The organism is Sphingobium sp. BS19 (genome assembly GCF_027925545.1).
Classification (GTDB): Bacteria; Pseudomonadota; Alphaproteobacteria; order Sphingomonadales; family Sphingomonadaceae; genus Sphingobium.
Genome location: NZ_BSEF01000005.1, coordinates 57,672 through 167,163 on the forward strand (window position 1 = coordinate 57,672; position 109,492 = coordinate 167,163).

Annotated in this window: 124 protein-coding genes and 2 tRNA genes (2 of these 126 only partly in view); 63 read left to right on the top strand and 63 right to left on the bottom strand. The window is 61.4% G+C overall.

The genetic code is table 11. The features are described from left to right. Window positions 1-1,105, top strand: the 3' portion of a protein-coding gene (gene hemA / locus QMG56_RS06365) for a 5-aminolevulinate synthase (protein ID WP_230188756.1). Its footprint begins 116 nt before the window's first position; the window shows 1,105 of its 1,221 coding nt (coding positions 117-1,221); its start codon lies beyond the left edge, outside the window; the stop codon is at window positions 1,103-1,105. 68 nt (window positions 1,106-1,173) lie between these two features. Here hemA and QMG56_RS06370 read toward each other — a convergent pair whose 3' ends face one another. From QMG56_RS06370 to QMG56_RS06420, 11 genes are all read right to left on the bottom strand, one after another. Further along, window positions 1,174-2,439, bottom strand: coding sequence for a DUF3422 family protein (locus QMG56_RS06370; protein ID WP_281821751.1), 1,266 nt, complete (start codon window positions 2,437-2,439; stop codon window positions 1,174-1,176). 46 nt (window positions 2,440-2,485) lie between these two features. Then, window positions 2,486-3,607 carry a photosynthetic reaction center cytochrome PufC gene (gene pufC, locus QMG56_RS06375; protein WP_281821753.1) on the bottom strand — a complete coding sequence of 374 codons (1,122 nt, stop codon included), beginning with the start codon at window positions 3,605-3,607 and terminating at the stop codon, window positions 2,486-2,488. Next, window positions 3,604-4,578, bottom strand: coding sequence for a photosynthetic reaction center subunit M (gene pufM / locus QMG56_RS06380; RefSeq protein WP_230188753.1), 975 nt, complete (start codon window positions 4,576-4,578; stop codon window positions 3,604-3,606). Before pufM ends, pufC begins: the two co-directional genes overlap by 4 nt. 14 nt (window positions 4,579-4,592) lie before the next feature. Continuing rightward, window positions 4,593-5,429, bottom strand: a complete 837-nt coding sequence (pufL, locus tag QMG56_RS06385; protein WP_230188752.1) for a photosynthetic reaction center subunit L — start codon at window positions 5,427-5,429, stop codon at window positions 4,593-4,595. A gap of 113 nt (window positions 5,430-5,542) precedes the next feature. Continuing rightward, window positions 5,543-5,725, bottom strand: coding sequence for a light-harvesting antenna LH1, alpha subunit (gene pufA / locus QMG56_RS06390; RefSeq protein ID WP_127691325.1), 183 nt, complete (start codon window positions 5,723-5,725; stop codon window positions 5,543-5,545). 12 nt (window positions 5,726-5,737) lie between these two features. Further along, the gene (pufB, locus tag QMG56_RS06395; RefSeq protein WP_230188751.1) at window positions 5,738-5,971 is read right to left on the bottom strand and encodes a light-harvesting antenna LH1, beta subunit; all 234 of its coding nucleotides are present in this window, start codon (window positions 5,969-5,971) and stop codon (window positions 5,738-5,740) included. Window positions 5,972-6,113: 142 nt separating this feature from the next. Beyond that, window positions 6,114-7,559, bottom strand: coding sequence for a chlorophyllide a reductase subunit Z (gene bchZ / locus QMG56_RS06400; RefSeq protein ID WP_281821755.1), 1,446 nt, complete (start codon window positions 7,557-7,559; stop codon window positions 6,114-6,116). A gap of 127 nt (window positions 7,560-7,686) precedes the next feature. Then, window positions 7,687-9,207 carry a chlorophyllide a reductase subunit Y gene (bchY, locus tag QMG56_RS06405; protein ID WP_281821756.1) on the bottom strand — a complete coding sequence of 507 codons (1,521 nt, stop codon included), beginning with the start codon at window positions 9,205-9,207 and terminating at the stop codon, window positions 7,687-7,689. Next, window positions 9,204-10,187 (bottom strand): chlorophyllide a reductase iron protein subunit X, encoded by a 984-nt coding sequence (locus tag QMG56_RS06410; protein WP_230188748.1) that lies wholly within the window; start codon window positions 10,185-10,187, stop codon window positions 9,204-9,206. Before QMG56_RS06410 ends, bchY begins: the two co-directional genes overlap by 4 nt. Next, window positions 10,184-11,110 (bottom strand): chlorophyll synthesis pathway protein BchC, encoded by a 927-nt coding sequence (gene bchC, locus QMG56_RS06415; protein ID WP_281821757.1) that lies wholly within the window; start codon window positions 11,108-11,110, stop codon window positions 10,184-10,186. The genes QMG56_RS06410 and bchC overlap by 4 nt, the downstream gene beginning before the upstream one ends. 102 nt (window positions 11,111-11,212) lie before the next feature. After that, entirely contained in the window at window positions 11,213-12,316 is a 1,104-nt protein-coding gene (locus QMG56_RS06420) for a methyltransferase (protein ID WP_281821758.1), read from the bottom strand. 63 nt (window positions 12,317-12,379) lie between these two features. Between QMG56_RS06420 and crtD the strand changes: the two genes are divergently transcribed. Genes crtD through QMG56_RS23350 form a run of 3 tightly spaced genes read left to right on the top strand, consistent with a single transcriptional unit; the run spans window position 12,380 to window position 14,774 of the window. Then, a complete protein-coding gene (gene crtD / locus QMG56_RS06425) occupies window positions 12,380-13,942 on the top strand; it encodes a 1-hydroxycarotenoid 3,4-desaturase CrtD (RefSeq protein ID WP_281821759.1) in 1,563 nt (520 codons plus the stop codon). Further along, on the top strand, window positions 13,843-14,424 hold the full coding sequence (locus QMG56_RS23345) for a hypothetical protein (RefSeq protein WP_309298544.1): 582 nt from the start codon (window positions 13,843-13,845) through the stop codon (window positions 14,422-14,424). The genes crtD and QMG56_RS23345 overlap by 100 nt, the downstream gene beginning before the upstream one ends. Continuing rightward, on the top strand, window positions 14,421-14,774 hold the full coding sequence (locus QMG56_RS23350) for a hypothetical protein (RefSeq protein ID WP_309298545.1): 354 nt from the start codon (window positions 14,421-14,423) through the stop codon (window positions 14,772-14,774). Before QMG56_RS23345 ends, QMG56_RS23350 begins: the two co-directional genes overlap by 4 nt. 72 nt (window positions 14,775-14,846) lie before the next feature. Here the strand turns inward: QMG56_RS23350 and QMG56_RS06435 are convergent, their stop codons facing one another. From QMG56_RS06435 to bchI, 4 genes are read right to left on the bottom strand one after another with little or no spacing between them, the layout of a single operon-like run. Then, complete coding sequence (locus QMG56_RS06435) at window positions 14,847-14,984, bottom strand: hypothetical protein (protein WP_281821760.1); 138 nt, start codon at window positions 14,982-14,984, stop codon at window positions 14,847-14,849. Window positions 14,985-14,997: 13 nt separating this feature from the next. Next, window positions 14,998-15,882, bottom strand: coding sequence for an alpha/beta fold hydrolase BchO (gene bchO, locus QMG56_RS06440; protein WP_281821761.1), 885 nt, complete (start codon window positions 15,880-15,882; stop codon window positions 14,998-15,000). Beyond that, window positions 15,879-17,564 (bottom strand): magnesium chelatase subunit D, encoded by a 1,686-nt coding sequence (locus QMG56_RS06445; protein WP_281821762.1) that lies wholly within the window; start codon window positions 17,562-17,564, stop codon window positions 15,879-15,881. The genes bchO and QMG56_RS06445 overlap by 4 nt, the downstream gene beginning before the upstream one ends. Next, window positions 17,561-18,571, bottom strand: a complete 1,011-nt coding sequence (gene bchI, locus QMG56_RS06450; RefSeq protein ID WP_281821763.1) for a magnesium chelatase ATPase subunit I — start codon at window positions 18,569-18,571, stop codon at window positions 17,561-17,563. Before bchI ends, QMG56_RS06445 begins: the two co-directional genes overlap by 4 nt. A gap of 51 nt (window positions 18,572-18,622) precedes the next feature. On the opposite strand from bchI, the gene QMG56_RS06455 reads away from it, so the two are divergent. From QMG56_RS06455 to QMG56_RS06485, 7 genes are all read left to right on the top strand, one after another. Beyond that, on the top strand, window positions 18,623-19,105 hold the full coding sequence (locus tag QMG56_RS06455) for a TspO/MBR family protein (RefSeq protein WP_230188739.1): 483 nt from the start codon (window positions 18,623-18,625) through the stop codon (window positions 19,103-19,105). A 143-nt stretch (window positions 19,106-19,248) separates the two neighbouring features. Further along, window positions 19,249-19,338, top strand: coding sequence for a K(+)-transporting ATPase subunit F (gene kdpF, locus QMG56_RS06460; protein WP_281821764.1), 90 nt, complete (start codon window positions 19,249-19,251; stop codon window positions 19,336-19,338). Beyond that, window positions 19,338-21,347, top strand: a complete 2,010-nt coding sequence (gene kdpB, locus QMG56_RS06465; protein WP_281821765.1) for a potassium-transporting ATPase subunit KdpB — start codon at window positions 19,338-19,340, stop codon at window positions 21,345-21,347. Before kdpF ends, kdpB begins: the two co-directional genes overlap by 1 nt. A 16-nt stretch (window positions 21,348-21,363) precedes the next feature. Beyond that, window positions 21,364-23,022: a potassium-transporting ATPase subunit KdpA gene (gene kdpA / locus QMG56_RS06470; RefSeq protein WP_281821766.1), complete on the top strand. Its 1,659-nt coding sequence runs from the start codon at window positions 21,364-21,366 to the stop codon at window positions 23,020-23,022. Window positions 23,023-23,052: 30 nt separating this feature from the next. Next, a complete protein-coding gene (gene kdpC, locus QMG56_RS06475; RefSeq protein ID WP_281821767.1) occupies window positions 23,053-23,607 on the top strand; it encodes a potassium-transporting ATPase subunit KdpC in 555 nt (184 codons plus the stop codon). Between the two features lie 12 nt (window positions 23,608-23,619). After that, window positions 23,620-26,268, top strand: a complete 2,649-nt coding sequence (locus tag QMG56_RS06480) for a sensor histidine kinase KdpD (RefSeq protein WP_281821768.1) — start codon at window positions 23,620-23,622, stop codon at window positions 26,266-26,268. Beyond that, window positions 26,261-26,959, top strand: a complete 699-nt coding sequence (locus tag QMG56_RS06485; RefSeq protein ID WP_230188734.1) for a response regulator transcription factor — start codon at window positions 26,261-26,263, stop codon at window positions 26,957-26,959. Before QMG56_RS06480 ends, QMG56_RS06485 begins: the two co-directional genes overlap by 8 nt. A 45-nt stretch (window positions 26,960-27,004) precedes the next feature. Here the strand turns inward: QMG56_RS06485 and QMG56_RS06490 are convergent, their stop codons facing one another. From QMG56_RS06490 to QMG56_RS06510, 5 genes are all read right to left on the bottom strand, one after another. After that, window positions 27,005-28,540 carry a glycosyltransferase family 39 protein gene (locus tag QMG56_RS06490; RefSeq protein WP_281821771.1) on the bottom strand — a complete coding sequence of 512 codons (1,536 nt, stop codon included), beginning with the start codon at window positions 28,538-28,540 and terminating at the stop codon, window positions 27,005-27,007. Continuing rightward, window positions 28,537-29,175 carry a class I SAM-dependent methyltransferase gene (locus QMG56_RS06495; protein WP_281821772.1) on the bottom strand — a complete coding sequence of 213 codons (639 nt, stop codon included), beginning with the start codon at window positions 29,173-29,175 and terminating at the stop codon, window positions 28,537-28,539. The genes QMG56_RS06490 and QMG56_RS06495 overlap by 4 nt, the downstream gene beginning before the upstream one ends. Next, window positions 29,172-30,161, bottom strand: a complete 990-nt coding sequence (locus tag QMG56_RS06500; RefSeq protein ID WP_230188731.1) for a glycosyltransferase — start codon at window positions 30,159-30,161, stop codon at window positions 29,172-29,174. The genes QMG56_RS06495 and QMG56_RS06500 overlap by 4 nt, the downstream gene beginning before the upstream one ends. Before the next feature lie 65 nt (window positions 30,162-30,226). Beyond that, a complete protein-coding gene (locus QMG56_RS06505) occupies window positions 30,227-30,625 on the bottom strand; it encodes a GtrA family protein (protein ID WP_230188730.1) in 399 nt (132 codons plus the stop codon). Window positions 30,626-30,900: 275 nt separating this feature from the next. Continuing rightward, entirely contained in the window at window positions 30,901-31,779 is an 879-nt protein-coding gene (locus QMG56_RS06510; RefSeq protein ID WP_281821773.1) for an alpha/beta fold hydrolase, read from the bottom strand. Between the two features lie 270 nt (window positions 31,780-32,049). On the opposite strand from QMG56_RS06510, the gene QMG56_RS06515 reads away from it, so the two are divergent. The 3 genes from QMG56_RS06515 (at window position 32,050) to QMG56_RS06525 (ending at window position 33,325) form a co-directional block, all read left to right on the top strand. After that, window positions 32,050-32,589, top strand: coding sequence for a GNAT family N-acetyltransferase (locus tag QMG56_RS06515; RefSeq protein WP_230188728.1), 540 nt, complete (start codon window positions 32,050-32,052; stop codon window positions 32,587-32,589). Window positions 32,590-32,694: 105 nt separating this feature from the next. Continuing rightward, window positions 32,695-32,895: a hypothetical protein gene (locus tag QMG56_RS06520; protein WP_281821774.1), complete on the top strand. Its 201-nt coding sequence runs from the start codon at window positions 32,695-32,697 to the stop codon at window positions 32,893-32,895. A 40-nt stretch (window positions 32,896-32,935) separates the two neighbouring features. Continuing rightward, complete coding sequence (locus QMG56_RS06525; protein WP_230188726.1) at window positions 32,936-33,325, top strand: nuclear transport factor 2 family protein; 390 nt, start codon at window positions 32,936-32,938, stop codon at window positions 33,323-33,325. Between the two features lie 279 nt (window positions 33,326-33,604). Here the strand turns inward: QMG56_RS06525 and QMG56_RS06530 are convergent. The 3 genes from QMG56_RS06530 to QMG56_RS06540 all read right to left on the bottom strand — a co-directional run bounded on the left by QMG56_RS06530 (window position 33,605) and on the right by QMG56_RS06540 (window position 36,559). Continuing rightward, window positions 33,605-33,680 (bottom strand) — tRNA-Ile (locus QMG56_RS06530). Between the two features lie 27 nt (window positions 33,681-33,707). Continuing rightward, window positions 33,708-34,775 carry a polysaccharide deacetylase family protein gene (locus QMG56_RS06535; RefSeq protein WP_281821775.1) on the bottom strand — a complete coding sequence of 356 codons (1,068 nt, stop codon included), beginning with the start codon at window positions 34,773-34,775 and terminating at the stop codon, window positions 33,708-33,710. Window positions 34,776-34,813: 38 nt separating this feature from the next. Further along, a complete protein-coding gene (locus QMG56_RS06540; protein WP_281821776.1) occupies window positions 34,814-36,559 on the bottom strand; it encodes a HAMP domain-containing sensor histidine kinase in 1,746 nt (581 codons plus the stop codon). A 149-nt stretch (window positions 36,560-36,708) separates the two neighbouring features. On the opposite strand from QMG56_RS06540, the gene QMG56_RS06545 reads away from it, so the two are divergent. Further along, window positions 36,709-37,179 (top strand): Lrp/AsnC family transcriptional regulator, encoded by a 471-nt coding sequence (locus tag QMG56_RS06545; RefSeq protein ID WP_230188723.1) that lies wholly within the window; start codon window positions 36,709-36,711, stop codon window positions 37,177-37,179. Here QMG56_RS06545 and QMG56_RS06550 read toward each other — a convergent pair. Then, the gene (locus tag QMG56_RS06550) at window positions 37,176-38,180 is read right to left on the bottom strand and encodes an aldo/keto reductase (protein ID WP_281821778.1); all 1,005 of its coding nucleotides are present in this window, start codon (window positions 38,178-38,180) and stop codon (window positions 37,176-37,178) included. The genes QMG56_RS06545 and QMG56_RS06550 overlap by 4 nt on opposite strands. 144 nt (window positions 38,181-38,324) lie before the next feature. Between QMG56_RS06550 and QMG56_RS06555 the strand changes: the two genes are divergently transcribed. The 4 genes from QMG56_RS06555 to QMG56_RS06570 all read left to right on the top strand — a co-directional run bounded on the left by QMG56_RS06555 (window position 38,325) and on the right by QMG56_RS06570 (window position 41,803). Next, complete coding sequence (locus QMG56_RS06555; protein ID WP_281821779.1) at window positions 38,325-38,780, top strand: MaoC family dehydratase; 456 nt, start codon at window positions 38,325-38,327, stop codon at window positions 38,778-38,780. Continuing rightward, complete coding sequence (locus tag QMG56_RS06560; protein WP_281821780.1) at window positions 38,777-39,607, top strand: CoA ester lyase; 831 nt, start codon at window positions 38,777-38,779, stop codon at window positions 39,605-39,607. The genes QMG56_RS06555 and QMG56_RS06560 overlap by 4 nt, the downstream gene beginning before the upstream one ends. 196 nt (window positions 39,608-39,803) lie before the next feature. Continuing rightward, window positions 39,804-40,613: a hypothetical protein gene (locus QMG56_RS06565; protein ID WP_281821782.1), complete on the top strand. Its 810-nt coding sequence runs from the start codon at window positions 39,804-39,806 to the stop codon at window positions 40,611-40,613. 695 nt (window positions 40,614-41,308) lie between these two features. Then, window positions 41,309-41,803, top strand: coding sequence for a nucleoside deaminase (locus QMG56_RS06570; protein ID WP_281821783.1), 495 nt, complete (start codon window positions 41,309-41,311; stop codon window positions 41,801-41,803). Between the two features lie 328 nt (window positions 41,804-42,131). Here QMG56_RS06570 and rplS read toward each other — a convergent pair whose 3' ends face one another. Genes rplS through ffh form a run of 8 tightly spaced genes read right to left on the bottom strand, consistent with a single transcriptional unit; the run spans window position 42,132 to window position 46,654 of the window. Further along, the gene (gene rplS, locus QMG56_RS06575; protein ID WP_230188718.1) at window positions 42,132-42,500 is read right to left on the bottom strand and encodes a 50S ribosomal protein L19; all 369 of its coding nucleotides are present in this window, start codon (window positions 42,498-42,500) and stop codon (window positions 42,132-42,134) included. Then, on the bottom strand, window positions 42,497-43,243 hold the full coding sequence (gene trmD, locus QMG56_RS06580; RefSeq protein ID WP_281821785.1) for a tRNA (guanosine(37)-N1)-methyltransferase TrmD: 747 nt from the start codon (window positions 43,241-43,243) through the stop codon (window positions 42,497-42,499). The genes rplS and trmD overlap by 4 nt, the downstream gene beginning before the upstream one ends. Further along, entirely contained in the window at window positions 43,240-43,530 is a 291-nt protein-coding gene (locus QMG56_RS06585) for a hypothetical protein (RefSeq protein WP_281821787.1), read from the bottom strand. The genes trmD and QMG56_RS06585 overlap by 4 nt, the downstream gene beginning before the upstream one ends. After that, a complete protein-coding gene (locus QMG56_RS06590; RefSeq protein WP_281821788.1) occupies window positions 43,527-43,907 on the bottom strand; it encodes a type II toxin-antitoxin system VapC family toxin in 381 nt (126 codons plus the stop codon). Before QMG56_RS06590 ends, QMG56_RS06585 begins: the two co-directional genes overlap by 4 nt. After that, a complete protein-coding gene (locus tag QMG56_RS06595; RefSeq protein ID WP_281821790.1) occupies window positions 43,900-44,175 on the bottom strand; it encodes an AbrB/MazE/SpoVT family DNA-binding domain-containing protein in 276 nt (91 codons plus the stop codon). The genes QMG56_RS06590 and QMG56_RS06595 overlap by 8 nt, the downstream gene beginning before the upstream one ends. A gap of 31 nt (window positions 44,176-44,206) precedes the next feature. Then, window positions 44,207-44,707: a ribosome maturation factor RimM gene (gene rimM, locus QMG56_RS06600; RefSeq protein WP_281821791.1), complete on the bottom strand. Its 501-nt coding sequence runs from the start codon at window positions 44,705-44,707 to the stop codon at window positions 44,207-44,209. A gap of 3 nt (window positions 44,708-44,710) precedes the next feature. Continuing rightward, window positions 44,711-45,145, bottom strand: coding sequence for a 30S ribosomal protein S16 (rpsP, locus tag QMG56_RS06605; RefSeq protein ID WP_281821793.1), 435 nt, complete (start codon window positions 45,143-45,145; stop codon window positions 44,711-44,713). A gap of 45 nt (window positions 45,146-45,190) precedes the next feature. Next, a complete protein-coding gene (ffh, locus tag QMG56_RS06610; protein ID WP_281821794.1) occupies window positions 45,191-46,654 on the bottom strand; it encodes a signal recognition particle protein in 1,464 nt (487 codons plus the stop codon). Between the two features lie 321 nt (window positions 46,655-46,975). Between ffh and QMG56_RS06615 the strand changes: the two genes are divergently transcribed. The 5 genes from QMG56_RS06615 to ispZ all read left to right on the top strand — a co-directional run bounded on the left by QMG56_RS06615 (window position 46,976) and on the right by ispZ (window position 52,273). Further along, the gene (locus QMG56_RS06615; RefSeq protein WP_281821795.1) at window positions 46,976-48,589 is read left to right on the top strand and encodes a bifunctional diguanylate cyclase/phosphodiesterase; all 1,614 of its coding nucleotides are present in this window, start codon (window positions 46,976-46,978) and stop codon (window positions 48,587-48,589) included. 56 nt (window positions 48,590-48,645) lie between these two features. Beyond that, window positions 48,646-49,449, top strand: coding sequence for a diaminopimelate epimerase (gene dapF, locus QMG56_RS06620; protein WP_281821982.1), 804 nt, complete (start codon window positions 48,646-48,648; stop codon window positions 49,447-49,449). A 62-nt stretch (window positions 49,450-49,511) separates the two neighbouring features. After that, window positions 49,512-50,726, top strand: coding sequence for a tRNA (N(6)-L-threonylcarbamoyladenosine(37)-C(2))-methylthiotransferase MtaB (gene mtaB, locus QMG56_RS06625; RefSeq protein ID WP_375713655.1), 1,215 nt, complete (start codon window positions 49,512-49,514; stop codon window positions 50,724-50,726). Further along, window positions 50,719-51,651, top strand: coding sequence for a signal recognition particle-docking protein FtsY (gene ftsY / locus QMG56_RS06630; RefSeq protein ID WP_281821797.1), 933 nt, complete (start codon window positions 50,719-50,721; stop codon window positions 51,649-51,651). Before mtaB ends, ftsY begins: the two co-directional genes overlap by 8 nt. Next, window positions 51,641-52,273 carry a septation protein IspZ gene (gene ispZ / locus QMG56_RS06635; RefSeq protein ID WP_281821798.1) on the top strand — a complete coding sequence of 211 codons (633 nt, stop codon included), beginning with the start codon at window positions 51,641-51,643 and terminating at the stop codon, window positions 52,271-52,273. Before ftsY ends, ispZ begins: the two co-directional genes overlap by 11 nt. 10 nt (window positions 52,274-52,283) lie before the next feature. On the opposite strand, the gene QMG56_RS06640 is transcribed toward ispZ, so the two are convergent. The 3 genes from QMG56_RS06640 to pspF form a co-directional block, all read right to left on the bottom strand. Next, window positions 52,284-52,730 (bottom strand): hemerythrin domain-containing protein, encoded by a 447-nt coding sequence (locus QMG56_RS06640; protein ID WP_230188707.1) that lies wholly within the window; start codon window positions 52,728-52,730, stop codon window positions 52,284-52,286. A 143-nt stretch (window positions 52,731-52,873) separates the two neighbouring features. Further along, window positions 52,874-53,485, bottom strand: coding sequence for a superoxide dismutase (locus tag QMG56_RS06645; RefSeq protein WP_281821799.1), 612 nt, complete (start codon window positions 53,483-53,485; stop codon window positions 52,874-52,876). A gap of 149 nt (window positions 53,486-53,634) precedes the next feature. Then, entirely contained in the window at window positions 53,635-54,696 is a 1,062-nt protein-coding gene (gene pspF / locus QMG56_RS06650; RefSeq protein ID WP_230188705.1) for a phage shock protein operon transcriptional activator, read from the bottom strand. A 185-nt stretch (window positions 54,697-54,881) separates the two neighbouring features. On the opposite strand from pspF, the gene QMG56_RS06655 reads away from it, so the two are divergent. The 10 genes from QMG56_RS06655 to QMG56_RS06700 all read left to right on the top strand — a co-directional run bounded on the left by QMG56_RS06655 (window position 54,882) and on the right by QMG56_RS06700 (window position 59,270). Then, window positions 54,882-55,055: a hypothetical protein gene (locus QMG56_RS06655; RefSeq protein WP_281821801.1), complete on the top strand. Its 174-nt coding sequence runs from the start codon at window positions 54,882-54,884 to the stop codon at window positions 55,053-55,055. Between the two features lie 86 nt (window positions 55,056-55,141). Then, window positions 55,142-55,825 carry a phage shock protein PspA gene (gene pspA / locus QMG56_RS06660; RefSeq protein ID WP_281821802.1) on the top strand — a complete coding sequence of 228 codons (684 nt, stop codon included), beginning with the start codon at window positions 55,142-55,144 and terminating at the stop codon, window positions 55,823-55,825. A gap of 4 nt (window positions 55,826-55,829) precedes the next feature. Next, a complete protein-coding gene (gene pspB / locus QMG56_RS06665; RefSeq protein ID WP_230188702.1) occupies window positions 55,830-56,099 on the top strand; it encodes an envelope stress response membrane protein PspB in 270 nt (89 codons plus the stop codon). Window position 56,100: 1 nt separating this feature from the next. Further along, a complete protein-coding gene (gene pspC / locus QMG56_RS06670; protein ID WP_230188701.1) occupies window positions 56,101-56,481 on the top strand; it encodes an envelope stress response membrane protein PspC in 381 nt (126 codons plus the stop codon). Window positions 56,482-56,511: 30 nt separating this feature from the next. After that, a complete protein-coding gene (locus QMG56_RS06675) occupies window positions 56,512-56,802 on the top strand; it encodes a hypothetical protein (protein WP_281821804.1) in 291 nt (96 codons plus the stop codon). Window positions 56,803-56,823: 21 nt separating this feature from the next. Beyond that, window positions 56,824-57,150: a hypothetical protein gene (locus QMG56_RS06680; protein WP_230188699.1), complete on the top strand. Its 327-nt coding sequence runs from the start codon at window positions 56,824-56,826 to the stop codon at window positions 57,148-57,150. A gap of 21 nt (window positions 57,151-57,171) precedes the next feature. Further along, a complete protein-coding gene (locus QMG56_RS06685; protein WP_230188698.1) occupies window positions 57,172-57,423 on the top strand; it encodes a hypothetical protein in 252 nt (83 codons plus the stop codon). A gap of 78 nt (window positions 57,424-57,501) precedes the next feature. Next, the gene (locus tag QMG56_RS06690; RefSeq protein ID WP_281821806.1) at window positions 57,502-57,735 is read left to right on the top strand and encodes a hypothetical protein; all 234 of its coding nucleotides are present in this window, start codon (window positions 57,502-57,504) and stop codon (window positions 57,733-57,735) included. 69 nt (window positions 57,736-57,804) lie between these two features. After that, a complete protein-coding gene (locus tag QMG56_RS06695) occupies window positions 57,805-58,227 on the top strand; it encodes a SufE family protein (protein ID WP_230188696.1) in 423 nt (140 codons plus the stop codon). 119 nt (window positions 58,228-58,346) lie between these two features. Then, window positions 58,347-59,270, top strand: a complete 924-nt coding sequence (locus tag QMG56_RS06700; RefSeq protein WP_281821807.1) for a hypothetical protein — start codon at window positions 58,347-58,349, stop codon at window positions 59,268-59,270. Between the two features lie 11 nt (window positions 59,271-59,281). On the opposite strand, the gene QMG56_RS06705 is transcribed toward QMG56_RS06700, so the two are convergent. Further along, a complete protein-coding gene (locus QMG56_RS06705; protein ID WP_375713656.1) occupies window positions 59,282-60,646 on the bottom strand; it encodes a methyl-accepting chemotaxis protein in 1,365 nt (454 codons plus the stop codon). Window positions 60,647-60,809: 163 nt separating this feature from the next. Between QMG56_RS06705 and QMG56_RS06710 the strand changes: the two genes are divergently transcribed. Together QMG56_RS06710 and QMG56_RS06715 are read left to right on the top strand one after the other, a co-directional pair. Next, window positions 60,810-61,988, top strand: a complete 1,179-nt coding sequence (locus QMG56_RS06710) for a VWA domain-containing protein (RefSeq protein WP_281821809.1) — start codon at window positions 60,810-60,812, stop codon at window positions 61,986-61,988. A 553-nt stretch (window positions 61,989-62,541) separates the two neighbouring features. Then, complete coding sequence (locus tag QMG56_RS06715; protein ID WP_281821811.1) at window positions 62,542-63,330, top strand: HEAT repeat domain-containing protein; 789 nt, start codon at window positions 62,542-62,544, stop codon at window positions 63,328-63,330. Between the two features lie 71 nt (window positions 63,331-63,401). Here QMG56_RS06715 and QMG56_RS06720 read toward each other — a convergent pair whose 3' ends face one another. Next, window positions 63,402-64,070 carry a S24/S26 family peptidase gene (locus QMG56_RS06720; RefSeq protein ID WP_281821812.1) on the bottom strand — a complete coding sequence of 223 codons (669 nt, stop codon included), beginning with the start codon at window positions 64,068-64,070 and terminating at the stop codon, window positions 63,402-63,404. 128 nt (window positions 64,071-64,198) lie between these two features. Here QMG56_RS06720 and QMG56_RS06725 point away from each other — a divergent pair, with 128 nt between their 5' ends. After that, the gene (locus tag QMG56_RS06725; protein ID WP_281821813.1) at window positions 64,199-64,387 is read left to right on the top strand and encodes a hypothetical protein; all 189 of its coding nucleotides are present in this window, start codon (window positions 64,199-64,201) and stop codon (window positions 64,385-64,387) included. Beyond that, entirely contained in the window at window positions 64,384-64,740 is a 357-nt protein-coding gene (locus tag QMG56_RS06730; RefSeq protein ID WP_281821814.1) for a hypothetical protein, read from the top strand. The genes QMG56_RS06725 and QMG56_RS06730 overlap by 4 nt, the downstream gene beginning before the upstream one ends. Here the strand turns inward: QMG56_RS06730 and QMG56_RS06735 are convergent. After that, complete coding sequence (locus tag QMG56_RS06735) at window positions 64,737-65,786, bottom strand: hypothetical protein (protein WP_281821815.1); 1,050 nt, start codon at window positions 65,784-65,786, stop codon at window positions 64,737-64,739. The genes QMG56_RS06730 and QMG56_RS06735 overlap by 4 nt on opposite strands. After that, window positions 65,783-67,006: a TIGR04063 family PEP-CTERM/XrtA system glycosyltransferase gene (locus QMG56_RS06740; protein ID WP_281821816.1), complete on the bottom strand. Its 1,224-nt coding sequence runs from the start codon at window positions 67,004-67,006 to the stop codon at window positions 65,783-65,785. Before QMG56_RS06740 ends, QMG56_RS06735 begins: the two co-directional genes overlap by 4 nt. Window positions 67,007-67,097: 91 nt before the next feature. Here QMG56_RS06740 and QMG56_RS06745 point away from each other — a divergent pair, with 91 nt between their 5' ends. The 4 genes from QMG56_RS06745 to QMG56_RS06760 all read left to right on the top strand — a co-directional run bounded on the left by QMG56_RS06745 (window position 67,098) and on the right by QMG56_RS06760 (window position 70,937). Then, window positions 67,098-67,232, top strand: a complete 135-nt coding sequence (locus QMG56_RS06745; RefSeq protein WP_281821817.1) for a hypothetical protein — start codon at window positions 67,098-67,100, stop codon at window positions 67,230-67,232. Then, the gene (locus QMG56_RS06750; RefSeq protein WP_281821819.1) at window positions 67,225-68,586 is read left to right on the top strand and encodes a putative O-glycosylation ligase, exosortase A system-associated; all 1,362 of its coding nucleotides are present in this window, start codon (window positions 67,225-67,227) and stop codon (window positions 68,584-68,586) included. The genes QMG56_RS06745 and QMG56_RS06750 overlap by 8 nt, the downstream gene beginning before the upstream one ends. Beyond that, window positions 68,583-69,671 (top strand): acyltransferase, encoded by a 1,089-nt coding sequence (locus tag QMG56_RS06755; RefSeq protein WP_281821820.1) that lies wholly within the window; start codon window positions 68,583-68,585, stop codon window positions 69,669-69,671. The genes QMG56_RS06750 and QMG56_RS06755 overlap by 4 nt, the downstream gene beginning before the upstream one ends. A 96-nt stretch (window positions 69,672-69,767) precedes the next feature. Beyond that, complete coding sequence (locus QMG56_RS06760; protein WP_230188680.1) at window positions 69,768-70,937, top strand: mechanosensitive ion channel family protein; 1,170 nt, start codon at window positions 69,768-69,770, stop codon at window positions 70,935-70,937. Window positions 70,938-70,949: 12 nt separating this feature from the next. Here the strand turns inward: QMG56_RS06760 and QMG56_RS06765 are convergent, their stop codons facing one another. The 6 genes from QMG56_RS06765 to QMG56_RS06790 are packed head-to-tail and all read right to left on the bottom strand — an operon-like array spanning window position 70,950 to window position 75,504. Continuing rightward, window positions 70,950-71,294 carry a hypothetical protein gene (locus QMG56_RS06765; RefSeq protein ID WP_281821821.1) on the bottom strand — a complete coding sequence of 115 codons (345 nt, stop codon included), beginning with the start codon at window positions 71,292-71,294 and terminating at the stop codon, window positions 70,950-70,952. Between the two features lie 51 nt (window positions 71,295-71,345). Next, window positions 71,346-72,173, bottom strand: coding sequence for a sugar phosphate isomerase/epimerase (locus tag QMG56_RS06770; protein WP_281821822.1), 828 nt, complete (start codon window positions 72,171-72,173; stop codon window positions 71,346-71,348). A gap of 5 nt (window positions 72,174-72,178) precedes the next feature. Continuing rightward, on the bottom strand, window positions 72,179-72,979 hold the full coding sequence (locus tag QMG56_RS06775; RefSeq protein WP_281821823.1) for an SDR family oxidoreductase: 801 nt from the start codon (window positions 72,977-72,979) through the stop codon (window positions 72,179-72,181). After that, window positions 72,976-73,737: an SDR family NAD(P)-dependent oxidoreductase gene (locus QMG56_RS06780; protein ID WP_281821824.1), complete on the bottom strand. Its 762-nt coding sequence runs from the start codon at window positions 73,735-73,737 to the stop codon at window positions 72,976-72,978. The genes QMG56_RS06775 and QMG56_RS06780 overlap by 4 nt, the downstream gene beginning before the upstream one ends. 37 nt (window positions 73,738-73,774) lie before the next feature. Then, the gene (locus QMG56_RS06785; protein ID WP_281821825.1) at window positions 73,775-74,176 is read right to left on the bottom strand and encodes a nuclear transport factor 2 family protein; all 402 of its coding nucleotides are present in this window, start codon (window positions 74,174-74,176) and stop codon (window positions 73,775-73,777) included. After that, complete coding sequence (locus QMG56_RS06790) at window positions 74,173-75,504, bottom strand: aromatic ring-hydroxylating dioxygenase subunit alpha (protein ID WP_281821827.1); 1,332 nt, start codon at window positions 75,502-75,504, stop codon at window positions 74,173-74,175. The genes QMG56_RS06785 and QMG56_RS06790 overlap by 4 nt, the downstream gene beginning before the upstream one ends. A gap of 183 nt (window positions 75,505-75,687) precedes the next feature. On the opposite strand from QMG56_RS06790, the gene QMG56_RS06795 reads away from it, so the two are divergent. Continuing rightward, the gene (locus tag QMG56_RS06795) at window positions 75,688-76,227 is read left to right on the top strand and encodes a nuclear transport factor 2 family protein (RefSeq protein WP_281821828.1); all 540 of its coding nucleotides are present in this window, start codon (window positions 75,688-75,690) and stop codon (window positions 76,225-76,227) included. A gap of 5 nt (window positions 76,228-76,232) precedes the next feature. After that, on the top strand, window positions 76,233-77,246 hold the full coding sequence (locus QMG56_RS06800) for an NADP-dependent oxidoreductase (protein ID WP_281821829.1): 1,014 nt from the start codon (window positions 76,233-76,235) through the stop codon (window positions 77,244-77,246). On the opposite strand, the gene QMG56_RS06805 is transcribed toward QMG56_RS06800, so the two are convergent. The 4 genes from QMG56_RS06805 to QMG56_RS06820 all read right to left on the bottom strand — a co-directional run bounded on the left by QMG56_RS06805 (window position 77,243) and on the right by QMG56_RS06820 (window position 82,054). Then, a complete protein-coding gene (locus QMG56_RS06805; protein WP_281821830.1) occupies window positions 77,243-78,094 on the bottom strand; it encodes a sugar phosphate isomerase/epimerase in 852 nt (283 codons plus the stop codon). The genes QMG56_RS06800 and QMG56_RS06805 overlap by 4 nt on opposite strands. Then, window positions 78,091-79,728, bottom strand: a complete 1,638-nt coding sequence (locus QMG56_RS06810; RefSeq protein WP_281821832.1) for a GMC family oxidoreductase — start codon at window positions 79,726-79,728, stop codon at window positions 78,091-78,093. Before QMG56_RS06810 ends, QMG56_RS06805 begins: the two co-directional genes overlap by 4 nt. Window positions 79,729-79,792: 64 nt before the next feature. After that, a complete protein-coding gene (locus QMG56_RS06815) occupies window positions 79,793-80,965 on the bottom strand; it encodes an acyl-CoA dehydrogenase family protein (RefSeq protein WP_281821834.1) in 1,173 nt (390 codons plus the stop codon). A gap of 24 nt (window positions 80,966-80,989) precedes the next feature. After that, window positions 80,990-82,054 (bottom strand): phosphotransferase, encoded by a 1,065-nt coding sequence (locus QMG56_RS06820; RefSeq protein ID WP_281821835.1) that lies wholly within the window; start codon window positions 82,052-82,054, stop codon window positions 80,990-80,992. Window positions 82,055-82,212: 158 nt separating this feature from the next. On the opposite strand from QMG56_RS06820, the gene QMG56_RS06825 reads away from it, so the two are divergent. From QMG56_RS06825 to QMG56_RS06855, 7 genes are all read left to right on the top strand, one after another. Beyond that, window positions 82,213-83,010: a glucose 1-dehydrogenase gene (locus QMG56_RS06825; protein WP_281821836.1), complete on the top strand. Its 798-nt coding sequence runs from the start codon at window positions 82,213-82,215 to the stop codon at window positions 83,008-83,010. Between the two features lie 78 nt (window positions 83,011-83,088). Beyond that, on the top strand, window positions 83,089-84,522 hold the full coding sequence (gene astD, locus QMG56_RS06830) for a succinylglutamate-semialdehyde dehydrogenase (protein ID WP_281821837.1): 1,434 nt from the start codon (window positions 83,089-83,091) through the stop codon (window positions 84,520-84,522). Between the two features lie 75 nt (window positions 84,523-84,597). Next, complete coding sequence (gene cobA, locus QMG56_RS06835; protein ID WP_230188849.1) at window positions 84,598-85,374, top strand: uroporphyrinogen-III C-methyltransferase; 777 nt, start codon at window positions 84,598-84,600, stop codon at window positions 85,372-85,374. Beyond that, window positions 85,371-85,667, top strand: a complete 297-nt coding sequence (locus QMG56_RS06840) for a DUF2849 domain-containing protein (RefSeq protein ID WP_230188665.1) — start codon at window positions 85,371-85,373, stop codon at window positions 85,665-85,667. The genes cobA and QMG56_RS06840 overlap by 4 nt, the downstream gene beginning before the upstream one ends. A gap of 13 nt (window positions 85,668-85,680) precedes the next feature. Further along, window positions 85,681-87,312 carry a nitrite/sulfite reductase gene (locus QMG56_RS06845; protein ID WP_281821838.1) on the top strand — a complete coding sequence of 544 codons (1,632 nt, stop codon included), beginning with the start codon at window positions 85,681-85,683 and terminating at the stop codon, window positions 87,310-87,312. After that, a complete protein-coding gene (locus QMG56_RS06850) occupies window positions 87,305-87,745 on the top strand; it encodes a DUF934 domain-containing protein (RefSeq protein WP_230188663.1) in 441 nt (146 codons plus the stop codon). Before QMG56_RS06845 ends, QMG56_RS06850 begins: the two co-directional genes overlap by 8 nt. Then, on the top strand, window positions 87,738-88,514 hold the full coding sequence (locus QMG56_RS06855; protein ID WP_281821839.1) for a phosphoadenylyl-sulfate reductase: 777 nt from the start codon (window positions 87,738-87,740) through the stop codon (window positions 88,512-88,514). Before QMG56_RS06850 ends, QMG56_RS06855 begins: the two co-directional genes overlap by 8 nt. A gap of 103 nt (window positions 88,515-88,617) precedes the next feature. Here the strand turns inward: QMG56_RS06855 and QMG56_RS06860 are convergent, their stop codons facing one another. Next, window positions 88,618-89,151 carry a DUF5946 family protein gene (locus tag QMG56_RS06860; protein WP_281821841.1) on the bottom strand — a complete coding sequence of 178 codons (534 nt, stop codon included), beginning with the start codon at window positions 89,149-89,151 and terminating at the stop codon, window positions 88,618-88,620. 148 nt (window positions 89,152-89,299) lie between these two features. Here QMG56_RS06860 and QMG56_RS06865 point away from each other — a divergent pair, with 148 nt between their 5' ends. Beyond that, complete coding sequence (locus tag QMG56_RS06865; protein WP_281821842.1) at window positions 89,300-89,719, top strand: BLUF domain-containing protein; 420 nt, start codon at window positions 89,300-89,302, stop codon at window positions 89,717-89,719. On the opposite strand, the gene QMG56_RS06870 is transcribed toward QMG56_RS06865, so the two are convergent. Then, complete coding sequence (locus QMG56_RS06870; RefSeq protein ID WP_281821843.1) at window positions 89,716-90,540, bottom strand: L,D-transpeptidase family protein; 825 nt, start codon at window positions 90,538-90,540, stop codon at window positions 89,716-89,718. The two genes, QMG56_RS06865 and QMG56_RS06870, sit on opposite strands and share 4 nt — an antisense overlap. Then, window positions 90,527-92,014 (bottom strand): replicative DNA helicase, encoded by a 1,488-nt coding sequence (locus QMG56_RS06875; RefSeq protein WP_230188658.1) that lies wholly within the window; start codon window positions 92,012-92,014, stop codon window positions 90,527-90,529. Before QMG56_RS06875 ends, QMG56_RS06870 begins: the two co-directional genes overlap by 14 nt. 172 nt (window positions 92,015-92,186) lie before the next feature. Here QMG56_RS06875 and QMG56_RS06880 point away from each other — a divergent pair, with 172 nt between their 5' ends. The 6 genes from QMG56_RS06880 (at window position 92,187) to QMG56_RS06905 (ending at window position 96,614) form a co-directional block, all read left to right on the top strand. Beyond that, a complete protein-coding gene (locus QMG56_RS06880; protein WP_230188657.1) occupies window positions 92,187-92,669 on the top strand; it encodes a UPF0262 family protein in 483 nt (160 codons plus the stop codon). 76 nt (window positions 92,670-92,745) lie between these two features. After that, entirely contained in the window at window positions 92,746-93,381 is a 636-nt protein-coding gene (locus QMG56_RS06885) for a GH25 family lysozyme (RefSeq protein WP_281821983.1), read from the top strand. Then, a complete protein-coding gene (locus QMG56_RS06890) occupies window positions 93,378-93,857 on the top strand; it encodes a cytidine deaminase (protein WP_281821844.1) in 480 nt (159 codons plus the stop codon). The genes QMG56_RS06885 and QMG56_RS06890 overlap by 4 nt, the downstream gene beginning before the upstream one ends. Before the next feature lie 3 nt (window positions 93,858-93,860). Beyond that, window positions 93,861-94,415 (top strand): dCTP deaminase, encoded by a 555-nt coding sequence (gene dcd / locus QMG56_RS06895; RefSeq protein WP_230188655.1) that lies wholly within the window; start codon window positions 93,861-93,863, stop codon window positions 94,413-94,415. 52 nt (window positions 94,416-94,467) lie between these two features. Next, complete coding sequence (locus tag QMG56_RS06900; protein ID WP_230188654.1) at window positions 94,468-95,259, top strand: metallophosphoesterase; 792 nt, start codon at window positions 94,468-94,470, stop codon at window positions 95,257-95,259. 41 nt (window positions 95,260-95,300) lie between these two features. Then, entirely contained in the window at window positions 95,301-96,614 is a 1,314-nt protein-coding gene (locus tag QMG56_RS06905) for a M28 family peptidase (RefSeq protein WP_281821845.1), read from the top strand. Window positions 96,615-96,720: 106 nt separating this feature from the next. Here QMG56_RS06905 and ettA read toward each other — a convergent pair whose 3' ends face one another. Next, window positions 96,721-98,400: an energy-dependent translational throttle protein EttA gene (gene ettA / locus QMG56_RS06910; protein ID WP_230188652.1), complete on the bottom strand. Its 1,680-nt coding sequence runs from the start codon at window positions 98,398-98,400 to the stop codon at window positions 96,721-96,723. Between the two features lie 123 nt (window positions 98,401-98,523). On the opposite strand from ettA, the gene QMG56_RS06915 reads away from it, so the two are divergent. Beyond that, entirely contained in the window at window positions 98,524-99,888 is a 1,365-nt protein-coding gene (locus tag QMG56_RS06915; protein ID WP_281821846.1) for a M20/M25/M40 family metallo-hydrolase, read from the top strand. 157 nt (window positions 99,889-100,045) lie between these two features. Next, window positions 100,046-100,252, top strand: coding sequence for a hypothetical protein (locus QMG56_RS06920; protein ID WP_230188650.1), 207 nt, complete (start codon window positions 100,046-100,048; stop codon window positions 100,250-100,252). A gap of 317 nt (window positions 100,253-100,569) precedes the next feature. Here the strand turns inward: QMG56_RS06920 and QMG56_RS06925 are convergent, their stop codons facing one another. The 7 genes from QMG56_RS06925 to QMG56_RS06955 all read right to left on the bottom strand — a co-directional run bounded on the left by QMG56_RS06925 (window position 100,570) and on the right by QMG56_RS06955 (window position 104,369). Then, complete coding sequence (locus tag QMG56_RS06925) at window positions 100,570-101,286, bottom strand: SDR family NAD(P)-dependent oxidoreductase (protein ID WP_281821847.1); 717 nt, start codon at window positions 101,284-101,286, stop codon at window positions 100,570-100,572. Next, complete coding sequence (locus QMG56_RS06930; RefSeq protein ID WP_281821849.1) at window positions 101,286-101,846, bottom strand: pseudouridine synthase; 561 nt, start codon at window positions 101,844-101,846, stop codon at window positions 101,286-101,288. Before QMG56_RS06930 ends, QMG56_RS06925 begins: the two co-directional genes overlap by 1 nt. A gap of 4 nt (window positions 101,847-101,850) precedes the next feature. After that, the gene (locus QMG56_RS06935) at window positions 101,851-102,993 is read right to left on the bottom strand and encodes a cupin domain-containing protein (RefSeq protein WP_281821985.1); all 1,143 of its coding nucleotides are present in this window, start codon (window positions 102,991-102,993) and stop codon (window positions 101,851-101,853) included. Between the two features lie 23 nt (window positions 102,994-103,016). Continuing rightward, a complete protein-coding gene (locus QMG56_RS06940; RefSeq protein WP_230188647.1) occupies window positions 103,017-103,253 on the bottom strand; it encodes a hypothetical protein in 237 nt (78 codons plus the stop codon). Window positions 103,254-103,311: 58 nt separating this feature from the next. Then, a complete protein-coding gene (locus QMG56_RS06945) occupies window positions 103,312-103,785 on the bottom strand; it encodes a DUF1810 domain-containing protein (RefSeq protein ID WP_230188646.1) in 474 nt (157 codons plus the stop codon). 37 nt (window positions 103,786-103,822) lie between these two features. Continuing rightward, window positions 103,823-104,110 (bottom strand): hypothetical protein, encoded by a 288-nt coding sequence (locus tag QMG56_RS06950; RefSeq protein WP_281821850.1) that lies wholly within the window; start codon window positions 104,108-104,110, stop codon window positions 103,823-103,825. 94 nt (window positions 104,111-104,204) lie between these two features. Further along, the gene (locus QMG56_RS06955) at window positions 104,205-104,369 is read right to left on the bottom strand and encodes a hypothetical protein (RefSeq protein ID WP_230188644.1); all 165 of its coding nucleotides are present in this window, start codon (window positions 104,367-104,369) and stop codon (window positions 104,205-104,207) included. A gap of 273 nt (window positions 104,370-104,642) precedes the next feature. Between QMG56_RS06955 and QMG56_RS06960 the strand changes: the two genes are divergently transcribed. Next, window positions 104,643-105,932, top strand: a complete 1,290-nt coding sequence (locus tag QMG56_RS06960; protein ID WP_281821852.1) for an Hsp70 family protein — start codon at window positions 104,643-104,645, stop codon at window positions 105,930-105,932. Continuing rightward, entirely contained in the window at window positions 105,929-106,525 is a 597-nt protein-coding gene (locus QMG56_RS06965) for a glutathione S-transferase (RefSeq protein WP_281821853.1), read from the top strand. Before QMG56_RS06960 ends, QMG56_RS06965 begins: the two co-directional genes overlap by 4 nt. Before the next feature lie 14 nt (window positions 106,526-106,539). Here the strand turns inward: QMG56_RS06965 and QMG56_RS06970 are convergent. Next, window positions 106,540-106,616 (bottom strand) — tRNA-Met (locus QMG56_RS06970). A gap of 210 nt (window positions 106,617-106,826) precedes the next feature. Here QMG56_RS06970 and QMG56_RS06975 point away from each other — a divergent pair. Next, window positions 106,827-108,056, top strand: a complete 1,230-nt coding sequence (locus QMG56_RS06975) for an NAD(P)/FAD-dependent oxidoreductase (RefSeq protein ID WP_281821855.1) — start codon at window positions 106,827-106,829, stop codon at window positions 108,054-108,056. Between the two features lie 149 nt (window positions 108,057-108,205). Here the strand turns inward: QMG56_RS06975 and QMG56_RS06980 are convergent, their stop codons facing one another. After that, window positions 108,206-108,715 carry a 2'-5' RNA ligase family protein gene (locus QMG56_RS06980; RefSeq protein ID WP_281821856.1) on the bottom strand — a complete coding sequence of 170 codons (510 nt, stop codon included), beginning with the start codon at window positions 108,713-108,715 and terminating at the stop codon, window positions 108,206-108,208. After that, window positions 108,715-109,492 carry the 3' portion of a class I SAM-dependent methyltransferase gene (locus tag QMG56_RS06985; protein WP_281821857.1) on the bottom strand. Its footprint extends 89 nt past the window's final position, so only the last 778 of its 867 coding nucleotides appear in the window; the start codon falls outside the window, past its right edge; it ends in the stop codon at window positions 108,715-108,717. Before QMG56_RS06985 ends, QMG56_RS06980 begins: the two co-directional genes overlap by 1 nt.

Sequence of the window (109,492 nt, forward strand, 5' to 3'; positions counted from 1 at the left end):
CAACGAAGGCGCAGTCAGCGACGTAACCGTGTGGTGCTCGAACGATTATCTGGGCATGGGCCAGCATCCCAAGGTGCTGGACGCGATGCACGCGACGCTCGACAAATGCGGCGCAGGCGCAGGGGGCACGCGCAACATTTCCGGCACGACCCACGCCCATGTGCAGCTCGAACATGAACTGGCCGATCTGCACAACAAGGAAGCGGCGCTCCTGTTCACTTCCGGCTATGTATCGAACTGGGCAGCGCTTGGCACATTGGCTGCGCGGATTCCCGGCTGCATCGTCCTGTCCGATGCGCTGAACCACGCTTCGATGATCGAAGGCATCCGCCACAGCCGCGCCGAATGCCACCGCTTCACTCACAATGATCCGGTGGATCTAGACCGTCGCCTGTCGGCAATGGACCCGGCCCGCCCCAAGCTGGTCGCCTTCGAGAGCGTTTATTCGATGGACGGCGACATCGCCCCCATCGCCGAAATCCTCGACGTCTGCGAAAAGCATGGCGCGATGAGCTACATCGACGAAGTCCATGCGGTCGGCCTCTATGGTCCGCGCGGCGGCGGCATTGCCGAACGTGAAGGGCTGATGGACCGCATCACCGTGATCGAAGGCACGCTGGGCAAGGCCTATGGCGTGATGGGCGGCTATATCGCCGGGTCGGCCGCGGTAGTCGACTTCGTCCGCAGCTTCGCCAGCGGCTTCATCTTCACCACTGCCCTCCCCCCGGCGCTGGCCGCCGGTGCCTGCGCCAGCATCCGGCACCTGAAGGACAGCACTGCCGAACGCGAAGCGCACAAGGAACGCGTGGCGCAGGTGCGCCGCCGTCTCGACGCCATCGGCATCCCTACGATCGACAACCCCAGCCACATCATCCCGGTGATGGTGGGCGACGCGCACAAGTGCAAAATGATCAGCGACTGGCTGCTGGAAAATCATGGCATCTACGTACAGCCGATCAACTATCCGACCGTCCCTGTCGGCACCGAGCGCCTGCGCCTGACGCCTTCACCCGTGCACACCGATGGCGACGTCGACCGTCTGGTCAGCGCACTTTCGGAAATCTGGTCGCATTGCGAACTCGCGCGGCGCGCCATGGCCGCCTGACGGCAGCGTCCCACATGCAAAGGCCAGCTTCCCATATCAGGGAAGCGGGCCTTTTCTTTTGCCGCCGATCAGTCTTCGATGAAATGCCGTCGCAACCGCCGCACGAGCAGCCACACGACCAGCAGCACCACCGGCACGGACGCCCCCATTGCGATGTCATGGTGCACGCCGGGGATAAGCCCGAACACATATCCCAGTAGCGCCACCAGATAGTAGCTGATCGCCACCACCGACAGTCCTTCGACGGTTTGTTGCAGGCGCAATTGCAATTGGGTGCGTTTGTTCATCGAGGTTAGGAGATCGCGGTTTTGCATGGCCAATGCCGTATCGATCCGCGTGCGCAGCAATGCGCTCGTCCACGCCGCCCGTTGCGACAGGTCGTCCAGCCGGTCGGAGAAGGAAATACAGGTCCGCACCGCCGGCATCAACCGTCGCTCGGTAAAGTCCGCCAACGTCTGATACCCCGTCATCGCGCCAACACTCAGGCTATGCAGTCTTTCCGTACTGATCTGGGAATAGGCCCGCGTCGCGCTCATACGATAGCGCGTTTCCGCGATCAGGCGCGCAAGCTCGGCCGACAGGAACGTCAGTTCGTCCAGCAACTGATCGTCCCGAGACACGCGCTCGGACACCGCATGGGTCAGCGCTGCCAACCGCCGCTCCAGCCGCGAGACATCTGGGCTGAGCCGCTGCGCCAGCGGCAGGCCCAGCAAGGCCATGTTGCGGTAATTGCCCAGTTCCTGAAGGCGCGCCATCAATTGCGCCGCTTCATCCCGCGCCAGCCCCTGATCTATGACGAGCAGGCGCCCGAACCCATCGGCGTGCAGGCGGAAGTCCGACATCATCAGCGCCTTGCCCTGCAATATTTCACACAGGATCAGGGCTTCATCGTCGAACCACTCGTCGCGCGTTGCTCTGTCTGGAACCGGCGTACCAAGGGGATAGAGAGCGATCTGTGTCGCCCGGATGACCTCGCCGGGCATATTCGCGAATATCTCGGACGACAGCGGATCGAACGTGTCGGTTGCGAACGGCTCACCGAACGGCCCATGGAGAATAAGCGTGTAGCTGGCAAATTCGGTATGCCGTTCCCAAACCAGTGTCATGCTGCCCAGATCGATGACGGCATATTTGGCGTGGGGGGGCAGGTTCATGCCGCGTTTGAGGGCAATCGGTTCGATATGCGCCCGCGCTTCGCTGGCCGCCGTCTCGCCCAGCACCGTGACAACCTGCAGCAACCGGCATGGCGCCGACATGCGCGGCAGGCGACGGACATGCATTTCTTCGGAAAGCGATGCCCGCAACGGGTGGCTTCTGGCTGTCAGATTATCCACGCCAGAAGCCTCCTTTTGCTATGTTAATTGTATCAACCCAGTGGCGTCACTGCGTTGCCTTGGTCGTATCCGTCATCGCCGCCGGCTTGTTGAAAGCGTCCGGCACGGTTTCATCCGCATTCGGCCCGCCTTCAGCAGGGACGACCGCAGCTTGTGCTATCGGCGGCCCTTTCAGCACGGGATTGTCCGCAATCATGCTCTTCCCGCCCAGCGGCTTGGAAAGACCCTGATGGCAGGTCATGCAGTTGACTTTGTACGGATCGCCCAACGGTCCCTTGCGATAGGCCGGGAATACCGACTGCAGCGAGGAAATATATTGGTCGTTGGTATCACGCACCATGCGGATGCCATAATAGGCCGTGGCGCGCTGCGCCCGGCTGAGCGACCAGGATCGGAACGACTGCGAGTTATGGCAGTAGGTGCAGTTTACCCCCAAGGAGGAACTGAGGTGCATCATCAGGCCGTAGCTGCTCTCTGCCGCCTTGATCGACACGACATGGTTCTTAGAGGGATAGGCGCTGCTTGACGCGACCCGGATCTGATTGGCGTTCTGGAAGTAGTCCGTGAAGCCCTGCGACGGCAGCGATGCGTATCCGACATTGGGATCGGGCGCATTCTGTCCGAACTTCGCGCCCCGAATACGTCCGGGATTGGGTGAAGCCACCGCATCCGTCCACTTATATTGCGGCACCGCATTGCCTGCGTGACAGGTATAGCATGTCACGCCCGTCTGCTTCACATGGCTGGCGTATTTCGTGTTGATGTTCCAGGTCATCTGAATCATCTTGCGCGCGACGATCTTCGTATATTTCTCGTCGGACGCCAAATTCTCGGGGTTGTGGCAGTAATTGCACCCTTGCGCCGGCGGCGCGACCCATTGGGTGATCGCTGCCATCAGATGATTGAACCGTTCGGCACTCACCCCACCCAGAACCTGAACATTCTGATAGGACTCGGAGGCCAGCGGTCCGGTATCTTCCGGCACCGCATAAGGCGCAGCGGGAATGGCGGCAGCCTTTGCCATATGATCGGGATCGTTGATCTGATTAAGGCCTGCGCCGCGATAACCGACTTGTGACACCGTTTTGGGCCCCAGTTCACAGCCTGTCAGCAGAACCAGCGAACCCAGCGTCACACCGAAAGTGACGGTCTTTGCATATGTGCTCATTGGGGCGCTCCCGGCAGAGTGGCAGGATCGATGGTTCCGGTGCCGGGGTAGCTGGGGGCATAGCCATGCTGGATCGCCCAGAGATACCAGTTATCGACAACAGTGCCGGTCAGCAGGATGCCGATGCCGCCGGTCAGCGGGGTGAGGACGGCAAACCACCAGGCCCAGCGATGGATCGATTCCATCGTCGCGTTGAACCCCATGGTCCAGCGCCAGAACAAAGCCGCGCGTTCGGATGCCGTACCGCGATCGGTGATCTGTTCGATCTCACGCTCCCCGCCGTAACGACCGACCGCAAGGATCGTCGCACCGTGCATCGCGAACAGCAGCGTCGAACCGTAGAGGAACGCGATGGAGAGGCAGTGGAAGGGATTGTAGAAGAGATTGCCGTAGCGGATCGAAAAGGCCGCGGTCCAGTCAAGGTGCGGGAAGATGCCGAAAGGCACTGCCTCTGCCCAGCTTCCCATCAGCATCGGCCGCAGGAAACCCAGCACGACCATCAACCAGATGGCGCTCATGAACGCCCAGAATATGTGCGTGCCCATGCCCAGCTCCCTGGCACGGCGATAGGTCCGCGCCGCCCACAGCAGCACCGACGTCGTCATGAAGAAGCCGGCCATCTGCCACCATCCCCCTTCGGCCAGTGGCACGAAGAGCTGGAAGCCATATTTGGGTGCAGGCGGTTCCAGCGCGAGCCAGAAAAGCTGACGGGCGAACTGCACCGGGTCCCAGTTGACCGACGCCCACATGTTGAGGCCGATGATCTCGAACGCGAGGAAGCCGCAGACCAGCGAAGCCATGCCCAGAGTGCCGAGATAAATCGGCCCGATCTGCGCATTACCGAACTTGCCCATCCAGTAATTGAAGAACCCCTTTCCGATGCGATCGAAGCTGCCAGGGGGAAGCGCGGGGCCCATTTCGGGTGCAGCGCGAAGCTGAACCTGAGTGAAGATATTTTGATAGCGTGCCATGTTCTTCGCTCTCCTCAAGACCAGATCGGCAAGTTGAGCCACCAGGTCCACCATTCAGGCCAGCCGCGCGCCCATAACGGGCCGCTGATGATGATGCAGATCGCGCTCCAGAAGCCTGCCGACAGCGCGAGGAACAGGCCCAGGCGATGAATGCCTAAGGTGCCGACCGAATAGCCGATGGTGTCGCGGAAGAAGGTGTCTTCATATTCCGGCGACTTCACTTCGCCATTACCCGGACCCTTGGGATCGGGATTGACTGCCGACAGGACCAGCCCGCCATGCAGCGCCAGCGCGAAGGTGGTGGTGAAGAAGAAACTCACCGCCAGCATGTGCGCCGGGTTATAATGGAAGTGCAGATACTGGTATCCGGTGTTCGATACCCAGTCCAGATGGCTGAAAATGCCATAGGGAAAGCCGAATCCCCATGCGCCCAGCATCCACGGGCGGATCACCACGAGCGACACATAAGCGAAAATCGCGACGCCAAAGGCAATCGGCACATGATAGCCGATGCCCAGCTTTCGGCAGATTTCCGCTTCGCGCAAGGCCCAGGACGTAAACGCCCCGACCGCGCACATCGTAATGATCTGCCAGAACCCGCCTTCGCGTAAGGGCGCGAGGCCAAGGCCATAGCTGATGTCAGGGGGTGCGATGCTGATGAGCCACGGGTTCCACGTCGGCCCCAGCGAGGCCGCGTAAAAAATCAATGCCGTCCCCAAACTCGCGAAGATCGCGGTGGTGACGCCAAAGAACCCGACGTAAAATGGACCTACCCAATAGTCGAACAGGTCGCCGCCGATGAGCGTGCCACCCCTGACTCGGTATTTCCGTTCGAAGCTAAGCAACGCCATTGCGATCTCTCCCCCCGCGACACTCTCGACGGGTCGTTTGAGTAGTTCTGTTCAAGTGGACGAGGTCGACCTAGCCCGCCCTCGCCCACTCGCAATTGCAGCAAAGGCGCCCGTCAGGTTGCCGGAGGTGCTGCAGGAGCCTCCATCGCCGCCGGTGCCTTTGCAGGACCGTCGAGCCAGTTGAACCGGTCGGTGCTGAGCAGGATGAAGTGAATCAACAGTGCCAGCACGAACAGGAAAATCGCGAGGGCGGTAAGCGTCCTGCGCGGGTCGAAGATCATCCATAATCTCCACATGAGATGGTCTCCTTATGCCAAGAGGGATGTGATGGCGTTGCTCGCCACGGCTACACCGTGATCGACCATCGCATAGCCTTCGGGACCGGGCAGCCAGGGCCGCCAGCTCCATGCGAGGAAGTGCGCAATCACCGCCACTATCGTGAAGATAATGAAGCTGGTGATGAAGATCTTGTGGAACTCCTTCGCCTCTTCCGGGGTCAGGTATGTGCCCGGCCCCAATCTATCGTCTCTATTGTCGCTCATGTTTCGTCTCCATTCTGCCCGACGTGTGCGGAAGCGTTGAAACGACGCTTCCCGGCGGCATCTACGCAGCGACGACCGCCGCGAAGATCGGTTGGCCCACACATCCCCGGCGGGGACTCAGCGGGAATGGCGGTGCGGACGGTCATGCGGTCCGGCTTTCGGTTATGGCGCTGGCAAGCCGCTGCGCACTGACGGAGACCTCGCCGGCACGCCGTGCGCCACGTTCGGCGGCATCGCGAATACGCTTGGCGGCGGAAATGCGGACGAGGACCGGCTCACGCTCGACGACGACGTCCAGTTGCGACTTGGCATCGTCGTCCCAGAGCAATTCGGACTGGAGCCGAGCCGGGGTCGGCTCTGCCTTGTCCAACTGGCTGGCGAGCGGGATGATGTGGAAAAGCGCATCGAAGAGCGCGTTGCACACTTCCTGCACAAGATAGGTCGCACCGGCATAGCCCATGAAGGGCGTGCCGGTATGGCGGCGGATGATCGCACCGGGGAACGAAGCGGGGATGTAGACGCCACGCGCGCCGGTTTCCGCCATATACATCCGCTCGTTGAAGCTGCCGAACACCAGCAGCGGCGGGTTGGTAGCGATGGCTTCCTTCACCGCCGCATTGTCCGGCTTCACGCCTGCATTGCGCTGGAAAGCGAAGTTGCAGGGCAGGCCCATATCGTCTTCCAGGAATTTGCGGATGCCACGGCTGTATGTTTCCGTGGCGACGATGCCGAAGCTCGCCGTGCCGAAGAAATCCTGCGTGACCGAGCGCCACAAGTCCCAAAGCGGCTTGATCGTGGTATGCTTTTCCCGCTCGATGAACGGCTCTGGATCGAGGCCCGTCAACTCACCCAGCTTGCGCAGGAACAGCGTGGTCGATTCCAGCCCGATGGGTGCCTGCAGGAAAGGCCGCTCCAACGCTTCGCACAAACCACGACCAAATTCGCGATACATGCAGACGTTGACTTGCGCCTTCGCCAAATTCTTGACGTCGGCCAGATGGCTGCCCAGCGGAAAGACCATCCCGACATTCGCGCCGATGCCTTCGATCAGCCGCCGGATTTCAGCAAGATCGGAGGGCATGTTGAACGTACCGTACATCGGGCCGATGATATTGACGGTCGGCTTTTCGCCTTCGCGCAACGGACGCGGCGCAGGTGCTTTTTTCGGCCCGAACTGCGTCCACAGCCATGTCAGCGCGCGGTCGCCCGCCTGCCACTGATCCTCGTCGATTGTGCGCGGCAGGAAGCGCTGGATATTGGTGCCTTCCGGCGTCACGCCGCCGCCGATCATCTCGGCAATCGAACCGGTAACGACCACAGCGGGCAAATCACGGTCCAGCGTTTCCCACGCTCGCCGCATCGCCCCTTCGGTGCCATCGCGGCCCAATTCCTGCTCGCCAAGGCCCGTAACGACAATCGGCAATTCATGCGGCGGCAGGCCATCGGTATAATGCAGCACCGATGTCACCGGCAGGTTTTCGCACCCGACCGGCCCGTCGATAATCACCTGCAATCCCTTGATCGCGGTGAACGCATAGACCGCGCCCCAATAACCACCCGCACGGTCATGATCGAGAACCAGCGTCATAGCCCGCCCCCCTCCGCGCCAGCGGCACATCCTCTTTCTTCTCTCCGCGTCTCCGCGTCTCCGCGCGAACAACACAATGGGTTCGCGCGGAGACGCGGAGACGAGGAGAAGGAAGTGGATATGTTTGTCATACCCCGATGGCCTCCTCAGCCTTGGCAGCGGCGATGCGCTTGGCGGCGAACTTGGCTTTGAACTCGGGGCGGTCCTTTGGCGTGTCTTCCCAGACGCCCGCCGTCGGACCGGCACCTACGCCTTCGAAGAACGCCGTCATCTTGTCGAAGCGCCCCTGATTGGCGAGCGCAGCATTGACCACCATCGCCAGACTTCCCGCCCCCGCCGGCCCCATCAAAGGCCGCGCGGAAATCAGGTTGGTGAAATAGAGCGCAGGGATCGACCGCTGCTTGGCGTGCTGCACGACCGGGGTAGTGCCAATCGCAAGATCGGGGCCGAACTCCGAAACCGCCGCAATATCCTGCTCCAGACTGGCGCGATACTGAACCCGCACGCCCTTCGCCTCCAGCCACTCACGATCCGGATCGGACCAGCGCGTGCGCGGACAGGCGGTGCCCACATAAGGCACATCCGCCCCGCTTTCGATCAACAACCGCGCGACCAGCAGTTCGGAACCTTCATAGCCCGAAACGGTAATCCGGCCCTTGATCGGCTTGGCGGCGAGCGCGCCTGCAATGGCGGGGAGGAAGCGGTTCTTCGATGCGTCGATCTTGTCCTGCGCAATCCCGCACGCCGCACCGATGGCGTCGAGCCACGCGGCGGTCCCGTCGCGCCCCACAGGTGCCGAACCAACCACCGAACGACCGGCCGCTTCAAATTCACGGACGCTGGCGGTGTAGAAAGGATGGATCGCCGCCACGACTGCGCAATCGAGCGCCGAATACAGCTCCCGCCATTCGCGGGTCGGCACGACCGGCCCGGCGGACAAACCCAGCGGTTCCAGCATTAAGCCGATACCCGGCGGGTCGGCGGGGAACATCTCACCCAGCAACGTCACCGATGGGCGATCCGATCGCTCCTTCGGCGCAGCGACCGGGCCTTGCTCGGCTTCCTTGCGCGCATAATTGAGCATCGCGCCCGCCAGCACATCCTTGGCTTCGGCATGGGTCGGCACACCGAAACCCGGCACGTCGATGCCGATGATGCGGACGCCGTCGATCTCGTCCGGCAGCAATTGCAGCGGTACGCCTGATGCGGTCGGTACGCACAGATTGGTGACGATCACCGTGTCGTACAGCGCCGGATCGGCAATCTGATACACCGCGTCACGAATATCCTCGAACAGCTTGCCGGTGACGAGCGTTTCGGAATTGAACGGCACATAACCCACCGTCCGCCGCGCGCCATAGAAATGCGAGGTGAACGTCAGGCCATAAACGCAACAGGCCGATCCGGAGAGGATCGTCGCCGTGCGCCGCATCCTTAAGCCGACGCGTAAAGAGCCGAACGCCGGGCACATCGACTGCGGCTGGTCATGCGGCCCCTTGGGATAATCGGCAGCATAGCGGTCAAGGATTTCAGTCTTGCCCGCCGCGCGCGCCGCCTCGTCCATGGTAGACGTGCTGCTGCATCCCCCTTCCGCGCCCAGATCGAGCCGGTCGGGTGTGCGCGGGGCCAAAGGCGCGACCTCGCTCATACGGTGTCGTACACGACTTCGAGGGAGACTTTGGGCAGATAGGCTGCCCCGCGCATGTCCGCTTGCGATGCAGGACGCAGGGTAACATCGCCACCCGTTTGGTCCGGACTAAACAGCCCCAGCAACCCATCCTGATCCAGCGGCGTCGGGCGAACTGGTGGCGCTTCGGCGACGTTGATGGCCAAATCCTCGAACAAGGAGGCCCACTCGCCCCCCGGCACGCCGATAATCTGATAATTGGCCGACTTGCGCCGAATATCCTCATTCGCGGGGATCGCGCAGAGCGTCGGGATTCCGACCGCCTTGGCAAAAGCCGATGCCTCCCCGGTGCCGTCATCCTTGTTGATGATCATGCCCGCCACGCCGACATTGCCGCCCATCTTGCGGAAATATTCGACTGCCTTGCAGACGTTATTGGCGACATAGAGCGACTGCAGGTCGTTCGATCCGACGACGATCACTTTCTGGCACATGTCGCGCGCAATCGGCAGGCCGAAACCGCCGCAGACCACATCGCCCAGGAAGTCGAGCAGGACATAGTCGAAGCCCCATTCATGGAAGCCCAGCTTTTCGAGCAATTCAAAGCCGTGGATAATCCCACGCCCACCGCAGCCGCGCCCGACTTCAGGCCCGCCAAGTTCCATCGCGAACACGCCGTCACGCTGAAAGCAGACATCCTCGATGCTGACTTCTTCGCCTGCCAGTTTCTTCGCCGCGCTGGTCTCGATGATGGTGGGGCAACTCTTGCCGCCGAACAGCAGGCTTGTGGTGTCCGACTTGGGATCGCACCCGATCAGGAGCACCCGCTTGCCCTGTTGCGCCATCATGTAGCTCAGGTTCGACAGCGCGAAGGATTTGCCCGACCCACCCTTGCCGTAGATCGCAATGATCTGCGTTTCCTTGGTCACCGGGCCGCTGTGAACGGGATCAGGCTCCTCGTTCGCCTCATGGCGCAGGCTGTCGTAATCGAGCATGGTCATTGATGTCTCCAGTCGAGTACCATCTTGAGGCAGTCGGGATCGCCGAACGCCGCCGGATAGGCGTCCTCTGCCTCCCCCGCATCGCGTTCATGGCTGATGAGTCCGTCCAGACGGAGCGTTCCGCTGGCGATCAGCGCCATCACGGTGGCGATGTCGTCAGGGGTAAATTCGGCGGAAATGCGAAAGCGCGCTTCCCGCATGAAAGCCGGAGGAAAGGCAAAAGACAGCCGGTCGTAAAACCCGGCCAGCACGACTTCCCCGCCTTTGGTCAGGCGACCCACCGCCGTGTCGAGAATATCGGGTGCGCCGCTCGCATCATAGATGGTGCGATAATCCCGGCGCGTATCGGCTTCGGGGTCGATGGCGTCATAGCCCAAGCCGTCGCGGCGATCCCGGTTCGTTTCCCAAACGGTCGGCGCAGGCGCGCCCGATGCGATGGCGATGCGCGTGATAAGCCGACCCAATATGCCGTGACCGATCACCAGATCGGGCGCAGCACCGCCGACGAATGCGTGACAGGCCGTGGCCGCCAGCGCCATCAATATCCCGTCACGTCCCAGTCCTTCATCGACTGGAATGGCACGCGCGGCGGGAAGGTTCACGGTCCGCGCCGTCCCGCCGAACAGCCCACGCGCATCGCGGTAACAATTGGCACCGGGAACGAAGACCCAATCGCCGATCCGCGCCCGTGCATGGATACCGGCGTCAACGACGCGGCCAATCGATTCGTAACCGGGAACCAGCGGATAGCCCATGCCGGGGAAGGACGGCATCCGTCCCGTCCACAGCAGCTTTTCGGTGCCGGTGCTGATCCCGCTCCACTCGATCGCGACCTGAACATCGCTGTCGCCCAGAGGGTTAAGGGCAATGGAGCGCAAGCCGAGTTTCTCAGGCGCCTCCAATATGACCGCGAGCGTATTCATGCGCTCTTCCCTCTTGTGTCAGAGGTGTCGGATGGACCCCTCTCCTTGAAGTGTCATCTTAACTTGACGCTTTTTATTGTCAACTTTGCTTGATAGTTTTGTTCATCTTGTCGCAAGGATAATTCGGGTGGTCAGCGGCATGGCGGTTTTGATGAGCCGGGAGCGGCGAAAACCTGCGGCTCTCAGCATGTGCCTGATCTCGGTTGGGCTACGCGGTCGTCCCGATCCCATCGCCAGCAGATATAGGCCGAAATAGGCGTCACCCGCCGGTTCCGCGCCCGGCGTCTCGGCCATCGGCTCAGAGATCAGCAGCTTGCCACCCGGTGGCAGCGCCGCATAGATCGCGCGCAGGATCGTCATGGCGGGGGCATCGTCATGGTCGTGCAGCACGCGGATCAGCGTAATCAGATCATGCCCTTGCGGCAGAGCATCGACCAGAAAACTGCCCTCAAAGATCGTCGTGCGATTGCCATAGCCCGCCGAGTCGAACCGCGCCCTTGCCCGCTCCCCCACAGCAGGCAGATCGAACAGCGACAGCTCGGCACGTGGGGCACTACCCGCCACAGCGCACAGAAACGCCCCTTCCCCGCCGCCGACATCCAGAATTTTCTTATGCTCGTGAAAGGGATAGGCGTCGATAACCTGCTGCGCGATTAGCGGTTGCGATGCCGCCATCAGCGCGGAGTAGGGCGCGACCTGCGCCCCGTCGCCCTTCCCCGCATCCTCGGCATAATGCCAGTATCGGGCCAGCGCACCGCCGCCACCGCCCCGCCGCAACAAAGCCACCGGATCCGCCAGATCGGCATAGAGCAAGTGATGATGCGCCACCATTTCAGCGATGCCGCCATTGCCACGCAGCGCCGCGCCATCGGCCCCCAGCGCCCAACGATCCGGCCCCAGTCGCTCCACAAGACGCAAGGCCGTCGCCGCGCGCAACAGCCTATCCGCCCCCTCCGCCGGCAGATCCGCCTTCGCCGCAACATCGCGAGTCGCACATGGCCCTGATGCCAGCAAATCCAGCACACCCGTCTGGATGCACGCCGCCAACGTCTGCGAATAAGTGAACCCGGCCACCAGATCGAACAGCCCCCGCGCCCGCCTGCGGGCCACGGGTCGCATCAACGGGAACCGCGCCGCAAAGCGCTGAAACCCCGGATCGCCCAATATGCCGTTCCGCCAACCGATCCATTTTTCGCGCAATGTCATTTTGTCACCCTAATGCGATCATTTGGTGTGTCCAGTTGATTGGACAGGTGATAGTGTAAGGCCATGAAGAACGATCCGATCATAGTGATAGGCGCAGGCGTGGGCGGTCTGGTGACCGCCGCATTGCTCGCCGCGCGCGGGCAGAACGTCATGGTGCTGGAGGCCGCCGCCGAACCGGGTGGCAAAATGCGCCGCATGATGGTCGACGGAGAAGCCATCGACGGCGGCCCGACCGTATTCACCATGCGCCATGTTTTCGACGAAATCTTCGCAGCCTGCGGCGGCGCACTCGAGAATGCAGTCACCATGCGCCCCGCCCATGTTCTCGCCCGACACGCATGGGGCAATGACCGGCTCGACCTCTTCGCTGACCCCACGGAAAGCGAAGCGGCCATCGGCGCATTCGCCGGCGCGCGCGAAGCGCAGGGCTATCGCGCCTTCCGCGCCGAGGCCAAACGCATCTTCGAAACCCTCGACAAACCCTTCCTCCGCCGCGGACAGACTAACCCGCTGGGCCTGACATGGCGGATGGGCCTGCGCGGCTTTGCCGATCTTTGCGCGATCCGTCCCTATGAAAGCTTATGGTCCGCGCTGGGCGACCACTTCCGCGATCCCCGGCTGCGGCAATTATTCGGGCGCTACGCCACCTATTGCGGCTCCTCCCCCTTCCGTTGCCCCGCCACGCTGATGCTGATCGCCCATGTAGAGGCCAGCGGCGTGTGGCTGATCGACGGCGGGATGCACGCCCTCGCCCGCGCGTTGGAGGAACTGGCGCAGAACAATGGCGCACGCTTCCGATACAACGCGCCCGTACGCGAAATCCTGACGGAGCGCGGCCGCGCCTCTGGCGTCATTCTGGCAACGGGCGAACATATCGCCGCGCACGCGGTCATCTGCAACGCCGATCCCGCCGCCCTCGCCGCAGGCCGCTTCGGCCCCGCCGTGCGCAAGGCCGTCCCCGCCGTGCCACCCGCCCGCCGCTCGCTCGGCGCACTGGTCTGGACCGCCCGCGCAAGGGCCGAAGGCTTCCCCCTCAGCCGCCACAATGTCTTCTTCTCAAACGATTACCCCGCCGAGTTCGCTGCGCTCTCATCCGGCACGCTCGCCCAAAGCCCCAGCGTCTATGTCTGCGCGCAGGATCGCGACGACGCAGGCCACATCGCCACCACCGACGGGCGCGAGCGCGTCCAGATCATCGTCAACGCCCCACCCACCGGGGACAGCCAACGCCTCACGCCAGCGGAGATCGACACATGCACACAGCAGATGCAGGCCAGCCTGTCCCGCGCGGGGCTTATCCTGGACTTGCCGCCGGGTTCGACACAGCTCTCCACCCCGGCGGATTTCGAGGCAATGTTTCCCTCGACGGGTGGAGCCCTTTATGGACCGGCCTCGCACGGGTGGGCGGCATCCTTCCGCCGGCCGGGCGCGCGGACACGGATCCCTGGGCTCTATTGCGCGGGCGGGAGCACCCACCCCGGCGCGGGCGTCCCGATGGCGGCGCTCTCCGCGTTCCAAGCCGTCGAATGCCTGCTCAGGGACCGCGCTTCGACGTCGCCGTCGCGCCAAACGGCTATGCCTGGTGGTATATCGACGCCTTCAGCGAAGACCGCCGCTTCGGCCTGACCATCATCGCCTTCATCGGCAGCGTTTTTTCGCCTTATTACAAGCTGAGCGGGCGTGGACGCCCCGACAATCACTGCGCCATCAATGTCGCGCTGAACGGACCGGGCAGCGGACGCTGGGCCATGACCGAGCGCCCCGCCCATCGCGTGAACCGTGGTGCCGATCATTTGGTAGTCGGGCCGAGTTCCCTGCGCTGGGATGGCGACACGCTGGTCATCGACGTGAACGAAATTTCCGCGCCATTGCCGTATCCCGTGCGCGGACAGATTCGCGTCTCGCCCGAAATGATCGGCACGACCGCCTTCTCCCTCGATCCAGCCGGACGACATCGCTGGCACCCTGTCGCGCCGCGCGCACGGGTAGAGGTCGACATGGTGCACCCCGGCGTGCGCTGGTCGGGCGACGGCTATTTCGATTCCATTTCGGCGACGAACCGCTGGAGGATGGCTTCGTCGACTGGCACTGGTCACGCGCGCACATGAAGAAGGACGTCGCCGTGCTCTATGAAGGCACCCGCCGCGATGGAACCCCGTTCGATCTGGCGCTGAAGTTCGACAAGCAAGGCCGCTGGCACGACGTCACCCCCCCGCCGACCGCAGCCCTGCCGCGCACCGGCTGGCTGGTGAAACGCGCCACCCGCGCCGATGCGGGGACCGACCCCCGCGTCGTCAAAACATGGATCGACGCGCCCTTCTACGCGCGCTCGGCCCTATCGGCGCGAATGTTCGGGGAAGATGTGCAGGCAGTCCATGAAAGCCTCTCCCTCGACCGCTTCCGCTCGCCGATCATCCAGTCGATGCTGCCCTACAGGATGCCCCGCGCGTTCTGGTGAGTGTTCCCCGGCGCAGGCCGGGGTCCAGTTCGGAGCGCAGGACTGGGCCCCGGCGTGCGCCGGGGAACAGAATCAACGCCCCTCATCATCCTTCTTCGCCCGATCCTTGGCGATGTCCCGATTGACCGACCATAATTGCCAAAGCCCAAAAGCCAGCCCGATCCCACCGACGAAAGACAGTTCGATCAGACCATAATAATCCGGGTTCATCGCACCTCTCCTCTTAGGCAAACAGGCCGCGCATCCTCGCAAAATCGGCGATCAGCGCCGCCACCATCTCCGGCTGCTCCTCATGCGCCAGATGACCATGATCGGGCAGCAAGCGCACCTCCGCATCCGGCATCAGCTTCGCCGCAACCTCTGCATCACGCGGAGGAATAGCAGCATCCTTCGCGCCATGCAGCAACAGGACCGGCACAGACACTGTCGGCAACAGCGCCTTGAGCGACGGCAAATCCCATTCCGCCATCATCGTGATCGCCCCCGAACAATGGCCGGACATGGCAAACAGCCTCGCGTAAAAATCCACCCCCGCCACATCGATCCGCGATCCCGTAGCACGCGGCAGGAAGCGCGCGACTTCGCCGGGCGTCCGGGCAATGCGCGAGAAGATCGTCGGCGCAAACGGATTGACGAACAGCAACTTCGCCAGCGTCGGGAATATCCGCGCAGCAAGACCGGGAAACGGCAGGACGGCAGCATTTAAGCCGATCAGTGCAGAAGGTGTTGCAAGCCCATCGCCGACCATGCGCAAAGCTATCGCAGCCCCCGCCGAATGACCGACGATCAGGCTTGGCGACATATCCAGCGCTGCGATCAACTCCGCGACTGCCCGCGCCATCGACGCCATCGAAAGCCCACCGGGCGGTCGTCCGCTGGTAAAGCCATGCCCGGGCAGATCGGGGGCTACGACAGTAAAATGCTGCGCCAGCCGGGGTGCAACATCGCGCCAGCTATGCGTCGCCGCGCCTGTGCCGTGCAGCAGGAGCACAACCGGCCCCTCGCCCATCACCTGCACATGCCAGCGGATGCGACCGACTTCGACAAAGCGGCTATGCGCACGGTTCGGCCAGTCGCGCCCTTCCACATCCCAGCGGGGGGCGCTCATCCCTTTTGCGCCGCCACGACCGCCGCGTGCATCTTGGCAGCGTCGGCGCGGGGAAGCGGCAAGTAACGCGCCCCCATCAACGCCGCCAGCTCGGCCCCTTCGGATCGGGGACGCGGCGAAATATCGACAAAGGCGCTGGCGAACCCCGACTGGCCGATGATCCGCGCGGCGGCTTCGGCATCGTTCTGCGCAACCTCCCGAACCATGCTGCCATCGGCGGCAATATTGGCGCGACCATCGGTCAGCACGACGATAAACGGCGTGCGTCCGCGCGCCTTTGTCGCCTGTGCCAGATCGTGCGCCGCCGTCAGCCCCGCCGCCAGCGGCGTCCCGCCGCCGCCCGGCAAATCCCCCAGCGACCGCCGCGCCCGTGCCAGCGACCGCGTCGGAGCCAGCAATATCTCGGCGCCCGTCCCGCGAAACGCAACCAGCGCCACTTGTGCGCGCTTCACATAGGCTTCGGCCAGCAGCAGTTCGACAGCGCCCTTGGCTTCCGCCAGTCGCGCCACAGCGGACGAACCCGACGCGTCCACCGCAAAGATCGTTGTCGCTTCCGCCCGTGTTTCAAAGCGCCGGATGCGCAAGTCGTCGCGCCGGATACGCACTTGCCCGACACCTCCGCCGCGCAATTTCTGCCACGGCGCAGCCGCACGTAACGTATCGATCAGGCTCAGCCGTAGCCCGCCGCCCGGTGTCCCGGCCCTTGCTCCCAAAGGTCGTCCCCGTTGCGAAGAGCGGCGCCGCTCCCCTGCCCCCCGCGCACGATTGACGGCAGTGCGCCGCCCGCCCCCCGCCGCGATCTTCGCCAGCACATCCTTGGGAAGACTCGCCAGCACAGCCTCCAGCACGACATCCTCCATCGGCCCCGGCTCTTTCTGCTCCTCGCCCGCACCCTCTGCATCAGTCGGCGGCGGCGGAGGCGGTTCCTCGGCGGGCTGTTCCTCTGGCGCGGCTTGTGGAAAGCGCATCGCGCGCGGCCCCAGCACCAGCCGCGCGGCAATAATAACGTCGTCCTCAGTGATGGTATCGCGCCCCGCCAGCATCGCGGAAGCCCGCGCCGCTCTAAGCGCGAAGATAGGCGCGCGCGCCGACTCGATCCCCAGTGCTTCCGCCGTGCCGACCAGCGCCGACAACACCGATTCGGACGGCGGCGCGACCTCTGTTGGAAATGTTGGATCGGGGAGCGGTGTAGGATCATACGCGCGACCTTCGAGAAGTTTGACATGAAACGCCAACCGCTCCGCCAGTCCCACCGGCGGTCGTTCGTCGGCTTCGATGCCATCGTCCAGCAGGACCAGAGCAAACTGCGCCGCCGCCCCCTCGACCGCTCCATTGTCCAGCACCGCTGCGATCCGCGAAGCAATCCCGTCCGCCATCCGCTCCGCCATCGGCACCAGGACCAGCCCGCCATCGGCCTCCACCAGCACCCCAGCGCGCGAGACTGTCCGCCCCGTCGCCAGCGTCGCCGTCAGGTCCAGCCCGCCGAGCAACCGCTCATCGTCGATATGCGTCGGCAACCGCCGCTCCGGCGATCCTTCGGGCATGGAACCGCGCAGAACATCAAGGACAGCATCCCGCGCCTCTCCTCCTCCGCGAAGAATGATGCCACCCAGCCCCACCGGGTCAATGGCCAGCAACCGCACCGCGAGATAGGCATCATCGAGCGCACCCGCTTCGCTCATGCCGCCAGCAGCTCCGCCACCGCCCGCTCGATCCGCACCGTCGATCCCGTCTCATCCAGCACGTTGCGGCGCAGGCGATGCCGCAACGCCATCGGCGCAACCCGCGCCAGATGCTTCGGGCCAACGACATCGTCCCCGTCCAGCGCCGCCAGCGCACGGCTCGACCGCATCAACGTCAGTTCCCCGCGCAAGCCATCGGCCCCCACCGCGATGCACAGTTGCGATGCCAGCGACAGCACCGCGTCCGGCACCGTCACCGAAGGCAGCGCCTCCCGCCCACGCGCGATCTTCTTGAGCGTCTTGCGCTCCGCCTTGTGCCAGCCATCGACGAAGCGCTCCGGCTCTCGCTCGAACGCATCGCAGCGTTTGAGTATCTCGATCCGCTGCGCCAGATCCTGCGGCGTGCGCACCTCGACCGACAGGCCGAAGCGGTCGAGCAATTGCGGCCGCAATTCGCCTTCCTCCGGATTGCCGCTCCCCACCAGCACGAACCGCGCCGCATGGCGCACGCTCAGCCCCTCGCGCTCCACGACATTCTCCCCCGACGCCGCTACATCTAGGAGCAGATCGACGATATGATCCTCCAGCAAATTGACTTCATCGATATACAGAAAGCCGCGATTGGCCCGCGCCAGCAATCCCGGTTCGAACGCCTTCTCGCCATGCCCCAGCGCCCGCTCCAGATCGAGCGCGCCAACCACACGATCCTCGGTAGCGCCCAGCGGCAGGTCCACGAACGGCACCGGCATCGTCGCCTTGCCGGGGCGATGCGCTTCGGGCGCGGGGCATGTCGCGCTGCCACCGGGCGCACAATTGTACCGGCATCCATCCACAACGGGTACCGGCGGCAGCAGCCCCGCAAGCGCGCGCACTGCGGTCGACTTCCCCGTGCCACGGTCCCCAAAGACCATCACACCACCTATTCGCGCATCGATAGCCGCGATCAGCAACGCGAGTTTCATTTCGTCCTGGCCGACGATAGCGGAAAAGGGGAAAGACAGTTTCATGCACAAGGTGTAACATGCACTGGACACTCCACAAGCCGGTCAGGACATAAATTGTCAAACTCTCTTGTCGTCTCGTTAGGCGCGGCGATCCTCCTATTAGCGTTCGGCGGTCTCGCGACAACCATAGGCCCGTGGTATCGCAATCTGCGCAAGCCAAAGCTGCAACCGCCTGACTGGCTGTTCGGTCCGGCATGGACAGTCATTTTGGGCTTGGCGGGGTGGTCGGCGTCTATTGCATGGGAAGCCACCAACGCGCCCGAAGCGCGCCGGTCGATCATCATCCTCTTTGCAACGAACGCCGTCTTTCACGCGCTTTGGAGCCCGCTGTTTTTCAACAAGCGGCGCCCGGACTGGGCATTGGTCGAAGTGGTGTTTCTATGGGTTTCTGTAGCAGCGCTGGTCATTGGACTCTGGCCGATTTCCCATTCGGCAGCGTTGATGAACGTCCCATATCTCTTGTGGGTCAGCTTCGCGAGCTGGCTGAACTGGACCATCGTGAGACTGAACGCGCCGTTCGGGGGCGCAAAGGCGTGATCCGTCCTTATGCCCGGCTCCCAATAGGCGTGCCGGTCGCGAGCATCGGTTTTTATGCTATTTTCATGGCTGGAGGCACAAACCCCAGTCGATAATTCATGTAAGCCGCGTCCATCTTAGGCTCCGACAAAAAGGAGTCTGTGATGACGTTCGACTTTGCCCTTGCCGGTCTGGTAGCGTTGGGCCTGCTGGGCTATCTGACTGCCGTGCTGATCAGGCCGGAGTGTTTCTGATGGCGAGCACTTCGCTATTCGAGCGCGCGCTGGTGCTTCCTGCGATGCGCGATGCATTTATCAAGCTCGATCCCCGGACGCTGGTGCGCAATCCAGTGATGTTCACCACGGCGGCCGTAGCGATGGTGGCGACCGTTATTCTGCTGCGGCACATCATCGCAGGTACGGGCGATTGGGCATTTGAAGCGCAATTGATATTCTGGCTGTGGCTTACGGTGCTGTTCGGCAATTTCGCCGAGGCGTTGGCGGAGGGACGCGGCAAGGCGCAGGCACAAAGCTTGCGCGCGACCAAAGATCACCTCGTCGCGTTGCGCGTCGGCAAGAATGGCGCGATCGAAGAGGTTCCGGCCGCACAATTACGCCGTGACGATGTGGTGCTGGTGACGCAGGGAAAGCAGATCCCCGCAGACGGCGAAGTCATTGCCGGGGTTGCGTCCGTGAACGAAGCCGCAATCACGGGAGAAAGTGCGCCCGTCATCCGGGAGGCAGGCGGAGATCGCTCCGCCGTCACCGCCGGTACGACGGTCCTGTCGGATGAAATCCGCGTGCGGGTGACGGCTGAACCCGGCAGCGGCTTTCTGGACCGAATGATCGCTCTTGTGGAGGGCGCAAGCCGTCAAAAGACGCCCAACGAGATTGCGTTGACGATCTTGCTCACCGGGCTGACGCTGATCTTTCTCGTGGCGGTGGGGACGCTGCCGGCCTTTGCGCTTTATGCTGGTGGCGTGATCTCTGTGCCTGTGCTGATCGCACTGTTCGTGGCGTTGATCCCCACCACTATATCGGGGCTGCTGTCCGCAATCGGCATAGCGGGCATGGACCGGTTGATCCGTTTCAACGTGCTGGCCAAATCGGGTCGGGCAGTCGAGGCGGCAGGCGATATCGGCACATTGCTCCTCGACAAGACCGGCACGATTACCATCGGCGACCGGCAGGCAAGCGAGTTTGTACCATTGCCCGGCGTAGCCGAGGCAGACCTGATCGCTGCGGCGCGGCTTTCCAGCCTTTCCGACACGACGCCCGAAGGTCGATCGATCGTGACGCTGGCAGGTCAGGGCGGACCCCTTCCGGCCGATGCAGTAGCTGTGGCCTTCACCGCGCAGACGCGGGTGAGCGGGATCGACATGCCGGGACGGAGCATTCGGAAGGGCGCAGTGGATGCGGTACTCAAGCTGGGCGATTTTCCCGAGGATGTCGTGCGCGCGCTCAGGAAGATCACCGATCGCATCGCGCAGGCGGGCGGCACGCCGTTGGCGGTCATGGAGAATCACCGTTTGCTGGGTGCGGTGCATCTAAAGGATGTGATCAAGGCGGGAATCCGCGAACGCTTCGGCGAGCTGCGTCGCATGGGCATCCGCACTGTCATGATCACGGGCGACAATCCACTGACAGCCGCCGCCATCGCAGCGGAAGCAGGGGTCGACGATTTCCTGGCGGAAGCGACGCCGGAGGACAAGCTGGCTTATATCCGCAAGGAGCAGGCGGAAGGCAAGCTGGTCGCCATGTGCGGCGACGGCACCAACGATGCGCCAGCGCTGGCGCAGTCCGATGTGGGTGTCGCCATGAATACCGGTACACAGGCTGCCCGTGAGGCTGGGAATATGGTGGATCTGGACAGCGATCCGACCAAGTTGATCGAAGTCGTGGGCATCGGAAAGCAATTGCTCATGACCCGCGGAGCGCTCACGACCTTTTCGATAGCCAACGATATCGCCAAATATTTCGCGATCCTCCCAGCGATCTTCGTCGTGCTCTACCCCTCGTTGGGTGTGCTCAACCTGATGGGGCTGGCCAGTCCGTCGAGCGCAATCCTGTCGGCGATCATCTTCAATGCGCTGATCATTCCGCTTTTGGTGCCGCTGGCGCTCAAGGGCGTGACGTATCGCCCCATGCCTGCAGCCAGTCAGTTACTGCACAATCTGGGCATCTACGGCGCGGGCGGCGTGATCGCACCTTTTATCGGCATCAAGCTCATCGACCTCGCGGTTGCCGGCCTCGGCCTGGCCTGAGCGGGAAAGGACCATCATGTTCACAGCCATTCTTACCATAGTTTTGATCGTAGGCAGTGCGGCGCTACTGTCCTGGCCCCTCGGTCACTACATGGCCGCTCTCTTTTCGGGCCGGTTCACACGGACCGATAACCTGTTGATCCGCGTTGCAGGACGCACGCCCGATCAGGACTGGAAGCAATATTCTGTTGCGCTTCTGACCTTCAATGCACTGATGTTCGCGTTTGTCTTCCTGCTGCTGACGGTCCAACATCGGCTACCGCTCAACCCCGATGGCCAGAATGCTGCATCGCTCGACCTGGTGTTCAATACAGCGGCGTCCTTCACCACCAACACCAATTTGCAGCATTATTCCGGCGAAAGCACCTGGAGCTATCTGGCCCAGCTTGGCGGGCTGATGTGGCTGCAGTTCGTGTCGGCTGCCACAGGCATCGCGGCGCTGGCTGCGGTTGCCCGCGGGATCGGTGGACAGGCCAGCATGGGGAATTTCTTCCTCGACCTTCAACGTGCAACCTTTTGCCTGCTGCTGCCGCTCGCGATCATCGTCGCGCTGGTTCTGGCGATGAGCGGTGTGCCCATGACCTTTGAGGGCGCGGCCCACGCGATTACTCTGGAAGGCGTGGGGCAGACCATTGCGCGCGGGTCTGTCGCAGCCTTCGTCGCGATCAAACAACTGGGCACCAACGGGGGCGGCTTCTTCGGCCCCAATTCAACGCATCCGTTTGAAAACCCAACCTTCTGGTCCAACGGCTTTTCGATGATCGCGATCATCATCGTTCCGATGGCCTGTGTATGGATGTTCGGTCGGATCATTGGGCGGATGAAGCATGCGGGCGTGATCTTCGCTGTAATGCTGGCATTTCTGCTGTTGAAAATCGGTGGAGCAGTGGCCTTTGAGGCCGCACCGACCCACGCCTTCGTCCATCTTCCGGTGATGCAAACCATCGGCAACCTGGAGGGCAAGGAACTGCGCCTCGGTGCCACGACCGGCCCGCTTTGGGCAGTGCTCACCACATCCACCAGCAATGGATCGGTTGCCGCCATGCACGACAGCCTCAACCCCCTGACCGGACTAATGCCGATGGTCGGCATGTGGCTCAACGCCACTTTTGGCGGGGTTGGCGTGGGCATGATCAACATGTTCCTTTATGTCGTCGTGGCCGTCTTCATTGCCGGGATGATGGTCGGCCGAACGCCCGAATATCTGGGCCACAAGGTCGAGGGCGGGGAAATGCGGCTCGCCGTGCTGGCGGTGTTCAGTCACGCCCTGCTCACTCTGGGCGGCACTGCCCTGTTCGCTGCGACCGCCTGGGGTCAGGCGACACTGAACAATGTCGGGGCGCATGGCTTCTCTGAAATCCTCTATGAATTCAGCTCGGCGGCCGCGAACAACGGTTCTGGCTTCGAAGGGTTGGGAGACAATACCGTCCCTTGGAACATTGCCACCGGCCTGGTCATGTTGATCGGACGCTATTTACCGATCGTCCTTCCGCTGGCGATTGTCGGATCGCTGATAGCCAAAACGCGCAGCGCGGAAAGCGCAGGAACTTTAAGCGTGGAAGGGGGAAGCTTTGGCATCATGCTGGTGATCACCATTCTGATCTTCGGTGCGCTGACCTTCTTTCCCGCGGCCGCGCTCGGCCCCATCGCCGAACATGTGACATTGATGCGCTAAGTGACCCATCTGACAAAAGGTTCAAAAACAATGACCTACCTCATCCCCGCAATGCGCTTATGGCTGGTCACGCTGCTTGTCTGCGTGATCGGATATTCCTTGCTTGTCTTCGTGTTCGCGCAGACATTCGTCCCGTTCCGTGCCAATGGATCGCTCATTACGGTCAACGGACGCACGATCGGCAGTGAACTGATTGCGCAGAATTTTACGTCGGCCCGCTATTTCTGGCCACGGCCTTCCGCAGCCAAGTTCGATGGCATGCACGCGGCGGGCAGCAATCTTTCACCAACCAGCGAGAAATTGACCGAGCGTGCAGCCGAAACCGTCGCGCGTTACGGAGCCACACCGGCCAATCCCCTTCCGGCCGATCTGGTCGCCGCTTCTGGCGGCGGGCTGGACCCGCACATCTCAGTTGCAGGGGCGCTCTATCAGGTCCAACGGATAGCGCGCTCCCGCAACATCCCCGCCGCCACGGTTCGGCGGCTCATCGACGACAGGGCAGTCGTGCCGGGGGGCCCCTTTGCGCCCGATCCAATCGTGAACGTGCTGCAACTCAATCTGGCGCTGGATCGTCTGAAGCCATAGAGCAGATAAACAATGACCCTGCCCACTCCCGACAATGATGCCGAACATTATTTACGGCTTGCTCGCAAGAAGCAGAGAGGGCGGTTAACTGTCTATCTGGGTGCTGCGCCGGGCGTCGGCAAAACCTATCGCATGTTGCAGGACGCAGCACGGCGGCAGGCCGAGGGTGTAGATGTCGTCGTAGGGGTGGCCGAAACGCATGGTCGCAGCGAGACAGCCTTGCTTCTGGAACCGCTGGACGTTCTGCCGCGCCATCGCATGGATCATCAAGGTCACATGCTTGATGAGTTCGACATCGATCGCGCGATAGAGCGCCACCCGGCGCTGATCCTGGTCGATGAACTGGCGCACAGCAACGCACCGGGCCGTCGACATCCCAAGCGTTGGCAAGATGTCGAGGAATTGCTCGCAGCGGGGATCGATGTCGCCACCACGATCAATATCCAGCACATAGAAAGCCTCAACGATGTCGTGGCGGGCTTCACCTATGTCCGCGTGCGGGAGACGGTGCCCGACAATATCCTCGACGATGCCGAACTGATCGTCGTCGACTTACCACCCGATGCACTGATCGAACGACTGGCGGCAGGCAAGATATACATGCCGGACACCGCCGGGCGGGCCCTGTCCAATTTCTTCACGCCCAATAAACTTGCGGCACTACGCGAACTGGCATTGCGTTTTGCGGCCAGCAGCGTCGACAGGCGCCTATCCGATCAGCTTCGCACGACTGGCAAGGAGAGCGACTTTGTCGCAGGCGAACGTCTGATGGTCGCAGTCAGCCCCGGCAAGGGCGGGGCGCAGGTTATCCGCCATGCCAAACGGATGGCGGACATGTTCAACGCGCCTTGGACCGCCGTGGTAGTAGAAAGCGGCAGGGCACGCGCGATCATCGGTGCGCAGCGTGAACAACTTGCAGACAATCTGGCACTTGCAGCTTCGCTTGGCGCATCGTTGATGACGGTGGCAGCGGATCGCGTAGGCGAAGCGCTGGTCGATCAGGCAAAGCAGTTGCGGGCAAGCCAGATCGTTATCGGCAAGAGCCGCCGGTCGCGTTGGTTCGAATGGGTGCATGGCTCGGTTGCTCAAGCAGTCATCCGCAAGGCGCAGGGCGTTGCGGTACATGTCGTGCCCCTTCCCGATGCCGACGAAAAACCCGACAAGCCGCGTGAGGCATTGTTGGCACGCGACGATATGATAGCCCTTGCAATTGTCGCAGCAATGGTCGGCCTGCTGCACCTGGCCCAGCCTTGGCTTCCCTTTGGCGCAATCGACTTGCTGCTGCTCGTCCCCGTCATCTTGTCTGCCACAGTCCTCAGGTTGCGCGCCGGTTTATGGTCTGCGCTGTGGGCCGCGCTCTGCTATAATTTCTTCTTCATTCCGCCCCTCCATACCTTCACCATCGACGATCCCCAGAATGTCATTACGTTCCTGGTACTGGCGCTGGTGGCGACGGTCGTCGGCTGGCTTGCTGGGCGTATCCGTAGGCAAGCCGAAACGAGTGCGGGCGTCGCACGCCTCAATGCTTCGCTGGCGCGCTTTGCCGGCTTGATGGGCGGATTGTCCCAGAAGGAGGAGACAGCGCAGGTCGCCTGTCGCGAAATAGGCAGCTTGCTCGACGTGGAGGCGATCATCGTCACCATTGAAGATGGCGATATTGTCGTTCGCGGCAATGACGCCTATCGGGCGCTTGACATAGTCGGCGAAGCTGCAGTCCGCTGGGCGCTGGATCGGGGTGTGCCCACCGGGCGCGATACCGGCACGTTGAACGCCTCCGACTGGCAATTCCACCCGCTCAGGACGTCGCTCGGCACCATGGGCGCTTTGGGACTCGCGCGCCCCTCGCAAGAGCGCATTATCCGGCCTGACGACGCTATCATGCTTGCATCGCTAGTCGATCAGACTGCGCTTGCGCATGAGCGCATTGTATTGGAAGGTCAGGCGCGACAGGTGGACACGTTGCGCGAGCGCGACCGCCTTCGCGGGGCCTTGCTTAGCAGCATCGCGCATGATTTGCGCACGCCGCTTACGGCAGTGATCGCCGCGGCGGAAGCTATTCCCGTGGAGGGCGCATTTGCCGAAGAGGTCAGCATTGCACGATCCGAATCCCGGAGGCTGCAGCGCTTTCTCAACGATCTGCTGGAGGCCTCCAGGATCGACCATGGAACTATCGAACCCAGATGGGAAAGCGTTGACCTTACTGACATTATCGCGGACGTGTTGCATGCGCTTCGTCAGGACCATGCCGATGCGCGCGTTACCACCCGCATCGACAGCGATTGTCCGTTCGTCTCCAGCGACGCCTTGCTGCTGCGCCATGTGTTGATCAATCTTATCGACAACGCGCTTAAATTCTCCCCCGCGACGGCGAAGGTCGGAGTCGAATTGCTCTGCCGCGGACAGGAGGTCGTGTGCCGCGTGTCAGATGAAGGGCCAGGTTTGCCGACCAATACGGACTCGCTGTTCGATCGCTTCCATCGCCTTGAAGGGAGCGATCGGGTCGGTGGCTCCGGCCTGGGATTATGGATCGCCAAGAATTTCACCGAAGCCGTCGGTGGGACGATCACGGCCGGAAACCGGGCTGGCCAAGGCGCGGTTTTCGAGGTCATATTGCCTGTGTTCCGCAAGGACGAAGCGGAAGGAAGGGCTGCGGATGCATAAAGATGTCCTGATCGTCGAAGATGAACCGGCCATCAGGCGATTGCTGGTCGCCGCACTTGCACGAAGCGCAATGACCTATGTCGAAGCGGGCAATGCATCCGACGCACTACGCTTGGCAGCCGTGCAGCCCGCACCGCTGGTGGCCCTTCTGGATCTTGGCTTGCCTGATCGCGATGGGTTGGAAATCATCCCCCAGCTTGTTGGATATGGACTGGCCGTCATCGTGTTGACGGCCCGCGATGCCACGGACGAGAAAGTGACGGCTCTCGACCTGGGCGCGGATGATTTCGTGACCAAACCTTTCGACAGTGCGGAACTGTTAGCCCGCGTGCGTTCGGCCCTTCGACGCAAGACAGGCAGCCGCACGCACCCACAGCGGCGTGATTTTGAGGGCGGCTCCATCGACCGCGAAGCGCATAGCACGACCATCGAGGGCGCAACTGTTGCCCTAACACCGCGCGAGTTCGACCTGTTATGGGCGCTTTGCGAAAAGCCCGGACGAGTCCTTACACATACATCGCTGCTGGAAACGGTTTGGGGTCCGGCGCACCGTCAGGACGTAGACTATCTGCGTGTCGCGATACGCGCATTGCGCAAGAAAATTGAAGCCGACCCATCCCGACCGAAACTGATAATGAACGAACCGGGTGTCGGCTACCGCCTCGCTGGATCGGCGCGCATGGCCGAGTGAAATACATCTGCGCAGATAACTGGGCGAAATGTCAGCAGCCCGGGTCTAGTATGGGCAGGTGGACGTAGTGTCGACCGGCAGATGTATGACGAACTTGCCGCTATGTTCCAACTTTGGGTAATAGGCGGCCATGGCGGCGGCGACGGGTGGGTTGTAGCGCCGGTCAAACATCGGCGTTCCGGCATTGCCATCCGTCACGAAGAAACCGAAGCAGCGCGCACGGATCAGGCGGACAAAACCAGGCTGGTCGTATAGGCCCGCTGCGCCGAGTTCGGCGGTGATGGCGGATTCGAATTGCACCTTTTTCCCCGCACGGATGATCATCGCCATGTCATCGGAAATGACTGGACGGGGCGAGGCCGCGATCCTTCGTACAAGCGCAGCATGGGTGGCCGCGGCGCGGTGCGCCTGCTCCACTGTGGGCAGGTCCATTTGGGTAGTTGCCAGTTGCATAGTAAGGGCACCGAGCATGATTGCGGCGCTGACAATGCCCAGCGGACCAAGCGGCCTGCCGCTGGCGAGCTGAAACGCAGGACGCAGTCCGATGGCGGCCAGAATGGCAATGCCAGAGAACCATTCGATCATATAATTGAAGCTGGAGCCCGATTTCAGCATACCGAGCAACATCACCGTCTTGAGCCCGATGAAGAAGAGGAGCATCGCCGCCGCCGGTTCGGTGCGCAAGCCCTTGCGACGAATGCTGCGCCAGCTAGTGAATGCTCCTATGGTGGCGATCAGGATCAGCGCGGCGTACTGGCGCAACTGCGGCAACATCACGTCTACTAGGATATCAGGCGCTAGGCGGTTGACGTTGTAGAATAGGATATGGGTCAGGAAGCGACCGTCGGTCAGCCAGAGCAGCAGAGCAAGCGCGCCGAACGCCATGGTGAGGCCCGAAGCGATCCCTCGCAGGGCCGTCTTCGGCACGACAAGGAGCAAGATGGCGAAGGTTGCGATCGGGGCAGCGAACGAGATCTGCTTGGTGAATATGGACAGGGTAAATAGCAGCGCTGCCACATGGATCAACCGAGGGCGGCTGATGGCCTGAAGCGCGACGAGCATCCCGGCAAGGCCGAGTGCACCAGTCAACATATCGACCCGCATCAGTGGGCCCCAGACGATTACCGGATAACAGTTGAGGAAAAGCAGACCCGCGATGATCGCGCCCACCATCCCGATGCGCCGATCGTCAGGAACGATGCGCATCGTCATCAGTCCTGCGAAGATCGCGGTGGCGATGGTGGAGAATAGTGATACGATACGACCAGCCACAAGTTGGTCGATACCTAGGGCGGCTGACACCGCGGCGCTCGTCAGGTGATAGACCGGTGGGTAATGGTAGACGACCGCGGGATAGACGCGGAGGGGCGCATAAGCGGAGCCGGCGAGCATGTCGCGCATCTGCTGCCACACGATGCCTTCGCCAAAATCGATCTGATAGGGATAGAACAGGACTGCCCGGGCATAGCCGATGAACTCCACGATGTGCCAGAGCAGGACGGCGATGAGTGCTGCGAGCCCCAGACGGAAGAGCATTGAGCGTTTGTCGGTATGAAGCGCACTGTCGGGCATGACGGTCACCGGATTGGTCGAGCAGTGATCAACATCTGTTTGCCCAGGGGTTTCACCGGGGCCTTCAGATAGGCTGCGATCAGAATAGGCCAAGTGGGGAGACGGGACTTGACGCTAAGCGGCAGGAAGCGGGGGCGGACGTCCGTTACTTCCCATCCATGGGCTTGGAGAAAATCTGGAAGGCTCTCGTGCGACCAAGCGGTGACGTGAGTGTAGTCGTCCCAATATTCGCGATAGGCATAACGGTAATTAGGCTGGAGCAGGGTAAGTTGGCCGCGATCCGAAAGGACGCGATTGAGCGAAACGAGAACCTTTGCGACGCTTTCCTGGGTCAGATGTTCGAAAAGATTCGACGAGAACGCATAGTCAACCGTTCCATCAGCTATGCTGTCCAATGCGTCTGCAGAACCGACGAGGGCCTCCACCCCAGGATCGAGATGCTGGGTCATGTCAGGCCACAGATCGACGGCGATGCGGCGGGCGGCCGTCACGTTGTTGATAAAATCACCATAGCCAGCACCCAAGTCCAACACGCAGTCGGATGGTGCGATTCGGTGGCGGAAATGATGCTGCCACAGGGTGCGCCAGACCGTGCTGCGGCGGGCATCTTCGGCAAGGCGAGTAGCATGATAGCCGGCACTCATGCGTAACGCTTCCAGTCGTCCAGCAGGCCAGCGATCATGCGCAGCCCGACCACCAGGCCGCGCCAATTATTGACGTTGCCGCCCTTGCTGACGCCTATGCGCGGATGGAAGGTAATGGGGCATTCCAGCAGGACCAGATCATGGGCCAAGGCGGTGTCGAGAAAATGCGCATTGAATTCGAGGTTTACCGTCGGCTTTAGTTCCTGCAGCAGAGGGACAAGCGCATCGCGGCGGCACAGCTTGTAGGTGGTGCCGACGTCGGTGATCGTGCCGCGGCCCAGATGCTTGGCCTCCAGCAGCTTGCCGACGAAGATGTTACCGTAATACATGAAGGTCGAAAGCTGGGTCAGATATTGGCGCAGCGGTTCGACCGTGCGGGTGCCATTCACGATGTCGGCATGAGGGGCATAAGCCAGCAGCTTTTCGATGTCATAGGCGCGAAAAGTGCTGTCGCCTTCGCACAGGACGACAAACTCGGTGTCGGCGAATTCCACGGCCTCTGACAGACACCGAAAGACGCAACGTCCGTAACCGGGCGCAAGCTCGTTGAAGACAATGGCGCCAGCAGCTTCCGCCCGCTCCATCGTGCGGTCGGCGCTGTTATTTGAGACGACGATGACACGCTCGACCAGCGGGTGGTCGAGGAAATCGCGGACGGCACCACCGATGCTGTCCTCGTCATTATAGGCGGTGAGCGTCACGGTGACACGGCGGCGCTTGACTGGCACGAAACGCACAGGACGGTCCGGCTTCTTGTGGCCGAATAGATAAAGCAGGTCGAACAGGGCCAAAGCGAGCCCGAGCATGATGGGCATGCCGCTATACCAGACGAGCCAGAGCGAAACCGGATCAAGCAGGGCATGGAGGTCGAGCAGATAGCGTGGGATCACCAACAGCACCCCGACGAGGTAGATGGCGATGCCAAGGCAGAACAGCAGTATGCCGTAAAGGAGGAACGGTGTGTGCCTGGTTGTGCCTTCCTTCATCGCGGACCCCCGGCAGCGGCGTGCTGCTCTTCTTTTCGCGTTAAGCGCTTTTGGTTAACGAAGGCTCAAGGCGGGCCGTCGCCGCCGAACACCCAATGGCGGGCGGCGAGGAAGGTCATCACCGGGGTCAGCGCAATCATCGGGAGGATGGGCGTCCACGCCGGAAGATGAACGGCGACCGTAAGGAGCCAAATCCAAAGGGTGTTAAGCAGGAACGCACCTATGGAGAGCGCAGTGTACCGGGCTACGCTGGAGCGAGTCATGGGTGCGTTGGCGAAGCTGAAGAGCCGGTGGACCTGATAGCCCACGGCGAGCTGAGTCACATAGGCGAGCAGATTGGCCGTCAGTGGCGAGAGATCAAGCCATGCGACCCCTGCGCAATATGTCCCGATCGCGACAAGGGCGATGCCGGCTCCATTTGCGGCGAAGCGTACGAAGGCGGCCAGAACAACGGAGAGCACCATAGGTTGCTCGGTAACGGGATGGCGTTAAAATAGTCTGATGGATTACAGTCTCTCGCCTGCCGATTAGACAGTAATACAAGCCGATGGAGGCTGTGCCGTTCGTATCGAACATTTTCGCATTACATACTCGACTGGCGAGCTGCCAAAAGTGTCTACTTTTCAAAACAAAGACAAATCTCAGGAATTTGACGAAATGTCGCTTTCAGCGACACTCGATGAAGGGCCGCTGTGGCGCTGGGCCCCATCGGCAGGAAAAGCATGAAAAGCGGACAGACCTAGGACAGGAAACCTTCTATTTCCTCAAGAAATTCATCATGACGATCATGATGAACCCAGTGCCCGGCGTTGTCATAAAGAGATAGCCGGGCATTCTGGAAGTGCTGCGCGCGGCCGTCTTCTACCGGGTTCGACGCCCAGCTTTGCGCCCCGTATACCAGCAAGGTCGGGCAGGTGATGCGCTGCCACAGAGCGTGCTTGTCTGCCTGCGACAGATCAATCGGGGACTGAACGCGCAAATAATTGTCGAACTTCCAGCTATATGTGCCGTCTTCATTCTGGCTCATGCCATGGACCGTAAGATGTCTGGCGCGGGCGGGCGTAAGGTGCGGGTTTTCCTGCATCATGCGATGCAGCGCGTCTTCAATGCTATCATAGCGACGCGATTGACGACTGCTGAGCGCGCGCTGTTCGGCAATCCAGCCACGCAATTGTTCATATATCGGGGTTTTCATCCGCTCGGTATAAACGGTCGGAGCGTCGCCAAGTCCTTCTATCGCCACCAAACGCCGCACATTTTCTGGATACAGGCCAGTGTAGCGCAGGGCGATGTTGCCGCCTAGCGAGTGGGCTACGATATTAAGCGGCGCCAATCCCTGTTGATGAATGAGTTGCGCCAAATCATACACATAGGCATCCATTGTGTAGCGACCATCGGGTGAATGCGCGCTGTCGCCATGGCCGCGCAGGTCAGGCGCAATAATGTGCCATTTCTTGCACATCTCCTGCGCTATCCAATCCCAGTTGCGGCAATGGTCGCGACCGCCATGCAGCAACAAGAGTGGTGGAGCGTCGGGATTGCCCCAATCGACATAGTGGAGACGCAGTCTCTGCGATATATAGGTATGGGAGGCCGGACTGGATAAGAAGTCGCTCATAAGTGCTGCTTAGACAAACTGGCCATGGCGCGCCAGACGGTTGTACGATGACCTATTCGGACGCGCGTCCGCAATGTTGTTGAGCCCTTGCAATCCGCTCTTAGGGCAGAAACGGTGGAGTCGGCCGATCTGGGTGAGAACTGAGGACCGGTCCAGGCCGCCAGAATCTGGGTCATTCCTGGTCCATTGCATGCCGTCCGATAGCGTCCACCCAATGTTGCGGAGAGCAATAGGTTTTGTTTTTCGGTATGTCCGCGCATAGATGAACTGATGACCGATCAATTTATCGACCGCGTAGCCAGGTTGGGCGACTTGGAAACGTTGCGTCAAGTTATGAACCGATCGATTGCCCAGCTTCAGTCCGAATTCCTTACACCCGAGCAAGTGGCTGCCAGTCACGAGGTGATGGGGCTCGATAGCCAGCTCTTGCGCGATGGCACATATTTCCTGGTAGAATGTGGCGATCGCGTCGCCGGGTGTGGTGGCTGGAGCTTCCGGGAGACTCTCTATGGGGGCGATGAAAGCATCGTTACGCGCGAGCCATCAATCGTCGATCCGGCGATTGGCGCAGCGAAGATACGCGCCATGTACACAGATCCCGACTTCACGCGACGGGGGATCGGCGGACGCATCATCAAACTGTGCGAAGAGGCTGCTCGCACAGCAGGCTACCGTCAGGTCGAGCTGATGGCGACCGCTGCCGGTGTGCCACTATATGAGAGTTGCGGATACACGCCCAAGGCGACCCTGCAATTCGCACAGGTTGATGGCGTGCAAGTGCCCCTGCTGCAGATGGGAAAGGCGCTCTGACGCGCCGATAAGCTGGTCAAATTCGCGAACCGGGCAGCCGTTCACGTCTCTGCATGCGCCATCTAAACCCTTTCATTCGTTCATGCTGTTCGTTATCGCCGCGCGATGAGCATTACCGCGACAATAATGAACACGAAGACCGGTCAACCACTTCAGAAAGTGACGTTCGGACGGATGCCCAAGCCTTGGGCCAGTTTCAATCTGGCCAGCGGCGAACTTGTCACTGCTGAGCGAATGAACATTGGCAAGCCTGCGCCGGGCAAATTCTCTGCTACGGTAGAAATATGGGTATCGCCCAAGGACTGATGGTCAACGCGGTGCGAGCCTTTTTCTGAAAGCTATCATAGTGACCAACTCCCCAGACCTGGCCATCCGGTTGCGCCGTGCCGCTTTCAACCATGCGCTGGCCAAAGCGGATCTGGGCGCGATAGGGGCCATTCTCGCGCCTACCGCCATTCTCGTTGCGGGGACCGACAGTGCCATCCTGAACGGTCGCAAGGCCCAGATTGTGGCATGGAAGAAGGAATTTACGGCAGCCGAGCGTACTATCTACACACGAACGCCCGACAGTATCCATGCCTCGGCAGTCGCTCCCGTGGCGATTGAACATGGTCATTGGGAGGGTGTTTCCGCAGCGACAGGCCTCCCGTTTGCAAGTGGTATCTACACAGCCAAGTGGCGTCGCTCGGGCGCGGACTGGGTGATCGAGGCCGAGATATTCCTCACTCTTGCCTAACCTGTGGGGGAAATCGTCCGTTCAAGAGAAAAGGTGACGATGAAGTATGCACGGCTGAACATCTGCACGACAGGCGCCGCTTTGCTAACGAGTATGACGCGCTGATAATTGCGCGCATATCGCTGCGATCGGTGTCATCCTTCAGCGACAGCGCGACTTTGCCGGATTGCGTGCAATCTGCGATCCCGAGGTGGTCCTTGAATTTCCCTTTTATCCGGCTGGTCCCGCTGCCTTTCAGGGGGTCGGTGCCATGCTCAAGAGCTCTATGAACTGAAGCAGTGGTGGGCCCGGCAGGAATCGAACCCGCAACCTAGCCGTTATGAGCGGCCAGCTCTAACCGTTGAGCTACAGGCCCACACTGCGTTTGGCCGATAGCCGAGGGTCAGGCCGCTTGGCAAGCAGATTGCCGCATTTGATGCGTCCGCGGCGGCACAGCGGCCAGAAATTCGTCGATAGACGCCGCCGCGATACCCCGCTTGGCCAGATGGTCGAACACCGCGCCCCACCAGCGGTAAAACATCTCCAGATCATCCGCACTGCGCACATAAGGCGTGTGTCCCGCTTCCAGCGTCGGCGAATGAAAGCTGAAATTGAGCACGCGCGCCCCGTCCTCGATCAGCGCGTCGATGGCGGCTATCGTAGCGCCAATGCCGATCCCTTCGGGCGTCAGCGGTATGCGCGAAAGCAATCCTGCGCGCGAAAGCCCACCGGCGATCCGGCCCAGCCCTTCCGTCGCGCGAAACAACTGCCCCCCTACCCCGCGCAGCCGCCCGACAAAGGCGGTCGAGAGCGGAAGTTCGACCAGCGCGCGCGTCGGCCCCGCCCAGTAAGGCTCAACCGGCAGCCCATGAAAGTTGGGACCATGCTGCCCCGAATAATCGAAATGGCTGCGCACCGAACTGTCGAGCCGAAACCCTGCCTCTTCCAGCAGCCGCGCACTATTGGGACCGACCCCATAGCGCCCCGCCCGATAGACGGTTGGCCGCATGCCGAACGCCATTTCGAAACGCGCGCACAGCGCTTCCAGCTTCGCCTTCTCCACCGCTTCGGGCAGGAATCCGACATAGCTGTTGGCCGCATTAACTTCCTCGACATGCGGCGGATTGACCCACGGATGCAGATGCGCGCCAATGTCCGCTGCACCATCGGCCAGCCATTGCGCCATCATTGCCGCAGCCGCCGGATCATCGATCACCGGATAATCGGTAACGTAGCAAGGCTTCACCCCCGCCTGCGCGAAAAAGGCCTGCCCCCGCGCCATCCCCGCCAGCGCCGTGACGCCATGCCCCGTGCGGCTGAACGGCGCATCCCAGTCAAACTCTTCTTCCGTATCCACAAACAGCATGAACCGCGTGCCGAACGCCTGATCGAGGGCAATGCGATCCTCGGTCGACGGCGCGCGCAGCAGGCCGCCGTCATGGGGCGAATGGAGACTGGAGGGATCGGTCATGTCCCGCATTTTAGGGGCAAATGGTTGCCAGAGCGTTGTCAGGTCGCGCCTGTCTCGCGGTCCGCCTTGCCCGCCGCTGGCAAGGTAAGCCGAAAGCGATCCGCTTCGACTTCCAACGCACCACCGCTGCTCATAGCGAGGCTACGGATCAGCCGAAGCGAGAAGCCCAGCCCTAGCAAAGGCGCATCGGGCCAATTCTGATCCTCGGCGGCGAAACCGGGGTCCAGCAACGTGGCTTCGTCCATGCCGGCGAGTGCCGAAGGACGGTCCATCGCCAATATGATCTGTCCGCCATCCGCTGCGGGCCGGAACCAGCATGCTCCCGTGACTGCTTCGTCCGGGCGCGCCACGGACAGCAGCATCCGCAGCAGGTGCTGGATCATGCGTTCGCCCTGCACTGCATCGACTCGCACAGGCGGCACGTTGCGCGCCACGGCGATGTCGATCCGCCGCCCTTCCTCGCCCGCGCCATAGTGCGTTGCGATCTTGGCAATGAGCAGCGCGGTATCCACCGGCTCGGGGGTGCCGCCAATGTCATCGCGCGCGACTCGCGCCGCCAGATCGAGATCGTCGAACGCGGTCAGCAAATGCCTTGCATCCGCAACGATCTGCCCCGCCATATCCCGATATTCCACCGGCGCGGGGCCGAACAACTGCTGCTCGATGATCTCGGCAAAACCCAAAATCGCATTAAGCGGCGTGCGCAGTTCATGCACCAGTTGCCGCACCGAATCCCCCGAAAGCCCGGCCAACGGCGACATCGCATCCCCATGTGAAGACAGCGCCGATACTTCGTGCAGATGCGGTCGCCGCGCCTGCCCGCGATAGCCCTGAAACCGCCCCGACTGAGGATCGAAAAACGGAATGGCGGACAAGCGCCATTCCCCGTCCATGTCGCCGCCGACGATAGTAAAGCGCCCGTTCTGGAACCCGCCACGCTTGGCGAACGCGCCCGACACATGCGCGTCCGGCCCGCTGCCACCGCTTAGCGCAGGCGCGCCGATGCCCAGCCCGATCAGTGCTGCGCGTGGCCCCTTGTCCACCCAGATGACCGTGCCTTGCGCATCTGTCTCAAACGCGAAGGCGCGCACGGGATCGCTGGCCGACGCGACATCCTCGACGGGCTTGGGCTTGTGGCTGCTCGTGAATTGCTCGATCCGGTCGACCAGGCGGCGAATCTGGCTCTTGTCCTCTGCCGTTTCCGCAAGATCCGGCTCGGTCCGATACAATGCGCTAAGCGACGTTTCGACCGACGCAACGGGCGCTTCCTCCACCATCTCCGGCGTCAGCAGCATCGCGTGATTGTCGTCGCCGATCACCAGATCGCTCTTGCCGAAGCTGTCGAGCGCCCGCCGCGTCACCGGACCGACGTCGCGCCGTCCACGCAGCACGCCGCGCGCCGTCGGCCCCAGATGCGGCAGTAATTCGGGCCACAGCGCATCGGGCAATCGCGCCCGCGCCATCGCGGCGGCACAGATGGAGGGGCGATCCTGCGCAAAGAAACGGATCAAAGTCGGCGAAGACAGTCTGGTCCCCAGCTCGACCACCGAAGCGATTCGCTGGGTCTCGCTCACTGCACTGCGCAACTGCTCCATGCGCGCGACCAAGGTATCGCGTTCCTCGATGTTCAGCCCACTGCGGTCGGCGCGGTCCCGCTGCGCCAGCAAATCGACGCATTGCCGCCATAGCGTCACGGCTCCGCTGCCTTGCCCGTCGGCGGCCAGCACCGTCTGCATCAGATCGTTGAAACGCACATTGCTCCCCGTCGGCTCAGGCCGCGTCATACTATGAGCGCAAAGGATTAATGCTCCGACACCGAAAGGAAAAGGGGGCGGCGGCCATTCATTTGCTGTCGTCGCATAGTGGTACAATTGCATTGCGCTGAAATATAATTATTATATGACGCACGAACCGGAAAGGAAATTAGCAGCACATGGCTGGCGTGAACATCGACGACATCGACATGCAGATTCTTGCGGAGTTGCAGGATGATGGCCGTATGACCAATGTCGAACTGGCGCGCAAGGTCGGGCTGACCGCCCCGCCATGCCTGCGCCGCGTCCGCGCCCTCGAAGATGATGGCGCTATCAAATCCTATCACGCCGTCGTCGATCCTGCGACCCTGGGCTACACCATCACGGTGTTCGCGATGGTCAGCCTGAAGAGTCAGGCCGAAGCGGACCTGAAAGCGTTCGAGGATCACGTCGCCGCGCTCCCCGAAGTGCGCGAATGCCATATGCTGAACGGAGAGATCGACTTCATCCTGAAGGTCGTCTCGCGCGATCTCCAGTCGTTCCAGCAATTCCTGACATCGAAGCTGACGCCCGCGCCCAATGTGGTGAGCGTCAAGACCTCGCTCACCATCCGCACGTCGAAGAACGCGCCGGGCGTGCCGCTCCGTTAATCCACTTCCTCCGGCAGCAGCTCGGTGTCGATCTGCGCCTGCATCGCGGGGGCATAGCGCGTCCCTGCCACCGCCCCCGGCGTAAAGATCGCATCGACCGCCGCCAGCGTTTCGGGCGCGAAGGTCATCGTCGCGGTTGCCAGATTCTCGTCCAGATGCGCGATGCTGCGTGTGCCGGGGATAGGCACGATATGCGGCGCGCGGGACAGCACCCATCCCATCGCCAATTGCGCGGGCGTAACCCCGGCCTCTTGCGCCACCGCATTGTACTGCGCCACCAGCGTCAGATTATGCGCCAGATTGGGCGCGACAAAGCGCGGCATCCCCAACCGTATATCCCCCTCCACATAATCGTCCGACGTAATCGCCCCCGCCAGCATCCCGCGCGCCACCGGAGAGAATGCCACGAAGCCGATGCCCAGTTCCCGGCACGTCTCCAGCACTGCGATTTCGGGATTGCGGACGCAGGGCGAATATTCCGCCTGCACCGCGGCTATCGGATGCACGCCATGCGCCCGCCGGATCGTCGCTGCCGACATTTCGGACAGGCCAATCGCCCCGATCTTCCCCGCTTCCTTCGCTCGCACCAGCGCACCGACCGACTCCTCGACCGGCACGTCCTTATCCAGCCGATGCATGTAATACAGATCGATATGCTCTGTCCCCAGCCGCGCCAGCGCCTGATCCAGCGTCTTCGCGATAGCCTCGGGTCGCCCGTCCAGCCCACGCTTGCCATCGTACAGATCGAGCACGCATTTGCTCGACAGCGTGAATTCCGCGCGGCGATGCATCACTGCCTTGCCGAGCAGTCGCTCATTATTCCCCCCGCCATACAGCGCAGCGGTGTCGAGCAACGTCACGCCCGCGTCCAGCGCATGATTGAGCAGCCGCACACCGTCCTCCTCAGACGGCGGCACGCCATAGGCATGGCTCAAATTCATGCAGCCAAGGCCGACGGCCGAAACGGTGAAGGGTCCAATCGTCCGGGTGGGGAGTGTCATGCCAGTCCTTATGTCCGCGTGCTTCCCCGGCCAGATACGCCCTGCCCTGCCGCGTTCAAGCCCTTTTCGCCGATCCGAACCGATATGGCCTTCGCCCGCTGCATCCGCTAACCCTGCGGCACAAAGCATGGAGCAAGGATGAACATGGCCGGACGCTATTTCGATCAATGGCAGGTGGGCGACACCCTCACCCACGAAATCCGCCGCACGGTGACGGAGACGGACAATCTCCTCTTCTCCACCATGACGCACAATCCGCAGCCGCTGCACCTCGATGCAGAGGCCGCCCGCGCGTCGGAGTTCGGGCAGATCCTCGTCAACGGCACCTTCACCTTCGCGCTGATGGTCGGCCTGTCGGTGGGCGACACCACGCTCGGCACGCTCGTCGCCAATCTGGGCTATGACAAGCTGGTCCACCCAAAGCCCGTCTTCCTCGGCGATACCCTCCGCGCCGAAACCGAAGTCACCGAGGTAAAGGAAAGCCGCTCCCGCCCGGACGCAGGCATCGTCACCTTCACCCACCGCCTCCGCAACCAGCGGGACGAGATCGTCTGCCAATGCCTGCGCATGGCGCTGCTGAAGAAAGCACCCACCGCATGAGGCTCCGCGCGCTTCTCTTCGTCCCCGGCGACCGCCCGGAACGCTTCGCCAAGGCAGCGGCCAGCGGTGCCGACGCCCTGATCCTCGATCTGGAGGACTCGGTCTCCGCCGCGAACAAGATCGCCGCCCGCGACGCCATCGCCAGTTGGCTCTCCGCCCCGCGCACGATCACCACCTTCGTCCGCATCGACCCCCTCGACAGCGGCATGGCGCAGGCAGACCTCGACGCCATCCTAAGCGCCCGCCCGGACGGCATCATGCTGCCCAAGGCGGAGGGCGCAGACAGCGTCCGGCATCTACTGACCCTGATGGGCGACAAGGCCGTCCCCATCCTCCCCATCGCCACAGAGACTGCCGCCGCCGTCTTCACGCTGGGCACCTATCGCGACGTGTCTGCGCATCTGGCGGGGCTGACATGGGGCGCGGAGGATCTGCCCGCCGCCATCGGTGCCGCCACCTCCCGCGAAGCCGACGGCAGCTATACCGATCCCTATCGCATGGTGCGCAGCCTCACCTTGTTCGGCGCCCATGCCGCCGGGGTCGCCGCCATAGAGACGGTGTTCCCCAACATAAAGGATCTCGACGCCCTCGCCGCCTACGCCGCCCGCGGCCGCCGCGACGGCTTCACCGGCATGATGGCCATCCACCCCGCCCAAGTCCCCATTATCAACACCGCCTTCACCCCCAGCGAAGCCGACCTGGCCCACGCCCGCGCCATAGTCGCCGCCTTCGAAGCCAATCCCGGCGCAGGCGCGCTGCAACTGGACGGCAAGATGATCGACGCGCCGCATTTGAAGCAGGCGATGGCGGTATTGGCGGGGGTTTGAGGGAAGTGTCGATAGAACCGCACATTGGCAATAATTGAAGGGGAAGCGTATAGAGGCTTTGTGTTCAAGATATTTCGAAAATTGCTAGGGTTTCGTTTGGCCGATAAGAGCATCGACGTGCCGACAACCGACGAAATTATAAGGCATCAATATGAAGCTGAAGATAGAATTAAGCAAATAAAAGGGGAAATCAAAGATGGAGGAAGACCTTATCGAAACCGCTTCCGTTTATGACTTTTTATATGTGGATCATGATCGAATTGGTCTACTTTTATCACAGTTTAGTTCCGATGGTGTGTTGACTGAAATCGTAAGAGAGAGTGCAGAAGGAACCGGCGCTAATCGAGCTATTGATATCAAAATTGTCAAAGTCGGTTCATCAGAATCCGGAAGTACGGCTTTAAATAGGCGGTTCAACGCCCGATGGCTTGTACCTCTTCTGTTTCTCGATCAGGCAAAAGAACTGTTAAAACGCGATATATCTGAGGCAGATCTCGGAAACTTAGTTTTGGCGACTGGTACACTCTGTCTTTTGAATACAGACACTCTACAAACTTTATACAAAAGCCCAAATCTTCAGAAAATCGCAATGAGAAAAGCCAATGATAATGCGAAAGAAGCGAAGGAGACGTTCAATCGCGAGACCGCACAGGTGGAACTCGACGCAATGGCGAGCATGGAACCTCAAGTTCAGATGCATCTGTTTCGATCTGATGCACCCCGTCTGTGGGCCACCTTGCGACCAGATGGTTTAATTATGCCTCCCGCAGAACTTAATATGAAATATGGAAATTTAATCGACGGTAATTGGAACGTCGTAGGCATCTTAGATGCTCACACAGGTCTTCATTCCAGCGAAACGCTTGAAGCACTATCTGGCCGTTTCGAAGGCCAAATTTTCCTGCAAGAAGCGATCGCACTAGGCCATGGGCTACGCACTACCTACGGGCGACCTGCGGACGCTTATGGGATGACCCCCCTTTTGGTGTTTCGCGCTATCGCATGATTGGCACCTGCAGCAATCGCAACGGGCAAACGGAACACCTACAGTGACGGATCATTAGGAACTTTAATTTGCAAGTGCAGACAACATTCCCCTGTCCTACACGCACCACCCTCCGCTAAACCCCCGCCCGTGCTTAGCCCGTTGCCCTGCACGAAGTCCTTGTTCCGCGTATCCCCTCTCCCCCGTGCGCTCATGACGCATAAGGCGAGACAGCCAGGCGGCAATTTGACTTCACTATGTGCATTCTGGCGACATTCGTGGCGCACAACCGGGACCGCAGCGCCCTGATGCTGCCACAACATTTACGTCTATCAGGCGGGGAGCCTGTGGCTGGCCTGAGCTTATGCGGCGAGGGAGAAATGCGATGACTTTATGGGCGCGTATCACCGACACGGCATTTTACCTACCCCCACAATCCACCGTGTTCCTGCGAAGGCAGGAACCCAGTAAAAGTGCAACCTCAGCGCATGGAGAGATTACTGGGTTCCTGCCTGCGCAGGAACACGAAAGCGCGCGTGTCGGGCGTCAGCACATTCCATTCCCCACCCACCCCGGAACAGCCCAATGGGTAGTGACGTAGTGAGGCTTTTGAGGCTTTCCGCGCAATTCTCCGCCCAAACCCCGCCTCCGCCAGAGGGAACGCTCGCGGGTCAGGATCGTCTATAGCGATCAGGCAAGGATGGGCGGCGAATGACATGATAAGCGATGCGGACAGAGCGTGGATGCGGCAGGCCATCGACCTGGCGACCGGCAAAGGCAGCGCGCCGGAGGATACGCCGATTGCCGCCATCATCGTGCTGGACGGACGGGTTCTCGCCCGCGCCGTCAATCAGACGGAGGAACTCTGCGACGCGACGGCCCATGCGGAGATGATGGCCTTCCGGGGCGCGGGCAAAGTGCATGGCGACATGGATCTGCGCGGTGCCACGCTCTATTCCACGCTCCAGCCGTGCGGCATGTGCACCATGGCGTCGATCTGGGCCAAGGTAGGCCGCATCGTCTATGGCGCGGGCCGCGATGACGTCCACCGCATGTATTTTGAGGATCACCATCTCGACACGATGGACTTCATTCAGGACGCCTGGCGCGACGATCTGGAACTCGACGGCGGCTGCCTCAGGGAAGACTGCGCCGCGCTGTACTTCGGGCCTGACGATGATGTGCCGATAGAGATGCAGGGCAATGTGTGAGCGGGAATGGCGATAATTACGAGTCAAGCGAATGGTCTCACCGTTCCCCGCCGTGTTCCTGCGAAGGCAGGAACCCAGTAAGAATGCAACCTCAGCGCATGGAGAGATTACTGGGTTCCTGCCTTCGCAGGAACACGGAAAACACGCGTGTCGAGCGGCCGGGAGGCTTCACCCCTCACCCACCCCGGAACAGCCCCAATGGGTGGTGACGTAGTGAGACCTTTGAGGCTTTCCGCGTAATCCTCCGCCAAAACCCCCATCCCACACCCACGAAAGAGGGCGCCGGAGTTTCCCCCGGCGCCCTTCCCTATCGCATAAGGCGAAAGCCTTAGCCGTCGTTGCGGGTGTCGCGACGTTCGGCGATACGTGCGCGCTTGCCGGTGCGGCCGCGCAGGTAATACAGCTTCGCACGACGCACCACGCCCTTGCGGACCACGGTGATCGAATCGATGTTCGGCGAATAAAGCGGGAAGACGCGTTCCACGCCTTCGCCAAAGCTCATCTTGCGCACGGTGAAATTGCTGCCCATGCCCTTGTTCGAACGCGCGATGCACACGCCTTCATAGTTCTGGACACGGCTACGTTCGCCTTCGACAACCTTCACGCCAACGCGCAGGGTGTCACCGGGGCGGAAATCCGGAATGTCTTTGCCAAGAGCCGCAATGCTTTCGGCCTCGATCTGCTGCAGGAGGTTCATGCCCTCTTTTCCTTCGTCTGTCGTTGCGCGCCAGAGGGCGACTGGTCCCGAACGTCACTGTGACGTTCCCAAAGGTCCGGCCGCCTTAACCGTGTATGATCCTCGGCCATGGCTTGGCGCCATGCCGCGATCTTCGCATGATCCCCCGATCGCAACACTTGCGGGATCGTGCGCCCTTCCCAATCATTGGGTCGGGTATAGTGCGGATATTCAAGGAGGCCGCTTTCGAAGCTCTCCTCATCCCCACTGGAAGCCGCGCCCATTACACCGGGAAGCAAGCGGATGCAAGCGTCCAGCAGCACGATCGCCGCCGTCTCTCCACCGGACAGAATATAGTCCCCGATCGACACTTCGCGGATGGGCCGCGCCTCGAACAGGCGCTCGTCCATTCCCTCGAAGCGGCCGCACAGGATCGTGACGCCGGGGCCGCCCGCGATCTCCCGCACCAGCGCCTGCGTCAGTGGCTCTCCGCGCGGCGTCATGGCCAGCACGGGCGCGTCCGGTTGTCGCGCCATCGCATCGTCCACGGCCCGCGCCAGCACGTCCGCGCGCATCACCATGCCCGCCCCGCCGCCCGCCGGGGTATCGTCCACGGACTTGTGCTTGTCGGTCGCGAAGTCGCGGATCTGGATCGGGTCGCACGACCACGTGCCTTCGCCCAGCGCCCTGCCCGCCAGCGACGTGCCGAGCGGTCCGGGGAACATCTCCGGATACAGCGTCAATATCTGCGCGGCGAATGTCACGACGATTTACGCGGACGCGCCCGCAGCCATCCGGCCAGCACGCCGCCGCCCATGCACAGCGCACCCATCACCAGCATCCCGATGCCCATCGCCAGCAGCCACCCGGCGAAGTTGCCCTGCGGATTGCGCAACGCAGGCAACAGGAACAACAGCGGCGGCGCAATCACCATCGCCGCACCCGAAGCAGCCTTCAAGCGCCAGTCCCACCGAATGACATATAACCGCCACCCGATAACGACGAATATCGCCATATAGAGATAAGGCATGATCTGACCGAAGCTGCTCATAACGTCCAATTCTCTGTACGAAGGCCGGGGATATCCGCGAAATCGTCTTCGTTGTTGGTGACCAGACTCATATCGAGGCTCAAAGCATGTGCCGCAATGAGGCGATCGAAGCGGGATCGTCGGAAAGGAAGCGCGCCATATAAACGCGCCGCTGCTTCATCAAAGTCACGGACGGGAATTTGCGCGATCATTGCCTTCAGATCGGGCGCATCGAAAACATCATCGCCATAACCCACCGCAATTTCAGCAAGCGTAATCGACGAGATAAACAGGGAGCCGGCCGGTTGATCACTAACCCGCGCAGCCAATTTGGGCGAAGCATCATTCAGAAGATAGATGCAAATGTTGCTGTCGAGCAAAAAGGCAGATTCAGGCATCGCGATTCAGCAATTTGCCTTCCCAGTCCAGTTCCCGTTCTTCGAATATCCGATCCTCAGGAGTCAATGGCTTGAGCCAGGGCGCCTTACCCGCGAACTTGCTGATATCTATCTTCCGGCGCGGAGCATCCGCCAACTCGAAGATGAACTTGCCCTGTTCCTCGCGCAAACGCATTTCCGCGCCTTCGGTCAAACCCAACCCTTTGGGCAGACGCAAAGCCAGGCTGTTGCCCGATTTGAAAACTTTCGCCTTATACTCTTCGCCCATCGCGAGCCTCCGTATATACGGCAAGTATATACTAAACGATGAACAGCGCGTCAATGACGGCCTTGTCCTCGCCAATATCCACGGCCTTGATCGGCACCATGAAGCGTTTGGCTGGTTTGCTGTCCAGCGGCGGGCGAGGACGCTCGACTTCGATGATGTCGCCAGCGCCGAAATTCTCGACCGCGACGATCCGGCCCAATTCTTCGCCTTCGGTCGATATGCATGGCAAATCGATCAGGTCGACATGATAATATTCGCCTTCCGGCAGTGGCGGCAAAGCGGACCGCGCGACGGTCAGAGCCGTACCGCGTAACCCTTCGGCTGCCGTGCGGTCACCAATTTCAGCGAAACGCGCGACTGCGCCATTGGGACCGGGGCGGATCGTCTTCAACGTCAGCACCCGGTCGCCAATCGCAAAGCTCTTATATTGCTTGAGGCTATCGACCCCTTGCGCAAACAGCTTCAGGCGCACCTCGCCCGTCACGCCATGCGCACCGATGATGGCAGCAAGGGTGACGGGACGATCGGACAAGGCTTAGCCTTCCGCCGTTTCTTCGGTCGCTTCAGCAGCTTCTTCTACCGGTGCAGGTGCCTTGGCGGCTTCCTCGGCGGCCTTCTTGGCTTCTTCAGCTTCGGCCAGCTTGGTGGCGCGTTCTTCGGCGCGTTCCGTGGCCTTCTCGCCCGGCTTCGCCTTGTTGGGGTTGTTGCGTGCAGCGCGTTCCAGAACACCAGCGGCATCGAGGAAACGAGCGACGCGATCGCTGGGCTGCGCACCGACCGAGATCCAGTGCTTCGCACGATCGGCGTCGAGAACAACGCGCTTCTCATCGTCCTTGGAAAGCAGCGGGTTGTAGCTGCCGATACGCTCGATGAACTTGCCATCGCGCGACGAGCGGCTGTCGGTCACGACGATCTTGTAATAGGGACGCTTCTTGGAGCCGCCACGCGACAGACGAATTGCAGTTGCCATAAAATTCTACCTTACCTTTCTTGCATTCAAATCAGTGTATTAAAGTTATTTCTTCATGAACTTGTCGAAACCGGGGGGCAGCTTCGGCATGTCGCCACCCGGCAAACCGGGCATGGCGCCCGCTCCGCCCATGCCGCCGGCACCGCCGCCGCCGAGCAAACCGCCCATGCCGCCCCCGGCGAACATCTTGCCCAGCCCCTTCAATCCGCCCATCTTGCGGATCTTCTTCATTGCGCTTTCCATTTCCTGATGCATCTTCAGGACACGGTTGACTTCCTGCACCGTAGTACCGGACCCTTTGGCAATGCGGATCTTGCGCTTGGCGTTGATCAGCGCGGGGCGCGATCTTTCCTTCGGCGTCATCGACGTCAGAATGGCATCCATATGCACCAGCGTCTTGTCGCTGGCGCCGCTCTGCGCCATCGCCATCTGCGCTTTCTTGAGGCCCGGGATCATGCCCGCCAGCGCACCAAGCCCACCCATGCGCCGCATCTGGCCCAGTTGCGCGCGCAGATCGTCGAGATCGAACTGCCCCTTGGCCATCTTCTTGGCGAGCTTGTCGGCTTCGTCCGCGTCGATACTTTCCGCAGCGCGCTCGACCAGGCTGACCACATCGCCCATGCCAAGGATACGGCTGGCAACGCGACCGGGGTGAAACACCTCGATTGCATCGAGCTTTTCGCCGACACCGGCAAATTTGATCGGCTGACCTGTGACGGCACGCATCGAGAGCGCCGCACCACCGCGCGCATCGCCGTCCATGCGGGTGAGCACCACGCCGGTCAACGGCACCTGTTCGGTGAAGTTCTTCGCGACGTTGACGGCGTCCTGACCCGTCAGCGAATCCACCACCAGCAAGATTTCATGCGGCGTTGCGATGTCCGCAACCGCCTTCATCTCGTCCATCAGCGCCTGATCGACATGCAGGCGGCCAGCGGTGTCGAGCATGACGACGTCGAAGCCCTGCAGCTTTGCGGACTGGAGCGCGCGGCGAGCGATATCGACCGGCTGTTGCCCTGCAATGATCGGCAACGTCGCCACGCCGCACTGCTCACCCAGCACTGCCAACTGCTCCTGCGCCGCAGGACGCTGAACGTCGAGCGACGCCATCATGACCTTCTTGCGGTCTTTTTCCTTCAACCGCTTGGCAAGCTTGGCCGTTGTCGTGGTCTTGCCCGATCCCTGCAGACCGACCATCATGATGACAGCGGGCGGGGTCACGTCGATCATCAGGTCGACCGTGTCGGACCCGAGCATCGCGGTCAGCGCATCGCTAACGATCTTGACGACCTGCTGTCCCGGCGTAACCGACCGCAGCACATTCTGGCCGACAGCTTCTTCGGTAACCTTATCGACAAAATCGCGAACCACCGGAAGCGCGACGTCTGCCTCCAGCAGCGCGATACGCACTTCGCGCATGGCGCCACGCACATCCGATTCGGTCAGGGCGCCACGGCCCTTCAGCTTGTCGAATACGCCGCCTAAACGATCGCTCAGTGAATCGAACATGCAAACCTCACATTCGGGGGAAAGCCCCGAAAACCCACATTATCCCAAACGACAAATACGCCGGTGGGCGAAACCTCGCCAACCAGCGTTATCCTTCGGGCCGTTCACGCGGAACATCATGGCTCATCGGATTTGTCAGGATATCGACAGGACTAGCCTGCCAATGTTGAGCTGCCTGTACCCCAGCAGGCCCCTAGTTGCAAGCCGATCCCATACGGCCTCCCGCAATTGCGAAAGAGTTTACCCCTTCTCAATGCATTTCGCGCACACTCCGCCGCAAAGGGGATCAGCAGCATTATGGACGCGCCGCAGCCGGGAAATATGACAGGCTCAAAAGACAAGACGCAACAGGATTTGCTCACGGGCGGAATCCTCTTTGCGGCGGCGCTGCTGTTCGTATTCAATGGCAGCGAAGCGATCGGTCAGGTGATCGCGGCCTTTGCCGGCTTGGGCGCCGGCGTAGAAGAAGTGCTGACGATCGCTGTGTTGCTGAACGTCGCGCTGATACTGTTCGGTTATCGCCGATATCGCGATCTTCAGAAAGAGGTGTCCCATCGCGCAGCCGCCGAGCAACGCGCGAGCACGCTTGCGTCCATCGATCCGCTTACCAATTTCTTCAATCGGCGCTCCTTTCAGGAAAAATGCACGGCGATGATCCACGATGCCGGTCGCAGCGGTAAGACCGTTGCGATAATGCTGCTTGATCTCGACCACTTCAAAACGATCAATGACATCCATGGACATGAAGCAGGGGATGTCGTGCTGAAGATCGTGGCAGAGCGGATGTCCAAAATCCTCCCGCCCAGTTCCATCGCCGCCAGGCTCGGTGGCGACGAGTTCACCTGCGCATGTACATTCGACGATGGTCAGGGCGAGATGATCGAGAGGATCGCCGAAGACATTGTCGCTGCCATGACACTGCCGATTAGCCATGATAACCGCGAGTTGGCGATCAGCACCTCTCTGGGCATTGCACGGTCCGATACCGATGGCGACACCATCGACGTTTTGATCCGCCGTGCCGATATCGCCATGTACGCCGCCAAGAATGCGGGACGCAACCGCCACAGTTGGTTTGAACCTGCGATGGAAGAGGTACTGCAACATCGCAACATGATCGAAGGCGGCATGCGCGGTGGCATAGCCGCCGGAGAATTCGTGCCTTATTACGAACCGCAGGTTGAACTGACGTCGGGCAAACTGCTCGGTTTCGAGATGCTGGCCCGATGGGAAAGCCCTAGCCTGGGCATTGTTCAACCGGACATGTTCATTCCGATTGCCGAAGAAAGCGGCATGATCGGCGAATTGTCTTTCGCTGTGATGCGGCGCGCCTTTACCGATGCGCGCAACTGGGACCCCTCTCTGACTCTGTCCGTCAACATCTCCCCTTCCCAATTACGCGACCCGTGGTTCAGTCAGAAAATCCTCAAACTCCTTCTGGAGACCGGATATCCCGCCAACCGGCTGGAAGTCGAAATTACCGAAAGCTGCCTGTTCGAGAATCTGGACCTCGCCAAGGCCATCGTCCAAAGCCTCAAAAATCAGGGCATTCGCGTTGCGCTTGACGATTTCGGAACGGGATACAGCTCGCTTGCACATTTGCGCGCCTTGCCGTTCGATCGGATCAAGATCGATCGCAGCTTCGTAACTGCAATGGGCGACAATGGCGAGAATGCGGCTATCGTGACTGCGATAGCCCGGCTGGGCGAAAGTCTGGGCCTGCCTGTTACAGCTGAAGGCGTCGAAACGCTCGCGATTGAAACGCAACTGCGCGGCCTGGGTTTGGCCAAGGGGCAAGGATGGCATTTTGGAAAGCCGATGACCGTAGAACAGACTCGACGCATGCTGGCTGACCGCAACATGCTTCCTGCCCACGAAGCGCATTTACCCCGGACAGAAATATCTGCCGACGAGCAAAATCGCCTGGCTGGATAACAGACTTCAAACGACGTTCGATGGACAGCCCTGCTCATCATCCCTACATGGCGGGGATGAACGGTCGTTTCTCCAAAATGCATGGTCTGGGCAATGATTTCGTCGTGATCGACGCACGAGATGCGCCTGTTGCCATGCCAGCAAGCCGCGCCCGCGCCATTGCCGATCGCCATGCGGGGATAGGATGCGATCAGCTCATCGTTATCGAACCGTCGGATGCTGCCGATGTGAAGATGCGGATATTCAATGCAGACGGAAGCGAAGTCGAAGCCTGCGGCAATGCGACGCGCTGCGTCCCCCTGTTCTTGGGCAAGGACGTTTCCATCGAAACCAAGGGCGGCTTGCTCGACGCGCGCCTGATCGAAGGCGGCGCTATCGTCGACATGGGCGTCCCGCGCTTCGATTGGGACCAAATTCCACTCGCCTACCCAATGGACACGCGCGACATGCCTGTCGGATGGGAATATCTTGCTGACCCGAGCGCGGCAAATGTGGGTAATCCGCACATTGTCTTTTTCCGGCCCGGCATGGATATGGCCGAAGCGGCGCGGCTCGGCGCTGTGATAGAGACCGACCCACTTTTCCCTTCGCGTATCAACGTCAACTTCGCTGAAGTCGAAAGCCCCGACCGTATCCGCCTGATCGTCTGGGAGCGCGGTGCGGGCATCACGCGCGCGTGCGGCACCGGCGCCTGCGCCACAGCGGTAGCCGCCATACGGCGCGGCCTTGCAAAAGGTCCGGTGACGGTGGCGCTACCTGGCGGTGAACTGACCATCGACTGGCAACCTGGCGGCAGCATATCGATGCGCGGCCCCGCGGCGCATGTATTCGACGGAGAAGCCGACTGGAGCCGCTTTTGAGGAGCGCGGGACCGCAGCTCATTACATTGGGTTGTCGCCTCAACATTGCCGAGAGCGAGACGATGCGGCAGCTTGCGGGACCGCAGGACGATCTCGTCATCGTCAATAGTTGCGCCGTGACCGGCGAAGCTGTGCGCCAGACCCGTCAGGCCATACGCCGCGCCCGTCGCGACCGGCCGGATGCGCGGATCGTCGTCACAGGCTGCGCAGCGCAAACCGATCCTGCCATGTTCGCCGCCATGCCGGAAGTCGACCGGGTGATCGGCAACAAGGAGAAGTTTGAAGCAGAGAGCTTCGTTACGTCCGCCACAGATTTTATCGGAGAGGCGGAAGACCCCAAAATCCACGTCTCCGACATCATGGCCCTGCGCGAAACGACACCGCATATGGTGAGCGGCTTTGCCGACCGGGTGCGCGGTTTCATCGAAGTGCAAAATGGCTGCGACCATCGCTGCACCTTCTGCATTATCCCCTACGGACGCGGCAACAGCCGGTCCGTGCCAGCCGGCGCAGTCATCGACAAGATAAAGGCGCTGGTGGATAGCGGTTATCGCGAGATAGTGCTGACCGGCGTGGACGTGACGAGCTATGGTCCGGACCTCCCCGGCAATCCGACGCTAGGCCTGTTGGTTGAGCGCATCCTGAAGCATGTTCCCAATCTGCCCCGCCTCCGCCTTTCCTCGCTCGATAGCGTCGAAATCGACGACTGCCTGTTCAACCTTATCGTAGGTGAGCCGCGATTGATGCCGCACCTGCACCTTTCACTGCAGGCCGGTGACGACATGATCTTGAAACGTATGAAGCGTCGGCACACACGGGCACAGGCCATCGCCCTCGTCGATCGTATTAAAAGTCGACGCCCGGACATTGCTATCGGGGCGGACATCATTGCAGGATTTCCCACCGAAACCGACGCGATGTTCGCCAACAGCCTAGCGCTGGTTGAGAACTGCCAAATCGTCCACGGTCATATCTTCCCTTACTCTCCCCGCAGCGGCACCCCAGCCGCCCGAATGCCCCAGGTCAACGCCACAATCGTCAAGTCCCGCGCTGCCAGGCTGCGCAGCGCTTGCGAGGATCAGCGTCGGTCATGGCTGCGCAGCTTAATAGGCACACGTCAGGACGTGCTGATCGAACGCAGCGGCATGGCCGGTCATGCAGAAAGCTTCGCGCCTGTTGCGCTGGCCCGGCCCGCCACACCGGGCGAAATCCTTCCGGTCTACGTTACAGCGCTTGAGAATGGGCGCCTGATCGCGCAAGAGGCTCCCCATGAGTGAAACGAGCTGGCGCGACCGTCTTTTTGGCGGTCTGAAGCGCACATCCGATCGCCTTGGCGACAATCTGACCGGGCTGTTCAGCCGCGCCGCCCTCGACGAGCAGACGCTCGACGAGATCGAGGAAGCGCTGATCATGTCCGACCTCGGCCCTGCCATGGCCGGTCGCATCCGGGAGCGTCTTTCCGAAGGACGGTTCCACAAGGAACTGACCGAGGAATATCTGCGCGAGATTATTGCGGAGGAAATCGAGAAGGTGCTGGCCCCTGTCGCCCGCCCGCTTGAGATCGAAGCCTTTCCCCGCCCCCAGGTGATCCTCGTCATCGGCGTCAACGGATCGGGCAAGACCACCACGATTGCCAAGCTGGCCAATCTGTTCATTGAGCAGGATTATGGCGTGATGCTGGCGGCAGGCGACACGTTCCGCGCCGCTGCCATCGGCCAGCTTCGCGTATGGGCCGACCGTCTTGGCATCCCCATCGTATCGGGCAAGGAAGGTGGCGACGCTGCCGGGATCGTGTTCGAGGCCGTGAAGCAGGCGACCGAGACCGGCATCGACGTATTGATCGTCGATACGGCAGGGCGTTTGCAGAACAAGCGCGAGTTGATGGACGAGCTGGCCAAAATCCGCCGCGTACTGGGCCGTATAAATCCTGCGTCTCCGCACGATGTCGTCCTCGTCCTCGACGCAACCACGGGCCAGAACGCCTTGAGCCAGATCGAAGTGTTTCAGGACGTCGCGGCTGTCACCGGCCTGGTCATGACCAAGCTGGATGGCACCGCCCGCGGCGGTGTGCTTGTTGCCGCTGCAGAGAAATATCGCCTGCCTATTCACGCCATTGGCGTTGGTGAGAAGATCGAAGACCTGCGCCCCTTCGATGCTGCCGACATGGCGCGCGCCATCGCAGGAACCGCTTATGCCCGCTGACAATTCCGCTCCGGCAACCAAGCCAGCGCATAACGGCACGCTTAGCCTACTACTGGATTTTGGGCCGCTTCTTGCCTTCTTCCTTGCGTATAAATTTCAAGGCGTGATCGTAGGCACCGGCATATTCATGGCGGCGATTGCTGTGGCGGTGATCGTGTCGAAAGTGAAGCTGGGCAAGGTTTCCCCAATGCTCTGGCTCTCGGCCATCCTCGTATTGTTTTTCGGTTCGCTTACCATCTATTTCCACGACCAACGCTTCATTCAGATCAAACCGACGATCATCTACACGTTCTTCGCGCTCATGCTGTTTGCGGGACTGGCGCGGGGCAAACCGCTGCTCAAATATCTGCTGCAGGCAGCCTATGACGGTCTATCCGAAGAGGGATGGCAAAAGCTGTCGCGAAACTGGGCATTTTTCTTCGTTTTCATGGCGCTGCTGAACGAGGGGCTGCGGCACTTCCTCACATTCGATACCTGGCTTTCGGTCAAGGTGTGGGGCGTTACGGCTATCTCGTTCCTGTTTGCTGCGGCCAATATCCCCATGCTCATGCGACACGGCCTGTCCGTGGGCGAGAAGGTCGACAGCGACGAAATCGGCGAGACTACTCCGCCCCAAGGATAGCAAGGAATCGTCAGATAGCTGGGCATAGCAAAGGGGGAGCAGCCGAATAAATGTTCCAACCTGGAGGGGCCAGCGGATAAAGCTGCGCGTTTTCCTGCGCCACCCGCCGTTCGAGCGCAGCCAGTATGTCCTGGGTCGTCGTACAGAACTTTGGCCAGTCCTTGCCGATCTGCACATCCGTCCATGCCGCCATATATTGGCTGAATGCAGACGAGAGCTTGCCCATCTCCTTCTGAAACCGGTCCGCTTTTTCCTGAGCCGCGCGGTCGCTATGGCACAGCATGGAGGGATAGAAATGGCCGTCCTCTATGGCCAGATGCGCCAGCAAAAGCCGGGCCAAGCGCCAGCGTATGGCTGACACCGGTTTGGGCGTGGAAACATCGCCGACTGCAATGCGAAGCTCATTCGCAACGGCCATGATGCTGTCGTGCTGGTCTCGTAGCTCGGCGATATTCATAAACTATCCAACCCCCCAAGCCTGTTTTTAGAAACAACGGCTCGTACAATTCATCGCATTGAATAGATTACAAAAAAGTAAAGACGCCACCGTAATGAACGGCAGCGTCTTTTTACATCAAACGTAGAATGTAAGGGGCTGGATCAACCTTGCTGATCGGCCCGCGATGCACCCTTGCCATCAAGGTTCTGAGCAACGAATTCCCAGTTTACTGCATTCTTCAAAATGGCGCCGGCATAGTCCGGACGCGCGTTGCGATAATCGATGTAATAGGCATGTTCCCACACATCCAGAATGAACAACGGCGTATCGCCATGTGCGATCGGACAATCGGCGTCATGGTAGGACGTCACTGCCAACTTGCCATCCTTGAGGATGAGTGCCGCCCAACCGCTGGCAAAATGCCCCACCGCTTCAGCCTTCAGCTTGTCGAGCAATGCATCGACCGAGCCGAAGCCATCGTTGATGAGCGTAAGCAATTCGCCGGTCGGCTCCTGCTTTTCCGGGCTGAGGCCCAGCCAGTAAAAGCTGTGGTTCCAGATTTGACCGACCTGATTGAATAATCCGCCCTTCGACGATTTGATGAGGTCGACCAGCGACTTGCCCTGCAATGCAGGATCGGCTGCTACCAGCTCGTTTGCCTTGGTCACGTAAGCGTTGTGATGCTTGCCGTGATGATAGTCGAAGGTTTCGGCAGAAATCAGATCGCCAAAGGCGTCCTTGGCATAAGGAAGTTCGGGAAGTGCAAAAGCCATAAGAGTCTCCTTGGAATTTCTGAATGTCACCCGACCAACGCTAAAAACGTGATAGGCCCACAGTGGTAATCGGTATGGAGGGAAGGTATTTCAAGCGAAATAAAGTATTGAGAATCGTTCTCAAAAGTTGCCGAAAAGAATATCTGCGGTCAGGCTTCGATATTCGCAAGCGCGCCGAGCAATCCGTGCTTTTTCAAACAGTGCCGCAATTGATCGTAACTCAGGCCCAGCCCCTTGGCCGTCGCACGCTGATTGAAACGATAACGCGATAAAGCGCCCTGCAAAATTGCGACTTCATGCGCGTCCATAGCGGCTTTTAGATCGGTCACTTCATAAGCCGCGACCTGCGGCGCGGCTTCTGGAGTCGGGGCATCTTCCGATACCTGCGCGACTTTCTTTACCGACTGGCGCGATATGTTGGGCATCGCCACCGGTCTCCATGGCGATCCGAAGGGATCGAACACGATGCGGTCGATAGAGCGTGTGGGTTCGTCCCATCGATACACAGCGCGCTCCACCACGTTGCGCAGTTCGCGCACGTTGCCGGGCCAGCGATAAGCCTCCAGCTCCGCCATCGCGGGCGCCGCGAAGCCGGGCCATTGCGGCCACCCCAATTCTGCCGCCATCTTCCGCCCGAAATGATCGGTCAGCACCCGCACATCTCCCTCCCTGGCGCGCAGGGGTGGCAGTGTGATGACTTCAAACGAAAGCCGATCGAGCAAATCCGCACGGAAACGCCCCTCCTCCGCAGCCACAGGCAAATCCTCGTTGGTCGCCGCCACGATCCGCACATCGACCCGGATCGGCCGCGACGCCCCAATGCGCGTTACCTCACCATATTCGACTACGCGCAGAAGGCGCTCCTGCGCCGCCATCGACAGCGTCCCCAACTCATCGAGGAACAGCGTCCCGCCATCGGCTTCCTCAAACCGTCCCTGCCGCGTCCGCGTCGCACCGGTGAACGCGCCTGCCTCATGCCCGAACAGCTCCGCCTCGATCAGCGTTTCGGGAAGCGCCGCGCAGTTCATGACAATCAACGGCTCACCCCAGCGCAAGGACAGGCGATGCAGACGCTCGGCAATCAGTTCCTTGCCGGTGCCTCGCTCCCCAATCACCAGCACCGGGCGATTGAGTTCCGCTGCCCGTTCGGCCTGTTCCACGGAATCGAGAAACGCGAAGGACTGGCCGATGAATTGGGTGTTTTGCTCCATGCACTAAACTATGGCGAAAAATCCCAATGTTTCGCAAGTGAAATATGCCAACCGAGTGTGCCAACAGGTGAAATTCCGCAGAAATCCGCCATTTCTGAAAACTGGCACGGCCTCTGCAATACTATTGGCAACCCGCCAAACAAACGGCGGAACGACATGAAGGCCAAGTTTCAGGGAGAACCCCAATGTTCAATATCAAGCAAATCAGCCAGCACCTTTCCGTTGCCATCTGCGCCGTCCTGTTCGGGTCCACCATGGTCCTGAGCGCCGTCGGCCCCGCCCGCGCCAATGAAACCGGCGCAGCGATCCACAGCATGGCTTCTGAACAAACCCCCGGAACCGTCCGTTATCTGGCGTAAGCGGTTCCAACACCCCGCCGGGGTGGGCATCGCCCCCACCCTACCCACCCCGGCACCTTTCGAATAATCATCAGGAGTAGATCACGATGGGCATTTTTTCTCGAACCCGCGACATCATCGCTGCCAACGTCACCGACTTGCTCGACAAGGCAGAAGATCCCGCAAAGATGATCCGCATGATCATCATGGAAATGCAGGAAACGCTCGTCGAAGTCCGCGCCGGCGCAGCCCGCACCATCGCGGACCAGAAGGAAATGCGTCGCCACATCAGCAAGCTGGAAGCGCTGCAGGAAAGCTGGACGGAAAAGGCACAGCTTGCCTTGTCCAAGGATCGCGAAGATCTCGCCAAGGCCGCTCTGGTTGAAAAGCAGAAGGCCGCAGATATGGCCGATCAACTCAAGTCCGAAATCGTCGTACTCGACGATGCGCTGCGCGCTTCGGAAGAAGACATCGCCAAACTGCAGGCCAAGTTGCGCGAAGCCCGCGCCCGCCAGAACAGCCTCGCCACTCGCATGGAAAGCGCCGAGACCCGCCTGAAGGTCCGCGAAATGTATGCTGGTGAAAAGGTGCAGGACGCCTTTGCTCGCTTCGATATTCTCGAACAGCGTGTCGATTTCGCCGAAGGTCGCGCCGACGCGATGAACCTGGGCGGCACGCCGCCGACGCTGGAAGAAGAAATTGCCGCGCTCAAGTCGAACGACAAGATCGACGCCGAACTGGCTGCCATGAAGGCCGCACAGCAGAACGCTTCTGGCACCGGGGAAGGCTGATCCAATGGAAGACATACTTGTCCCCATCGTGGTCGTCGGCATCCTCTTCCTGGGCCTGCCGTGGGTGATCTTCCACTACATCACCAAGTGGAAGACCTCCGCAACGCTCACCAACGAAGATGAAGCGATGCTCGACCAGATGCACGAAACCGCCCGTCGCCTCGATGATCGCCTTTCGACTATCGAACGGATCATCGCCGCCGACAATCCCGATTTCCGTCCGGCGCGCCCTGCGGCCGCCGATGACGACTACAGCTTCGACCGGAGGAACTGACATGACCGCTCGCCGCACGAAATTCTACCTCGACAAGCAGAACGCCAAATGGAGCGGCGTCTGCGCCGGGATCGCCGACTATACTGGGATCGACGTCATTTGGGTCCGCATCGGCGCAGTGCTGGTGACCCTGATGGGTGCCTTCCCCTGGACCCTCATCGCTTACGGTATCGCCGTATGGCTGGCCGAGAAGAAGCCGCAAGGCCTCTATCAGGATAAGGAAGACGCCAAGTTCTGGCAGGGGGTCCGCAGCAATCCAGCGCGCAGCACTCGCGACGTGCGGTCCAAGTTCCGCGACATTGACCGTCGCCTCGCCGACATCGAGGTATACTACACCAGTCGCAATCAGCGCCTGTCCGATGAGATAGAAAGCCTGCGCTAAGCCGCGGCGACTAACAGGGGAGTTGAGACGATGAGCTTTGCAGGACCATCCTTCATAATCGCCATCATCGCGATATCGACGCTGGGCTGGATGTTCACCACATGGGTCCGTGCCCGCCATGGCTATCCGGTTGAAAATGAATGGGCTGGCACCGTTCATCGAAACGACCCCGACGCCGATCGAAAAATCGCGCTGCTGACCGGAGAAAATGAAAAGCTGCACGGTCGCATCGGCCACCTTGAGGAACGCATCGCCGTGCTGGAACGGATCGCCACTGATCCTGCCACCCGCACCGCCCGCGAAATCGACCCGCTGCGCTGAAGCGAAGCAAGGGAGACGAAAATGTATGAGGACAAGATAGCTCTTTTGGGAGCGGTGTTTCCGATAATAGCCATCGCTGTGACCGTGGGTGTCGGCGGGTGGGTAATTACCACCTGGATGCGAGTGAAGCACGGCTACCCTCTCGACGGTGCCTGGGGCCAAGCAGTCTACCCCAAGACCAGCGACGAATCGATGGAGCGGATCAAGCTCCTGAGCCAGGAAAACGCTCAACTCCGCGCTGAACTGGGATCGATCAAGGATCGCCTCGCGGTGGTGGAACGGATCGTGACAGATGGATCGCACAGCCTGACTCGTGAGATCGAGCAACTGCGCGGTCCGGCGAACTAACCCAAGCAAGAGGAGGTTATCATGGCCGCAACGTGGATCTGGGTACTCATTCCCTTGGGTGCATTCGCCGTAAAGGGGTTCAAAAGCTGGCTGAGCCTGAAGGAACGGCAACTCGAAATGCAGTCGCATGAAACTGCAGAAAAAACCGCACAATATGCGGCGCAAACCGAACGGCTGGAACAGCGTGTCCGCGTTCTGGAACGGATCGTCACCGACAAGGGCGTCGATCTATCCGACGAAATTGAAAGACTGCGTGACGCGCCGCTGAACTGAGCGCCGCTCACGGGATATCAACGCGCCCATCCGCCCCTGCACATCAGGTGGATGGACCGAGCAAAAGGGAAAAGCACAATGCAGGACCCAGTTTTCTATCTGACCATGGCCATGGCGGGGTTGTCCGCCGTCGCAATCGTCGCCATGACGTTGCTGCGCGGCTGGAATGGCTGGCTCGACCTCAAAAGAGCCGAGTTGCAACACCATCCTATCGAACCCGCGACGCCATCTGTCGGCAATCGCATCGAAGTTGCCGACCTCAAGGAACGCATCCGCAAGCTGGAAGCCATTGCTGCCGGGGTGGATCTATAGCCGACGCAGTGTTTATATAGTGGGCTAACGCGCCTTTCCCGCGCGTGATTTTCCCCTATATCGGCGGGCATGACACAGCCCCCCGCCCCGCTTGCCGATCTGCTCGAAGAATATGAATTTCTCGATGCCGACGACCGCTATCGATTGCTCATCGATCTGGGCAAGGGTCTGGAAGACATGCCCGACCCGCTAAAGACCGACGCCACCCTTGTGAGGGGTTGCTCGGCCGCCGTGTGGGTCTATCCCATCGCCCGTGATGACGGAACGCTGCACTTTCTGGCGGACAGCAATGCGGCGATCACCAAGGGCATTATCGCGCTGGTCCTTACGACCGTGCAGGACAGGCCGGCAGCGGAAATAGCGGGGACGGACATTGCACAGTCCCTTGCTCCGTTCGACTTGCGTAACCAGCTCAGTTCCAACCGGACGCAAGGCATTCCCAACATGATCGCGTTGATCCGCGAAACGGCTATGCGATACGCGCAAGCCTGACGAATGCCCTTCATTTCCGTTAGGGCAGCGGTAAAATGAGCGCTTGCGCCTTTTACGACGCTATGTGATCCTCTCTCGACTAAACGCCTCACAAGAAGGCGCTGGATGAGGATGTGCCGATGCGCTTACCACTGCTTGCCCTGGCCCTGCTCTGCGCTACTCCTGCGATTGCGCAGGGGCCAGCATCTGAAACCTGGACAACGACCTCTGACACCGTGCGCTCGCAAGCTGCCGGGATCGCTTTGCCGCAACAGGCAGGAGCGTTGGCGCTGGTGAAGACCGGAGAGATTTCGGACTATGGCTCAGGCATCAACAGCTATGCGCAATATGCCTCGGCGGATAATGTCGTTCAGGCGACCGCGTTCATCTACAAGCCGGGCTTCGCAGACACCGCGTTGGCAGCCGTCGCCACGGAACGCGCCATTTTCGAACGATTCGGCCCGACGACCCGACGCGCCTCGCAACAGGTCACGGACGCTGGCGGCCATGCAAATAGCGCACTGAGCACCCTTTATACCGGTGCCGCCGATGGCCAGCTCGTCCTTGCCGCGGCGTTCGTGCATGCCGGTGGCTGGATCGTCAAATTGCGCGTCACTGCAACGAGCGATCGGCAAGCCGACGTGGAGGCCGGCGTCAATGCCATGCTCAAAGGCCTGTCGTTCGACACGCCGTCGGCATTGCAGCGCGCATCGGCTGTTGATCTCAAAGCCTGCGCAGTCGACAGCAAGGCACTCTGTCGGCTCGGCACAATCAAAGTTGACGACGCGACATTCGATGTTCTGCAAGTTGCGGATGCGAACGCCAATGGATCGGTGGTCATCCCCATCGATGACGCTGGAGCATTACTCCGCTTCGATCGAGTTGCAGGCAGCCAAGGCTATGCTTTGACCCGCTATGGACTGGACAGCAGCACTGCTGTGGGACGTTACCCCGCTTTGCCGGATTCGAGGCAAATGGCGGCAATAATCGACGGTAGCGATCAAAAACTGGCGAAGGGCGACGAACCCTCTACCACCACCGTGCTGCGCGAATCCGTGCGCTAGATCTGCTCGACCTAAATCAGATAGCCTAGCTCAAATATTCCCCACCGACGTCCGTTCACGACCAACGGGACCATAACGCTCCGCAACGCGCGATACTGTCCATCGCCCAGATCCTGCCGGTAGGTGAACAGGAAGAAATCGCCTTCGCTATCGAGAGCCCGACGTGTCTGGTTGTCCATGAAAATCTGCCGATTTCGCGCGTTTTTGAGATTCCACTGACGCTCCCCCGTTTTTTGCGGCAGGCTTCTGCGGCTGATATGCGTGGGCAAATGGCCATTCATGTCCGTCAGGCAGCACCCCACTATCGTCGTGTCCTTTGCCGTCCACGCATCCAGGATCGGCCGGATATGTCGATCCGCGAAATCGACGAAGCCGCTATGATATTGAACGGGGTCCGTACCAGCTATCGGCTTGTAAGCCGTATCGAACAGGTCGGCAGTACGCAGGGTCCCACCCTCCAAAGCACTGGATATCCGTTGCAACGCCTCGGCCGCCGCGTCTTCGGCCATTGCAATGTACGCGCTGTTTCGAGTGGGTGCTTTACCATGGGCGACCTTGTTGAGCATGTCGTTCGCCCTATGCTCCAGATCGTCCAGGCGTAACCGCGCAGTATCCGCGCCCGATGCGTTGCTATGCGCCGACTGCGCAAAATGCGCTAGTTCATCCCGCAACATGGCCGCATCGACCCCAGCGGCGTCCGTGCAATGAACGATGGCATGGGACCGCTCCTGAAACTGCACCACCAGTCCCGAAAAATCCGCCATTACGATGCGCAGATCGTCAATATGATCCCCCGCATCATGTCCGAGGGCGATGTTCGATTCCACGCCCGAGATCAGCATCCGCGCGTCATTGTCCAGTTGGCGCAGCGTTTTCCCGACCGAGTGCGAAGAATCCCCCGCCTTGGTCGCCAACTTGCGTATTTCGTCGGCTACCACTGCGAAGCCCTGCGTCGCGGCTCCACCGCGCGCAGCCTCGATTGCGGCATTGACCCCCAAAAGCCGCGTCTGGCGGGCTATCGCCGACAACTCGTCGGACACGCTGCCGACCATCTCGATGGTGTTCAGGAAGCTGCGGAGTTTCCCTTCCAACCCCGTCACATGCGCGATCAGCGCCGATACTTCATCAAGGGAACGGGATGCCGCCTTGTGACCATCTGCCACGATCTTTTCCGCACGATGCGCTGTGGTCCGCAATTGCTGCGCCGCCACACCGGATTCCTCATGGGCCGCTGCAAGCGATGCCATTGTCTTTTCGAGATCGGCGAGGCGACCGATGTCATCCTGAATCGATCGGTTTAGCTGATTGAGAAACCCCGCGGTCTCGCTGCACTGCAGCGCGATATCGCCCGATCGCTCCCCTAAATCGGCCAGCAAAACGTCTTCTTGCAAATCAAAGCCCCCGCTTTGCAGGTCCGACGTTGGAATCGTGGACGAAACTGAATAGTGCGTTATTCATCATGCAATGCAATACTTAATGTTGCGTTTGCGAAATGCACCCGCCTGTTCAATGCATGCGTGGTGTATTAGGGTCACCGATATGTTTTTCTCCTTTCTCGACGAACTGCGCGCCGCGGGCATTCCAGCAGGCGTAAAAGAGCATCTGGTGCTGCTCGATGCGCTGCAACGCGATGTGATCGCGCGGCGGCCCGAAGAGTTCTACTATCTCGCCCGCGCGACCTTCGTGAAGGATGAGGCGCTGTTCGATCGCTTCGATCAGGTCTTCTCCCGCGTCTTCAAGGGGCTGGAAAGCGATTATGGCGTTGCCCAAGCCGACATTCCGGAGGAATGGCTGCGCGCCATTGCGGAGAAGTATCTCAGCCCCGAAGAGATGGAGAAGATCAAGTCGCTGGGCGACTGGGACGAGATCATGGAGACGCTGAAGAAGCGTCTGGAGGAACAGCATGGTCGCCATCAGGGCGGCAGCAAGTGGATCGGCACCGGCGGCACATCGCCCTATGGCAATGGCGGGTATAATCCCGAAGGCGTGCGGATCGGCGGCGAAAGCAAGCACAGGCGCGCGCTGAAGGTGTGGGAACAGCGCGAGTTCCGGAATCTCGACAGCACCAAGGAATTGGGCACCCGCAATATCAAGGTCGCGCTGCGCCGCCTGCGCCGTTTCGCGCGCGAAGGGGCCGCCGACGAGCTGGACATGGACGCCACCATTCGCGGCACCGCACGGCAAGGCTGGCTCGATATCCAGATGCGCGCCGAGCGCCGCAATGCGGTCAAGCTGCTGCTGTTCCTCGACGTCGGCGGATCGATGGACCCGTTCATCACGCTGGTCGAGGAACTGTTTTCTGCCGCCACCGCCGAGTTCAAGAACCTCGAATTCTTCTACTTCCACAACTGCCTGTACGAAGGCGTGTGGAAGGACAACCGCCGCCGCTTTGCCGAGCGCACCCCGACATGGGATATCCTCCACAAATATGGCCATGATTATAAAGTCGTGTTCGTCGGCGACGCGGCCATGAGCCCTTATGAGATCACCCAGCCCGGCGGCAGCGTGGAGCATTTCAACGAAGAACCGGGCGCAACCTGGCTCCAGCGCATGACCAACACATACCCGGCCAGCGTCTGGATCAACCCCACGACGCAGCAGCATTGGGGCTATAGCCAGTCCACGCAAGTCATCCGCCAACTGATGCACGACCGCATGTATCCGCTCACGCTGGCGGGACTGGACGATGCCATGCGCGAGCTGACCCGCAAGCGGTGATGACGCCGCGTTTTTCGCGGAAAGCCTCAAAGGCCTCACTACGTCACCCCCCAGTTGCATCCTTTGGCTCGGTCGATGGACGCTACAATGGGGTGAGGAAAGTGCGCGCAGAGTAACCTGAACATACGGGCCAGCCGGTCCCCCGTGGTCGCGTGCAGCTTTGGGGCGCTGCTGCCCATTGGACAATACCCGCTGCGTAATAACCTCAGCATCAATGCCGCCCTATGCCACCCGGCTGGTCGACCCGAAGGGCCGAGGGGTTTCAAGGCATGGACGGGCCTGCAGGGCGTTGGCCTGGAGTATGGGCCGGGTGTAGCGGAGACGGTTGCGTGTAGGACAGGGGAAATTGGTGGGGATGGTAGCCTCCTTCTCCATCGTCACCCCAGACCTGATCCGGGGTCTCGCTTTACTTGAGATGCTAAGGAAGAAAGCGGGATCCCGGGTCAAGCCCGGGATGACGGGGGTGATGGGTGCTTAGCGACCAAATATGACTTTGAGGCCAATCTATGATGTTATTCATAGCGGACAGACGGCTGCGCAATTAAGGTCAGATATGGCCAATTCTGAGCATGACCCTCGATCGATCTCGGCGCTTTTCGAAGCGCTCCTTCAATCCGACGATGACGCCGCATGGGAGGCTGTAGCGGCGCTCCACTGGCGGGGAACGAAAGAGGTGCTCAACAGGGCAATCGCCCTCATCACATCTGTTGATCCCATCGTGCGCAGCCGAGCTGTTGGCGTTCTCGGACAGCTTGGCGTTCCAGAGCGGACGTTCCCAGACGAATGTTTTTGCGCTTTGCTTCCGTTACTTAATGAGGAAATCGAGCCCGTAATGATGGAGGCAATATTTGCCCTTCAACACATCGACCGTGTGCGCGCCGCTTCTTACGTCACCCCTTTGGCCGATCATGAGAATGAAAACATCCGCTATGCCGTCGCGTTTGCGCTAGGCGCAGTGGATACACCGGAAGCCAACGCAACCCTTTTGGCGCTCATGTCTGATCGTGATGCAGAGGTTCGTAATTGGGCGACTTTTGGTATCGGGCAGCAGAGTGATGCCGATACAGACCAAATACGGAGTGAATTGGCGGCCCGATTGACGGACGAGGATTCCGATGTCCGCTATGAGGCAATTATTGGATTAGGACGTCGCCGCGATAGGCAAGCGGTAGGATATTTAAAGACTATCTTGCATAATGACCCCGATGACATTTTCGCGCGGGAAGCTACCGCGAAATTGTTGGGTATGGACGATAGTGGCGAACTAACAACGAGCGAGTTGCTCGGTGCCCTTCAACGGTTCCAGAGATGGAGTGGCAATGGTGGCCCACCTCACATTTGACGTCCGGTTTCTCCACTGCATGAACTAAAAGCCGACTGTTCACTTCCCACCCATACTCACCAATCTGCATCCTACCCCACCCGTCGCCCGGTCCACACCACGCGGCCGACAATATCCACCAGCGCGGGGTCGATATCGGTCCAGTCGGGATAATGCGGATTGTCGCTGAGGACGGAGAAGCGGCCTCGCTTTGGCCCCATTGCCACCCGTTTTACCATCAGCATGTCGTCGAGGCGCAGAACGTATATGCCGTCGCGCAGGCGGGGGGCGGCGTCGGCGCGGTCGACCATGATGTCGTCGCCATCGTTGAGCGTGGGGGCCATCGATTCGCCATCGACGCGAATGATCGACAGCCCCTCCCCCTTTACGCCCATCGTCCGCAGCCATGCAGCATCGAAGGCGAAGGCGCCCGACGCGCGTTCATCGTCGTCCAGTGACCCTGCGCCCGCCGACGCGCCGAGCGCCAGCCGCGGCACCACGACGACGGCAGGGGTTGCGCGCTTCCGGCTGAGGCTGACGACCGGCGTATCCTCCGGCCCGCCCAACACGCGCTCTTCCACGCCGAAATAGCGCGCGAGGACACGGCGGTCGGCTTCGTCCAGCTTCCGGGGCGTCCCGCGTTTGATATATTGCTGAATATAGGCGGGGTTGCGACCGATCAAGCGGGACAGCGCCTCATAGCGTTCATGCCGTTCGGCAATCAGGCGATCGAGCGCAGCGCGGGCAGCAACATTATCCATATTTTGCATATAGCGGCAGGATTTTTCCTAGACAAGTAGGAAATTGCCAATGAAATAGGAAAAACCCTATCCGGTTTCGACTCGTTGGCGAGTGGGTGCCGGGGCAATGATGGAAGGAGATTGTCGCCATGCACCTGCTACGCCGCGTCGAAAAATTCTTGAGGGAGCATGACATCCCGCCGACCCGCTTCGGGCGCGAAGCCGCGCGCGATCCGCGCCTTGTCCTCGACATGCGCAGGGGACGCGAACCGGGCGCCCGGATGACGAGGCGCGTAGAACATTTCATGAACATTTATGCAGGAGGGCAACCGCAATGAGCCAGTGCCTTCCCGTTTTCCCCGGGCCGCGCGATCCGTCCCGCCGCTTGCTTCGCAGCATTATCGAAATGGCCGACCCCGACACGACAGGCATTTGCAGCGAAATCATCCCCTGGGCGAGTGCGCTGTATGACGGGACGGTATGTTGTATGACGCTTGAATTTGCAGGCGCGGATGCAACGGCGCGAGCAGACGATATGGCGCGTCGATTACCTGAGGCGGAATTTCACATCAGCGGGTACATCGTCTGCGAAGTAGCGGTCGAAGGCAGCGTGGTTGGGGCTGGGGCTGGGGATGCGCAAACGCATTTCCTCAACCTTGCCGTACTGATTATTACCGACAGCGGCGTTTAGCGCCCCGTCATCTGCTGCAGCGTGCCAAGGGCATCGCGCAGCGCCTGATCGACCTCCGCATCGACATCGCCACGCACCGCAACGCGCGGAACAGGCGGGATATCGGCAAGGACGCGCGGTTCGCTTGCGACCTGCGTCGTCGATATTCCACCGGTTTCTGCCCGGATCGTTTCGATCTTTTGCGTGGCGGCGGCAGCCTGCGCCAATGCCCGGCGGCGAGCGATGCCGCGCTCGAAGCGATCGGCGAGTTCCGCAATGCTGAGCGTGTCGAGCGGCACACGAGCGACGATCGGCTGTGCTTCCACCGCTGCGTCCTGCGGCAAGGCATTGATGGCTTCGGTCAGGATCGCTCGGTCGTCCAGCGGTTCGGGCGCGTTGGGCATCACGAGACCGTCTGGCGCATCGAACTTTGCGGCGGCGGGTTCGGGTTGAGCCACGATGGCTTCGGCCACATCGTCGACGAACATACCGGACGACATATCAAGAGGGTCATGGACATCGGCAACCGCCGCAGTTTCCCTGGCGGGCGAGAGGGCGAAGATGTCCGCGCCTTCGAAATCACGGCTGGCGAAGATCGGGCGACGGGCCGGCGCATCGGGGTGCGAATCCGCGCGGCGCAGGACCGGCAACGGATCCGCCAGATCGGAGCCAGCGCGTTCGCGGTGACGCCCACGCGTAAAGCTGGTCAGTTTCGACAATGCAAAGCCCATCTTGCTTTCCTTCGGTTCGGATTCGGTATTCAGCCAGTCGTTGAGGCCCGCTTGCTCGGCCTCTTCTTCATCGTCCTGTGCGGCCACGCGCGGGTTGAGCGCGAGCGACACGCCCATGCCCAGCAATGCTGCAAAGCCCGCCATCGCGGCGCGCGCGGTGAAGCCCAGCGGCGGGGCTGCGGCGGGGATCGTTTCGGATATGCCGGTGGATGCCACGACCAGTTCGATCAGCGGGATCGGCACCGACAGCATGGCGAGCGCAGACGCGCAGCCTGCGAACAGCGTCATCAGGCGACGCTTGCGCCTGGCGTGCGCGATCTCCCGGCGGGTGCTCATGCGGCCCGCGCTGCGCGGTTGTCCGACAACAGCCGGTGATAGACAGGCTCGTAGCGCATGACGTTGGATGCCCAGTTGCGTTCGCGCTCGACGAAGCGGCGGGCGACGGCGCGGCGGGCGTCCCAGTTGCCTCGGTCGGCGAACATGCGATCGAGTGCATCGGCGATGCCTTTTGGATCGTCGGGCGGGAACAAGGTGCCGGTGACACCGTCCTCGATCAGTTCGCGGTGACCGCCGACGCTGGACGCGGCGACCAGTCGCCCCTGCGCCATCGCTTCGAGCGGTTTCAAGGGTGTCACCAGTTCGGTGAGGCGCATCGCTTTGCGGGGATAGGCAAGGACATCGACGAGGCTGTAGTAATTTTCGACCTGATCGTGCGGCACCCGGCCGACGAAAACGATGTGATCGGCAACGGGAGATGCCGCCGCCTGCGCGCGCAAGGCTTCTTCGCGCGGTCCGCCGCCGACGAGCAGCAGCTTTGCCGTGGGGCGAAGCGCGACGAGCATGGGCATCGCGGCGATCAGATCGTCCAGCCCTTCATAATCGTAGAAGCTGCCGATGAAGCCGACGACATCTGCATTGTCGAGGCCAAGGCTATGGCGCAGCGCAGGATCAGGTGGAACGGGCGTGCCAAACATGTCCATGTCGACGCCATTGGGCGATACAGTGATCTTGGCCGGATCGACACCGCGGGAAATGAGGTCGTCCTTCAACCCCTGACAGATGACGATGACGGCGTCGGACGCGCGCACCGCGCGGCTTTCGAGCTGTTTGGTCAGCCAGTATTTCGTGCTGCTTTCGGTGCCAGTGCCGTTGCCCACGGCGGCATCTTCCCAGAAAGCGCGAATTTCATAGACGAACGGCAATCCATGCTGCCGCGCGACGCGCAAGGCTGCGATGGCGTTGAGCACCGGCGAGTGTGCGTGGATGAGGTGCGGTTTCCATTCGCGGGTCACGGCATCGGTTGCGTCGGCCAGCGCGCCGATTTCACGCCACTCGCGGATGATCCCCTGCCCCGGCGTAATGTCGCCTGGTGTGCGGTGAAAGGTGAGACCGTCGATGATCTCGACATCCGGCCCCTGCGCCAGATGCCGGCGCCCGGTGACGCCGCGCACATTCCACCCCTGCGCCATCTGCGCCCGGAGGATGGCGCGCGTGCGGAAGGTGTAGCCGCTGTGCAACGGCAAGCTGTGATCGAGAACGTGAAGAATCCGTGTCATTGCGCATTGGATTTGCCGTAAAAGGATTAACGTCGCGTCAACCCCGATCGGCTAGTCCGGTTCGCGATATGCAACGGACGATGCACGCGCAGTGATCGACACTTTTTCCCTGCTGGTCAGTCATGGGCTGATCCTGCTGGCGTTGTGGCGCCTGCTGTCGCGTAAGGATCTGGATCGCGAATCGCCCCAATCCAGCAGCCCGGAGAAAGGCGCGCCCGATGCGTGACCTGTTCTTCGTCATTTACCTCGCCGGGTTCTTCGCACTGGGGCTGAAGCGACCGTTTCTGCTGGTGCTGGCCTATGCCTATATCGACATCGTTTCGCCGCAGCGTCTGTCCTATTTCCTGCTGAACAGCATCCCCATTTCGGCGATTGCGTTCGGGCTTGCCGTGCTTGGCTGGCTGATCGCGGATGACAAGGCGGAGTTGCGGCCTTCGGTGCGGCAGATACTGATGCTCACCTTGTTGAGCTGGTGCGCCTATACCACCATGAACGCAGACTTTCCGCTGGAGGCGATGACCAAGTGGGACTGGGTGTGGAAAGCGCTGATCTTTGCGATATTCCTGCCGCTGACCTTGCGCACCCGGTTGCGGATGGAGGCGCTGGCGGTCGTGCTGGTGCTGTGTGCGAGTTCGATCATCATCACCGGCGGTATCAAGACATTGTTGTCGGGCGGCGGCTATGGCGTGCTGAACCTGATGGTGGCGGACAATAGCGGCCTGTATGAAGGCAGCACCATTTCGACGGTCGCCATCGCGATCATCCCGCTGATCCTGTGGCTGACGCAATATGGCACGATCTTTCCGCCCGACCGCTTCACCAAGCTGTTCGGCTGGGCGCTGTGCGGGGCGTGCCTGCTGATCCCCATCGGCACGGAGACGCGCACCGGACTGCTGTGTATCCTGCTGCTGGGCGGAATGATGCTGATGCGGACGCAGCGGCGCTTTCTCTATGGGGGGATGTTGGGAATCGCGGCGGTGGCCGCCGTGCCGTTTCTGCCGTCCACCTTCACCTCCCGCATGGACACGATCGAGAATTATCAGGCCGACGAGAGCGCCTCGACGCGTGTCGCGGTGTGGCAGTGGACCTGGGGCTATGTGAAGGACAACCCGGCAGGCGGCGGGTTTGACGCCTATCTGGGCAACAGCTTCCGCTATGAAAAGACGCAGATGGTGGGGCCACCGGGCGCACAGACGCTGGAACGCAACGTGGTCGTCGACAAGGGCCGCGCCTATCACAGTGCCTATTTCGAGATGTTGGGGGAGCAGGGTTTCCCCGGCTTCCTGCTGTGGGCGCTGATCCACGGGCTGTCGCTGGCGCGGACCGAATGGATCAGGCGGCATTACTTACGTCGCAACGATCCGACGAAAGCATGGGTCGCGCCGCTGGCACTGGCGTTGCAACAGGGGCATCTGGTCTATCTGCTGGGCGCGCTGTTTATCGGCATTGCCTATCAGCCGTTCATCTTCATGCTGCTGGCGTTGCAGATCGGGCTTTCGACCTATCTGGCACGGCAGCGCAAGCATGAGGAGACTGTCCCCATCTTTGCGCCGCGCGCTCCGAAAGGCGTGACGGCATGAAAGGCGAGTTGCGCAGCCTGACCGCCGCGAGAGGCATCGCGGCCTGGCTCGTGGTGGTCTACCATATCCGCAGCGGCGCAAGCTGGGCGCCTGCGTGCCTGATGGATTTTGCGCACAAAGGCTATCTGGCGGTCGACTTCTTTTTCCTGCTGTCTGGGTTCGTCATCTATCTGTCGGCGCATCGTGCGATGCTGCGCGATGGAACGGCAGCCATCGGCCCGTTCCTTTCGCGTCGTTTTGCGCGCATCTATCCGCTGTATGCCTTCATGCTGGCACTGACGGTATTGTTCGTTTTGGCCGTGCAAGGAACGGGCGGAAGTGCGGACGGCTATCCGTGGGGCGAATTGCCGCTGCATATCGCGATGATCCAGAATTGGGGGCTGACCGACACGCTGACGTGGAACCATCCGGCATGGTCGATCAGCGCAGAAACCGCTGCTTATCTTCTGTTCCCCCTGCTCGTGCTGGGGACACCGATTGCAAAAGCGTCTCGCCCGCATCTGCTGGCAGGCATGATCCTGTCGCTGGGCCTGCTGGCCCTGATCCTGCATCTGGCGGGTGAGACCACATTGGGACATGACATTCCCCGCTTCGGCCTGATCCGTTGCCTCACCGAATTTGCGTGCGGCGCGATGCTCTGTGCGTTCTGGATGCGCGGGCCGGATGGGGAGCCATATGCGTTCGTCCTGTCGCTGGCGGGGGTAGCGATGTTCTGGGGGCTATGGGCGACAGGCCTGTCGCGTGAGATATGGGCGTTTCCAGCGGGAGCCGCCTGCCTGATCCTCAGCCTTGCGCACGCATCGGCTTTTACGCGCAATCCGCTTCACTGGAAGGGGTTCCAGATTCTCGGCGAGATCAGCTATGCGACCTATCTGTCGCATTTCATGCTGTATATCTGGTTCAAGATTGCCTTTGTCAGCGATCCGCGCGCTGTGCCGCCGATGCTGATGCTGTCTTTCCTTGGCTTTACATTGGCGGCGTCTTTCCTGCTGCATCACTGGATCGAGAAACCGGGGCGGCAGTGGTTCGCGATCCGTAACAATCGCCGCCAGCCGCTGGGTACCGTGCGGAACGAAGCCCGCTGAGGGCCGTTCGTCTCGCAGGGACTGGTCGCTGCCACCAAAGCGCGGTAGGCGATCAGGCATCCGACAAAGACTGACCATGTCGCACAGAGGAACCGCATGACTGCCGCCGCCAAATCCACGCCCAAGGAACCTTTGGTCGAAATCAACGCGCAGCCGCCAGACATCGACCATGTGGTCCGCAGCACGTCGCACTGGTTCGAGCTGCATGGTATGGAGATATTGATTGCGGCGGGCGCGGGCTTTCTGATCTATCTGGCGCTGGGCGGCATCAAGCGGCTGGCGCAGAAGCTGCGCGACCGGGAAGGCGACGCTACCAGCCTGATGAGTGTGATGGGCCGGGCATTCTCCCGCACCACGCATTTCTTCATGATCATGGTCTCCGCGCGGTTGGTGGCGGGATACGCCAATCCGCCCGACATGCTGCTGCGCACGATCCAGTTCCTGTTCACTGTCGCAACGGTGTTTCAGGGCGCGATCTGGCTGCGCGAAATCATCCTTGGCCTGATCGAGCGCAAGACCGGCGACGATAATGGCAGCGATACGCTGAGCAACGCGATGGGCATCATCCGGTTGCTGGTGACCGTGGCGCTGTTTTCCATCGCGATCATCGTGGTGCTGGACAATCTGGGCGTCAACGTGACCGGGCTGGTCGCGGGTCTGGGCGTTGGCGGCATAGCCATCGGCCTGGCCGCACAGGGCATATTTTCCGATCTGTTCGCGGCGCTGTCGATCATCTTCGACAAGCCTTTTCGCCGGGGTGAGACGATCAATTACGATCAGACGACGGCCACGGTCGAGCGCATTGGCCTGAAAAGCACGCGCCTGCGCGCGGTTACTGGCGAGAAGAAAGTGATTTCCAATGCCAATTTGTTGCAGAAGGAAATCACCAATTATCAGCATCTCGACCACCGGCGGATCAAGTTTGCACTGGGCCTGATCTATCAGACCGACCCCGATCTGGCGGAGCGCGTGCCGGATATCCTGCGCGAAATCGTGGAGCAACTGGACGGTGTTTTCGTCCGTTGCGGCATGATCGCCTTTGGCGCGAGCAGCATCGACTATGAAGTCGAGTTCGACGTGTATCTGCCGGATTGGGACGCGATCTACAAAGTGCGGCACAAGGTCGCGATCGCGATATTGAAGCGGTTTCAGCAGGAAGGTCTGGAATTTGCCTATCCGACGCAGACCAGCTTTACCGCCGATCCGAACGGCAAATTCGTCATGCCTTATCCCAAAGTCATGCCCGTGAGTGACGTGAACGGATAGAGACTTGGCGGTTTACGCCATGCGTATGCTGAGCAACCACTGGTAGCTGAGCGTGCGGATCGCGCCGCGCAGCATCTTGGTTAGCTCCCGCCCTTCAACGCCGGGGCGACGCAAGGCAGCCTGTAACTTGTGCAAGGCAACCAGCAGGGCTTCGGTGCGGAGGATGGCATCCGGCGATGCGCCTTCACGGCGCAGCTTTTCCAGCGTGCGCCAAAGGGATGGGATCGTGCCGGGTGAGACATTACCGGGGCCGGTCGCTGCGTTGTCCAATGCTTCGAACACAGGCGCAAGCCAGTGTTCGTCCATCAGCGCAATTATCGCCTCGCCATCAGCTTCAAATCTGGAACAAATCAACACGCCCCGTTCCTCCCCCATGCAACCTATGCATTCATTATGGTAAACAGAGAGTTAAGCTGGTTTTGTTTCAAAATCGCTGAACGACACGCCGTTCATCCACGCACGGGATGTCCGTAGCAGCTCCGCAGCGCGCGCGTTGAGATCGGGGAAAGTGTCGCGCAACGCCTTCGAGCGTTCCTCGATAGCAATCGGCAGATCGGGAGCGAGAAGATCGGCGATGGCGGCGAGCGGCAGCCCGCCCTTCCCCATTGCAACCCGACCGTCGAGGGCTTCTTCGAGGATCGCGGCGGCATCGGCCGGGTCCGCGCCCGGATCGGGCGCATCGCACAGTTGCGCGTAGCTTATCCATTCGCGGGGGACGGCGGCGATATCGGCCAGCGTGCCGCCGGAGCGCCGCCAGTGCAGGCTGTCGATCAGCAGGCCACCCACCGGCGAACCGATCTGGCGCAGGATGTCGCTCGCCTGATGGATGGTCTTCACTTCGGTGAAGATGCCGAATTCCAGATTGATGCGGATGTCGCCCCCCGTGGCATGATCCATCAGCACCGCCAGCTTGTCGCGCGTTGCCCCGGCATCGGGGTCGCTGCTGACGCACAGGACGTTGCGTGCGCCGAGGTCCATGCCGATGTCGACGATGCGCAGATGGTTGGGGTCCAGCGGGCCAGGTTGTATCCAGACAACCTCGACATCGAGCAGCTTTAAGCCCGTGTCCGAAAGAGCGGCGCGCACATCGCGCGTGGTCTGCGGCGTCCATTGGTCCGCCTCGATCCACATGCCACCATAGTCGAAGCCTGCCTTTGCGGCGGCCTCGACCAGTTGCAGCGGCGTGGCTTCGGGCATGATCCCCGCCGCCATCGAAAGAGGATGGTGGCGGGCCATCGGGGTCAGCCTTGCTGGGCCATTGCGGCGGCGACCGATGCCTCGATCGCGTCCTTGGTCGGGTTGCCGCGCAGCGTGAGGCCGCCGTTTACCTGCATCGTCTCGCCTGTCATGAAGCATTCGTCGCTGGCCAGCCAGACACAGCCCGCCGCTATATCCTGAGACGTGCCATAGCGGCCCAGCGGATAGCCCTTTGCAAAGGCATCCATCAGGCCGGGAACGGCGGCGGCCTCCGCCGTCATCGGGGTTTCGGTGACGCCGGGGGAAATGCTGTTCACGCGAATGCCCAGATGCCCGAACTCATTGGCGATGGTGCGCAGCATGTGATCGGTGCCGGCCTTCGTCGCCATATAGGCGCTGTGGTCGTGGAACATGATCGATGCCGTCGCCGAAGTCACCTGAATGATCGATCCGCCCTCGTCCTGCATGACCGGGATCAGCGCCTGCGCAAACTGAAACGGGCCACGGAGCTGGAGCGCATACATCCGGTCGAAATCGTCGTCCGTGGTTTCGAGGAAGGGTTTCAGCAGACCCCAGCCGGTTGCGTTGACGGCAATATCGATACCGCCCAATGCCTCGCGCGTCGTTTCCACCATCGCGAAGATGCTGACACGGTCGGTAAAATCGCATTCGACCGCGATCCCGCCGATTTCCTCGGCCAGCGTATCGAGGATCGCGCGATTGCGACCCGCCACAGCGACCTTTGCGCCTTCCGCCGCGAAGCGTCGGGCAATGACTTGCGCCATATTATCCTTGCCCGCCGCGCCGACAACCAGCGCGGCTTTCCCCGCAAGACGTCCGCTCATACGAACTCGTCCGCGCGGGGGGTGCGGCGGAGCGCCTGACCAGCAGTCACGTCGATGCGCTGGCCGGTGACGAAGGCTTCGTCGCTGGCGAGCCAGAGGGCGGTGTTGGCGACGTCCTCGACCGTTGGAAAACGGCCCAAGGGCATTTCCTTGAGGAAGGCGTTTGTGACTGCTTCGATGCCGAAATAATCCTCAGTCATCGCGCTTTTCGTAAAACCGGGGGCGATGCTGTTAACGCGAATGCCCCGTGCCCCAAGCTCATTGGCAGCAACACGTACATAGACATCAGCGCCGCCTTTCGACCCGGCATAGGCACCCAGATCGGGTGCCTGCACTAACACGGTCAGCGACGACGCCGTGATGATCGAGCCGCCGCCGGTCATCGCCTTCGCCATATGCTTGATGAACAAGGCAGTGCCGACGAAATGAATGTCCGACTGGCTGCGCAGGCTTTCGGCGGTGACGTCCAGCACGGATGCCTGTGCGCTTTGCCCGGCGTAATTAACGGCAATATCGAGATGGCCGTAATGCTCCAGCGCCGTCTGTGCGAGCGCGGCGAGCGATGCCTCGTCGGCAATGTCACAGGCAACGCCGATGCCGCCAAGTTCCTCAGCGATCTCTTCCACCGCTTCCTTGCGCCGCGCCGCCAGAACGACTTGCGCGCCTTCCTCGACGAACCGCCGCGCCGTTGCCGCGCCCATGCTGCGCGCGTCGGAAGCGCCAAGAATGACGGCGACCTTTCCTGTCAAACGTCCCATTTAATATCTGCCTTTCTGTCGCGACCCTCTCCGGCCGTCAGCATTCTTCGGTGTCGAGCATGGTGAAGCGGCGATAGGAGAAGGCCCAGACGCCATCGCGCTTGCGATAGCGGTCGTCATATTGCCCCATCACGCGCAACCGCTGTCCGTCAACGGTACGCGCAAGCTCGCTGCTGTAGGACCGCCCCGTGGCGGTATCGCCATCGACCACGACATCGCCCTGCGTGCCATGCATCACAACGAACGGGAAGCCCGCCATCGCGTCCAGCCATGCGGCCACAATGGCATCGCGACCGACGACAGTGTCAGGGCCGAAGAGATACCATTCGGCATCCTTGTCCCACGATGTCGACCACAGATCGGCGTCCCGCTGATTGACGCCATCGATATAGCGGGCAAGCGCGCGGTTGATTCCGACGATATCCTTTGCTTCGCTCATTCCTTGTCATCCAGTTCGCCGTGGATGCCGCAGGCGTCGTTGAGCAGTTCGTGGAAACGCTGAATGCGCTTTTCCTGACCCGAAATATATCCGCCGCGATAGCCCATCGAGTGCAGCCCCTGTTGCTGCCCCACGGCGATGGTCATGTCCTGGTCAGCGACATAGCCCAGCGTTTCCGCGCCATAGATAACCGTCTCGCGTTCGCACGACTTGAACGGGCGCATACCCACCGGCGTTACGACCTCGGTGCGTCCCTTGACCGGCGGCATCATGTACCAATGGTCGAAAATGCACTTTTCCGGATCGGTCGGATGCGGTTCAGAGCGCAGGATCTGGAAGCCGTCCGGGCTCATCGTGATCGTGGTGTTCGGCCAGAGCGTGTAGTGGTGGTAATCGGTCAGTTCGCTGTCGCTCATCGTTTCGAAATGCACGAAGCCGCGTTCGGGACCGAGGCGACGCTTCGCCTGCTGGATAGCAGCGCGCGCTTCGGTGGCGCGGTCGGTAAAGTCAGCCGGGTCCAGTTCCCATTCGCGCAGGCTATCCTCGACCAGCGGCTGCATCGCATCGGGATAATCGAGGCGCTTGGAAGGATGGCAACCCTTTTGCACCATGCGGTTATGGCCGCTGGGATACATTTCGAAACTGGTGTCGGTATATTCGTCGTCGATGAAGCTGGCCAGTTCCGGGTGGAGCGTGGGCAGATGATAACTTTCGTTGAAATTGTCGCGAATGATCTTCCAGTTGCAGGGAATCTCGCACCGCACGTCGAGCACGCGCACCATCTTTTCCATCTGATAGCCTGCCAACTGCTGCGGCAGCGGCGCAAGCCAGTCATGCAAAGGCTGCGCATTGCGATCCATGTTGAACCACACGAACGGTCCCCAGGTATCGACGGCTATTTCGGTCAGATGCGCCTTGCCGCAGGGATTGCCCGCCGGAAAATCCTCCGCATCCTGTGCGAAGAGCAGCGTGCCGTCCTTGCCGAACTGCCAGCCATGATAGGAACAGGTGATCCGCTCATTGCTGCCCATGTCCGACCAGAGCAGCCGGTTGCCGCGATGGACGCAGGCGTTGAAAAAGGCGCGGATCGAGCCGTCGTCCTGCCGCATCATAATGACGCTGTCGCGCATCAGGTTGTGCGTGATCCAATCGCCCGGCTCCTCCAGATCAGCCAGCAGACCGCCGATATGCCAAACCTTTGCAAAGACATGCTTCCATTCGGCACGCGCCCACGCCTTGCTGTAATAGCGTTCGCAAGTAATGGGATCGCCACGCACCGGCGGGTCATAAGCTTCCAGCGTCCGGCCCAGAAAATGCTCTTTCGTCACGCTTCTCTCCATAAGATCACGACTTTAGAACAGCGTAGCAGGTCAAGTGACAATGCAAACTCGGCTTTATGCTAGGCGGTGAGGGGTGTCAGGCGATGGTGGGCGACCTAGTGGAAACACAAGTCGCCACCTTTGCCCAGCCTATCTACCTTGCGCCCAACGCTAAGCCGACAGGAGAGGCAATTGCAGGATATTGAACGCGAAATACGCGATTTGACCGCGCGTCGGGATATTACGCAGGCGATTCAGGATTATATGCGCGGGCAGGACCGGCTTGACCGCGACCTGCAACTGCGTTCCTTCCACCCCGATGCCGATGTCGACTGCGGCCTGCTGCGTGGCGGACCGGAAGCCTATACCGATTTTGCACAGGGGTTTCTGGCCGACCTCGTTTCCAGCCAGCATTTGCTGGGTCAGATCGACCTTTCCATTGATCTCGATGCAGGCACCGCGACGGGCGAAGTCTATTTCTTTGCTTGGCACCGCACCAATGAGAATGACGAGCCGAAAGACCTGTTCATGGCCGGGCGCTATATCGACGAATATAGCTGCAAGGATGGCAAATGGGCGATCCAGCGGCGGCGTGAACTGATCGACTGGGCGCGGCACGATGCGGCGAGCGACGGCATATTGAACGAGATGCCCGCCATTCACTTGTCCGGCCGCAAGGGCGCGGATTTCAGCCAGACGCGCGATTGGGCGTCGGGCACTTCGGGACGATAAGAACCATGACCGATACCAACCGCCGTTTCCTGCTGACTGCCCGTCCCGACGGGATGCCCAAGGACAGCGACTTCGCGCTGGTCGATGCGCCGCTGCCGGAATTGCAGCCGGGGGAGTTCCTGATCCGCAACCATTATGCCTCGCTCGATCCGGCGATACGGGGTTGGCTGGACGATGTGCCGAGCTATCTGCCCCCGGTCGCGCTTGGCGATCCGGTGCGCGCCACGACGGTGGGTATCGTTGAAGAGAGCAAGGCCGAGGGTTTCAAGCCCGGCGACTGGGTGATGGGCCTGAACGGTATCGAGCACTATTCGGTCGGCAAGCTGGGCGGGTTTACGCAGCCCATCGACGTCAGCCTTGTGCCTTCGCCGACCAACTTCCTGTCGGTCATGGGTGCGGTGGGCCTGACGGCCTATTTCGGCGTGATCGAGATATTGCAGCCTAAAAGCGGCCAGACCTTGCTGGTCAGCGGCGCGGCGGGTGCGGTGGGTTCGCTCGTTGGTCAGTTGGGCAAGCGGGCGGGATGCCGGGTGATCGGCATTGCTGGCGGTCCGGCAAAATGCGCGCGCCTGATCGACGATTACGGTTTCGACGCTGCAATCGATTATCGCGGCAAGGACGCAGCGGCGCTGAGCGCGGACATCGGCGCGGCGGCACCTGATGGCATCGATCTGGTGTTCGAAAATGTTGGCGGCGTCGGGCTGGACGCGACGCTCGACCATCTGAACCAGTTCGCACAGGTCGCGCTGTGCGGGCTGATCTCCGAATATAATTCGGAGCATTATGGCACGCGCAACCTATGGCAACTGATCGTCCACAGCGCGACGATCCGGGGGTTCCTGATCAGCGAATTTCTCGACCGGTTCGTGGAAGGCGGCACAGCCATGGCGAAGATGGCCGCCGAAGGCACGCTGCGCTTCGACGAGCATATCGAGGAAGGCATCGACAACGCCCTCCCCGCCTTCCTGCGCCTGTTCGAAGGGTCCAATCAGGGCAAGATGATCCTGAAACTGATTTAGGGGAAAAGCGTGTCCAGATGTGCCAATGACTGCCGCGCGGCCTCCGCGGGCGTCATGGCGCGGAAGGCGTGGGACAGGATTTCCACGCCGAAGGGGCCTTCGTAGCTGCATTTATCCAGCGCCTGTAGGAAATCGGCGATGGGAAACGCCCCCGCGCCGGGTGGCAGGCGGTCGTTGATCGTTTCCTCCAGAAAATCGCCTTGCTGCGATAACGGGCCATCGTCCAGTTCGACATGGGTAACGATTCCCGGCGGCAGCGCGGCTATGGCCTCCATCGTGATCCCGCCGCGAACCATGTGCCAGATATCGAGCAGCAGACCGCCATTGCTGCGCCCCGCCCCCTCCACGATGGCCCGCCCGGTTTCCAGCGTTGCGATGCTGGACGGCGGGAACAGTTCGATGGTGACGGCGGTGCCAACCTCCGCTGCTTCATCGCACAGGATGGCGAACGCTTCGATGGTGGCGTCGCGCGAAACATAGGGCAGCGTCAGATCGCCCGCGACCTTGATGTGGCGCGCGCCGATGGCTGCGGCGGCGTGCAACATTTCACGGCGCTGACGGTCGGACGCTGCGCGACGGTCGCCGCTTGCGAACCAGTCCGTCAGCACTTCGACTTCCCGGACTGCCAGTCCGTTGTCGTTAAGGATCGCATTCACCTCCGCCGCGCCAATGGTCGCAAGCAAATGGGCGATATCCTGATGTCCGAAGCCAAAGCCGCCATAGCCCGCCTGCGCCGCTGCACAGGCGCGTTCAGCGAGCGAATGCGGGCTGATCGTTATGGCGTCGAACGGACCGATATTGCCCGCCAGCGTGAAATAGGTCGGTATGAAAAGCGGTCGCGCCCTCACGCCGCGCGATCTTCCGTGAGTATTTGAGCCGCCCGCCAGCCGAGCGCCATCGCAGGCGCGTTGGTGTTCCCCGAAATCGTGCCGGGCATGACGGAGCAGTCCGCGACCCGCAGCCCTTCCACGCCACGCACCTTCAGCCGCGCGTCGAGAACGGCAGTCTCTCCGCCGCCCATCCGGCATGTGCCGACGCCATGCAGGCCGCTGGTGGACAAGGCGCGGAAACTGTCGAGCAGCGCTTCGTCGCTTTGCACCTGCGCGCCGGGGATGCACTCCTCGCCGACATCCTGCGCCAAGGCGGGTTGCGCGACATAGTCCCGCATCATGCGGATCGACGCGATGGCGGCAGTGCGATCTTCCGGCGTCGAGAGCCAGTTGGGGTGAATGGATGCAGGCGACTCCGGTTCCGGCCCGGTGATCTGAATGCTGCCTTCGCTCGTCATGCGCAGGAGGGTGCCGGACACCGTCATCCCCGGCGTCTTGGCGACTGCGCCCAGAGGCACCGGATGATTGTCGTCCGCGAGCGCAAACATATAGCCGCTCAGATACAGTTGCAGGTCGGTGCGCTGGCCGATGCCCATCGTGCTCAGGAACGCGCCGATTTCGAACGGCCCGGTCGCCATCGGCCCGCCGCGCGTCAGATAATAGCGGGCGACCGATGCCAGCAGCCCCTTGCCGTAATAATGCCCAGCGATGCCGCTGTCGCGCTTGAGGCGGAAGGGCATGGTGAAGGACAAATGCTCCAGCATCCGGCGACCCACATCGGGGCTGTGAAACCGGGTTTCAACGCCCGCGGCCTGCAGCACCGCTCCATCGCCGATACCCGACCGTTGCAGCAGGCGCGGGCTTTCCAACGTACCCGCGCTCAGGATGATTTCCCCCGCGCAGTTGACCGAAAAGTCGCCCCGTTCGGGATTGCGCAGCCCCAGCCCTACCGCACGCCCGTTTGAGATACGCACATTGCGCGCCAGCGTGTCGGTGACGATATGCAGGTTGCTCCGCTTTGCCGCCTTGCGCAGGAAGGCGACGGCACCGCTTTGGCGACGACCCTTGCGGATATTGTGGCTGTAATAGCCGACACGTCCGCCGCCGCGACTGTTGAGGTCATCGGTGCGCGCAAGGCCCATCGCCTCCCCCGCCGCGATCATCCGTTCGGCCAGCGGATAGCGATAGGTGTCGGGTGTGACATGCACCGGGCCGCCCTGCCCGCGCGTCTCGCTGCCGCCCATGCCGTGATCTTCTATGGCGCGATAGGCCGCCAGCATCGAGCCAGCGTTCCAGCCGGTGCAGCCCGCCGCTTCCCAATCGTCATAGTCCGCCGCTTCGCCTCGGCTCCAGATCATGCCGTTGATGGAGGAGGAACCGCCCAGCCCCTTGCCCCTGATCCACACTTCATGCGGGTCGGCATCGGGCGTCCGGGGCTGATCGACCTGATAGGCCCAGATATGCGACGGACTGGTGACGAGCTTGGCGATCCCCTTGGGCATGGTGATCCAGGGCGAGCGGTCCGGCCCGCCTGCTTCCACCAGCAGCACGCGATTGCGCGGATCGGCGGACAGCCGCTCGGCCAGCACACAGCCGGACGAGCCTGCACCGATGATGATATAATCGTAACTGTCCGCCAGTGCGCCCTGCATATCCGCTCCCTATGTTTGGAGCGAGGATCGACGGGCGAGCGCCCGCCGACTACTGGCGTTTACGTCAGGCGGTCTTGTGGGCGCGCTTGATCTTCTTGGCGAGCGACCATTTGTGGACCTCGGTCGGGCCGTCATAGATGCGGAAAGCGCGGATTTCGCGGAACACCTGTTCGACGATGGTGTCCTGCGTTACGCCGGTGCCGCCCATCACCTGAACGCAGCGGTCAGCGATGCGGAACAACGCTTCGGACACCGCCACCTTCGCCATAGAGCTTTCGGTCGTGCCCAGTTCACCGCTGTCCAGCACCCCGGCGCACCAATCGATGATGAGTTCGCATTGCTTCAGGTCGATCATGTTTTCGGCGAGCGGAAAGCCGACGCCTTCGTGATCGATCAGCGGCTTGCCGAACGCGTGGCGGCGGCAGGCATAATCGGTCGCGATTTCCTGCGCGCGGGTGCACGCGCCAAGCCAGCGCATACAGTGCGTAAGCCGCGCGGGGCTGAGGCGGATCTGGGCATAGTCGAAGCCTTTGTGCACTTCGCCCAATATCTGATCGGTGGACACGCGCAGGTTCTCGATGGCGATGATCGCGTGGCCGCCGGGCATCGAATTGTCGATGGTGTCCAGCACCCGCTCGATGCGAATGGCCGGATCGGGCAAATCGACGAGGAACATGGTGGCGGCGAGTTTATCGGCGGTGCCGCTGTTCGCCATGACTATGCCGACCTTTGCACCTTCGGCACCGGTAATGAACGCCTTGCGCCCGTTGATGACCCAGTGGTTCCCGTCCAGCACCGCGCGCGTCTTCAGCATCGAAGGGTCCGACCCCGCGCCGCCATCTTCCGCCGGTTCGGTCATGAAGAAAGCGGAACGCGCCTCACCCGCGATCATCGGCGCAAGGAAGCGTTCCTTCTGCTCGGCACTGCCGACCTTGCCCAACAGATACATATTGCCTTCGTCCGGCGCTGCGGTGTTGAGCGCCAGCGGTCCGAGCGGCGACAGGCCCGATTTGCGCAGGACCAGCGCGACTTCGCTGTGCATCAGATGGCTGCCGTCGGGCAGGATATGCGGCGTCATCAACCCGGCGTCGCGCGCCTTCTGCTTAAGTTCGGCGGCGAGTTCTTCGCTCGGCCCATGCGAGGTGCGGCGCGTATCCTTTTCATAAGGGATGACGACCGTGCGGACGAAATCCTCGACACGGGCAGCAATTTCAAGGGCGCGTTCTGTGTAAGCCATTACGGGCATTCCTTCGTTTGAATATCAGCGATTGGCCGTGGCGCGGGCGATGGCGGCAAGTTCGGGCAGCACCGTCACCAGACTGGCCGCTTCGGGAGAGGATGCGGTGCCACGCACCATCCGTCCCTTGATCCCATGGATGATTGCGGCAAAGCGGAACATGTTGAACGACAGATAGAAATTGAGGTTGTCGATCCCGTCCCGTCCGGTGCGTTCACAATAAGCGGCGACATATTCCGCTTCGGTCGGGATGCCTAGCGCGCGAAGGTCCGCGCCCTTGAACCCGCCGATGATATGCGGCGGCAAATGATACATCATCAGATGATAAGTGAAATCGCCCAGCGGATGACCCAGCGTCGACAGTTCCCAGTCCAGCACCGCAAGGATGCGCGGCTCCGTGGCGTGCCAGATCATGTTGTCGGCACGGAAATCACCGTGAACGACGGCACTTTCATCGCCCGGCGGAATATGCGCTGGTAACCATTCGGCCAGCCAGTCCATATCATCCAGCCGCCCTGCCGCGACATCCTGCGCATATTGCCCGGACCATCGGGTAATCTGCCGGGAGAAATAATTGCCGGGGCGGCCATAGTCGGCAAGGTCCGCTGCAACCGGGTCGATGGCATGAAGCTGGGCTATGGTAGCGTTCATTGCGTCGAAATGGCGGGCGCGGTTGGCGGGATCGAGACCGGGGAGTGTCGAATCCCAGAAGATGCGCCCTTCCACCATATCCATGACATAGAAGGCCGTGCCGATGACGTCGGCATCCTCGCACAGAGCATAGGCTTTCGCGACCGGGAACCCCGCTGCCCCCAGCGCACGGATCACGCGATATTCGCGTTCTATGGCATGTGCGCCCTTGAGCAACTGGCCCGGTGGCTTGCGACGCATGACATAGCTGCGCGCGGGGGTGATGAGTTTGTAGGTCGGGTTGGACTGGCCGCCCTTGAACTGCTCAACCGTCAGCGGACCTGCGAAATCCGCGACATTCTGTCCGAGCCATTCGGCAAGGCGCGCCGCATCGAACCCGTGGCCGTCTCGAATGGCGCCGGACCCGGCAAAACGCTGTTCGCGATCAGTGCTGCTCATATGCTGCCTTCCGGCTCCCGTCCTGCGATCATCTGTGGTCTGGCGATATTTGTACTGGGCATAGCCTATCGCTGCCACCCGTGCTTTGCGATTCTCGCCGTGCAAAGTCCCCTCTTGTATGTGACAGGTGCACGGTTGCCGCTTTCCGGCACCATGCCATGATGGACATATTGCACAAGGCTCCGCCGCTTCCGCCCTTTCCCCATCGGCTCGAAGGCCGCATCGCGCTGGTGACGGGTGCGGCGTCCGGGCTGGGCGCAGCGATTGCAGCGCGGCTGGCAGGCGAAGGCGCGATAGTCTGGGTCGCGGACATCGACGAGCAAGGCGCTGTGGCACATGCGGCAACGCTTGCGGGCGCACAGGCGATGACGTTGGACGTCACATCGAAAGAGCAATGGCATAGCGCGATAGCCCGGATCGAAGCTGCGCATGGGCGGCTGGACATACTCGTCAACAATGCCGGGATCACGACCATGGGGTCCATCGAAACGCTGGATGTAGAGGCGCTCCGGCACGAACTGGAGATCGATGTCATCGGCGTGTTCCTGGGATGCCAGAGCGCCCTGCCGCTTATGAAGAAAACCGGCGGATCGATCGTCAACATGGCATCGGCGGCGGGCCTGAAGGCCGATCCGGGCCTTGTCGGCTATAACGCAGCAAAGGCGGCCGTGACGCTGATGACCAAATCCATCGCGCTCCATTGCGCAAAGGAAAAATACGGCATCCGCTGCAACAGCGTCCATCCCGGCGCGATCCACACGCCGATCATCGACAAGGTGTTGGCGCAAGTACCCAATCCGGAGGAAACGCTGGCTGGGTTCCTGTCGGTTCACCCCATCGGCCATCTGGGTCATCCCGACGATATCGCCTCTATCGTTGCGTTTCTCGCGTCGGACGAAGCGCGCTTTGCGACAGGTGCGGCGTTCAGCATCGATGGTGGGATGACGGCGCTATAGCGCGATAGCCAAACGCAACGGCGATGCGGGTGCACAGCCCCTCTTTTAACGACTGCATAATTACGCCATATCCTGTCCATGTCATCGACCCTGGTATCTATCGAACCCGCCACCGGCGCCCATTTATGGGAAAAGCCGATCAGCGATGTCTCCGCCGAAGTCGCGCGCGCCCGTGAAGCCTGGCCCTTATGGGCGGCCAAACCGCTGGCCATCCGCGTCGAGACGATGCGGCGCTTCGCCAACGCCGTGCGGGCGAAGGAAGAGGCGCTTGCCGACCTGATCTCACGCGAGACCGGCAAGCCGCTTTGGGACGCGCGCACCGAAGTCGCCGCCGTGATCGGCAAGGTGGATATTTCCATCGCCGCCTATTCCGAGCGCACCGGCATGAAACGGCTGGAAGGCGCGATGGGGATGAAGCAGGCCGTCCGCCACAAGCCGCATGGCGTGATGGCGGTGCTGGGGCCGTATAATTTCCCGGCGCATCTGCCCAACGGTCACATCGTTCCGGCGCTGATCGCGGGCAACGCGATTGTGTTCAAGCCATCGGAAAAGACGCCTGCGGTGGGCGAGATGCTCGTCGATCTTTATTATCAGGCCGGGGTTCCCGAAGGGCTGGTGCGCCTTATCGCGGGCGGCCCGGACGAAGGCCGCGCGCTGACGGCCAATCCCGACGTCAATGGCATATTGTTCACCGGCTCCGCCAACACCGGCATCGCCATTAACAAGGCGTTTGCCGGTCAGCCGGATAAGATCCTGGCGCTGGAAATGGGTGGCAACAACCCCATCGTCGTGTGGGACACGCCCGACATTGCCAGCGCGGCTTCGCTCGTCGCGCAATCGGCGTTTCTGTCCGCGGGCCAGCGCTGCACGGCGGCGAAGCGCCTGATCGTGCGCGACAGTCTGGCCAGCCTGCTGATCGCCGAAGTGAAGAAGATCGCCGACAGGATGATCGTCGATCATCCCCATGCCAATCCGCAGCCTTATATGGGTCCGGTGATCGACAATCAGGCTGCCGATGGCCTGACCGAAAGTTTCCTGATCCTGATGAGCAATGGCGGGCGGCCGATCAAACATATGGTGCGGCCGCATAAGGACTTGCCCTTCGTCTCGCCCGCCATGATCGACGTAACCGACATGCCCGAACGCCCCGACATCGAATTGTTCGGGCCGCTGTTGCAGGTGATCCGCGTTCCCGATTTCGATTCCGCCATCGCTGAAGCCAACAACACCCGCTACGGCCTGTCCGCCTCGCTGATCGGCGGCACGCCGGAGCATTACGACCAGTTCTGGTCCAATGTGCGCGCGGGCATCATTAACTGGAACCGCCCGACCAACGGCGCATCCTCTGCCGCACCGTTCGGTGGCGTCGGCCTGTCAGGCAATCACCGCGCCAGCGCTTATTATGCTGCCGATTATTGCGCATTCCCGGTGGTATCGTCGGAATCCGACCAGCCCCGCGCCAGCATCGCCGTGGGTCTGAAAGACGTCGACGTTTCTGCCATGGGCGATTGAGGGCCAAACATTTCCTACATGCGTCGCAATCCATTCTCGGTTGCGATGCAGCAGGCGGGTCGCCATTTGCGGATCATGGAAATCAATAGCTCTGGAACAGTCTATCTGGTCGGCGCCGGTCCCGGCGACCCCGATCTGCTGACGCTCCGCGCGGCGCGGCTGATCGCGGCCGCGGAACTGATCGTGCATGACGGGCTGGTCGATGACGCGATACTGGCGATGGCGCGCCCCGATGCGCGCTTGATCAGCGTGGCCAAGAGCCGCAGCCGTCATTCGATGCCGCAGGACCAGATCAACGCGCTGCTGGTGCAGGAAGCGCTGGCCGGACGCGATGTCGTGCGGCTGAAAGGCGGCGATCCGTTCATTTTCGGGCGCGGCGGCGAAGAGGCGGAGGATTGCCGCGCCGCCGGTGTCCGCGTCGAGATCGTGCCGGGTATCAGCGCGGCCATCGGCTGCGCAGCGCAAGCGCAAATCCCGCTGACCCATCGCGATGCGTCCAGCGCGGTCACCTTCGTTGCGGGCCAGTGCAAGGGCCTGACCGATCAGGATTGGTCGGGCCTCGCGGGCGTCGGTCGCACATTGGTGATCTACATGGGCGTGGCCACCGCAAACGACATAGCCGATAAGCTGATCGCCGATGGCGTATCGCCCGGCACGCCTGTTGCGGTGCTGGAAAAAGGCACCCGACATGACGCGCGCGCGATGCGGACATTGCTGGCCGATCTGGGCGGCATGATCGCGCGCGAGCAGGTGCAAAGCCCTGCGCTGATCGTCGTGGGCGATGTAGTATTGCGCGGCAATGCGGAAGACAGGCTGGCGGCGTTCGCTGCGCAAATGGAGAGCTTTTCGTGAAAATTTTGACGGGCAATGACTTGCCGACGGGCGATGTCATCTGGTGGGCGGGCGATGGCTGGTCGCGCCTTGTCGCCGATGCAGTGGACGTTGGCGAAACCGGAGACGACCTTGCCCGGCGCGAGGAAGCCGCGCGGCATGTCGTGGGCGCCTATGTGATCGACGCTACGCCGTCGGACGATGGCCCCCGCCCCGCCCATATCAAGGATCGCATCCGGGCGCTCGGCCCCACGGTGCGCCCCGACCTCACGCTGAAACCGGCGGACCCCAACGCCGGACAGTGGGTAATTTAAGGGCCAATCTGACATGTATCGTTACGACCAATATGACCAGTCGATCGTCGAGGCCCGCGTTGAGGAGTTTCGCGACCAGACCAATCGCCGCCTTGCCGGTGCGCTGACCGAGGACCAGTTCAAGCCGCTGCGGCTGATGAACGGCCTCTATCTGCAACTCCACGCCTATATGCTGCGCGTGGCCATTCCCTATGGCACGCTGTCGGGCAAGCAGATGCGGATGCTGGGCCATATCGCGCGCAAATATGATCGCGATTACGCGCATTTCACGACGCGGCAGAACCTGCAGTATAACTGGATCAAGCTGGAGGATGCGCCGGACATCCTAGCCGAGCTGGCCACGGTCGAGATGCACGCCATCCAGACCAGCGGCAATTGCATCCGCAATATCTCATCGGACCAATATGCCGGTGTCGCAGCGGACGAAATCGTCGATCCGCGCCCCTGGGCCGAACTGCTGCGTCAGTGGTCGAGCTTCCACCCTGAATTCACCTATCTGCCGCGCAAGTTCAAGATCGCCGTGATCGCGTCGGAAGAAGACCGCGCCGCGATGCGCCTGCACGATATCGGTATCGAGCTGGTAAAGCGCGATGGTGTCGTCGGTGCGCGGATTTTCGCGGGCGGCGGCATGGGCCGCACGCCGATGGTCGCGCCTGAAATCAGGGACTTTGTGGGCGAAGACGAGATCATTTCTTATATCGAGGCCTGCCTGCGCGTCTACAATCGCTACGGTCGCCGCGACAACAAGTACAAGGCGCGGATCAAGATCCTAGTCCACGAAATCGGCAAGGACGAATATAAGCGGCAGGTCGAGGAAGAATTTCTCGCGATGAAGCAGCTTGGCCTCAATCCGCCAACTGCAGAGCTGGACCGCATTCGCGGCTACTTCGCCGATCCTGCATACGAGACAGGACTGTCGGACGACATCGATCGCTCCGACCCTGCTTTTGCGCTGTGGATCGACCAGAATGTGAAGGCGCACAAGCAGCCCGGCTATGCCATCGTCAACATCAGCCTGAAGCCAATTGGCGGCATCCCGGGTGACGCATCGTCGGCGCAGATCGACCTGATGGCGGACCTTGCCGAGCGCTTCTCGCTGGACGAATTGCGCGTCACCCATGCGCAGAACATCGTGCTGCCCTTCGTGAAAAAGGCGGACCTGTATGCGATCTGGCAGGAACTGGATGCAGTAGGACTGGCCGAAGCCAATCTGGACTTGATCAGCGACATCATCGCCTGCCCTGGCCTCGATTATTGCAGCCTCGCCAATGCACGCTCGATCACCGTCGCGCAAAAGATCGCCGAGCGCTTCGCCGATCCGGTGCGGCAGCGTGATCTGGGCGAATTGAAACTGAAGATTTCCGGCTGCATCAATGCCTGCGGCCACCATCATGCCGGACATATCGGCATATTGGGTGTCGACCGGCGCGGCGTCGAAAACTATCAGCTTTCGCTTGGTGGATCGGGCGCGGAAGATGCGAGCGTCGGCAGCATCACTGGTCCCGGCTTCGATGAGAACGGAATCGTCGATGCCGTTGAAAAAGTCACTGACCTTTACGTCCGCGAACGCACCGAAGGCGAACGCTTCCTCGACACCTATCGCCGTCTGGGCATGAAGCCGTTCAAGGAGGCCCTCTATGGTTGATTTCCTGTCTTTCCGCGATGACGAGCCGGGTCAGGAACCGACCGTGACCGTCGAGGCCTTTGCGGGCCAGACCAACGCCACCGCCGTCCGGATCGAACCGAGCGACGACGCGCGTCAGTTGCTGGGGACGCTGGATCGGATTTCGCTAGTCGAAGTGAACTTCCCGGTCTTCGGCGACGGGCGCGGCTATTCCGCCGCACGTATCCTGCGCGAAGCAGGCTATACGGGCGAACTGCGTGCGGTGGGCGATGTGCTGGTCGATCAGTTGATGGCGATGCGCCGTTGCGGCTTCGACAGCTTCCAACCCGATCATCCGTTCGATCAGGCTGTCGTCGATACCACGCTCGCGCGCTATAAGGACGTATATCAAAAGTCCGTCGATGGCCGCGTGCCCGTTTGGGCCAAGCGCCATCCCGAGGCCGCGAATGGCTGAGGCAGCACGCAAGCTGGACATTATCGATAGCCGTCCTGCCTTTACGCAGGCGGATGCCGATGCGCTCAACGCTCGCTTCGCGGGTGTCGATACGCTGCCCATGCTGCGCACCTTGTTTGCCGAAAAGACGCTGGGGCGGATCGCCACTGTCTCCTCCTTCGGCACTGAAAGCGCTGTGCTGCTGCATCTGGTGGCGCAGGCGGACCCAGACGTGCCGGTAATCTTCGTCGATACGCTCAAAATGTTTCCTGAGACGCTTGCCTATCGCGATCTGCTCGTGGCGCGCTTCGGCATTCGCGACAGTCAGACGGTCACACCCAATCTGGAAGTGCTGGCAAAGAAGGACGAGACGGGCCTGCGCTGGTCCTACGATCCCGACGGTTGCTGCGAAATCCGCAAGGTCGAACCTTTGGCACGCGCCAAGGACGGGCTGGATGCGTGGATATCCGGTCGCAAGGCGTTTCAGGCCGCCACCCGCCAGAACATCCCCCGTTTCGAAGTGGCGAACGGCCAGATGAAACTGAACCCGCTGGGGGACTGGACCAAGGACGATCTGGACGCCTATTTCGAGACGCACGATCTGCCGCGCCATCCGCTGGAAGCGGAAGGCTATCCCTCTATCGGTTGCGAGCCGTGCACATCGAAGGTTCTGCCCGGCGAAGACCCGCGTGCGGGACGGTGGCGCGGATGGGACAAGGTCGAATGCGGCATCCATTCGCCGGTCTCCCCACTCGACCCGAACGACCCGGCAAACCTGCCGTCTTTTTGACCTTCATGCCAGCGTAACCCGTAAGCGGCGCAGGCCGATCGAGTCGTGCCTGAGCAGGGCGCGAACATCGGCCGCGTCGTTCACGTCCCAGAGGTTTCTCTCCTCAACGAACCTCATAGCGACACTTCAGCTCGGTCGTGATCGCGCCGATCGCGCCATAGGATCCTGACCAGCTCTCCCAAACCGCCGCAGCCCAGTCGCGCACCGCCCGCACGTAATCCGACGATCCGACCTTCAGCGCGACATCGAAGATCGTGACGCCCGCCCGGCGTTCGGGAGAAGGGAGCTCAGGATAATCCCGCGTGGTATCGACGAGGAACTTGAGCCGATCCCGTGCCTCGAAGCCCGTCATCCCGTCGACGAGCTGAAGATGGAGGGAGACGAGATGCGAGACGAGCGATTTGGCCGGGTGGTTCACCGCATGTTGAACGGCGTAGCAATCGACCGTCAGTTGATGCACGGCCGAGTAGATGACGACGTTCTCGTACTCACTCGCGAGCACCTCGGAGAAAAGAGACCAACATTCAGGCGAGGCAGGGATATAACGGTGCCCGGCCACCTTCGCCTGACGTGGCAGGATCAGACCACAGCCGGGACATTCCACATCATGCTCAACTGTCAGGATACCCCGCTCCACGCGTTACGCGCCACTTGATACTGCTTTTCATGAAGGCAAGAGGCATGGTACGCAAGGCGTTGCGCGACGGGAAGGTGACATGCGCTACTGTTCATCCGGGCGGTGTTGGCTTAAGGGCCACCGCGAATAAACAAAACGGAGCGGTCGCATGCCCGACATATTTCAACTGACCTACACCAGCACTGCGTCTCACCCGCCCGGGGTACAAGACTGCAGCGAAATCCTCGCCAAGTCGCGGCGGAACAACAGTAAGTTCGATGTCACTGGGGTGCTCGTCCACAACACCACCCATTTTTTACAGACAATCGAAGGACCGGAACTGATCGTGCGAATTCTGTACGACAGAATATCGAAAGATCCGCTGCACCATACGCTCAGTATCGTGGATGCGTGCATGCTGGAGCGTCGGCAATTTGGCGGGTGGGCGATGGCCTATGACGATGGCAACAGCGGCCCCGTCCTACGCGGTAAGATCGAAACATTGCTCGAACGCTGCGGGCCGCCGGTTAAGGCGCAATTTTGGGTGCCATCCACGCATGCAGGGCATACAGGTTCGATCGCCCACTAATCTCCCGTTTTGACGGTTGCATCCTGATAATAGGGGACCCGCCAATGGGGCGCATCGGGGTTGCGGACAACGGCGTGCTGGGGCGTTGCGATATCCGCCCGCGCCAGCACGACACGGTCGACCTTCAATTTGGGCGGCGGTGCAGTGGGAACGTCGCGCGGTGCCGATGCAATTGCCGCCTTCACCGGGGGAAGAGCCGCTACGCGCACAGGTGGCGGGGGCGCTGCCTGTGTCGCAAGCTGAATGTCTCGCACCCTGCCGTCCCATGCCGGGGCAATATCCCCTGACAGGCTGGCAACGTCCACCTCGATCCGCAAAAACGGCCCGCTTTGGCCGTCGGATACGCTGACCACTCCGCCCATATCGGTGGCGGCAAACAGCTTTTTGGCGAACGCGAGCGGTACGCGGATGCAGCCATGTGAGGCCGGATAGCCTGGCAGTTGCCCGCCATGAATGGCGATCCCGCCCCATGTCAGCCGCTGCATATAGGGCATCGGCGCATTGCTGTAGATATTCGAGCGGTGATGAACGTTCTTCTGCAGGATGCGGAATTCGCCCAGCGGCGTGTCTTTCCCCGGCTTACCGGTGGACACAGTCGACACGCCGATCAGTGCGCCATCGCGATAGACGTAGAGATGCTGCCGGTCGATGCTGACCATGATAGCGACCGGCCCGGTACCGCTATCGGTCTCGTCCCACAAGAACTGACCGGGCAGCAGCGACGAAGAGGCACTTTTGGCCAATGTCGGCGACAAAGCGGCCATTGCGCTGCACGGCACGAGGATCGCCGCGAGCGCCAGTAGCGCGCTATTCGTAGGCAATCGCGCCATAGCTATCCTCGGCAAGGTCGCTGAACTTGGTGATCTTGGCATCGAACTTCATGCGGATGCGCCCCGTGGAACCATGGCGCTGTTTTGCGACGATCAGTTCGGCGAGGCCATAGACCTTTTCCATCTCTTCGGCCCAGACGCGATGCTCTTCGCTCTCCACATCGCGCGGCTGCTTGGCGGAAACGTAATAATCCTCGCGGAACACGAACCACACCATGTCCGCGTCCTGCTCGATCGACCCCGATTCGCGAAGGTCGGACAGTTGAGGGCGCTTGTCTTCGCGCTGTTCCACCGCGCGGCTAAGCTGCGACAGCGCCAGAACCGGGACATGAAGTTCCTTCGCCAACGTCTTCAAACCACGCGAAATTTCGGAAATTTCCTGCACGCGATTGTCGCCGCCCTTGCCGGTGCCCTGCAACAATTGAAGATAATCGATGACGATGAAGCCAATGTCGTGCCGCCGCTTCAATCGGCGCGCACGGGTGCGCAGCGCGGCGATGGTGAGGCCCGGCGTATCGTCGATGAACAGCGGCAGATCCTGCAACTCACGCGCCGCGCGCGACAGGTTCTGGAAATCGGCATGGCTGATCTTGCCCATGCGCAATGCTTCGCCGCTGATCCCCGATTGTTCGGCCAGCACGCGCGTAGCCAACTGATCGGCGGACATTTCGAGCGAAAAGAACGCCGTCTTTGCACCCATATTCTTGGCCGCATCGATCCCCTCGGCATCGTCGCGCACCCAGCGCGAGGCGGCGTTATAGGCGATGTTGGTCGCTAGCGAAGTCTTGCCCATGCCCGGACGTCCCGCCAGGATCATCAAGTCGGAATTGTGCAGGCCGCCGATTTTCTCGTTCAGTGAATTCAGCCCGGTGGTGATCCCCGACAGATGCCCGCCGCTATTGAGCGCACGCTCCGCCTGCTTCACGGCCAGCGTACTGGCGGTCAGGAAGCTCTTGACCGACCCCGTCTCGCCTTCGCCTTCGGACACCTTGTACAGCGCGACTTCCGCCGCTTCGATCTGCGCGCGCGGATCGACATCCTCGCTGGTGTCCAGCGCGTTTTCAACGAGTTCGCGGCCGACCCCGACAAGCTCTCGCAACAAGGCGAGATCGTAAATCTGCGTCGCGAAATCGCGCGCGCCGATCAGCGCCGCGCCATTGCCCGTCAGTTGCGCAAGATAGGCCGCGCCGCCCAGTTCCTTCAGCGCCGGGTCCTGCTCCACCATCGGCTTCAACGTTACCGGATTGGCGACCATGTTCTTTTCGAGCAGCCGCATGATCGCGTCGTAGATGCGCCCGTGCAGCGGCTCAAAGAAATGTTCGGCGCGCAGCTTCATCTGCACGTCTTCGGCAATGCGATTGTCGATCATCAGCGCGCCCAGCAGCGCGGCTTCCGCCTCCACATTGCGCGGCAGTTCCTGCGGCGCCGCATCTCCCGCGGGCATCAACTTCATCACTTCGGCCATGGCTCTATCATCGGCCTGTTCGCCGTCAGGAGCAAGTCCGGCGCGACAAGGCGCTGTGGATGACCTGTGGACGAAGCTGTGGATAACTTGATTCCTTCCCGTTCCGGCGAAAGGGAGATACTTATGGCCTCTTGCATTTCCCGGCTCATCGCCGCACTGACAACACAGCAATATGGCCGATCCCCGCATCATAGATATCGAGCTGGACCAGCGTACGATCATCTGGCGCAATGCCGATGTCGAGCAGGAGCGCCGGATTGCGATCTTCGACCTGCTCGAAGAAAACCATTTCGCGCCGCAGCGGGAGCATCCCGACAAGTACGCCGGCCCCTACAAAGTGCGGCTGGGTGTCGAGGAAGGGCGGCTGGTCATAGAGATTCGGCGGGAGGACGACAGCCCGCTGGAAACCATAATCCTTGGTCTTGCGCGGTTTCGCCGTGCGATCAAAGACTATTTCGCGATTTGCGACAGCTATTATCAGGCGATCCGCGCTGCCACGCCGCAGCAGATTGAAACGATCGACATGGCCCGCCGGGGCATCCACAACGAGGCTGCGGATATCCTGAAGGAACGGCTGGACGGGAAGATTGACGTCGATTTCGACACCGCCCGCCGCCTGTTCACGTTGCTCTGCGTTCTGCATATCAAGGGATAAGCAGTTGCGCGTACAACGAAATCGTGGCCGCAATTATCGCGGCACGCTCGGTCGAATCGGGCTGATCCTTATCGTGATGGCGATTTTGGCGGCGGCAGGCTGGGCCTATGCGATCCGCTGGGCACCGCCGCGCGACACCTATCCGATGCAGGGGCTTTCGGTCAGCGAAGCCGACGGTCCAATCGACTGGCGCACTGTCCGCGCCCGTCATGCCGACTTCGCTTATGTGCTGGCCTCTTCTGGCGCGCACCATCGCGATCCGGCTTTCGCCGCCAATTGGGCAGGCGCGCGAGCGGCTGGGCTGCGGTACGGCGCGGCGCATCGGTACAGCCTGTGCGACCGGGCGGTGGATCAGGCGACCTTGTTCATGGCAACCGTGCCGCGCGACAATGCTGCCTTGCCCCCCGTCGCCCGGCTCGATTTCGACCCGCGATGCGCCCGCCGCCCCGGCCGCGATATCGTGCTGTCGGACCTCAACACCTTCCTGAACCTGATTGAAGCGCATTCCGGCAAGCCTGCACTGGTCCGCGTGTCGAAGGCGTTCGATGCGCAATATGATATCGGCGCAGGCATCAACCGCACGCTGTGGCTGGAGGGGAACTTCATCGCCCCGGATTATGCCAGCCGCCCCTGGGTGATGTGGACCGCATCGGACATGCGGCGGCTTGACGGCGTCGACGCCCCGGTGGAATGGGATGTCGTAGCGCAATGACAGACAGCCCCGCCCTTCCCCCCGCAGACATCACCGCGTTGATCGCATCGGCGCGCGGCGCGATGGCTCATGCTCATGCGCCATACAGCCGCTTTGCCGTTGGCGCAGCCGTACGGCTGACTGACGGAACGGTCGTGACCGGCAGCAATTTCGAAAACGCAAGCTATGGCCTGTCGCTCTGCGCTGAGACGGTGGCGATTGCCACGATCAGCGCGCAGGGACGTCTCGCCGATATTACCGCCATTGCCGTCAGCGGCGGCCCGATGGATGCCGCCGCCGATCCTTCCGCCGTCATCACCCCCTGCGGTCGCTGCCGTCAGGTGATGAACGAAGCCGAGCAGATGGCAGGCCGCACCCTTGCCATCTATTGCGTCGCGCCGGTGGGCGATGCGATCCACGAACATCGGGTGGCCGATCTGCTGCCCCACGCCTTTGGTCCCGCCAATCTGGGCATCGCGCCCCTGAAGGACGCTTGAGACATGAGCATACTTTCCGACAAATGGATCCGCAAACAGGCACAGGAAAACGGCATGATCGAGCCGTTCGTGGAGAGCCAGCGGCGCGATGGCTGCATTAGCTATGGTCTGTCCTCCTATGGCTATGACGCGCGCGTCGCGGACGAGTTCAAGATCTTCACCAATATCGACAGCGTCATCGTGGACCCCAAGGATTTCGCCGCGAACAGCTTCGTCGACCGCCAGACCGATTGCTGCATCATCCCGCCCAACAGCTTTGCGCTGGCCCGCACGGTCGAATATTTCCGTGTGCCGCGTGACGTGCTGGTGATCTGCCTTGGCAAATCGACTTATGCGCGGTGCGGCATCATCGTGAACGTCACCCCGCTAGAACCGGGTTGGGAGGGCCATGTGACGCTGGAATTTTCCAACACAACGCCGCTTCCCGCCAAGATTTACGCCAATGAAGGCGCGTGCCAGTTCCTGTTCCTGGAAGGCAATGAACCCTGCGAAACGAGCTATGCCGACCGCGCCGGCAAATATATGGGACAAAAGGGCGTGACGCTGCCCCGGCTTTGAGTTAGCCCTTTGTAACAGCGGACTTAGGGCCTGTCCGCCAAGGGTAGCGCCTATGCTGGGTTTCTTTCGCAAGTCCCCCTCCCCAGACCCCGACAGCGTCGATGAAGACGCCATCGAAACGCGCGCAGCCAGCATCGGCGATGACAAGCGCGTCTATGCCATCGGCGATATCCACGGGCGTGCCGACCTGCTGATCGATCTGTTGCGTCGGATCGACGACAATGACGCCGATTGCATCCCCTGCCCCACCGAACTCATCCTGCTGGGCGACCTGATAGACCGGGGGCCGCAATCCTGTCAGGTGGTGGACCATGCGCTCAAGCTGGCGAGAGCAGGGGTGCCGATCCGCTTCATCAAAGGCAATCACGAGGAAATCTTCGTCGAGGCGGCGCGTGGCGATGTGGCATCGGTGCGCTTCTTTTGCCGTATCGGCGGCGAGCAGACGCTGCTCAGCTATGGTCTGAGCGCAGCGGACTATGCCAAGATGAAGGCAGAGGACATAGGCCAGTGGATGCTCGCCAATATCCCCCGCGCTCATGTCGATTTTCTCGATAGCTTTTCCGACATGATCGAAATGGGCGACTATGTCTTCGTCCATGCCGGTGTACGTCCGGGCGTGGCACTGAACGCGCAGAACAGCCAGGATTTACACTGGATACGCGGCGATTTCCTCAAATGCCCCGACCCTTTCGACAAGGTCGTCATTCATGGCCACACCATTACGCAGGACGTGGACGAACATCCCAACCGCATCGGCATCGACACCGGCGCGTATCTTAGCGGACGGCTGACTGCCATCGGCCTTCAGGGCGACGAACACTGGTTTCTTTCCACAGCAGATTGAACGACTTGCGGACAGCGCAGAGGCATTGCACAACAGCGCGCATGAAAACCGCTCCCTTGCTCGCCGCGACTGCGCTCGCCCTCTTCGCCCCCGCCAGCTTTGCCCAGACCAAGGCGCCCGACCCTGCGCGATTGAAGACGACCGTCGAAAAGCTCGTCAGCTTCGGCACGCGCCACACGCTGTCCTCCGCCACCGATCCCAAACGCGGTATCGGCGCAGCGCGCAAATGGGGGGCGGCGGAGTTCGAGAAGATTTCCAAAGGCTGCGGCGGCTGTCTGAAGGTGGAGATGGTCGAGGACCGCTTCACCGGCCCGCGCGCGCCGGACGGCGTGAACGTCGTCGATGTGCTGGCGATCCAGCGTGGCACGGGCGATCCCAATCAGGTCGTGATCGTCGCGGGGCATATCGACAGCCGGGTGAGCGACGTGATGGACTTCACCAGCGATGCGCCGGGCGCGAATGACGATGCGTCGGGCACCGCGCTGGTGATCGAAGCGGCACGGGTGCTGGCGGGCGAGAAATTCGATGGCACCATCGTTTACGCGCTGCTCTCTGGCGAGGAACAAGGCCTCTGGGGCGGCAAGCTGCTCGCCGCGACCGCCAAGGCGCGCGGGTGGCAGGTGCGCGCCATGCTCAACAACGACATCGTCGGCAACACGCTGGGCCAGAACGGCAGCATCGTCGATCAGCGCGTGCGCGTATTTTCCGAAGGCGCGCGCTCTGCCGAGGATATCAAGGCCGCAATGACCCGGCGCGGCATCGGCGGCGAGGATGACAGCCCCTCGCGCGCCCTCGCCAAGAAGATCGACGGCATTGCGGCGGGCAACCCCGCCATTGGTCTGGACGTATTCGCGGTACGCCGCCCGGACCGCTTCGGGCGCGGCGGCGATCATACTCCGCTGCTGGAGGCTGGCTATCCGGCGGTGCGCTTTTCCGTGGGCGTCGAGAATTACGACCGCCAGCATCAGGATCTGCGCACTGAAAACGGCCGCGAATATGGCGACACCGTCTCAGCGATGGACTTCCCCTATCTCGCCAAGGTCACCGCGCTGAATGTCGCGGCCCTCCGCGATCTGGCCAGCGCCCCTGCCGCCCCGGCGACGGTCAGTCTGGACGGTGCCGTTTCCTCGGACACGAAGGTGATGTGGGACGCCGTGCCCGGTGCCGTCGCCTACCGCATCCGCTGGCGCAAGGCCGACGCGCAGGACTGGACCGATAGCCGCATCGTGAAAGACGCCACCGAAACGCTGCTGAAGGACGTCATCGTGGATGACACATTCATCGGCGTGGCGGCCGTCAGCGCGAGTGGTGCGGAAAGCATCGTGACGTTCGGCGGGATGGCACCACGGAAGTAGAAGTGCCTCCAAACCGTTCGCCCTGAGCTTGTCGAAGGGCCCTTCCTTTGAAGAAAGGGAAGGCTTTGACAGGCTCAGCCCGAACGGATTTGTTAAAAGCGAAAAATCAGCGCGTCAGCTTCTTATACGCCAATCGTGTAGGCCGATCCGCCGCATCGCCCAGACGGCGGCGCTTGTCGGCTTCGTACGCTTCGAAGTTCCCCTCGAACCATTCCACATGGCTGTCGCCTTCGAACGCCAGGATATGCGTCGCGAGGCGATCGAGGAAGAAGCGGTCATGGCTGATGACCACGGCGCATCCGGCGAAATTCTCCAGTGCCTCTTCCAGCGCGCGCAGCGTTTCGACGTCGAGATCGTTGGTCGGTTCGTCGAGCAGGAGGACGTTGCCCCCCTCCTTAAGCATCTTGGCCAGATGGACGCGGTTGCGCTCACCACCCGATAGCTGACCGACCTTTTTCTGCTGGTCTGGCCCCTTGAAGTTGAAGGCACCGACATAAGCGCGCGTCTGGATCTCATGCTTGCCGATGGTCATCAGGTCATGACCGCCGGAAATTTCTTCCCAGACATTGTGGTTCGCGTCGAGCGAATCGCGGCTCTGATCGACATAGCCAAGCTGGACGGTGTCGCCGACCTGGATTTCGCCTTCGTCGGGCGTTTCCTGACCTGTGATGAGGCGGAACAGCGTGGATTTACCCGCGCCGTTCGGGCCGATCACGCCAACGATGCCACCGGGCGGCAGCAGGAAGTCGAGATTTTCGAACAATAGCTTGTCGCCATAGGATTTGGTCAGGCCATGCGCTTCGATCACCTTGCCGCCCAGACGCTTGGGCGTCTGGATGACGATCTGCGCCTTGCCGGGTGCGCGGTTTTCCTGCTTTTCGACCAGTTCATCGAACGCCCGGATACGGGCCTTGGACTTGGTCTGGCGCGCCTTGGGGGACTGGCGAATCCACTCCAGCTCTTCCTTGATCGCCTTCTGGCGACCGGCGTCCTCACGCTCTTCCAATTCCATCCGCTTGCCCTTGGCTTCCAGCCATGCGGAGTAGTTACCTTCGTAGGGAATGCCGCGCCCGCGATCTAGTTCGAGCACCCAGCCCACGACATTGTCGAGGAAGTAACGGTCATGGGTGACGAGAATGACGTTGCCGGTGTAGTTGATCAGATGCTGTTCGAGCCACTGAACGCTTTCGGCGTCGAGATGGTTGGTCGGTTCGTCGAGCAGCAGAATATCAGGCTTCTCAAGCAACAGGCGGCATAGCGCGATACGACGCTTTTCACCGCCCGAAAGGCTTTCCACGCCCCAGTCACCCGGAGGGCAACGCAACGCTTCCATCGCGATTTCAAGCTGATTGTCGAGCGTCCAGCCATCGACGGCGTCGATCTTTTCCTGAAGCGTGCCCATTTCTTCCATCAGCGCGTCGAAATCCGCGTCCTCCGGCGGATCGCCCATGATCTCGCTGATCTTGTTGAAGCGGTCGAGCATGTCGGCGACGGGGCGCACGCCATCCTTGACGTTCTCCATCACCGTCTTGCTGTTGTCGAGCTGCGGTTCCTGCGCCAGATAGCCCACGCGCAAGCCTTCGGCCGACCATGCTTCGCCGGTGAAGTCCTTGTCGTAACCCGCCATGACTTTCATCAGCGTCGATTTACCCGCGCCGTTGACGCCGATGATCGCGATCTTCGTACCCGGCAGGAACTGCAGGTGGATGTTGTTGAACAGCGGCTTGTTGGCGCCGGGGAAGGTCTTGGTCAGGCCCTTCATGACGTAGCTGTATTGGACGGCCATGTAAGAAGTCTCTCCACACTGGAATAGAGATAGGAACGGGATCGGGATATAAATGGGTTGGCGCCGGGTTAGCGGACAGCGCGGATATTGGCAAATGGGCAGATGCCCGCTACCCCTCAAACCATGCATAAAATCGGACTGACCCCGCTCGCCCTCCCCTTCCTCCTGCTTGCGGCGACCGCCAGCGCGCAATCGCCCGCCGTTGACGTGGCCGCGTTACGCGATGCTGCGTTGAAGGATGATATCGCGATGGACATCGTTGAAGGCCTGACCACCGAAGTCGGCCCCCGCCCCGCCGCGACCGAGCGGGAAGCCGAGGCCCGCGATTGGGCCGTAGTGAAGCTGAAGGCTTTGGGGTTCAGCAATGTGCGGATCGAACCTTACACGATGCCCGCCTGGGTGCGCGGCGAAGAAACCGCAACGCTCGTATCACCCTTCCCGCAAAGCCTGACCATCACCGCACTCGGCAACAGCGGCGCGACCGGCAAAAAGGGACTGACGGCAGAGGTCGTGTATTTTCCGACACTCGCCGATCTGCAAGCGGCTCCCGATGGTAGCCTGAAAGGCAAGATCGCCTTCGTCAGCCACGCGATGAAGGCGACGCAGGATGGCTCCAGCTATGGCGCATTCGGTGCGGCCCGCTTTGCCGGTCCCGGTATCGCCGCGCAAAAGGGCGCAGCGGCGATCCTCATCAAATCGATCGGCACCGATAATCACCGCGTGCCGCACACTGGCGTCACGCACTTTCCAGAGGGCGTAACGCCCATCCCCGCTGCCGCGCTTTCCGTGCCCGATGCCGATCAGCTTGAGCGCGTGTTCAAGCGCGGCAAGCCCGTAACGCTGTCCCTGCTGCTCACCCCTCGCTTCAACGGCACCCAGCAGTCGGGCAACGTCATCGCCGAAGTGCCGGGCAGCGATCCGGACGCCGGGATCATCATGGTGACGGGGCATCTGGATAGCTGGGATCTGGGCACCGGCGCGATTGACGATGCTTCCGGCGTCGCCATCGTCACGGCGGCGGCCAAGCGGATCATGGACGCAGGCACGCCGCGCCGTACCATACGCATCCTGCTGGCAGGCGCGGAGGAAGTCGGCTCCTATGGCGGCAATGCCTATTACGAGGCCCACAAAAGCGAACCGCACGTCCTGACATCCGAGTCCGATTTCGGCGCCGACCGCATCTGGCGCGTCGATTTCGCCTTCCCCACAGCGGCCAAGCCCGTTACCACGCGGATCGCATCGGCCCTTGCGCCGCTGGGTATCAGCGCCGGTGCACAGCGCGCGGGCGGTGGCGCGGACAATGCCAAATTCGCCGATGCGGGTATCGCGACCATCGATTTGCAGCAGGACGGCACCCGTTATTTCGATCTGCACCACACCGCGGATGATACGCTGGACAAGATCGATCCCCAGCAACTGCGGCAGAATGTCGCGGCCTGGACGACTGTTTTGGCCATCGCTGCCAATGCACAAGAAAGTTTGCGATAAAAGTGAACTTATGTAGTAGAGAACACGTCGTCGCGTGATTCCATCGGTTCACCGGCGCAAAAAAACGTTGATTTGTGGACCGCACACACTAAAGCGGGTCGCTCGCGTAAGGCCATATAAAACCTGCCGCGTGCTAATGCTATGGGAGCCATACAAGATGAAGAAGATCGCTGTAGTTTTCGCTTCGGCCAGCCTGATGGCGCTTGCCGCTTGCGGCGAAAAGCCCGCCAACGAAACTGCGAACGCTTCGAACGCAGTTGTCGAAAACGTCGTTGAAAACGCCGCTAACGCGATGGACAACGCTGCCGACAACACGATGAACGCTGCGAACGCTGTGGAAAACGCTGCGGGCAACGCAATGTAATCCACGCTTATTGCGTGAAATTAAAAGAGGCGGGTCGCATCAGCGGGCCGCCTCTTTTTTCGTCTGCCGTCTGGCATCTGGAACTGCGGCTTGCGGTTCAATTCCCCGTCATGCTGAACTTGTTTCAGCATCCATCCCGCCATTTGGAGCGGAGGTGCGGGGTGAGAAATGGACCCTGAAACACGCCTGTCCTGAGCACGTCGAAGGGTTCAGGCTGACGGCTTTTCCATGCTGAAAACTTTGATGTTCGCTTTAGCTTCTGATGCCACCGGCTTGTATCCCTGCCGTGCAAAGTCTTTTCGCCACAGGCCACCGCATCAAAACGGTATCGCCGCCCCATCCCACGCGAACAGGCCGCCGCTATCGGCAGGGGACAAGCGATCCAGCACGCCCAGCAGATATTCTGCGCTTTGGTCGGGCGTAAAAAGATCGTCCGCATCGCGGCCCCGCGTAAACGGCTGCGACAAATCGCTGGTCACAGTGCCGGGATGCAGCGCTACGCACAACGCCTCCGGTCTGTTGCGCCCCAGTTCGATCGCCAGCGTCCGCACCATCTGATTGAGCGCAGCCTTCGACGCGCGATAGCCATACCAGCCGCCCAGCCGATTATCGCTGATGCTCCCGACGCGCGCCGACAACGCCGCGAACACGGCCCGCCCTTCGCGTGGGAAGAGCGGCAGGAAGTGCTTGGCTACCAATGCCGGACCAATCGCATTGACGGCAAAACTATTGGCAAGCCGCTCCGCATCCAGCACGCGCCAGCTTTTCTCCGGCTGCTGCGCGCCATCGTGCAACATGCCCGTGGCCACGAACACCAGCCGCACCGCGCCTAACGCGCCTGCCTGGCCTGCAGCGGCAGCGATACCGTCCTCGTCACGCAGATCGATGGCGCTGGAGACAACGCCGTCGACCGTCTCCACCGGACGACGACTGAGCGCCAGAACCGCGCCAAAGCGATCATCCCGCGCAAGACGTCGCACCACCGCATCGCCAATCGCGCCTGACGCGCCGATCACGACTGCGACATCGGGCATCACCGCGCGCCAGCACCTGGCGCGTCCCGCCATTCGCCCGGCGGCACATCGTCCAGCGTCCAGTCCCCGATGCGCCAGCGCACCAGCCGCAGCGTCGGATGCCCGACCGCTGCGGTCATCCGTCGCACCTGCCGGTTGCGCCCCTCTCGGATCGTCACCCGCAGCCAGCAATCCGGCACGCTCTTGCGGAACCGCACCGGCGGATCGCGGGGCCATAGTGCCGGATCGTCGATCCGCTCCACTTCGGCCGGCAATGTCCGCCCGTCTTTCAGATCGACTCCGCGCCGCAACCGGTCAATCTCGACGTCCTGCGCATCGCCTTCGACTTGCACCAGATAGGTCTTGGGCGTCTTGAACTTTGGGTCAGCGATCCGCGCCTGCAACCGTCCGTCGTCGGTCAGCAGCAGCAGCCCTTCGCTATCCAGGTCGAGCCGTCCCGCCGGATACACGCCCGGCACCTTGATATGATCCGCCAGCGTCGGGCGTGGCGGCCCGGTGCGTTCGTCGGTGAACTGGCACAGCACGCCATAGGGTTTGTTGAACAGGATCAATCGCGCCATGCCGTTACGCCTCTCGGTCAAAAGCGACACTGCCCTGATCGACGAGCTTGCCGATCAGCGCGAGGATATCCTGAGATACGCCCGGATCGACTGCAAACTGATCCTGCGCGCAAAGCTGCTCCACAAACGCAACGCCGTCCGCGCCGCTATCGAACCCCGTGCCATCGACGAACAACGACACACCGCCCGGTCGCCGAATGAAAGAAAAGCGGCTGGCCGGGTTGCGGGACAGAGGAACGCCCTCACCAATCAACGCCTCCACCTCGGCCACCGAAACGCTCTCGTCGGGCTGCCACTCGGTATCGGGATATTTACGGCGGCTGTTATACGCGCCGAACCAGCGCGCAAAGGCATCTGCATCGCCCATGACATCGGTGATCATCGCGTGCAGCCGTGCCAGCGCTTCGGGCGATATCTCCCCCGGATGCGCTATAGGATCGAGATTGCGATCCTCATATCGGTCGTCGTCGGGCAAGGCGTCGACGATATCGTCGCTCCAATCCGTGATCAGCTCGCTGCGCGCCGGTGCCCGAAACCCAACCGAATAGGTCATGCAATCGCCGCCCACCGCAACGCCATTATGCGCCATACGTGGCGGCACATAGAGAATATCGCCCGGATCGAGCAGCCATTCGTCGGTGGCCTCGAACTCCGCCAGCAAGCGCGCATCCTCATGCGGCAGCAAGGGCGTGTCGGCGTCGCACATTCCGCCCACTTGCCACCGGCGCTGCCCCAGCCCCTGTATCAGAAACACGTCATATTGATCGAAATGCGGACCCACCCCGCCCCCGTCGGTGGCATAGCTAACCATAACATCGTCGATCCGCCAGTTGGGGATGAAGCGAAACGGTTCGATCAGCGCAGCAACGTCCGGCACATGATGATCGACTGCCTGCACCAGTAGCGTCCAGGGCGCCGGATCGTCCCGCGCAAAGCGGCTTTCGGCGAAAACCCCATGATCGACCGCCCAGCCTTCACTGCGCCGAGCGATGATCCGCGATTCGATCCCTTCCTCGCAGGCGAGCCCCGCCAGTTCGTCCGGCTCCAGCGGGTTGGTCCAGGCGGCCCATGCGGCCTTGATGAGCAACGGCTTCTTCTGCCAATAATCGCGCAGGAAAATGTCGATATCGAAGTTATTGAGCGGCATGGCTACCGGCCGGGAGGACACTGTCACTCCTGCCGCAACTGCATAGCCAGATGGGCGATTTCCGTCGGTTCCAATATCCAGGTCCGGGTCTTGCGCCCTTCCCGCGCCACCGGTCGCGTGAGCAGGACGCGGGCTTCGGCCTGATGCTGGGGTTTCAACGCAGCAAAGTGTCGCGCGCATTCGCGCAGATTGGCGATCAACGGCGCTTTTCCATCCAGATCGATCAGCGTCGCGGCTTCATCCCAGGCGATATTGGTCACGTCGATATTCCTTGGCAGTGCTGTGATGCCCTGCCTCTAGGATGCTTGCCCCGCCGGGTCAAAAGCCGATGTCGCCCGCCAATATTGTCAGCGTCGTTTCGTCGCGCGCCCCGTCGAACCAACGGTCCAACGCTGCCCCGAACAAAGGCCCACCGCCCGCCGCCTCGAACAGCGTCAGTGACGACCGGAACTTGACAGCGTCCACATCGCCCAGCACGGCGGCCGCGCTCTGTCCGTGCGGCAAATCCTGCATTGCGCCCACGCTGTCGCGCAGACGCTGTCCCAAAATGGCGTGGGCGAGATAAGCCCGCGCTTCGTCCAAAGACGCAAGGGCATAATGCTGGGCAATCGGGCTGCGACCCAGCCCGCGTACTTGCGGAAAGATGAACCACATCCAGTGGCTGGTCTTCCGGCCGCGCCGCAGTTCGGACAGCGCCGTGGCATAGCTGTCTTTCTGAGCAGCCAGAAACCGCTGAAGATCGTAGGGGTCGATCTGGTCCGATCCCTGTGTCGCTATATCCTCTTGACGCACGCGGTGTTCCTCGCGGTTGGACTATGCGGTTCGCGGACTATTTCCCGTCGAACTCACTGAATACCGACTCGACGGTTTGCGCCATGGACTCATCTTCAAGATCGATGGACACGACGATCCGGCTTTCCAAGGCCGCGTCATCGCGTTCGTCTTCGGCTATTGTCGCCCGATCCGCGCGACTTACATCCTCGCCAGCGCTATTTTCCTGCCCTTCAGGCGCAACGAAGATATCCGTCCGCTCAAAGCCATGTTCCTGCACCAGATGCTCGATAGCCAGTTCGGCTTGCCGTCGCGTGGCAAAGGTTCGTTCAATGGTCGTGCTCATGCGATCGCTCCTCGATTATGGCGATGTTCACGTCGTTTCACCGGGTGGATCGACGCACGATAGCGGTGCGCCGATCCACTTCCGGATGAAGGCGTCAAATCGACGAAGGATAATCCGGGGTACGCTGCACCGATGCTTCGGAGCTTAGCGGACCGCCAGCCAGACGAAGGTCCGGGGCGCTTCGCTCCGGGGTCTTGGCCTTGAGATATTTGTAACCGGCATAACCAACGGCGCCCAGCGCAGCTAATTTCAACAACATGGTCGTCTCCTTATACAGCATAAACTTCACCGCCGGGGGACCGCATCGCGCACGAACTCTACCCGGTAGCTGGGACAGGTAACGCCGCAGCCGCGTGAAAGTCGCATAGGTAAATCGCTAATCTGGATCAGGGCGGCGCTGTCGGCATGTCACGGGAAAGGGATGGGAACATTCAACCGGCCTCTCCATTACCTGCCCGACGTTGCGCCGCGGAATGGCACATGCAATAGGGGCCGCCCCCCGAAACCGGACACTCCAGAAAGACACCAGGCGATGCCCACGACCGCACTTGGCCTCGACTTTGGCACGACCAACAGCGTCGTAGCGCTGGGCGATGGCGAAGGAGATTCGCACCTCGTCACCTTCGTCGGCAAGGAAGCAACCGGCGAAGTGTTCCGTTCGGCACTATGCTTCTGGGAAGAAGAGCGCGGCTGGAACGGAGTGGCCTATGACGCTGGCCCATGGGCTATCGCGGAGTATCTCCAGTCCCCCCTCGACAGCCGGTTCGTTCAGTCGTTCAAGAGCGTCGCGGCCAGCCCCCTGTTCGAGCGCGCACAGATATTCGGGCGGAATTTCCGGTTCGAGGATTTCGGCAGACTGTTCCTGCAAAAGCTGGTGGCCCATTCAGGCGGTGCCCTCGCCACCCGCCCCGATCGCGTCATCGTCGGCAGGCCCGTCGAATATGCAGGCGCACGGCCCGACCCGGAACTCGCGCGCAAACGCTACGATCTGATGCTCGAAGGATTCGGCGTCGATCTGCACTATGTCTACGAACCCCTCGGTGCCGCGTTCAGCTATGCTTCGCGCCTTACCGAACCGGCGACGGTGCTGGTCGCCGACTTCGGCGGCGGCACCACCGACTTTTCCGTGGTCCGCGTTGCCGAACCCGGTGCCAAACGGCGATGCATCCCGCTGTCGTCATCAGGCGTAGGGATCGCCGGAGACCGTTTCGACCGGCGCATCATGGACAGGCTGGTGCTCCCCTTGCTCGGCAAAGGGACACCCTACCGATCCTTCGGCAAGGAACTGGAGATACCCGGCGGCTACTTCGTGGATTTCTCCGACTGGTCCCGCCTCGCGCTCATGCGCAACCGGCGCACGCTCGACGAGCTACGCAAGCTGCAACGCCATTCCCTCGATCCCGAACCGCTTGGCCGGATGATCGCGCTTATCGAGCATGAACAGGGCTTCCCGCTCTACGACGCCATCGGCACGCTGAAGCGCAATCTGTCCCAGGCCGAGGAAGCGCAGCTCGATTTCACCGGCGGCGGCGTAGACATCTCCGCGCACGTCCTTCGCACGGATTTCGAACAGTGGATCGCCGACGACCTGCGCCTGATCGAAACCGCAATGGATAGCGCCCTGACGCGGGCAGGCATAACCGCCGACCAGATCGACCGGGTTTTCCTGACCGGCGGCTCCTCCCTGATTCCCGCCATCCGATCGCTGTTCCACCGGCGTTTCAGCACGTATCGCATCGCCACCGGCGGCGAACTCACCTCCATCGCCCACGGCCTCGCGCTGATCGGCAATGAACCGAGCTTGACCGAGTGGACGGTGTGACAGCCAGCCCCGTACTCTTCAGTTTTCGCCGCTGTCCCTATGCCATGCGAGCGCGGCTGGCGTTGACCATCAGCGAAACGCCGCACGAACTGCGTGAAGTCAAACTATCCGCCAAGCCGCCGGAAATGCTGGCCGCCTCGCCGAAGGGGACCGTCCCGGTCCTTGTCCTGCCCGATGGCCGGGTGATCGACCAAAGCCTCGACATCATGCGCTGGGCGCTCGCCTTCAACGACCCCGAAGGCTGGCTCACGCGGGACGACACCGCGCTGATCGCCGCCAATGACGGCCCGTTCAAACATAATCTCGACCGCTACAAATATCCCGACCGCCACCAGTCCGACCCCATCGCGCATCGCAACGAAGCCCTGAAATTTCTCCGCGAAATCGATTCCCGCCTGTCCGCCGCCGGTCAGCTATGCGGCTCGAAGCGCGGTATCGCCGATGCGGCGATCCTGCCATTCATCAGGCAATTTGCGGCCGTCGACCCCGTCTGGTTCGAAGCGCAGCCCCTCCCCCATCTCAAGACCTGGCTTGCCGACCATATCGGCTCGACGCTCTTCGTGAAAATAATGGCCCGTGGGACCATTTCCTGAAAGATCGGGAAATTTGGTAGCGGAGGAGGGACTTGAACCCCCGACACGCGGATTATGATTCCGCTGCTCTAACCAGCTGAGCTACTCCGCCCCGAAATCCGCTTTAAAAGCAGGCCGCGATGGGCAACCGGGCCGCCATTGGCGTCACGGTGAGGCGGCGCTATACGCAGCCTTGTGATGGCGGTCAACCGCTCGTGTAAACATGTCGTGTCACCCCTTAAAGATCGCCGGGACTTGCCTTGCGCATTCTGGCGCGCCAAGGACGGCAGCAACTTGAAAATCACAGGGGCATAGGTGACGGATGAGCTATTATGACGTTCTGATCGTAGGCGCGGGCCATGCGGGCGCACAGGCCGCAATCCAGCTTCGCCAGATGGGGTTCGAAGGCTCCGTTGGCATGCTGGGCGATGAGCATGAGCCGCCCTATGAACGCCCCCCCTTGTCCAAGGAATATCTGGCAGGCGACAAGCCGTTCGAGCGCATTCTTATCCGCCCGCACAGCTTCTGGGGCGAGCGCAATATCGACCTGCTCCTTGGCCAGCGCGTCAAGAAAGTCGATGCCATGGCAAAGATCGTCACCGTCGGCGACGACAGCGAATATTCCTACGGCCAGATGATCTGGGCGACCGGCGGCACCCCTCGCCTCCTGTCCTGCGCAGGCAGCGACGCCAGCGGCATCCATTGCGTGCGCCGCCGCGACGATGTTGATGCGATCATGGCCCGCCTGCCCGACGTCAATCATGTCGTCGTCATCGGCGGTGGCTATATCGGGCTGGAAGCAGCCGCCGTCCTGACCAAGCTGGGCAAGTCCGTCACATTGCTCGAAGCCCTCGACCGCGTGCTGGCGCGTGTCGCCGGCGAAGAACTCTCGCGCTTTTACGAAGCCGAACATCGCGCGCATGGCGTCGATCTGCGCACCAGCACGATGGTCGATTGCATCGAAACCGATGGCGGGCGCGCAACGGGCGTGAAGCTGGCCGATGGCACGATCATCGCGGCGGACATGGTGATCGTCGGCATCGGCATCATTCCGGAAACCGGCCCGCTGATCGCAGCGGGTGCGACCGGTGGCAATGGCGTGGACGTGGATGCGTTCTGCCGCACCAGCCTGCCCGATGTCTATGCCGTCGGCGATTGCGCATCGCACGCCAATGGCTTTGCCAGCGGCGCGCAGATCCGCCTCGAATCCGTCCAGAACGCCAACGATCAGGCGAAGGTCGCCGTGCAGCACATCATGGGTCAGGAAAATGCCTATGACGCGGTGCCGTGGTTCTGGTCCAACCAATATGATCTCAAGCTGCAGACGGTTGGCCTGTCCACTGGCTATGACAGCACCATCCTGCGCGGCGATCCCGCCACCCGCAGCTTCTCGGTTCTGTATCTCAAGGGCGGCAAGCTGATCGCGCTAGATTGCGTCAACATGGTGAAGGATTATGTGCAGGGCCGTGCACACGTGGTGTCGGGCGCAGTGCTGGATCAGGCACAACTGGCGGACGCCAGCGTCCCGTTGAAGGAAGTCGGGCTGGCCTAAGGCGGGTCAGCTAATCATTTGAACACGTCATAAGCCGTTCCCCCGCGAAAGCGGGGGTCCAGTGCGACAAAGTGCACCGTTTTAGACCCTGGCCCCCTGCTTTCGCACGGGAACAATGGGGTACATGCCTGAACGGTATAAGCGGCCTACTAACCCCGAAAACGGTAAGCGCGGATGGCCTCCCACGGGCCACCGCGATACCACCACGCCGCCAGCCCGCTGATAGCAAAAGCCCGGGGCTGAAACGCGGCCTTCAGCGCAATGAACAGCGCACGCGATTCCTCCGGCGACACCTTGTTCTGGATCGTGACGTGCAATCGTGGCGGCGCGCTGTCCTGCGGCGTCAGCAGCCCATGGAAAGCCTCCGCCAGATCGCGCCGCATCTCCACCAGCGCCGGACATTCGATCCGATAGGCCACCCCCTGCCCCAGATGCAGCACATCCGATAAAGTCGCGCTCGGCGGCGGACCCGCACAAAGCATCTTCAACCGCTCACACAATTCCCCCTCCACCGACGGCGGCAAATGGTGGAACAGCGTGATATGCGCCGACAAAACATTACGCCCCGGCGGGAAATGCGCGCGCCGCAATCCATCGGCCCATGCAAAGTCCGCGTCCCCCATCGTCGCTGTCACGATGATCGGCGCAGCCTGCGCCATCAGGCGCTTGACCCTTTTTTCAGCGCCTCCGCCAGCGATACCGTTGCGCTCCCGCGCCGCGCGGGCCTGGGCTGCGTAGCATCGGGCTTCCATCCCGAAAGATAGGCGATCGCAAAGCGCTCGGTCGTCTTGCCATCAGGATCGGCGGCCTGCGCGAATATCTCCGCCGCGCGCCCCAGCACCGCGCGGCTCAACATCGGCGGCCTGGAGCGCAGCATGTTCGACGCCCCCATCCCGCGCAGATCGCCCAGCAGCCCGAACAGACTGCCATAACGCACGCTCAGCACATCCCCATCGGCCACCGGCATCGCCAGCCCGGCACGACTCAATAGGTCACCAGCCGCCCGCACGTCGATCTGCGGATGGATATGCTGCCCCACCCTATCGCCTTCCGCCGCCAGCAATGTCGCACGCAACACCGGCAGAGATCCCGCCCCCGCAAATGCCGCCAGCAGCAGCCCGTCCGGGCGCAATATCCGGCGCATCAGCACCAGCGCACCGGGCAAGTCGTTCAAACTGTCCAGCGTCCCGCACGCCACGATCAGGTCGAAACTATCGTCAGCAAACGGCAATGCATCCTCATCCGCCTGCACCCCGCCACAGGCCGCCGCATTGGCATAGCCCGGATCCGTGCAGACCACCCGCTTGCCCATCGCCGACAATTGCGCCGCCAGATAAGGCGAAGGGCAGCCGACCACCAGCACATCGGACAGATCGCGCTTCACGTCCGCCAGCCGGTCGATCAGTTCGTCCGCCATGTGCCGATAAAGGAAATCA

What these genes read in the sequence shown, in the direction of transcription:
- pufC (WP_281821753.1), bottom strand. Translation starts at nt 3,607, where the DNA reads ATGAGCACATATGCAAAGACCGTCACTTTCGGTGTGACGCTGGGTTCG.
- pufM (WP_230188753.1), bottom strand. Translation starts at nt 4,578, where the DNA reads ATGGCACGCTATCAAAATATCTTCACTCAGGTTCAGCTTCGCGCTGCA.
- pufL (WP_230188752.1), bottom strand. Translation starts at nt 5,429, where the DNA reads ATGGCGTTGCTTAGCTTCGAACGGAAATACCGAGTCAGGGGTGGCACG.
- pufA (WP_127691325.1), bottom strand. Translation starts at nt 5,725, where the DNA reads ATGTGGAGATTATGGATGATCTTCGACCCGCGCAGGACGCTTACCGCC.
- pufB (WP_230188751.1), bottom strand. Translation starts at nt 5,971, where the DNA reads ATGAGCGACAATAGAGACGATAGATTGGGGCCGGGCACATACCTGACC.
- bchZ (WP_281821755.1), bottom strand. Translation starts at nt 7,559, where the DNA reads ATGACGCTGGTTCTCGATCATGACCGTGCGGGTGGTTATTGGGGCGCG.
- bchY (WP_281821756.1), bottom strand. Translation starts at nt 9,207, where the DNA reads ATGAGCGAGGTCGCGCCTTTGGCCCCGCGCACACCCGACCGGCTCGAT.
- QMG56_RS06410 (WP_230188748.1), bottom strand. Translation starts at nt 10,187, where the DNA reads ATGACCATGCTCGATTACGACAGCCTGCGCCATGAGGCGAACGAGGAG.
- bchC (WP_281821757.1), bottom strand. Translation starts at nt 11,110, where the DNA reads ATGAATACGCTCGCGGTCATATTGGAGGCGCCTGAGAAACTCGGCTTG.
- QMG56_RS06420 (WP_281821758.1), bottom strand. Translation starts at nt 12,316, where the DNA reads ATGACATTGCGCGAAAAATGGATCGGTTGGCGGAACGGCATATTGGGC.
- crtD (WP_281821759.1), top strand. Translation starts at nt 12,380, where the DNA reads ATGAAGAACGATCCGATCATAGTGATAGGCGCAGGCGTGGGCGGTCTG.
- QMG56_RS23345 (WP_309298544.1), top strand. Translation starts at nt 13,843, where the DNA reads ATGCCTGCTCAGGGACCGCGCTTCGACGTCGCCGTCGCGCCAAACGGC.
- QMG56_RS23350 (WP_309298545.1), top strand. Translation starts at nt 14,421, where the DNA reads ATGAAGAAGGACGTCGCCGTGCTCTATGAAGGCACCCGCCGCGATGGA.
- QMG56_RS06435 (WP_281821760.1), bottom strand. Translation starts at nt 14,984, where the DNA reads ATGAACCCGGATTATTATGGTCTGATCGAACTGTCTTTCGTCGGTGGG.
- bchO (WP_281821761.1), bottom strand. Translation starts at nt 15,882, where the DNA reads ATGAGCGCCCCCCGCTGGGATGTGGAAGGGCGCGACTGGCCGAACCGT.
- QMG56_RS06445 (WP_281821762.1), bottom strand. Translation starts at nt 17,564, where the DNA reads ATGAGCGAAGCGGGTGCGCTCGATGATGCCTATCTCGCGGTGCGGTTG.
- bchI (WP_281821763.1), bottom strand. Translation starts at nt 18,571, where the DNA reads ATGAAACTGTCTTTCCCCTTTTCCGCTATCGTCGGCCAGGACGAAATG.
- kdpF (WP_281821764.1), top strand. Translation starts at nt 19,249, where the DNA reads ATGACGTTCGACTTTGCCCTTGCCGGTCTGGTAGCGTTGGGCCTGCTG.
- kdpB (WP_281821765.1), top strand. Translation starts at nt 19,338, where the DNA reads ATGGCGAGCACTTCGCTATTCGAGCGCGCGCTGGTGCTTCCTGCGATG.
- kdpA (WP_281821766.1), top strand. Translation starts at nt 21,364, where the DNA reads ATGTTCACAGCCATTCTTACCATAGTTTTGATCGTAGGCAGTGCGGCG.
- kdpC (WP_281821767.1), top strand. Translation starts at nt 23,053, where the DNA reads ATGACCTACCTCATCCCCGCAATGCGCTTATGGCTGGTCACGCTGCTT.
- QMG56_RS06480 (WP_281821768.1), top strand. Translation starts at nt 23,620, where the DNA reads ATGACCCTGCCCACTCCCGACAATGATGCCGAACATTATTTACGGCTT.
- QMG56_RS06485 (WP_230188734.1), top strand. Translation starts at nt 26,261, where the DNA reads ATGCATAAAGATGTCCTGATCGTCGAAGATGAACCGGCCATCAGGCGA.
- QMG56_RS06495 (WP_281821772.1), bottom strand. Translation starts at nt 29,175, where the DNA reads ATGAGTGCCGGCTATCATGCTACTCGCCTTGCCGAAGATGCCCGCCGC.
- QMG56_RS06500 (WP_230188731.1), bottom strand. Translation starts at nt 30,161, where the DNA reads ATGAAGGAAGGCACAACCAGGCACACACCGTTCCTCCTTTACGGCATA.
- QMG56_RS06505 (WP_230188730.1), bottom strand. Translation starts at nt 30,625, where the DNA reads ATGGTGCTCTCCGTTGTTCTGGCCGCCTTCGTACGCTTCGCCGCAAAT.
- QMG56_RS06510 (WP_281821773.1), bottom strand. Translation starts at nt 31,779, where the DNA reads ATGAGCGACTTCTTATCCAGTCCGGCCTCCCATACCTATATATCGCAG.
- QMG56_RS06515 (WP_230188728.1), top strand. Translation starts at nt 32,050, where the DNA reads ATGACCGATCAATTTATCGACCGCGTAGCCAGGTTGGGCGACTTGGAA.
- QMG56_RS06520 (WP_281821774.1), top strand. Translation starts at nt 32,695, where the DNA reads ATGAGCATTACCGCGACAATAATGAACACGAAGACCGGTCAACCACTT.
- QMG56_RS06535 (WP_281821775.1), bottom strand. Translation starts at nt 34,775, where the DNA reads ATGACCGATCCCTCCAGTCTCCATTCGCCCCATGACGGCGGCCTGCTG.
- QMG56_RS06540 (WP_281821776.1), bottom strand. Translation starts at nt 36,559, where the DNA reads ATGACGCGGCCTGAGCCGACGGGGAGCAATGTGCGTTTCAACGATCTG.
- QMG56_RS06545 (WP_230188723.1), top strand. Translation starts at nt 36,709, where the DNA reads ATGGCTGGCGTGAACATCGACGACATCGACATGCAGATTCTTGCGGAG.
- QMG56_RS06550 (WP_281821778.1), bottom strand. Translation starts at nt 38,180, where the DNA reads ATGACACTCCCCACCCGGACGATTGGACCCTTCACCGTTTCGGCCGTC.
- QMG56_RS06555 (WP_281821779.1), top strand. Translation starts at nt 38,325, where the DNA reads ATGGCCGGACGCTATTTCGATCAATGGCAGGTGGGCGACACCCTCACC.
- QMG56_RS06560 (WP_281821780.1), top strand. Translation starts at nt 38,777, where the DNA reads ATGAGGCTCCGCGCGCTTCTCTTCGTCCCCGGCGACCGCCCGGAACGC.
- QMG56_RS06565 (WP_281821782.1), top strand. Translation starts at nt 39,804, where the DNA reads ATGGAGGAAGACCTTATCGAAACCGCTTCCGTTTATGACTTTTTATAT.
- QMG56_RS06570 (WP_281821783.1), top strand. Translation starts at nt 41,309, where the DNA reads ATGATAAGCGATGCGGACAGAGCGTGGATGCGGCAGGCCATCGACCTG.
- rplS (WP_230188718.1), bottom strand. Translation starts at nt 42,500, where the DNA reads ATGAACCTCCTGCAGCAGATCGAGGCCGAAAGCATTGCGGCTCTTGGC.
- QMG56_RS06585 (WP_281821787.1), bottom strand. Translation starts at nt 43,530, where the DNA reads ATGAGCAGCTTCGGTCAGATCATGCCTTATCTCTATATGGCGATATTC.
- QMG56_RS06590 (WP_281821788.1), bottom strand. Translation starts at nt 43,907, where the DNA reads ATGCCTGAATCTGCCTTTTTGCTCGACAGCAACATTTGCATCTATCTT.
- QMG56_RS06595 (WP_281821790.1), bottom strand. Translation starts at nt 44,175, where the DNA reads ATGGGCGAAGAGTATAAGGCGAAAGTTTTCAAATCGGGCAACAGCCTG.
- rpsP (WP_281821793.1), bottom strand. Translation starts at nt 45,145, where the DNA reads ATGGCAACTGCAATTCGTCTGTCGCGTGGCGGCTCCAAGAAGCGTCCC.
- ffh (WP_281821794.1), bottom strand. Translation starts at nt 46,654, where the DNA reads ATGTTCGATTCACTGAGCGATCGTTTAGGCGGCGTATTCGACAAGCTG.
- QMG56_RS06615 (WP_281821795.1), top strand. Translation starts at nt 46,976, where the DNA reads ATGACAGGCTCAAAAGACAAGACGCAACAGGATTTGCTCACGGGCGGA.
- dapF (WP_281821982.1), top strand. Translation starts at nt 48,646, where the DNA reads ATGAACGGTCGTTTCTCCAAAATGCATGGTCTGGGCAATGATTTCGTC.
- mtaB (WP_375713655.1), top strand. Translation starts at nt 49,512, where the DNA reads ATGCGGCAGCTTGCGGGACCGCAGGACGATCTCGTCATCGTCAATAGT.
- ftsY (WP_281821797.1), top strand. Translation starts at nt 50,719, where the DNA reads ATGAGTGAAACGAGCTGGCGCGACCGTCTTTTTGGCGGTCTGAAGCGC.
- ispZ (WP_281821798.1), top strand. Translation starts at nt 51,641, where the DNA reads ATGCCCGCTGACAATTCCGCTCCGGCAACCAAGCCAGCGCATAACGGC.
- QMG56_RS06640 (WP_230188707.1), bottom strand. Translation starts at nt 52,730, where the DNA reads ATGAATATCGCCGAGCTACGAGACCAGCACGACAGCATCATGGCCGTT.
- QMG56_RS06645 (WP_281821799.1), bottom strand. Translation starts at nt 53,485, where the DNA reads ATGGCTTTTGCACTTCCCGAACTTCCTTATGCCAAGGACGCCTTTGGC.
- pspF (WP_230188705.1), bottom strand. Translation starts at nt 54,696, where the DNA reads ATGGAGCAAAACACCCAATTCATCGGCCAGTCCTTCGCGTTTCTCGAT.
- QMG56_RS06655 (WP_281821801.1), top strand. Translation starts at nt 54,882, where the DNA reads ATGTTCAATATCAAGCAAATCAGCCAGCACCTTTCCGTTGCCATCTGC.
- pspA (WP_281821802.1), top strand. Translation starts at nt 55,142, where the DNA reads ATGGGCATTTTTTCTCGAACCCGCGACATCATCGCTGCCAACGTCACC.
- pspB (WP_230188702.1), top strand. Translation starts at nt 55,830, where the DNA reads ATGGAAGACATACTTGTCCCCATCGTGGTCGTCGGCATCCTCTTCCTG.
- pspC (WP_230188701.1), top strand. Translation starts at nt 56,101, where the DNA reads ATGACCGCTCGCCGCACGAAATTCTACCTCGACAAGCAGAACGCCAAA.
- QMG56_RS06675 (WP_281821804.1), top strand. Translation starts at nt 56,512, where the DNA reads ATGAGCTTTGCAGGACCATCCTTCATAATCGCCATCATCGCGATATCG.
- QMG56_RS06680 (WP_230188699.1), top strand. Translation starts at nt 56,824, where the DNA reads ATGTATGAGGACAAGATAGCTCTTTTGGGAGCGGTGTTTCCGATAATA.
- QMG56_RS06685 (WP_230188698.1), top strand. Translation starts at nt 57,172, where the DNA reads ATGGCCGCAACGTGGATCTGGGTACTCATTCCCTTGGGTGCATTCGCC.
- QMG56_RS06690 (WP_281821806.1), top strand. Translation starts at nt 57,502, where the DNA reads ATGCAGGACCCAGTTTTCTATCTGACCATGGCCATGGCGGGGTTGTCC.
- QMG56_RS06695 (WP_230188696.1), top strand. Translation starts at nt 57,805, where the DNA reads ATGACACAGCCCCCCGCCCCGCTTGCCGATCTGCTCGAAGAATATGAA.
- QMG56_RS06700 (WP_281821807.1), top strand. Translation starts at nt 58,347, where the DNA reads ATGCGCTTACCACTGCTTGCCCTGGCCCTGCTCTGCGCTACTCCTGCG.
- QMG56_RS06710 (WP_281821809.1), top strand. Translation starts at nt 60,810, where the DNA reads ATGTTTTTCTCCTTTCTCGACGAACTGCGCGCCGCGGGCATTCCAGCA.
- QMG56_RS06715 (WP_281821811.1), top strand. Translation starts at nt 62,542, where the DNA reads ATGGCCAATTCTGAGCATGACCCTCGATCGATCTCGGCGCTTTTCGAA.
- QMG56_RS06720 (WP_281821812.1), bottom strand. Translation starts at nt 64,070, where the DNA reads ATGGATAATGTTGCTGCCCGCGCTGCGCTCGATCGCCTGATTGCCGAA.
- QMG56_RS06725 (WP_281821813.1), top strand. Translation starts at nt 64,199, where the DNA reads ATGCACCTGCTACGCCGCGTCGAAAAATTCTTGAGGGAGCATGACATC.
- QMG56_RS06730 (WP_281821814.1), top strand. Translation starts at nt 64,384, where the DNA reads ATGAGCCAGTGCCTTCCCGTTTTCCCCGGGCCGCGCGATCCGTCCCGC.
- QMG56_RS06735 (WP_281821815.1), bottom strand. Translation starts at nt 65,786, where the DNA reads ATGAGCACCCGCCGGGAGATCGCGCACGCCAGGCGCAAGCGTCGCCTG.
- QMG56_RS06740 (WP_281821816.1), bottom strand. Translation starts at nt 67,006, where the DNA reads ATGACACGGATTCTTCACGTTCTCGATCACAGCTTGCCGTTGCACAGC.
- QMG56_RS06750 (WP_281821819.1), top strand. Translation starts at nt 67,225, where the DNA reads ATGCGTGACCTGTTCTTCGTCATTTACCTCGCCGGGTTCTTCGCACTG.
- QMG56_RS06755 (WP_281821820.1), top strand. Translation starts at nt 68,583, where the DNA reads ATGAAAGGCGAGTTGCGCAGCCTGACCGCCGCGAGAGGCATCGCGGCC.
- QMG56_RS06760 (WP_230188680.1), top strand. Translation starts at nt 69,768, where the DNA reads ATGACTGCCGCCGCCAAATCCACGCCCAAGGAACCTTTGGTCGAAATC.
- QMG56_RS06770 (WP_281821822.1), bottom strand. Translation starts at nt 72,173, where the DNA reads ATGGCCCGCCACCATCCTCTTTCGATGGCGGCGGGGATCATGCCCGAA.
- QMG56_RS06775 (WP_281821823.1), bottom strand. Translation starts at nt 72,979, where the DNA reads ATGAGCGGACGTCTTGCGGGGAAAGCCGCGCTGGTTGTCGGCGCGGCG.
- QMG56_RS06780 (WP_281821824.1), bottom strand. Translation starts at nt 73,737, where the DNA reads ATGGGACGTTTGACAGGAAAGGTCGCCGTCATTCTTGGCGCTTCCGAC.
- QMG56_RS06785 (WP_281821825.1), bottom strand. Translation starts at nt 74,176, where the DNA reads ATGAGCGAAGCAAAGGATATCGTCGGAATCAACCGCGCGCTTGCCCGC.
- QMG56_RS06800 (WP_281821829.1), top strand. Translation starts at nt 76,233, where the DNA reads ATGACCGATACCAACCGCCGTTTCCTGCTGACTGCCCGTCCCGACGGG.
- QMG56_RS06810 (WP_281821832.1), bottom strand. Translation starts at nt 79,728, where the DNA reads ATGCAGGGCGCACTGGCGGACAGTTACGATTATATCATCATCGGTGCA.
- QMG56_RS06815 (WP_281821834.1), bottom strand. Translation starts at nt 80,965, where the DNA reads ATGGCTTACACAGAACGCGCCCTTGAAATTGCTGCCCGTGTCGAGGAT.
- QMG56_RS06820 (WP_281821835.1), bottom strand. Translation starts at nt 82,054, where the DNA reads ATGAGCAGCACTGATCGCGAACAGCGTTTTGCCGGGTCCGGCGCCATT.
- QMG56_RS06825 (WP_281821836.1), top strand. Translation starts at nt 82,213, where the DNA reads ATGATGGACATATTGCACAAGGCTCCGCCGCTTCCGCCCTTTCCCCAT.
- astD (WP_281821837.1), top strand. Translation starts at nt 83,089, where the DNA reads ATGTCATCGACCCTGGTATCTATCGAACCCGCCACCGGCGCCCATTTA.
- cobA (WP_230188849.1), top strand. Translation starts at nt 84,598, where the DNA reads ATGGAAATCAATAGCTCTGGAACAGTCTATCTGGTCGGCGCCGGTCCC.
- QMG56_RS06845 (WP_281821838.1), top strand. Translation starts at nt 85,681, where the DNA reads ATGTATCGTTACGACCAATATGACCAGTCGATCGTCGAGGCCCGCGTT.
- QMG56_RS06850 (WP_230188663.1), top strand. Translation starts at nt 87,305, where the DNA reads ATGGTTGATTTCCTGTCTTTCCGCGATGACGAGCCGGGTCAGGAACCG.
- QMG56_RS06855 (WP_281821839.1), top strand. Translation starts at nt 87,738, where the DNA reads ATGGCTGAGGCAGCACGCAAGCTGGACATTATCGATAGCCGTCCTGCC.
- QMG56_RS06865 (WP_281821842.1), top strand. Translation starts at nt 89,300, where the DNA reads ATGCCCGACATATTTCAACTGACCTACACCAGCACTGCGTCTCACCCG.
- QMG56_RS06875 (WP_230188658.1), bottom strand. Translation starts at nt 92,014, where the DNA reads ATGGCCGAAGTGATGAAGTTGATGCCCGCGGGAGATGCGGCGCCGCAG.
- QMG56_RS06880 (WP_230188657.1), top strand. Translation starts at nt 92,187, where the DNA reads ATGGCCGATCCCCGCATCATAGATATCGAGCTGGACCAGCGTACGATC.
- QMG56_RS06885 (WP_281821983.1), top strand. Translation starts at nt 92,746, where the DNA reads ATGGCGATTTTGGCGGCGGCAGGCTGGGCCTATGCGATCCGCTGGGCA.
- QMG56_RS06890 (WP_281821844.1), top strand. Translation starts at nt 93,378, where the DNA reads ATGACAGACAGCCCCGCCCTTCCCCCCGCAGACATCACCGCGTTGATC.
- dcd (WP_230188655.1), top strand. Translation starts at nt 93,861, where the DNA reads ATGAGCATACTTTCCGACAAATGGATCCGCAAACAGGCACAGGAAAAC.
- QMG56_RS06900 (WP_230188654.1), top strand. Translation starts at nt 94,468, where the DNA reads ATGCTGGGTTTCTTTCGCAAGTCCCCCTCCCCAGACCCCGACAGCGTC.
- QMG56_RS06905 (WP_281821845.1), top strand. Translation starts at nt 95,301, where the DNA reads ATGAAAACCGCTCCCTTGCTCGCCGCGACTGCGCTCGCCCTCTTCGCC.
- ettA (WP_230188652.1), bottom strand. Translation starts at nt 98,400, where the DNA reads ATGGCCGTCCAATACAGCTACGTCATGAAGGGCCTGACCAAGACCTTC.
- QMG56_RS06915 (WP_281821846.1), top strand. Translation starts at nt 98,524, where the DNA reads ATGCATAAAATCGGACTGACCCCGCTCGCCCTCCCCTTCCTCCTGCTT.
- QMG56_RS06920 (WP_230188650.1), top strand. Translation starts at nt 100,046, where the DNA reads ATGAAGAAGATCGCTGTAGTTTTCGCTTCGGCCAGCCTGATGGCGCTT.
- QMG56_RS06925 (WP_281821847.1), bottom strand. Translation starts at nt 101,286, where the DNA reads ATGCCCGATGTCGCAGTCGTGATCGGCGCGTCAGGCGCGATTGGCGAT.
- QMG56_RS06930 (WP_281821849.1), bottom strand. Translation starts at nt 101,846, where the DNA reads ATGGCGCGATTGATCCTGTTCAACAAACCCTATGGCGTGCTGTGCCAG.
- QMG56_RS06935 (WP_281821985.1), bottom strand. Translation starts at nt 102,993, where the DNA reads ATGCCGCTCAATAACTTCGATATCGACATTTTCCTGCGCGATTATTGG.
- QMG56_RS06950 (WP_281821850.1), bottom strand. Translation starts at nt 104,110, where the DNA reads ATGAGCACGACCATTGAACGAACCTTTGCCACGCGACGGCAAGCCGAA.
- QMG56_RS06955 (WP_230188644.1), bottom strand. Translation starts at nt 104,369, where the DNA reads ATGTTGTTGAAATTAGCTGCGCTGGGCGCCGTTGGTTATGCCGGTTAC.
- QMG56_RS06960 (WP_281821852.1), top strand. Translation starts at nt 104,643, where the DNA reads ATGCCCACGACCGCACTTGGCCTCGACTTTGGCACGACCAACAGCGTC.
- QMG56_RS06975 (WP_281821855.1), top strand. Translation starts at nt 106,827, where the DNA reads ATGAGCTATTATGACGTTCTGATCGTAGGCGCGGGCCATGCGGGCGCA.
- QMG56_RS06980 (WP_281821856.1), bottom strand. Translation starts at nt 108,715, where the DNA reads ATGGCGCAGGCTGCGCCGATCATCGTGACAGCGACGATGGGGGACGCG.